This is a genomic window from Paraburkholderia sp. CNPSo 3281 (assembly GCF_024206515.1).
Classification (GTDB): Bacteria; Pseudomonadota; Gammaproteobacteria; order Burkholderiales; family Burkholderiaceae; genus Paraburkholderia; species Paraburkholderia nodosa.
The window spans coordinates 114421-226077 of the sequence record NZ_JAMBPS010000002.1 but is presented as its reverse complement, the minus strand read 5'-3'; the positions used below and the strand labels follow the sequence as shown (position 1 = coordinate 226077).

At 65.8% G+C, this 111657-nt stretch carries 102 protein-coding genes, 1 other RNA gene and 1 pseudogene (2 of these 104 cut by a window edge); 66 read left to right on the top strand and 38 right to left on the bottom strand.

Going from position 1 to position 111657, the window contains the following annotated elements:
- From M3I56_RS03050 to M3I56_RS03025, 6 genes are all read left to right on the top strand, one after another.
- Positions 1-592 carry the end of an MFS transporter gene (locus M3I56_RS03050; RefSeq protein WP_254352499.1) on the top strand. It extends 731 nt beyond the left edge of the window, so 592 of the gene's 1323 nt are visible here — the last part of the coding sequence; the start codon falls outside the window, past its left edge; the stop codon is at positions 590-592.
- A 144-nt stretch (positions 593-736) separates the two neighbouring features.
- On the top strand, positions 737-1378 hold the full coding sequence (locus tag M3I56_RS03045) for a response regulator transcription factor (protein ID WP_254352498.1): 642 nt from the start codon (positions 737-739) through the stop codon (positions 1376-1378).
- Positions 1375-2163, top strand: a complete 789-nt coding sequence (locus M3I56_RS03040; RefSeq protein WP_375541668.1) for a response regulator — start codon at positions 1375-1377, stop codon at positions 2161-2163. The genes M3I56_RS03045 and M3I56_RS03040 overlap by 4 nt, the downstream gene beginning before the upstream one ends.
- Positions 2164-2189: 26 nt before the next feature.
- On the top strand, positions 2190-2873 hold the full coding sequence (locus tag M3I56_RS03035; RefSeq protein WP_254352497.1) for a response regulator transcription factor: 684 nt from the start codon (positions 2190-2192) through the stop codon (positions 2871-2873).
- Between the two features lie 239 nt (positions 2874-3112).
- Positions 3113-3844 carry an aquaporin gene (locus M3I56_RS03030; RefSeq protein WP_254352496.1) on the top strand — a complete coding sequence of 244 codons (732 nt, stop codon included), beginning with the start codon at positions 3113-3115 and terminating at the stop codon, positions 3842-3844.
- A 21-nt stretch (positions 3845-3865) separates the two neighbouring features.
- The gene (locus M3I56_RS03025) at positions 3866-8443 is read left to right on the top strand and encodes an ATP-binding protein (RefSeq protein WP_254352495.1); all 4578 of its coding nucleotides are present in this window, start codon (positions 3866-3868) and stop codon (positions 8441-8443) included.
- Between the two features lie 171 nt (positions 8444-8614).
- Here M3I56_RS03025 and M3I56_RS03020 read toward each other — a convergent pair whose 3' ends face one another.
- Positions 8615-9559: a LysR family transcriptional regulator gene (locus tag M3I56_RS03020; protein WP_254352494.1), complete on the bottom strand. Its 945-nt coding sequence runs from the start codon at positions 9557-9559 to the stop codon at positions 8615-8617.
- 444 nt (positions 9560-10003) lie between these two features.
- Between M3I56_RS03020 and M3I56_RS03015 the strand changes: the two genes are divergently transcribed.
- The 3 genes from M3I56_RS03015 to M3I56_RS03005 all read left to right on the top strand — a co-directional run bounded on the left by M3I56_RS03015 (position 10004) and on the right by M3I56_RS03005 (position 12878).
- Positions 10004-11134, top strand: a complete 1131-nt coding sequence (locus M3I56_RS03015; protein WP_254352493.1) for a porin — start codon at positions 10004-10006, stop codon at positions 11132-11134.
- 203 nt (positions 11135-11337) lie between these two features.
- Entirely contained in the window at positions 11338-11772 is a 435-nt protein-coding gene (locus tag M3I56_RS03010) for a CHRD domain-containing protein (RefSeq protein WP_035512124.1), read from the top strand.
- A gap of 137 nt (positions 11773-11909) precedes the next feature.
- A complete protein-coding gene (locus tag M3I56_RS03005) occupies positions 11910-12878 on the top strand; it encodes an alpha/beta hydrolase (protein WP_254352492.1) in 969 nt (322 codons plus the stop codon).
- On the opposite strand, the gene M3I56_RS03000 is transcribed toward M3I56_RS03005, so the two are convergent.
- The gene (locus M3I56_RS03000; RefSeq protein ID WP_254352491.1) at positions 12848-13723 is read right to left on the bottom strand and encodes an EcsC family protein; all 876 of its coding nucleotides are present in this window, start codon (positions 13721-13723) and stop codon (positions 12848-12850) included. The two genes, M3I56_RS03005 and M3I56_RS03000, sit on opposite strands and share 31 nt — an antisense overlap.
- A gap of 122 nt (positions 13724-13845) precedes the next feature.
- Here M3I56_RS03000 and M3I56_RS02995 point away from each other — a divergent pair, with 122 nt between their 5' ends.
- Entirely contained in the window at positions 13846-15441 is a 1596-nt protein-coding gene (locus tag M3I56_RS02995) for an MDR family MFS transporter (protein WP_254352490.1), read from the top strand.
- A gap of 75 nt (positions 15442-15516) precedes the next feature.
- A complete protein-coding gene (locus tag M3I56_RS02990; protein WP_254335741.1) occupies positions 15517-15993 on the top strand; it encodes a MarR family winged helix-turn-helix transcriptional regulator in 477 nt (158 codons plus the stop codon).
- A 23-nt stretch (positions 15994-16016) separates the two neighbouring features.
- On the opposite strand, the gene M3I56_RS02985 is transcribed toward M3I56_RS02990, so the two are convergent.
- Positions 16017-17297 carry an amino acid deaminase gene (locus M3I56_RS02985; RefSeq protein ID WP_254352489.1) on the bottom strand — a complete coding sequence of 427 codons (1281 nt, stop codon included), beginning with the start codon at positions 17295-17297 and terminating at the stop codon, positions 16017-16019.
- A 127-nt stretch (positions 17298-17424) separates the two neighbouring features.
- Here M3I56_RS02985 and M3I56_RS02980 point away from each other — a divergent pair, with 127 nt between their 5' ends.
- The 14 genes from M3I56_RS02980 (at position 17425) to pyrF (ending at position 32410) form a co-directional block, all read left to right on the top strand.
- On the top strand, positions 17425-18363 hold the full coding sequence (locus M3I56_RS02980; RefSeq protein WP_254352488.1) for a MurR/RpiR family transcriptional regulator: 939 nt from the start codon (positions 17425-17427) through the stop codon (positions 18361-18363).
- Between the two features lie 22 nt (positions 18364-18385).
- A complete protein-coding gene (locus M3I56_RS02975) occupies positions 18386-19867 on the top strand; it encodes an amidohydrolase family protein (protein ID WP_254352487.1) in 1482 nt (493 codons plus the stop codon).
- An 84-nt stretch (positions 19868-19951) separates the two neighbouring features.
- The gene (locus M3I56_RS02970) at positions 19952-20341 is read left to right on the top strand and encodes a RidA family protein (protein WP_069269146.1); all 390 of its coding nucleotides are present in this window, start codon (positions 19952-19954) and stop codon (positions 20339-20341) included.
- Positions 20342-20841: 500 nt separating this feature from the next.
- Positions 20842-21789, top strand: a complete 948-nt coding sequence (locus tag M3I56_RS02965; RefSeq protein WP_254352486.1) for an IclR family transcriptional regulator — start codon at positions 20842-20844, stop codon at positions 21787-21789.
- Entirely contained in the window at positions 21786-22802 is a 1017-nt protein-coding gene (locus tag M3I56_RS02960) for a 2-dehydro-3-deoxygalactonokinase (protein ID WP_254352485.1), read from the top strand. Before M3I56_RS02965 ends, M3I56_RS02960 begins: the two co-directional genes overlap by 4 nt.
- A gap of 88 nt (positions 22803-22890) precedes the next feature.
- On the top strand, positions 22891-23568 hold the full coding sequence (locus M3I56_RS02955) for a 2-dehydro-3-deoxy-6-phosphogalactonate aldolase (RefSeq protein WP_254352484.1): 678 nt from the start codon (positions 22891-22893) through the stop codon (positions 23566-23568).
- The gene (locus M3I56_RS02950; protein ID WP_254352483.1) at positions 23565-24344 is read left to right on the top strand and encodes an SDR family oxidoreductase; all 780 of its coding nucleotides are present in this window, start codon (positions 23565-23567) and stop codon (positions 24342-24344) included. The genes M3I56_RS02955 and M3I56_RS02950 overlap by 4 nt, the downstream gene beginning before the upstream one ends.
- Before the next feature lie 152 nt (positions 24345-24496).
- Complete coding sequence (locus M3I56_RS02945; RefSeq protein ID WP_254352482.1) at positions 24497-25498, top strand: arabinose ABC transporter substrate-binding protein; 1002 nt, start codon at positions 24497-24499, stop codon at positions 25496-25498.
- Between the two features lie 114 nt (positions 25499-25612).
- Positions 25613-27124 carry an L-arabinose ABC transporter ATP-binding protein AraG gene (gene araG / locus M3I56_RS02940; RefSeq protein WP_254352481.1) on the top strand — a complete coding sequence of 504 codons (1512 nt, stop codon included), beginning with the start codon at positions 25613-25615 and terminating at the stop codon, positions 27122-27124.
- Between the two features lie 23 nt (positions 27125-27147).
- The gene (gene araH / locus M3I56_RS02935) at positions 27148-28176 is read left to right on the top strand and encodes an L-arabinose ABC transporter permease AraH (RefSeq protein WP_254352480.1); all 1029 of its coding nucleotides are present in this window, start codon (positions 27148-27150) and stop codon (positions 28174-28176) included.
- Positions 28177-28209: 33 nt separating this feature from the next.
- Complete coding sequence (locus tag M3I56_RS02930) at positions 28210-29022, top strand: SDR family NAD(P)-dependent oxidoreductase (protein ID WP_254352479.1); 813 nt, start codon at positions 28210-28212, stop codon at positions 29020-29022.
- The gene (locus M3I56_RS02925) at positions 29019-29924 is read left to right on the top strand and encodes an SMP-30/gluconolactonase/LRE family protein (RefSeq protein ID WP_254352478.1); all 906 of its coding nucleotides are present in this window, start codon (positions 29019-29021) and stop codon (positions 29922-29924) included. The genes M3I56_RS02930 and M3I56_RS02925 overlap by 4 nt, the downstream gene beginning before the upstream one ends.
- Before the next feature lie 417 nt (positions 29925-30341).
- Positions 30342-31418, top strand: a complete 1077-nt coding sequence (locus tag M3I56_RS02920; RefSeq protein ID WP_254352477.1) for an aldose 1-epimerase — start codon at positions 30342-30344, stop codon at positions 31416-31418.
- Between the two features lie 176 nt (positions 31419-31594).
- Entirely contained in the window at positions 31595-32410 is an 816-nt protein-coding gene (gene pyrF / locus M3I56_RS02915) for an orotidine-5'-phosphate decarboxylase (RefSeq protein WP_254352476.1), read from the top strand.
- A gap of 99 nt (positions 32411-32509) precedes the next feature.
- Here pyrF and M3I56_RS02910 read toward each other — a convergent pair whose 3' ends face one another.
- The 5 genes from M3I56_RS02910 to thiL are packed head-to-tail and all read right to left on the bottom strand — an operon-like array spanning position 32510 to position 38573.
- A complete protein-coding gene (locus tag M3I56_RS02910) occupies positions 32510-35830 on the bottom strand; it encodes an ATP-binding protein (RefSeq protein ID WP_254352475.1) in 3321 nt (1106 codons plus the stop codon).
- A gap of 29 nt (positions 35831-35859) precedes the next feature.
- Entirely contained in the window at positions 35860-36408 is a 549-nt protein-coding gene (locus M3I56_RS02905) for a cupin domain-containing protein (RefSeq protein WP_254352474.1), read from the bottom strand.
- A gap of 55 nt (positions 36409-36463) precedes the next feature.
- Positions 36464-36964 carry a CinA family protein gene (locus tag M3I56_RS02900; protein ID WP_110385379.1) on the bottom strand — a complete coding sequence of 167 codons (501 nt, stop codon included), beginning with the start codon at positions 36962-36964 and terminating at the stop codon, positions 36464-36466.
- Between the two features lie 45 nt (positions 36965-37009).
- Positions 37010-37594, bottom strand: a complete 585-nt coding sequence (locus M3I56_RS02895; RefSeq protein WP_254352473.1) for a phosphatidylglycerophosphatase A — start codon at positions 37592-37594, stop codon at positions 37010-37012.
- Positions 37584-38573: a thiamine-phosphate kinase gene (gene thiL, locus M3I56_RS02890; RefSeq protein WP_028201912.1), complete on the bottom strand. Its 990-nt coding sequence runs from the start codon at positions 38571-38573 to the stop codon at positions 37584-37586. The genes M3I56_RS02895 and thiL overlap by 11 nt, the downstream gene beginning before the upstream one ends.
- Before the next feature lie 187 nt (positions 38574-38760).
- On the opposite strand from thiL, the gene M3I56_RS02885 reads away from it, so the two are divergent.
- The 3 genes from M3I56_RS02885 to M3I56_RS02875 all read left to right on the top strand — a co-directional run bounded on the left by M3I56_RS02885 (position 38761) and on the right by M3I56_RS02875 (position 42318).
- Complete coding sequence (locus M3I56_RS02885; RefSeq protein ID WP_254352472.1) at positions 38761-41055, top strand: NADP-dependent malic enzyme; 2295 nt, start codon at positions 38761-38763, stop codon at positions 41053-41055.
- A 266-nt stretch (positions 41056-41321) separates the two neighbouring features.
- The gene (locus tag M3I56_RS02880; RefSeq protein ID WP_375541667.1) at positions 41322-41753 is read left to right on the top strand and encodes a ribonuclease domain-containing protein; all 432 of its coding nucleotides are present in this window, start codon (positions 41322-41324) and stop codon (positions 41751-41753) included.
- Between the two features lie 7 nt (positions 41754-41760).
- On the top strand, positions 41761-42318 hold the full coding sequence (locus tag M3I56_RS02875; protein WP_028201914.1) for a barstar family protein: 558 nt from the start codon (positions 41761-41763) through the stop codon (positions 42316-42318).
- Between the two features lie 99 nt (positions 42319-42417).
- Here the strand turns inward: M3I56_RS02875 and M3I56_RS02870 are convergent, their stop codons facing one another.
- The 3 genes from M3I56_RS02870 to speE form a co-directional block, all read right to left on the bottom strand.
- The gene (locus M3I56_RS02870) at positions 42418-43158 is read right to left on the bottom strand and encodes a 16S rRNA (uracil(1498)-N(3))-methyltransferase (RefSeq protein WP_254352471.1); all 741 of its coding nucleotides are present in this window, start codon (positions 43156-43158) and stop codon (positions 42418-42420) included.
- A 19-nt stretch (positions 43159-43177) separates the two neighbouring features.
- Entirely contained in the window at positions 43178-43591 is a 414-nt protein-coding gene (locus M3I56_RS02865; protein WP_254352470.1) for a glyoxalase/bleomycin resistance/extradiol dioxygenase family protein, read from the bottom strand.
- 103 nt (positions 43592-43694) lie between these two features.
- Complete coding sequence (gene speE / locus M3I56_RS02860; RefSeq protein ID WP_254352469.1) at positions 43695-44558, bottom strand: polyamine aminopropyltransferase; 864 nt, start codon at positions 44556-44558, stop codon at positions 43695-43697.
- A gap of 390 nt (positions 44559-44948) precedes the next feature.
- On the opposite strand from speE, the gene tkt reads away from it, so the two are divergent.
- A complete protein-coding gene (gene tkt / locus M3I56_RS02855; RefSeq protein ID WP_254352468.1) occupies positions 44949-46991 on the top strand; it encodes a transketolase in 2043 nt (680 codons plus the stop codon).
- Between the two features lie 137 nt (positions 46992-47128).
- Entirely contained in the window at positions 47129-48139 is a 1011-nt protein-coding gene (gap, locus tag M3I56_RS02850; protein WP_028201919.1) for a type I glyceraldehyde-3-phosphate dehydrogenase, read from the top strand.
- Between the two features lie 53 nt (positions 48140-48192).
- Here the strand turns inward: gap and M3I56_RS02845 are convergent, their stop codons facing one another.
- Positions 48193-48918, bottom strand: a complete 726-nt coding sequence (locus M3I56_RS02845; protein ID WP_254352467.1) for a FadR/GntR family transcriptional regulator — start codon at positions 48916-48918, stop codon at positions 48193-48195.
- 264 nt (positions 48919-49182) lie between these two features.
- Here M3I56_RS02845 and M3I56_RS02840 point away from each other — a divergent pair, with 264 nt between their 5' ends.
- From M3I56_RS02840 to M3I56_RS02830, 3 genes are all read left to right on the top strand, one after another.
- Positions 49183-50526, top strand: a complete 1344-nt coding sequence (locus M3I56_RS02840; protein WP_254352466.1) for a C4-dicarboxylate transporter DctA — start codon at positions 49183-49185, stop codon at positions 50524-50526.
- A gap of 67 nt (positions 50527-50593) precedes the next feature.
- A complete protein-coding gene (gene alc, locus M3I56_RS02835; RefSeq protein WP_254352465.1) occupies positions 50594-51613 on the top strand; it encodes an allantoicase in 1020 nt (339 codons plus the stop codon).
- Positions 51614-51626: 13 nt separating this feature from the next.
- Positions 51627-52139, top strand: a complete 513-nt coding sequence (locus M3I56_RS02830) for an ureidoglycolate lyase (RefSeq protein ID WP_254352464.1) — start codon at positions 51627-51629, stop codon at positions 52137-52139.
- Between the two features lie 101 nt (positions 52140-52240).
- Here M3I56_RS02830 and fur read toward each other — a convergent pair whose 3' ends face one another.
- Positions 52241-52669, bottom strand: a complete 429-nt coding sequence (gene fur / locus M3I56_RS02825; protein ID WP_254335675.1) for a ferric iron uptake transcriptional regulator — start codon at positions 52667-52669, stop codon at positions 52241-52243.
- A 136-nt stretch (positions 52670-52805) separates the two neighbouring features.
- On the opposite strand from fur, the gene M3I56_RS02820 reads away from it, so the two are divergent.
- The 9 genes from M3I56_RS02820 (at position 52806) to M3I56_RS02780 (ending at position 62582) form a co-directional block, all read left to right on the top strand.
- A complete protein-coding gene (locus M3I56_RS02820) occupies positions 52806-53744 on the top strand; it encodes an outer membrane protein assembly factor BamE (RefSeq protein ID WP_254352463.1) in 939 nt (312 codons plus the stop codon).
- Between the two features lie 173 nt (positions 53745-53917).
- Positions 53918-54715 (top strand): 4-hydroxy-tetrahydrodipicolinate reductase, encoded by a 798-nt coding sequence (dapB, locus tag M3I56_RS02815; protein ID WP_254352462.1) that lies wholly within the window; start codon positions 53918-53920, stop codon positions 54713-54715.
- 53 nt (positions 54716-54768) lie between these two features.
- Positions 54769-55497, top strand: a complete 729-nt coding sequence (locus M3I56_RS02810; protein ID WP_254352461.1) for a MotA/TolQ/ExbB proton channel family protein — start codon at positions 54769-54771, stop codon at positions 55495-55497.
- 12 nt (positions 55498-55509) lie between these two features.
- The gene (locus M3I56_RS02805; RefSeq protein ID WP_254352460.1) at positions 55510-55941 is read left to right on the top strand and encodes a biopolymer transporter ExbD; all 432 of its coding nucleotides are present in this window, start codon (positions 55510-55512) and stop codon (positions 55939-55941) included.
- A 154-nt stretch (positions 55942-56095) separates the two neighbouring features.
- A complete protein-coding gene (leuS, locus tag M3I56_RS02800) occupies positions 56096-58690 on the top strand; it encodes a leucine--tRNA ligase (protein ID WP_254352459.1) in 2595 nt (864 codons plus the stop codon).
- A 101-nt stretch (positions 58691-58791) separates the two neighbouring features.
- Positions 58792-59355, top strand: a complete 564-nt coding sequence (gene lptE, locus M3I56_RS02795; protein WP_254352458.1) for an LPS assembly lipoprotein LptE — start codon at positions 58792-58794, stop codon at positions 59353-59355.
- Between the two features lie 43 nt (positions 59356-59398).
- A complete protein-coding gene (holA, locus tag M3I56_RS02790) occupies positions 59399-60613 on the top strand; it encodes a DNA polymerase III subunit delta (RefSeq protein WP_254352457.1) in 1215 nt (404 codons plus the stop codon).
- 199 nt (positions 60614-60812) lie between these two features.
- Positions 60813-62084: a glutamate-5-semialdehyde dehydrogenase gene (locus M3I56_RS02785; RefSeq protein WP_254352456.1), complete on the top strand. Its 1272-nt coding sequence runs from the start codon at positions 60813-60815 to the stop codon at positions 62082-62084.
- A 75-nt stretch (positions 62085-62159) separates the two neighbouring features.
- On the top strand, positions 62160-62582 hold the full coding sequence (locus M3I56_RS02780) for a CopD family protein (RefSeq protein WP_254352455.1): 423 nt from the start codon (positions 62160-62162) through the stop codon (positions 62580-62582).
- Between the two features lie 85 nt (positions 62583-62667).
- Here the strand turns inward: M3I56_RS02780 and M3I56_RS02775 are convergent, their stop codons facing one another.
- Positions 62668-63525 carry a MurR/RpiR family transcriptional regulator gene (locus tag M3I56_RS02775; protein ID WP_254352454.1) on the bottom strand — a complete coding sequence of 286 codons (858 nt, stop codon included), beginning with the start codon at positions 63523-63525 and terminating at the stop codon, positions 62668-62670.
- Between the two features lie 289 nt (positions 63526-63814).
- On the opposite strand from M3I56_RS02775, the gene edd reads away from it, so the two are divergent.
- The 4 genes from edd (at position 63815) to M3I56_RS02755 (ending at position 68623) form a co-directional block, all read left to right on the top strand.
- Positions 63815-65731, top strand: a complete 1917-nt coding sequence (gene edd, locus M3I56_RS02770; RefSeq protein WP_254352453.1) for a phosphogluconate dehydratase — start codon at positions 63815-63817, stop codon at positions 65729-65731.
- Positions 65732-65733: 2 nt separating this feature from the next.
- Positions 65734-66375, top strand: coding sequence for a bifunctional 4-hydroxy-2-oxoglutarate aldolase/2-dehydro-3-deoxy-phosphogluconate aldolase (eda, locus tag M3I56_RS02765; protein ID WP_042262586.1), 642 nt, complete (start codon positions 65734-65736; stop codon positions 66373-66375).
- A 297-nt stretch (positions 66376-66672) separates the two neighbouring features.
- Positions 66673-68034, top strand: coding sequence for a GntP family permease (locus M3I56_RS02760; RefSeq protein ID WP_028201937.1), 1362 nt, complete (start codon positions 66673-66675; stop codon positions 68032-68034).
- A 79-nt stretch (positions 68035-68113) separates the two neighbouring features.
- Entirely contained in the window at positions 68114-68623 is a 510-nt protein-coding gene (locus M3I56_RS02755) for a gluconokinase (protein WP_254352452.1), read from the top strand.
- Between the two features lie 95 nt (positions 68624-68718).
- Here M3I56_RS02755 and purB read toward each other — a convergent pair whose 3' ends face one another.
- A complete protein-coding gene (purB, locus tag M3I56_RS02750; RefSeq protein ID WP_254352451.1) occupies positions 68719-70107 on the bottom strand; it encodes an adenylosuccinate lyase in 1389 nt (462 codons plus the stop codon).
- Positions 70108-70489: 382 nt separating this feature from the next.
- Between purB and M3I56_RS02745 the strand changes: the two genes are divergently transcribed.
- The 6 genes from M3I56_RS02745 (at position 70490) to M3I56_RS02720 (ending at position 76307) form a co-directional block, all read left to right on the top strand.
- Positions 70490-71446, top strand: coding sequence for a LysR family transcriptional regulator (locus tag M3I56_RS02745; RefSeq protein WP_254352450.1), 957 nt, complete (start codon positions 70490-70492; stop codon positions 71444-71446).
- Positions 71447-71647: 201 nt separating this feature from the next.
- Positions 71648-72934: a Glu/Leu/Phe/Val dehydrogenase gene (locus M3I56_RS02740; RefSeq protein ID WP_254352449.1), complete on the top strand. Its 1287-nt coding sequence runs from the start codon at positions 71648-71650 to the stop codon at positions 72932-72934.
- A gap of 251 nt (positions 72935-73185) precedes the next feature.
- Entirely contained in the window at positions 73186-74079 is an 894-nt protein-coding gene (locus M3I56_RS02735) for a glutamate/aspartate ABC transporter substrate-binding protein (protein ID WP_028201943.1), read from the top strand.
- Between the two features lie 88 nt (positions 74080-74167).
- Positions 74168-74908, top strand: a complete 741-nt coding sequence (locus M3I56_RS02730) for an amino acid ABC transporter permease (RefSeq protein WP_254352448.1) — start codon at positions 74168-74170, stop codon at positions 74906-74908.
- Positions 74908-75585, top strand: a complete 678-nt coding sequence (gene gltK, locus M3I56_RS02725) for a glutamate/aspartate ABC transporter permease GltK (RefSeq protein ID WP_133182383.1) — start codon at positions 74908-74910, stop codon at positions 75583-75585. The genes M3I56_RS02730 and gltK overlap by 1 nt, the downstream gene beginning before the upstream one ends.
- Complete coding sequence (locus M3I56_RS02720) at positions 75582-76307, top strand: amino acid ABC transporter ATP-binding protein (RefSeq protein ID WP_028201946.1); 726 nt, start codon at positions 75582-75584, stop codon at positions 76305-76307. Before gltK ends, M3I56_RS02720 begins: the two co-directional genes overlap by 4 nt.
- Positions 76308-76374: 67 nt before the next feature.
- On the opposite strand, the gene M3I56_RS02715 is transcribed toward M3I56_RS02720, so the two are convergent.
- On the bottom strand, positions 76375-77283 hold the full coding sequence (locus M3I56_RS02715) for a class II glutamine amidotransferase (protein WP_254352447.1): 909 nt from the start codon (positions 77281-77283) through the stop codon (positions 76375-76377).
- A gap of 366 nt (positions 77284-77649) precedes the next feature.
- On the opposite strand from M3I56_RS02715, the gene pyrC reads away from it, so the two are divergent.
- The 3 genes from pyrC (at position 77650) to rnpB (ending at position 80130) form a co-directional block, all read left to right on the top strand.
- Positions 77650-78705 (top strand): dihydroorotase, encoded by a 1056-nt coding sequence (gene pyrC, locus M3I56_RS02710; protein ID WP_254352446.1) that lies wholly within the window; start codon positions 77650-77652, stop codon positions 78703-78705.
- Complete coding sequence (locus M3I56_RS02705) at positions 78702-79649, top strand: DUF3025 domain-containing protein (protein ID WP_375541666.1); 948 nt, start codon at positions 78702-78704, stop codon at positions 79647-79649. The genes pyrC and M3I56_RS02705 overlap by 4 nt, the downstream gene beginning before the upstream one ends.
- 70 nt (positions 79650-79719) lie before the next feature.
- Positions 79720-80130, top strand: an RNA gene (rnpB, locus tag M3I56_RS02700) — RNase P RNA component class A.
- Positions 80131-80199: 69 nt separating this feature from the next.
- Here rnpB and M3I56_RS02695 read toward each other — a convergent pair.
- The gene (locus M3I56_RS02695; protein ID WP_027795839.1) at positions 80200-80622 is read right to left on the bottom strand and encodes an OsmC family protein; all 423 of its coding nucleotides are present in this window, start codon (positions 80620-80622) and stop codon (positions 80200-80202) included.
- A gap of 638 nt (positions 80623-81260) precedes the next feature.
- Here M3I56_RS02695 and rplM point away from each other — a divergent pair.
- The 3 genes from rplM to erpA all read left to right on the top strand — a co-directional run bounded on the left by rplM (position 81261) and on the right by erpA (position 82685).
- The gene (gene rplM, locus M3I56_RS02690; RefSeq protein ID WP_028201949.1) at positions 81261-81689 is read left to right on the top strand and encodes a 50S ribosomal protein L13; all 429 of its coding nucleotides are present in this window, start codon (positions 81261-81263) and stop codon (positions 81687-81689) included.
- A gap of 11 nt (positions 81690-81700) precedes the next feature.
- A complete protein-coding gene (gene rpsI / locus M3I56_RS02685; protein ID WP_028209425.1) occupies positions 81701-82093 on the top strand; it encodes a 30S ribosomal protein S9 in 393 nt (130 codons plus the stop codon).
- A 226-nt stretch (positions 82094-82319) separates the two neighbouring features.
- Positions 82320-82685 carry an iron-sulfur cluster insertion protein ErpA gene (gene erpA, locus M3I56_RS02680; RefSeq protein WP_028201951.1) on the top strand — a complete coding sequence of 122 codons (366 nt, stop codon included), beginning with the start codon at positions 82320-82322 and terminating at the stop codon, positions 82683-82685.
- Between the two features lie 59 nt (positions 82686-82744).
- Here the strand turns inward: erpA and M3I56_RS02675 are convergent, their stop codons facing one another.
- A complete protein-coding gene (locus M3I56_RS02675) occupies positions 82745-83899 on the bottom strand; it encodes an anhydro-N-acetylmuramic acid kinase (RefSeq protein WP_309249122.1) in 1155 nt (384 codons plus the stop codon).
- Between the two features lie 359 nt (positions 83900-84258).
- On the opposite strand from M3I56_RS02675, the gene tyrS reads away from it, so the two are divergent.
- The 4 genes from tyrS to M3I56_RS02655 all read left to right on the top strand — a co-directional run bounded on the left by tyrS (position 84259) and on the right by M3I56_RS02655 (position 88179).
- Positions 84259-85524 carry a tyrosine--tRNA ligase gene (gene tyrS / locus M3I56_RS02670; RefSeq protein WP_254352445.1) on the top strand — a complete coding sequence of 422 codons (1266 nt, stop codon included), beginning with the start codon at positions 84259-84261 and terminating at the stop codon, positions 85522-85524.
- Positions 85521-85991: a D-aminoacyl-tRNA deacylase gene (gene dtd / locus M3I56_RS02665; RefSeq protein ID WP_254352444.1), complete on the top strand. Its 471-nt coding sequence runs from the start codon at positions 85521-85523 to the stop codon at positions 85989-85991. The genes tyrS and dtd overlap by 4 nt, the downstream gene beginning before the upstream one ends.
- 32 nt (positions 85992-86023) lie before the next feature.
- Positions 86024-86707 (top strand): histidine phosphatase family protein, encoded by a 684-nt coding sequence (locus tag M3I56_RS02660; RefSeq protein WP_254352443.1) that lies wholly within the window; start codon positions 86024-86026, stop codon positions 86705-86707.
- Between the two features lie 320 nt (positions 86708-87027).
- Complete coding sequence (locus M3I56_RS02655) at positions 87028-88179, top strand: branched-chain amino acid ABC transporter substrate-binding protein (protein WP_254352442.1); 1152 nt, start codon at positions 87028-87030, stop codon at positions 88177-88179.
- Positions 88180-88269: 90 nt separating this feature from the next.
- Here the strand turns inward: M3I56_RS02655 and M3I56_RS02650 are convergent, their stop codons facing one another.
- From M3I56_RS02650 to M3I56_RS02600, 11 genes are all read right to left on the bottom strand, one after another.
- Complete coding sequence (locus M3I56_RS02650) at positions 88270-89136, bottom strand: oxygenase MpaB family protein (RefSeq protein WP_254352646.1); 867 nt, start codon at positions 89134-89136, stop codon at positions 88270-88272.
- 115 nt (positions 89137-89251) lie between these two features.
- A complete protein-coding gene (gene ruvB, locus M3I56_RS02645) occupies positions 89252-90328 on the bottom strand; it encodes a Holliday junction branch migration DNA helicase RuvB (protein WP_254352441.1) in 1077 nt (358 codons plus the stop codon).
- A gap of 99 nt (positions 90329-90427) precedes the next feature.
- Positions 90428-91009, bottom strand: coding sequence for a Holliday junction branch migration protein RuvA (gene ruvA / locus M3I56_RS02640; RefSeq protein ID WP_254352440.1), 582 nt, complete (start codon positions 91007-91009; stop codon positions 90428-90430).
- Between the two features lie 107 nt (positions 91010-91116).
- Positions 91117-91659, bottom strand: a complete 543-nt coding sequence (gene ruvC, locus M3I56_RS02635; RefSeq protein WP_028201962.1) for a crossover junction endodeoxyribonuclease RuvC — start codon at positions 91657-91659, stop codon at positions 91117-91119.
- 188 nt (positions 91660-91847) lie between these two features.
- On the bottom strand, positions 91848-93413 hold the full coding sequence (gene purH, locus M3I56_RS02630) for a bifunctional phosphoribosylaminoimidazolecarboxamide formyltransferase/IMP cyclohydrolase (protein WP_254352439.1): 1566 nt from the start codon (positions 93411-93413) through the stop codon (positions 91848-91850).
- Between the two features lie 70 nt (positions 93414-93483).
- Entirely contained in the window at positions 93484-93717 is a 234-nt protein-coding gene (locus tag M3I56_RS02625) for a Fis family transcriptional regulator (protein WP_028201964.1), read from the bottom strand.
- On the bottom strand, positions 93714-94781 hold the full coding sequence (gene dusB, locus M3I56_RS02620; RefSeq protein ID WP_254352438.1) for a tRNA dihydrouridine synthase DusB: 1068 nt from the start codon (positions 94779-94781) through the stop codon (positions 93714-93716). Before dusB ends, M3I56_RS02625 begins: the two co-directional genes overlap by 4 nt.
- A gap of 248 nt (positions 94782-95029) precedes the next feature.
- Complete coding sequence (locus M3I56_RS02615; protein ID WP_254352437.1) at positions 95030-95428, bottom strand: type II toxin-antitoxin system VapC family toxin; 399 nt, start codon at positions 95426-95428, stop codon at positions 95030-95032.
- On the bottom strand, positions 95425-95667 hold the full coding sequence (locus M3I56_RS02610) for an antitoxin (RefSeq protein WP_254352436.1): 243 nt from the start codon (positions 95665-95667) through the stop codon (positions 95425-95427). The genes M3I56_RS02615 and M3I56_RS02610 overlap by 4 nt, the downstream gene beginning before the upstream one ends.
- Before the next feature lie 89 nt (positions 95668-95756).
- Complete coding sequence (locus M3I56_RS02605; RefSeq protein WP_254352435.1) at positions 95757-97046, bottom strand: UbiH/UbiF/VisC/COQ6 family ubiquinone biosynthesis hydroxylase; 1290 nt, start codon at positions 97044-97046, stop codon at positions 95757-95759.
- A gap of 52 nt (positions 97047-97098) precedes the next feature.
- Complete coding sequence (locus M3I56_RS02600) at positions 97099-98505, bottom strand: aminopeptidase P N-terminal domain-containing protein (RefSeq protein ID WP_254352645.1); 1407 nt, start codon at positions 98503-98505, stop codon at positions 97099-97101.
- Between the two features lie 271 nt (positions 98506-98776).
- Here M3I56_RS02600 and M3I56_RS02595 point away from each other — a divergent pair, with 271 nt between their 5' ends.
- The gene (locus M3I56_RS02595) at positions 98777-99388 is read left to right on the top strand and encodes a glutathione S-transferase C-terminal domain-containing protein (RefSeq protein ID WP_028201968.1); all 612 of its coding nucleotides are present in this window, start codon (positions 98777-98779) and stop codon (positions 99386-99388) included.
- Between the two features lie 95 nt (positions 99389-99483).
- On the opposite strand, the gene M3I56_RS02590 is transcribed toward M3I56_RS02595, so the two are convergent.
- The 3 genes from M3I56_RS02590 to M3I56_RS02580 form a co-directional block, all read right to left on the bottom strand.
- Complete coding sequence (locus M3I56_RS02590) at positions 99484-101091, bottom strand: FMN-binding glutamate synthase family protein (protein WP_254352434.1); 1608 nt, start codon at positions 101089-101091, stop codon at positions 99484-99486.
- Positions 101092-101338: 247 nt separating this feature from the next.
- A complete protein-coding gene (gene mnmA, locus M3I56_RS02585; RefSeq protein ID WP_254352433.1) occupies positions 101339-102535 on the bottom strand; it encodes a tRNA 2-thiouridine(34) synthase MnmA in 1197 nt (398 codons plus the stop codon).
- Positions 102536-102547: 12 nt separating this feature from the next.
- Complete coding sequence (locus M3I56_RS02580; protein WP_254352432.1) at positions 102548-103066, bottom strand: NUDIX hydrolase; 519 nt, start codon at positions 103064-103066, stop codon at positions 102548-102550.
- Positions 103067-103360: 294 nt separating this feature from the next.
- Here M3I56_RS02580 and M3I56_RS02575 point away from each other — a divergent pair, with 294 nt between their 5' ends.
- From M3I56_RS02575 to M3I56_RS02565, 3 genes are read left to right on the top strand one after another with little or no spacing between them, the layout of a single operon-like run.
- Complete coding sequence (locus M3I56_RS02575) at positions 103361-104512, top strand: Re/Si-specific NAD(P)(+) transhydrogenase subunit alpha (protein ID WP_254352431.1); 1152 nt, start codon at positions 103361-103363, stop codon at positions 104510-104512.
- A 17-nt stretch (positions 104513-104529) separates the two neighbouring features.
- Complete coding sequence (locus M3I56_RS02570; protein ID WP_028201972.1) at positions 104530-104859, top strand: NAD(P) transhydrogenase subunit alpha; 330 nt, start codon at positions 104530-104532, stop codon at positions 104857-104859.
- Between the two features lie 14 nt (positions 104860-104873).
- Positions 104874-106328 carry an NAD(P)(+) transhydrogenase (Re/Si-specific) subunit beta gene (locus tag M3I56_RS02565; RefSeq protein ID WP_254352644.1) on the top strand — a complete coding sequence of 485 codons (1455 nt, stop codon included), beginning with the start codon at positions 104874-104876 and terminating at the stop codon, positions 106326-106328.
- A 75-nt stretch (positions 106329-106403) separates the two neighbouring features.
- On the opposite strand, the pseudogene M3I56_RS02560 reads toward M3I56_RS02565, so the two are convergent.
- From M3I56_RS02560 to M3I56_RS02535, 6 genes and pseudogenes are all read right to left on the bottom strand, one after another.
- Positions 106404-107135, bottom strand: a pseudogene (locus M3I56_RS02560) (helix-turn-helix transcriptional regulator); the annotation flags it as partial.
- Positions 107136-107173: 38 nt separating this feature from the next.
- Complete coding sequence (locus M3I56_RS02555; RefSeq protein WP_254335551.1) at positions 107174-107563, bottom strand: VOC family protein; 390 nt, start codon at positions 107561-107563, stop codon at positions 107174-107176.
- A gap of 186 nt (positions 107564-107749) precedes the next feature.
- Entirely contained in the window at positions 107750-109066 is a 1317-nt protein-coding gene (locus M3I56_RS02550; protein ID WP_254352430.1) for a class I SAM-dependent RNA methyltransferase, read from the bottom strand.
- Positions 109067-109301: 235 nt separating this feature from the next.
- The gene (locus tag M3I56_RS02545; RefSeq protein ID WP_254352429.1) at positions 109302-110006 is read right to left on the bottom strand and encodes a membrane integrity-associated transporter subunit PqiC; all 705 of its coding nucleotides are present in this window, start codon (positions 110004-110006) and stop codon (positions 109302-109304) included.
- Positions 110003-111616 carry an intermembrane transport protein PqiB gene (locus M3I56_RS02540; protein WP_254352428.1) on the bottom strand — a complete coding sequence of 538 codons (1614 nt, stop codon included), beginning with the start codon at positions 111614-111616 and terminating at the stop codon, positions 110003-110005. The genes M3I56_RS02545 and M3I56_RS02540 overlap by 4 nt, the downstream gene beginning before the upstream one ends.
- Positions 111609-111657, bottom strand: partial view of a paraquat-inducible protein A gene (locus tag M3I56_RS02535; RefSeq protein WP_254352427.1) — the final stretch only. Its footprint extends 614 nt past the window's final position; 49 of the gene's 663 nt are visible here — the last part of the coding sequence; its start codon lies off the right edge, out of view — the gene reads right to left on this strand; its stop codon occupies positions 111609-111611. The genes M3I56_RS02540 and M3I56_RS02535 overlap by 8 nt, the downstream gene beginning before the upstream one ends.

Genomic DNA, 111657 nt, shown 5'->3' with positions numbered 1-111657 from the left:
TCCCCAGGTGGCCGTGCTCTCGTTCGCGAGCATTTTCCTGCATGACGTCGGCCATGCGGGTACGGCGGCAGTCAGCGCGACGCTTGCTGCCGTGCAGGGCGGTGCCGCGTTCATGCGTGTGTACGGCGGGCGTTGGACAGACCGGCACGGCGACCGGCGCATCTGGTTGCGCGGCTGCGCGGCGCTCACCGTCGCGCTGTTTGTTGTGCTCGCGGCGTTGACGGCTTTTGCCTCGCCAGCGCATCGCGCAAGCGCTGCGTTCGTCACGCTACTCGCCGCAGTGATCGTGCTTGGCGGTATCGCCGCTTCCGCCTGGCACGGCGTTGCCTTCACGGAACTCGCGATGCATGCGGGCAACGGTCGGGTGGGAACTGCACTCGCCATGGGCAACACCGGCGCATTCGTTGCGTTCTTCGTCGCGCCTTCGGCGATCCCGCTGCTGTTATCGTGGTTCGGGTGGCCGGCGGTCTGGGCGGCGGCCGCGCTTTGCGCCGCGCTGGCATGGCCCGCATTCGCGGCGCCGCACGAGCGCAGCGACGCCGGGTGCACCGGCGGGAGTCGACAACGCGCTCGCGCGCGTGCCGCGGCTTGACAGGACCTTGTACGTTTCGGAAATCTCCGATTTCGACGGCGGCTTTTCAATGGTCAGATGAACGAACTTGCTGATATTTCGGGTTGCCGATGCGCGCACGCGGCGCATCGCAACCACGCAAATCCCCCTCGAAGGAGTTTCAGTGTGAAGCTAGGTGTCGTTCTCGCAGACGATCATCCATTCGTTCTGCTTGGCGTTCGCTCGGCGCTCCTCGCGGGAGACGATATCGAGGTCGTGGGGGAAGCGTGCGGCGCGCGCGAGTTGTTGCAGACGCTCGAAACTGTCCCGTGCGACGTGGTGGTCACTGACCTCAATATGCCGACTGTCTCCGGCGAAGCCGAGGACGGCCTGCGCCTCGTGCAGCGTTTGCGCCGCGACTGGCCGCATATCCCCGTGGTCGTGCTGACCAGCGTTGCGAACGCTGTCCTCCTGCGCGCGGTGGCGCACGCGGGCGTGGTCGCGATGTTGCGCAAAACCGAGCCGATGGACGATCTCCCAGCCATCGTGCGCGGCGCGGCCCAGGGTCTCGCCCATCTCAGCCCGGCCATCGAGCGCGAACTCGCGGCCGCCGCCGGGCCGTCCGACCTGTGTTTGCCGCGCTTGACGCCGCGCGAATCGGAGGTGGTCCGCAAATTCGCGAGCGGCAGTTCGATCACGGAAATTGCGCGCGCCCTCGGCCGCGACGTGCGCACGGTGAGCTGCCAGAAGCGCGACGCCATGGCGAAGCTCGGCGTGAGCAACGACGCGGGACTCTTCGCCTATGTCAGGGCGTACGGACTTCTATGAACCTGCTTCCCTCATCGCTGCCGGATCATGCCGCTGCGGCGACCGCTTCCCAGCGCGCCATGCGCGACCATGACGAACAGCGCGCCTGCCTCGCGGCGCGCAACATGACGGATACGGCCGACCTCGCGGCGCCGGTGCGCGTGATCATCGCCGACGACCACCCGCTCGTCGTGTATGCGTTGGAGAGCATGCTCGCCAACTATCCCAACGTGCAGATCGTCGCGCGTGCGCGCAGCGTGCCCGAGCTGTTCGAAGTCGCGGCGCAGAACGCGTTCGATCTCGTCTTGATGGACCTCTACATGGCGTTGCCCGGCGAGCTGGACGGGCCCGAGGCGATCCGCGCCTTTCGCGCCGGGTTCCCGCAAAAGGCCGTGGTCGTCCTCACCATGGAAAGCGAGGCCTCGGTGCTGCGCAAGACCATCGAGATGGAGGTGGATGCGCTGCTCAGCAAGCGCGACCGCATCGACCTGATCCCGGTTGCGATCATGTCGGCAATGGCGCAAGAGCAATACGTCGGGCCTGTCGTGCGCGACCTGCTCACGGAAGCGGCGCGCGCCGAGCGGCGCGAAGAGGTGCACCGCATTCTCACGCGGCGTGAGTTCGAGGTGATCAAGCACTACGCAACTGGACTCGGCGTAACGGAGATTGCAGGTCTGCTTGGGCGCAGCGTCAAGACGATCAGCGCGCAAAAGTGCGCGGCGATGAAGAAGCTCGCGCTCAGCAACGATATCGAGCTCTATCGCTTCGCGGTCGAATGCGGCGTGACGCAGGGCGAGCAAACCTGAGCGGTTCTTCGCACGCAAGATCTCCCATGCACGCTATCCGGGTCGGTCGAGAAGGCGCGCTTCGCACGGGCAAGCCGCTGCGCGTGATCGTTGCCGACGACCACGCGTGCATCCGGCTCGGCGTGGCCAGCCTGCTGCACGCAACGGATCGAGCCCTCGTCGTCGGCGAAGCCGGCAACACGCTCGAGCTTGCCATGCAGCTCGATACGACCGACTGTGACGTCGTCATTTCCGATCTCTGCATGCCGGGGCTAGACGGCGAATATGGCTCCCTCACCTTGCTGCGGCGCCTCGCGCAAACACGAGGCACGCCTGCCGTCGTCGTCCTGAGCATGGTGTCGACGCCGCCCGTTCTGACAGGCCTGTTGCATCACGGCCTGAACGTCATCGTCGACAAGCGCGACGTCGCGCACGATCTCCTGCTCGCCGTTGCGGCCGCTCGCGAGCGCACGCCGTATCTTTCGGGCCACGCACGCGCAACGCTCGCGCGCGCCGGCGCCGCGTGCGCCCCGTGCTCGGGTGTGCCGAGCGCGCGCGAATGGGAGGTCTTCCGGCTGTACGCGCAGGGTATGTCGGTGCATCAGATTGCGCAGCGGTTTCAGCGCAGCGGCAAAACGATCAGCGCCCAAAAGCGCAGCACGATGCGCAAGCTGGGGCTCGTCACAGAGCGCGATCTGAGCGACTTCGCCATGCAGGTGGGGCTGACCTGATTCATCCCCAGGTGGCGCGCGTCCCCAGGTTATTCCTGCGCCGGCCAGATTTTCCCTCGCCTTGTCTTGCGCAATGCGTCCAGCGTTTTAAGAGTTCTCCTATCTGATTGCGGGAATCGTCTCTCCATAATCCCAAGTTCGACGCATGGCTCGTCAGATATTGCCGACCCGGGAATGCGATCGAACGACGGCCAGGTCGGACCCGGGCCGGGATGTAGTCCGGATGTGGAGAGGAAAGGATGAAGTTCGGTAGGCGTTTAGCGGTCGAGGGTGCGGGTACCGCGTGGCTCGTGTTCGCGGGTTGCGCAGCCACGGCGCTCAACGCGAGCCCCCCCTCCCAGGGCTTCAACGTTTTCGAGATGGCCGCGGCATCCGGGCTCGCGCTCACGGTGGCGAACTACGCCGCCGCGCGCGCGGCGAGCGCCCACTTCAACCCCGCCGTTACGATTGGCTACGCGGTCTCCGGGCGCTTTCCGGTGCGCGATACCGGGCCCTATCTCGCGGCGCAAACCATCGGGGCCATTCTCGGCGCGGCCTTGCTCGTACGCGTGGCGAGCGGGCGCCCGGGTTTCTCCGTCGCGGTGTCCGACCTCGGCAGCAACGGCTATGACGATCATTCGCCGACCGACTACGCCCTCGCCGCCGTATTCCTCCTGGAAGTGGCGGCGACCTTCGTGTTCGTACTCTTCCATCTGCTGATGTCGAGTACGGTCGCACGCCGCAAGACGGCGGCGCTCGCCGTTGGAGCCTGCCTTGCCGCCATCTATCTGATCGCCATCCCGGTCAGCAACGGCGGCGCGAATCCGGCGCGCTCGACCGGTCCTGCGCTGTTCGTCGGCGAATGGGCGCTCGATCAGCTTTGGCTCTTCTGGGCGGCGCCGTTGCTGGGGGGAGCCGCGGCTGGCGTGGTTTACCGCCTCGTGAGCCGGCGCTCGCGCATTTGCGCCACGTCATCTCCCGACGACCTTTGAAATCCAGTCTGCCGTGCGCCGATGAAGACGATTCACCGTATCTTCCGTCTTCGCGCGCGCCCGGCTGCATCGTGGCGGGGGCGCGGACTCGCGTGCGTGATCGCCTACCTCGGCGCGCTTACCGCGGCAGGGGTGCTCGCGTTCTCCGCGGCGGCGGCGAGCGCTGCGACTTCGTGTGAGCGGATAAACGAGGGCGTCGCGTTCTCGCGGCAGGTCGCCGCGACGTTGCCGCGAGAGCTCGTCGTCGGCGTGGTGGAGGGGGGCCGGGCGCCGCTCGAAGTGCTCGACGGCGCCACGCTCACCGGCTTCAGCGCCGACTATCTGCGCCTTCTCGCCGGTGCCGGCGTCATGCTTCAGCCGCGCGTCTTTGCAGACATGCCGGCGTTGCTCGCGGCGGCCTGCGCAGGCGATATCGACATCGTGATGAGCGTCGCGCGCACGCCGTCGCGCGAGCGCTGTCTCGCTTTCACGGTGCCGTATCTGAACGGCACCACGGCATTTGTCACGCGTGCCGGGAACACCGCGCTCGCGACCCAGCCGGCGCGCCTCGCGCGTGCGACATTTGCAGTCGAGCGTGGCGACGCCCTCGAACCGGTATTGCGCGAGCGTTTCGCGCAGGCACGCCTCGAAACCTTCGCGAGCACGCAGGCGGCGCTGCGCGCCGTCGCTCAGGGTCAGGTCGACGTCTATGCAGGCTTTTCGCCCATGGCGCGCTATCAGCTCACGCTCGAAGAATTCGGCGATCTGCGCGTCGCCTTCGAGGAGCGCGAGCGCGTGCGCGAGTTGCGTTATGCCGTGCCGGTCTCCAGGTCGGACCTGCGTGATCGGCTGGACCTCCTGCTTGCTGGCGTGCGGCCTGCCGCGGCGGCGGCCGAGCGGGCACGCTGGTTCAAACGCGACGCGCCCGGAGAGGCGTTGCCGTCCGGGTTCAGCCTGAGCGCCGACGAGCGCGCGTGGCTGCGCGCCTTGTCGCCGCTGAAAGTGGGCTACGACAGCGGCTGGCTCCCGTTCAGCTTCACGGACAAGGCTGGCAAGCCGTCGGGCATGGCCGCCGACTATCTCGGCTATCTGGGGCTCACCCTCGGCGTTACCTTCGAGCGAGTGCCTATTTCTCCCTGGACGAGCGCCGGCGACGCAATGGAGCGTGGCGAGATCGCGCTCGCCGCGACCTCATTGGGCGATGGCGTGTTCGGCTCCGGCGTGGCCTACACGGAAGCGTTCGAGCACTATCCGCTCGTCATGGTGGGGCGCCGCGACGAGCCGATGGCGCGTTCGCTTGCCGACTTTGCGCGACGCCGCATCGTGCTGGCGCCGCACACGCCGGACATGCGGGAGCTGCCGGGTACGCAGGTCGTGCGTACCGCAAGCCTCGACGCGGGTCTCGCAATGGTCGGTCGCCACGAGGCCGATGTGCTGGTGGGCAACGCGGCCGCTCTCGACGAGCCGCTCAGCGGCACCTATCTCGACTCGCTGAAGGTGCTGGGAGCGGTGGGTCTCGACGATTCGACGGCATTCGCCGTGCGCTGCGACCTTGCCCCGCTCGCGCGGCTCATCAATCGCGCGCTCGACGCGATGCCACACGTCGAACAGCAGCGCATCCGCAATCGCTGGACCGCTGCCGTCTCCACCCAGGCCGGCGGCTGGACTGTAAACGCGCTGCGGCTCCTGCCGCTCCTGATCGTGTTCGGCGTGCTGCTGCTGGTCACGCTGCGCGCCTACGTGCTGCTCCAGCGAGAGATGCACCGGCGACGGCGCGCGGAGCAGGTGCTCGCGCGCCAGGTGGAACTGCAGGACACGATGATGGAGATGATCCCGTATCCGCTCGGCGCACGGGATCTCGAAAACCGCTATCTCGCGATCAATCGCGCCTACGAAGAATCGACCGGCCTCGCGCGCGCCCGGGTGCTCGGGCGCACGGGTTCGGCCGTGATGGCGTGGGGTCCCGAAAACAGCCGCCGCATGGACGATCTCTACCGGCTCACGATCGTCGAGGGGGAGTGCCAGCGCGTCGAGTTGACGTTGGAGAACGCGTCCGGGGAGGCTCGTCATGGCATTTTCTGGACGCGCCTGTGCCGCGACCCGCAGGGCGCGCCGTTCTGTGTGCTCGGCACGATGATCGATGTCACCGACATTCGCCGCGCCGAGTTGCGCGAGCGCGACTCGGAGCGGCTTCTCTCGGAGGTGACGGGTTCGCTGCCGGCGATCGTGTTCCAGCTGCGCCGCTCGCCCGACGGCCGCTACTCGTTTCCGTACATTGGCGGCGACACGCAGCGGCTCCTTGGCGACACCGTGGAGGAGCTTCGCCGCGCTCATTCGGTCGATCTCTCGCGGGTGGGTCGACATGATCGCGCGCGCCTTGCCTCGCGGCTCGAACGCTCCGCGCGCCGGTTCATACCCGTGCACGCCGAGTTCCGCTTTCAGGGCGCGGCCGGGTTCGTGTGGGTGCGCGCGGAGTTCGCGCCGCGCCGCGCCGAAGACGGCGCGATCGTCTGGAGCGGCTACGCGCTGGATGCGAGCGTCGAGCACGCGCGCGCAGACGAACTCGAGCACGCACGCGATATCGCAGAGGCGGCCTCTCGTGCGAAGGACGATTTTCTCGCCATGATGAGCCACGAGATCCGCACGCCGATGAACGGCGTGCTGGGTCTCGTCGAAGTGCTCGAGCGCACGCCGCTGAACCCGGACCAGGCGCAAATGGTCGACATGGTGCACGAATCGGCGGGGGCGCTGCTGCAGATACTCGACGATCTGCTCGACTACTCGAAGATCCAGGCGGGCCATCTCGTCATTGACTCGCAGCCGCTCGACGTGCGTGAACTCGTCGACAACGCCGTCGGGCTGCTGGCCGCGCGTGCGCACGAGAAGGGGCTGAAGGTGCGCGTGGATGTGGGGCCGGACGTCGCGGCGCAGTTGCGCGGCGACAGCGTGCGGCTGCGGCAGATCCTCTTCAATCTGCTCAGCAATGCGATCAAGTTCACGCCGGCGGGCGAGGTGAGCGTGCACGTTCGCGCACGCGATGTCGACGCCCACGGCGGCGCGCCTCTCTGCCAGCGGCTGTCGATCGCGGTGGCCGACACGGGCATCGGCATTGCGCCCGAAGCGCAGGCGCAGCTCTTCGAGCCGTTCGTGCAGGCCGAGACCTCGACCACGCGACGCTTCGGCGGCACGGGGCTCGGCCTCACAATCTGCCGCAAGCTCGCGGCACTGATGGGCGGCACGCTCGAACTGAAGAGCGAAGTGGATCGCGGCACCTGCCTGACGCTGCAAATCGAATTGCCCGTCGAGGTGCGTAGCGGCGCGGCCGCCGGGCTGCGCGGCAAGCGCGCGCTCGTGGCGTGCGAGGACGCGAGCGTGGCCGACACATTGATGCATTTCGGCTCGGCGCTCGGCATGGAAATGCGTCGCGTCGCGCCAGCGGACCTCGCCCGCGCCGCGAGCGCGGACAAGGCCGATCTGGTGTTCGTGTCGGAAGCGCTGGCCGGGCGGTTGGGCAAACTCGGTGCGCCTGTCCTTTGCCTGACGGACAACCCGAAGCCAAGCGGTTATCGCGTGGCCGAGAGCGGCGTGCGCGTGAGCGTCAACCCATTGTCCTGGCGGGGCTTGAGCGCCGTTTGCGCGCTGGCGCTGGCGGGGCTGCCGGTCAAGGCTGCCAGCCCATCGCGTCCCGCCACCGATGTCGAAACGACACTCCCGACACCCGATCGCGAGCAGGAACGCGCTGCCGGCCGCCTCATCCTCGTGGCGGAGGACCATCCCGTGAATCAGGAGCTGATCCGCCATCAACTGGCCTTGATCGGCTTCGCGTGCGACGTCGTCGACGACGGTGCGAAGGCGCTCGAAGCGCTGGCCGAATGTGAATACGCCTGCCTGATCACCGACTGTCATATGCCCAACGTATCGGGCTACGATCTCGTGCGGCGTGTACGCGAAATGGAGCAGAAGGCGCACGGCGCGCGGCGCTTGCCGATACTCGGCATCACGGCCAACACGGCGCCCGAGAACATGAGTCAGTGCAGCGAAGCGGGCATGGACGATTGCCTCGTCAAGCCCACTCGCGTGGCCACGCTTCGCGAGCATCTCGCGCGCTGGTTCGGCGCGGAGGGCACGCAGCGCACCCTGCAGGACGAAGCCACGCGCGAGGCAGGCGCGAACGGACAAGGGGCGGGGCAAACAGCGTTGGGGGCCTCGAAATCGGCTTCCCAGGGGCGCGGCGGTTGCGGCGGAAAGCTCGCGGAAAAGCCTGCAAACGCACGGACGTTCGAGCCGCTGGATCTCACGCACATGATCCAGGTTTGGGGCGGCGAGGCGACCGTGAAGACACTGCTCGGCTCGTTCGTTTCGGCGATGCGCGACGACCTGGACGCCTTGCCGCCGCTCCTCGAACAAGCCGACGTCGCGCGCCTGCGCGAATGGCATCACCGGCTTGCCGGTGCGGTGGGCGTGCTGCAATACCCTGCGCTGCTCGCCGAGCTCGAAACGTTTCGCGGTCACATGAACAGTCACACTGCCGGGCAACTGCGTGAGGAGGGTTATGCGCTCATGCGCACTTGTCAGGCGATGCTGGTTGGAATCGAGCAGCAGGCCGCGCTGCTCGCGTGAATGATCTACATCAGGAAATCGATGGGCGCAGGAGAATAGCGGGCAAAAAGCGGGCGAAAAAAAACGCGGCCGAAGCCGCGTTCAAGCTTGGAGACCCTTCGATGAAGAGTCACTTCTCGCAGTTCCTAGCTTAGTCGCCGCGCGACGAGAAATCGAGATAATTTCGATCAATTAACTATTACAGGAAGTGCAGGTAATCGCCCTTGCTGCGGCGGTGTCGTGCCGGCGAAACCATTCGACGGTGAAATCCACGAACGAGCGTGTTTTTGCCGGAACGTGGCGGCGGCCGGGGTAGACGAGCGAGAGTTCCTTGTCGGCGTCGCGGATCTCCCACCCGGCGAGCACGCGCACGAGTTGGCCGGTTGCGAGATCGGCGCCCACCTGGTTTGCTGGCAGGATCGTGATGCCCATCCCCGCGATCGCGGCCTGGCGCAGCATCACCGAATTGTTCACGGCGTATGCCGGCTCGATCAGCACGGGTTTGCGCTCGCCGCCTGGGCCTTCGAAGTGCCATTCGTTGCCGTGAATATCGGCGGAAGGCGCAAGCAGCGTGTGGCGGGCGAGATCGGTGGGGCATTGCGGCGCCGCACGGCTCGCGAGGTAGGCGGGCGAGGCGACGGCGACCGGCGCGACGCTCAAAAGCGGGCGGCGGATCAGCGTGCCGCCGCTCACCTGACGGGGCGCCACGATGCCGGCGTCGAATCCTTCCTCGATCAAGTCGACCGGACGGTGCAGCAGCGTCAGCAGGAGTCGTACTTTCGGGAACGCGTCGAGATAGCACTTGAACATCGGCGTGAGATCGTGCAGCGAAAACGATGCGTGCGCAACGACGCGTAACGTACCGGACGGCACCGACACGCCATGCGCGATATGCGTTTCGATGCGTGCCAGATCGTCGAGGACCTGCCGGCAGCATTGCGCATAGGCGGCGCCTGCTTCGGTAAGCGACGCGCTGCGCGTGTTGCGGTTGATGAGCCGCGTCTCCAGATGGGCTTCGAGCAACGCCACGTAGCGGGTGACCACCGCGTTCGACATGTTCAGACTCATCGCCGCGCGGCCGAACGAGCCGTGCTCGGCAACGCTGACGAACACGCGCATGGCCTGAAGCTGATTCATGTTTTTGGGGAGCGTGGACACGGGGGATGGGTGCTGCGATGAAAACTTTGAAGTTGGAAGAGACGGACTGGTGTTTGCCGGGACGGATATTACCGATGCACGTCGGGCGAGCGGAATGGGACTCGTCCGAATGATGCTTTATCCCGAATTGGGGGTGTTGCCAGACTGCAACGCTTTATCGGGATACCGAATCGGGAAAGAGAAAAACAAGATAAGTCGGGAGCTTTGAGTCGCAAGGGTTTGAGGGTTTTGTCGCCAGCGAATTCGATTAATTCGAAAAGGCTTTTGTCGAGGTGGCGGGTGCTTCGCCAATAGTGGCGCCCATAAACTTCGCTATGCAAATCAATGCGGCGCTTCATTCACCGCGCTGCGGATTCGCCATGCCGGCGTGAGGCCGGCAACGGCATTCAGGTTCGCCGAAAGGCCTTGCATCGAAGGAAGCATATGAAAAAGAAACTGGCTATCGCGGCGGCAGTCGCTGCGACTTTTGCATCGGCGTCGTACGCGCAAAGCAGCGTCACGCTCTACGGTATTGTTGATGCGGGTCTTACCTACACGACCAACATCAACGGCAACCGCAATTTCGCGATGACGAGCGGCAACGTTCAGGCGAGCCGTTGGGGCCTGCGTGGCGTCGAGGATCTCGGCGGCGGCCTGAAGACGATCTTCACCGTCGAAAGCGGCTTTGACGTCGCGAACGGCCGACTGAACGGCGGCCTGTTCAATCGTCAGGCGTACGTCGGTCTGACGCACGACCAGTACGGCACGCTCACCTTCGGTCGCCAGTTCGACTCGATGATCGACTACGTCGGTCCGCTCACCGCGGTGGGCACGTGGGGCGGCACCTACACGGCGCACCTGCTCGACAACGATGACCTGAACGGCACGTTCTCGCTCAACAACTCGGTCAAGTACACAAGCCCGAACCTCTCGGGCTTCCAGTTCGGCGGCCTCTACGCGTTCTCGAACCAGGCTGGCGGCTTCGCGGTCAACCGCGCGTATAGCGCCGGCATGAGCTACGCATACCAGGGCCTGCGTCTTGGCGCGGCCTACACGCAGATCAACGGCGTGAATGCCAACGGCGGCGGCGCCGTCCAGGGTTCGCCGATTGCGAACACGCTCGGCGTGCTCAGCGCGCTCGGTGGGAATGAGCGCCAGCGCAACTGGGGGGCGGGGGCAAGCTACACCTATGGTCCGATGATCGGCGGCGTCGTGTTCACGCAGTCGCGCGTCAATGACCCGCTCGGCAATTCGCTGCGCTTCAACAACATCGAAGGCAATCTCCGCTACAACCTGACGCCGGCTCTTGGCATCGGCGCGATGTACACCTACACGAACGCGAACGGCTCGGTGCTCGACGCGAACGGCAGCAACTCGGCGCACTGGCACCAGTTCGCGCTGCAAGCCGACTACGCGCTGTCGAAGCGCACCGACGTGTACCTCGAAGGTGTCGGCATGTGGGGTGCAGGCGCGAACGCCGTGGGCCTGACGCAAGTCGGCTACACGTCGGACGGCGGCGTCTCGTCGAGCAAGAACCAGGGGATCATCACGACGGGTCTTCGTCACCGCTTCTAGGAATTCGGTGGCGTTGTACACCGGACGGCAGGAAGGTAGTACTTGGGTTGAAGGGCGCTGCTTGCAGCGTTTTTTTTTATTGCAGGCAGCTTACGTTGGGCCGACATCGGCGCAGCGGACGCGCCCAGCGGATTTGCTCTAGCATGTGAGAGCGCGGTTTTGCGCCTTCTGGTGCAGCGCGCCACAAAAACAGGAGAAATTCCATGAATTTGCTTCGTCCGCTGCAGCTCGCTCTCGCTCTGTGTGTCCTCGCCTCCAGCGCCGCGTATGCCGACACGGTCGCGCTCAAGGCCGATCTCGAACCGTCCAGCGAAGTCCCGCCGCGCGTGAGCCAGGGCCACGGCATGCTCAACGCCACGTTCGACACGTCCACGAAAACGCTGAACTGGACGATTACCTATGAAGGCCTCTCCGGCCCGGCGGCGGCCGCGCACTTCCACGGCCCGGCGCCGGTCGGACAGAACGCTGGCGTGCAGGTACCGATTCCGAAGGGCGAACTGGCGAGTCCGATCAAGGGTTCCGCCACGCTCAACGAGCAGCAGGTCACCCAGCTGATGGGCGGTCAGTGGTATTTCAACATTCATACGGCGCAGAACCCGTCAGGCGAGATTCGCGGCCAGGTGCTGCCCGCCAATTGACCGGCGTTCGATCGTTCGCCTCACTCGCCGTCCTGTGCGCGCCGCGCGTTGCCGCGATCGACGTGTGATTGCAGGACGCTATCGAGCGACCGCCGCGCTGGTTGAGGCCGGGTTGAGTGCTGCGGAGGGCTGAGCCGATGAGCTGGCAAAGCAGGCTGATCTGCAGGTTCTTGCGCCGCACTTTTCTGCCGCAAACGCGCAAGTCGATCAACGTCGCACGCGTGCGCATGCTGACGGCGAGACGCATCTGGACGCCGGGCGTGCCGAACGGCTGGCGCTTGCGCGAACAGTACGACGCCGCCGATATCCCGATGCGCGGCGAGTGGCTCATCCGCGAGCGCTCGCCCGCGCAGCGCACGCTCCTTTATCTGCACGGCGGCGGGTATTACTTCTGTTCGCCGCGCTCGCAGCGCGCGATTTCGTTTGGTCTAGGCAAGCGCGCTGGCGCCGATATCTTCTCGCTCGACTATCGCCTCGCGCCCGAGCATCCGTTTCCCGCCGCGCTCGACGACGCACTGGCCGCGTATCGCCAATTGCTGGCAAAAGGAACGCAGCCCGGCTCGCTCGTGATTGGCGGCGACTCGGCGGGCGGCGGCCTTGCACTTGCGACGCTCGTCGCCTTGCGCGACGCAGGCGACGCGCTCCCCGCCGGCGCCGTGCTCTTTTCACCCTGGACCGATCTTGCGGCGACAGGCGCTTCGATACGCGAGAACGACGGGCGCGATCCCATGTTCAGCGGCGAGGTATTCGCGCGCATCGCGCCGTTTTACCTCGGCGCGGCCAGTGCGACCGATCCCTACGTGTCGCCACTCTATGCCGACTTTCGCGGCTTGCCGCCGCTCAGCCTTTTCGTGGGCAGCTCCGAAACGCTGCTCGACGACACGCGCCGCGTCGCCGAGCGCGCGCGCGCCGCCGGCGTGGCGGTGGAGTGTGAGATCGCCAGCGGCATGCCGCACATCTGGCCGATCTATGCGCCGTTCATGCCCGAAGCGCGCCGCACGCTCGACGTCGCCGCGAGCTTCGTGCGCCGCGTGACCTCTGTGCCGGCGCGCGGCGACGAGAAACCGCAGCCGCCTCAATCGAGCGAGACGTCGATCGCGTCATAGGCCGCGTGCACGGTGGCTTCGCCGTAGCGGCGCTCGAGCCGGCGCACGGTGAAGTGCCCATGCGCCACTTGCTGGAAATGGTCGATGAACACGGTGTTGACCATGGCGCCGAGCACCGCGCCGATGGCCGGTATCGATTTCGCCGCGACCTGCTCGCTCACCTGCACGGAGAAGCGCGCGGCCACGGTCTGCATGAGCTTGAGGAGCGCCGTTGAGCCGTGGGCGGCGAAGCCCTTCGTCGCCATTTCCGACGACGCCGTCGATACCGCCTTCGCGAGCGCGCCGCGCACGATGAAATAGCCGAAGTCGGCTTCGTCGTCGGCGGCCGAGCGGCCGCCCATGCCGAACACGGTCAGACATTGCAGCTGCGTGTCGGTGCTGGCCAGATTCTCACCTTCGCTGCGCGCGATGTCACAAATCGAGCGAAACATCAGTGTGGTCGTGACGGGCAACTCGACCGGCAGCGCGAACAGGCCGAACGCGCCGCCCGCCGCGCCCGTGGTCGCCACCGCGAACTTGTGCAGCAGGTTGCTCGGCTTTGTGCTCGTGCGCGGTTCGGCCGTGGAGAGGGCGCCTTGCTTGCCGAGCGTCTTCAGTGCGAGCTGCAGACACTTGCGCAGCGCGGTTTGCGTCGCGTCGGTCACGTTGTCGTTCGCGACGCCGGGTAGCCGCGCGATCAACTTTTCCACCGGCGCCCCCACGATCGCCGCGAGCTTCATGCCGAGCGGCGGCGTTTCGAGCTGATGTTTGGCGCGCCGCAGCGCTTCGAGATCGGTCTCGGTGAAGGCCGCGGCGGCGACCGCGCGGGCCGGATCTGCGGCTGTGGGTTCGGTTGTGGGTTCCATTGCGCTCCCGGATTTTCAGCAACGACGGCGGGGCATCGCCGCCGTTCGACGCCCCAGTGTAGTGGATCGCGCCGTGCTATGATGATCAATCCTTGACGCGTCAATCGTTGCTGGATCAAAAAATGGCCGTTCATACCGCTGCCCAACATTCGAGCGGGCAGGTTCTGCCGTTCCGGGAGTCGCTGCTCGCGATGCTCGGCGTCTCGTTCGTGACGATGCTCGTCGCGCTCGACCAGACCGTCGTCGGCACCGCGCTGCCGACCATCGTCTCCGAACTGCGCGGCTTCGAGCTTTACGCGTGGGTCGCCACGTCCTATCTGCTCACTTCGGTCATCACCGTCCCCATTTTCGGGCGGCTCGGCGACTATTACGGGCGCAAGCCGTTCGTGATCGCGTCGATCGTCGTTTTCACCGCCGCTTCCGTGCTGTGCGGTGCGGCCAACAGCATGCTGTTCCTCGTGATCGCGCGCGGGCTGCAAGGCATCGGCGGCGGCATGCTGGTCGGCACGGCGTTCGCCTGCATTCCCGATCTCTTCCCCGATTCCGTCGTGCGCCTGCGCTGGCAGGTGCTCATGAGTTCCGCATTCGGTATCGCCAACGCGATCGGGCCGTCGCTCGGCGGCTTTCTCACGCAGTACTACGGCTGGCGTTCCGTGTTTTACGTGAATCTGCCAGTTGGCCTGCTTTCGCTGTTTTTCGTCTGGAAGTATCTGCCCCATCTGCGCCACGTCGCGCACGAGGCGCGCATGCGGCTCGACTGGCCAGGTGCGCTCCTCATCGCAGTCGCGCTCGGCAGCCTGCAGCTGTTCGTGGAGCGCCTGCCGGGGCACGGTCTCAGCGCTTCCGCCATCGGCCTGCTCGCCCTCGCGCTGGCGGCCGGCTGGGCGCTCTGGCAATGGGAGCGGCGCTGCCCGCAGGCCATCCTGCCCGTCGACATGTTCCGCAACGCGAGTCTAAATGCACTCTTCACGCTCGCCGTGCTGGGCGGCTTCACGATGTTTTCGCTGCTGTTTTACGCGCCGCTCCTGTTCCAGGGCGGCTTCGGCATGACGCCGAAGGAAGCGGGCGTCGTCATCACCCCACTCGTGGTGTTCATCACGATCGGCAGTATCGCGAACGGGCGCATCGTCTCGCGCATCCGCAATCCGAACCTGATGCTCTATATCGGCTTCGCAATGCTCGCGGTGGCCTGCTTCGCCGTGGCGCTCGCCACGCGCAGCACGCCGCGCGGCCTGCTCATGGCGTTCATGATCGTGGCCGGCATCGGCCTTGGCTTCGTCATGCCGAACCTCACCGTGTTCGCGCAGCAGACCGCGGGGCGCGAGCATCTGGGCATCGCCACAGCGCTGTTGCAGTCGCTGCGGATGATCGGCGGCATGATCGGCACGGCGCTCACCGGCACGATGGTCACGCAGCTTTATTCGAGCGGCGTGCAACGCGCACTGGACGCCGATCACGCCACGCACTGGCTGCCGCAACTCGCCGACCCGCAGATCCTCATCAACCGGGACGCGCAGGCTTCGCTGATCGCCGATCTGGCACACGCCGGGCATAATGGCGCGCCGCTGCTCGAAGCCGCGCGCGAGGCGCTGGTGGGCGCGATTCACCTGGGCATTGCCGTGGCGGCGGCGATCGCGGTGGTGTCGATCTGGCAAACCCGGCGTGTGCCGCCGGTCAAGCTGCAGCGCAAGGTGGAGCCCGTGATTCACGCGGATTGAGACGTTCCGCCCCTGGCGGGTACCGGCACGGACACCGGCAAACGCGCGGCAATCAAGCCGGCAGGAAAACAAAGCATGGAAATTCAGGATCGCATCGCCATCGTGCAGCAGTTTGGAAGGACCTACCGGGCATTCATGTCGGCGTTCGAGGCGCAGGTCGGGCATCCGCTGCCGCGCTGGCGCATTCTGCTCGCGCTGTACGAGCAGGACGGCGAGTCGTCGCAAAAGCGGCTCGTCGAGCGGCTGCGTGTGGACCCGGGCGCGCTCACTCGGCAATTGAAGGCGCTGGAGGCGCTCGGCTGGATCGCGCGCCGTGCCGACGAGCGCGACAACCGCATCACTAACGTGACGCTTTCCGACACCGGCCGCGCCGTGATCGAAGAGGGCCTGCCGCGCCGCAACGCGTTCCTGAACGTGACGATGTCGCTGCCCGACGACGCGCTCGCGGCGCTATCGGGCGCGTTGGGGATGATGGAGGCGCGCATCGGCGAGGCGGCCACGGCGGCAGCTGCGCTCGCTCGGGCTAAGGTGGCCGAGCCCGAAGCGGGCTAAGCCCGCGCCGATGTACGCCGCGCTCAGAAGAACGTCTCGATCACTTCCGTCACGCGATATTTCGCATCGACCATCAGCACCTGGCGCCACTTGTCGAACGTGAGGCAGGGGTGCGAGATGTCGAACGCGATCATGTCGCCGACCTTGAGGTCCGCGCCCGCCGGAATCTTCAGGTAGGCGTGCTGATCCATCATCTGGAACACTTCCCAGCCTTCGCTTGCCGCCACTTCGCGCGGCACGCCGCCATTCGCGGGGCGATAGTGGCGCGACGGCTCCGGAAAGCCCGCGTCGAATGCGGCGTCGCGCTTGCCGAAGCCGATGATGGCGCGGCCAGGCTCCGGAATCGACTGCACGTAGGCCCAAAGCTGCAGCGCGGGCAGGAGCGCCACGCCCATCTCGCGCGCCACGGGGTTGCGCGTGAGGATCTGCGACTGAGCCTGCTTGTAGACGCCCACGTCGTGCGTCACGTAGCAGCCGGGGCGCAGCACCACGTCGATCGTGCCTGCCTGCGTGGCCGGCGCGAACTCTTCCGCGACGATGTCGTACCAGGCCGAGCCCGCGCCCGAAAGCAGCGCGGGCGTGCGCGCGAAGCGACCGGCGGCGGCCAGTTCCTGGGTGACGTTCAGCGCGTCGCGCAGGAAAGTGCGTACTTCGCTTTCTTCCTTGAGGATGCCCTCGTAGATTTCCACGCCCGCCAGCTTGAGCGAGTCGGGATAGCGCGCGATCGCCGCGAGCACGGCGTTGCGCGTGTCGGCGTCGCGCACGCCCGTGCGGCCGCGCGGCACGCCCAGTTCGAGCAGCACCTGCAGCGTGCGGCCCGACGCGCGGAAGAACTCGCCCAGGTGCTCCACGCCTTCCACCGAATCGACGAGGCAGAAAAACTCGAAGCTCGCGTCGCTGAGCAGCTCGGCGATGATCGCCATGTTGCGGCGGCCTACGAGCTGGTTCGCCATCAGTACGCGCGAGATGCCGCCGCGGTAGGCGGCGCGCGTCTGGTGCGCCGTGGCGAGCGTGATGCCCCACGCGCCTGTTTCGATCTGGCGGCGAAAGAGCTGCGGCGCCATCGTCGTCTTGCCGTGCGGGGCGAGCTTCACGCCATAGCGCGTGACGAAGTCCTGCATCCACTTGAGGTTGTGCTCGACGCGGTCGGCGTAAAGCACCGCAGCGGGCAGGCTCACGTCTTCTTCGAGTAAATTCCATTCGAGGCGCCCTGCGTCCCCGAGCGGCACGCTCGCGCCCGGTACGTTGCCGAGGCCCTTGCTGTTCGGGTCGATCGTTGCGCTCTGATAGTTTGTAACTTTCATTTCCCTTCGCTCCATATGCTTCATGCGTCCCAGCTGCGCCGGAGTCTTACGAACCAGCGTTGACTCGGAGATAGTACACAAAGTAACATCGCTTCGTGAATTGTTATTTATTAACAGACCCCCTGCAATGAACACCGCCGCCGATCCGGCCCGCTTCGACATCGTCGCGCGTATTGCGCAAAGCGTGCCCGAATTGCGTCCGGCCGAGCGCGACGTGGCCGCGCTGATTCTCGACGATCTTGCCCGCGCCGCGCGCGCGAGCATCGGCGAGCTGGCGCAGCGCGCGGGCGTGAGCGTTGCCTCCGTTACGCGCTTTGCGAAGGCGGTGGGCTGCCACGACGTGCGCGAACTCAAGCTGCGGCTCGCCCAGGCGGCCGCCGTGGGCGATCGCTTCCTGCGCGGCGGCCCCGCCGGCGCCTCCGAAGGCGAGGGCAAGCCGCGCGCCGCCAATGCTAATGCCAATGGCGAAGCCGAACCGCTCGCCACGCGCGTCTACGACGAAATTCACACGGCGCTCGCGCGCAACCACGAGCTGCTTTGCCAGGCGCCGTTAGCGCAGGTCGCCGCGACGCTGGCGCAGGCCCGCATGATCTACGTGTTCGGCATGGGCGGCGGCTCGAGCGCGCTCGCCGACGAAATGCGCTTTCGCCTGGTGCGCCTTGGCCGTCCGGTGGCTTCGTACCAGGACAGCTTGCTGCAGCGCATGGTGGCGAGCACGCTCTCGCCCGAAGACGTGGTCGTCGCGCTTTCCGTAACAGGGCGCGTGCCCGAACTCGTCGACGCGTGTCGCATCGCGCGCGACTACGGCGCGAAGCTCGTCGCGCTCACCGCGCCGGCCTCGCCGCTCGCCGCGCTCGCCGACTGGCTCGTGCCGATCGTCGCGAGCGAGACCGATTTCATCTACAAGCCGTCGTCGTCACGTTACGCGATGATGATGGCACTCGACGTGCTCGTGACCGAGCTGGCGCTCGCGCAACCCGAAGAAAGCCGCGAGTTGCTGCGCCGCATGAAGCACACGCTGGACGCGCATCGCGGCGGCGGCGAACGCCAGCCGCTCGGTGACTAAGAGCCATCCTGAGGAGACGCGTATGCATTCGCACCCCGAAGCCGCCGACACGCTGATCGTCGGCGCCATGCTTTACGACGGTACCGGCGCGCCGCCCGTCGAGCGCGACGTGGCGCTGCGCGACGGACGCATCGTCGCAATCGGCAACCTGTCGAACTGGCTCGCGGAAGAGGTGATCGAGGCCAACGGGCGCGCGCTCGCGCCGGGTTTCATCGACGTCCATACGCACGACGATACGCACGTGATCCGCGCGCCGCAAATGCTGCCCAAGATCAGCCAGGGTGTGACGACGGTGGTGGTCGGCAACTGCGGGATCAGCGCGTCGCCGGTGACGCTCAAGGGCGATCCGCCAGACCCGATGAACCTGCTCGGCGAGCGCGACGCGTTCAGCTACCCGACTTTCACCGCGTACGTCGACGCGGTCAACGCAGCGCGGCCTGCCGTGAACGTGGGCGCGCTGATCGGCCATACGGCCCTGCGCAACAACCACATGAACGACCTGAAGCGCGCCGCCACCGGCGACGAGATCGCGGCCATGCGCGCGCAACTCGAAGACGCGCTCGCGCACGGCGCGCTCGGCCTTTCCACGGGCCTCGCGTACGGTTCGGCGTTCGAGGCATCGACCGAAGAGGTCGCCTCGCTTGCCCAGCCGCTTGCCGCCGCCGGCGCGCTCTACACGACGCACATGCGCACGGAGTTCGACGCGATTCTCGAAGCGATGAACGAGGCGTACCACATCGGCCAGCATGCGCGCGTGCCGGTGGTGATCTCGCATCTGAAATGCGCGGGCCCTTCCAACTGGGGGCGCAGCACGGAGGTGCTCGCGTCGCTCGAAAGCGCGCGCAAGTATCAGCCGGTCGGTTGCGACTGCTATCCGTATAGCCGCAGCTCTTCGACGCTGGATCTCAAGCAGGTGACGGGCGACATCGACATCACGATCACGTGGTCCACGCCGCACCCGGAGCAGGCGGGCAAGCTCATCAAGGACATCGCGGCCGAGTGGGGCGTGTCGCAGCAGGAAGCAGGCAAGCGTCTGCAGCCGGCGGGCGCCGTGTACCACAACATGTCCGAAGACGACGTGCGCCGCATTCTTTCGCATCCGGCCACCATGGTCGGCTCGGATGGACTGCCCAACGATCCGCTGCCGCATCCGCGCCTGTGGGGCGCGTTTCCGCGCGTGCTCGGGCACTACGCGCGCGACGCGGCCTTGCTGCCGCTCGAAGAAGCGGTGCGCAAGATGACAGGCCTTTCGGCGCGGCGCTTCGGTCTTTCGCAGCGCGGCGAGGTGCATGTGGGCTGGCACGCCGACCTCGTGCTGTTCGACCCCGCCCGCGTGCGCGACGCGGCGACCTTCGAGAAGCCGCAGCAGGTGGCAGAGGGCATCGACGCAGTGTGGGTGAATGGCGTGCTTTCGTACCGCGACGGGCAGCCCACGGGCGAGCGCGCGGGCCATTTCGTCGCGCGCGGCAAACGCGAGGCGCAGGCCGAGGCGACTGCCTTTTAAACAGGCTTTATCTATCGAATTTCGACACCCGGCGCACGTGGCCCAAAAAGCTGCGCGCGCCGCACGATCTCAAAGGAGCAAACGATGAAACGAATTGGAGCGGAAGGCGGCAAGGGCCAGGGCGGACAACATCTGCCGTTCGCGCGTGCCGTGGAAGCCGATGGCTGGCTGTACGTCTCTGGCCAAACGCCGATGGAAGGCGGCGAGGTGATCAGCGGCGGTATCGTCGAGCAGTCGCACAAGGCCATCCAGAATCTTTTCGCGATCCTGAAGGAAGCGGGCTATGGCGCGGAGCACGTGGTGCGCTGCGGCGTGTGGCTCGACGACGCGCGTGACTTCACCTCGTTCAACAAGGTGTTCCGCGAGTACTTCGGCGAGCATCCGCCGGCGCGCGCTTGCGTGCAGTCGAGCATGGTGGTGGACTGCAAGGTCGAAGTCGACTGCGTGGCTTACAAGGCGCCGGCCGGGAAGTAAGGGCGCAGCGCGGTTGCTCGTTGCGTGACAGGAAGCGGCTGCCGGAGTTATCCGGCAGCCGTTTTTTCTTGCGTGCCGCCGTCGCGAGGGGCGGCGGCGATGCGCAGTTCGACGAGAACAGCTTCCGTCCCTCATTAAGCCGATCAGCCGATACGGGATGGTTGGTCAAATTTCCCAATATATGAGCGACCCAATCACATATTGGAGAACTCGAAAAAACCTGCCTACAATCCAGTCCATCCGATAAGCCGCGACTGCACCGCGCGGCAAACATCGTCGGCAGACCCAGATAAATCCGGCGCACGCGCAAGACGCGGAGCGAACCGGACCGCAAAGGAGACGTTCGCCATGCTTCAGCCAGCGCTTTGCGCGGCCACGCGCCGCCCGCCGCTACCTGTCCGAGTACCGGCCGCCCACGCGCCGGGCCGTCTCCCGAAGCACGGTTCGCGCGCCGCCTGACGGCACGCGCCTTTCGATCGTCTCCTTTCATCGCCCTCGCCATGAACAAAGCGATGTCTTCCACACTCGCCGCGAATCTCCCCGACGAGGCCGCGCCCGTGCAAAACGCCGCGGCAACCTCCGCGCAAGCGCAGCCCAAAGCCCGCCCCGCCACCGATGAAATCGGCGTCGCGAGCACGTTGCTCGACGGCTCGATGCAGCAGGCCGGCACCCAGACGCTCCTGCGCGGCCTCGCGATCCTCGAAGCGGCCGCCGCCGGCGTGCGCGACCTGCGCTCGTTCGGCGCGGTGCTCGGCACGACGCGCAGCACCACGCACCGTCTCGTTTCGAGCCTCGTGCAGGCGCGCTACCTGCGCCAGGTGCAGGGCGGCTACCTGCTCGGGCCGAAGCTCATCGAACTCGGCACCATCGCGCTCGAGCAGATGCCGCTCACGGCCGTTGCGCGGCCGCATCTGCAGGCGCTCGCCGACGAAACGCTCGATACGATCCACCTCGGCGTGCGCGACGGCGACGACGTGCTGTACATCGACAAGATTCCCGGCCAGCGGGGCCTCGAAATGCGCTCGCGCGTGGGGCACCGCATGCCGCTCGCGTCCACGGGCATCGGCAAGGCAATGATGCTCGACCTCGCCCCGCAATCGTGGCGCGACCTGTTCGACGCGTCGCGCCGCACGCTCGCGGGCGTGAGCTTCCGTCCCGATCACAGTCTCGAACCCGATACCTTCCTCAAGCGCATGGCGACTTACTCGGCGGGCGGGTACACGTTCGATCTGGAGGAGAACGAAATTTCGATCCGCTGCGTGGCGGCGCCGGTGCGCGACGCTTCCGGCGCGATCGTGGCGGCGCTTTCGGTGGCGAGCACGATTCCCTACATGCCGCTCGAGCGCATGGACGAACTGATTCCAGTCGTGCAGCGCGAGGCGCGCGCGATTTCGCAGGAACTGGGCTGGCGTGCGCCGCAGCCCACCACGCGCAGGATTCGTCGATGAAAGCACGCGAGAAGCCTGTAAGCGGCGCGGCCAGCGACGCTGCGACCGCTCGCGAAGCCGCGCTCATCGCGCTCGACTGGGGCACGACCTCGCTGCGCGCGTATCTGTTCGATGCGGCGGGCAAGGTGATCGCCACGCGCGTTTCGACGGCGGGGATCATGAACCTGCCCGTGCCCGCCGAAGAAGGCGGGTTCGACGCCGCCTTCGACGAAGCGTGCGGCGTGTGGCTCGCGCAAACGCCCTCGCTACCGGTGCTGGCCGCGGGGATGGTCGGCAGCGCCCAGGGCTGGGTGCAGGCGCCTTACGTCGAAACGCCCGCGAGCGCCCAGGCGCTGGTGGCCGGCATCGTGCGCGTGAGCGCCGCGTGCGGCGCCGAAGTCGCCGTGGTGCCGGGCGTGCTGGAGCCGGGTGCGCTGCCCAACGTGATGCGCGGCGAGGAAACGCAAATTTTTGGCGCGCTTGGGGCAACGGGCGACGAGTCTGAGCCGCAAACGGCGCTCGTCGGACTGCCCGGCACCCACGCGAAATGGGTAGTGGTGGAGGGCGAGCGCATCGCGCGCTTCTATACCTTCATGACGGGCGAGGTCTACGCGGCGCTGTGCGCGCATACGATCCTCGGCCGCACGATGAAGCATCCCGTCGAGCCCGACACCGCAGCGTTCCTGCGCGGCGTGGGCGTGGCGCGCGAGCAGGGCTGCGTCGGACTGCTGGCCACGGCGTTCAGCACGCGCACGCTCGGCCTCACGGCCCAGCTCGCCGCCGACGAGCAGCCCGACTATCTCTCGGGCCTCGTGATCGGGCACGAGCTGGCGGGCCTCGAAGCGGCGCTGGCGCGGCGCGACGTGGCGCTCGCCGGCTGCGCGCCGCAGCTGATCGGCGCCGAGGCGTTATGCGAGCGTTACCGCATGGCGCTTGCCGCATTCGGATGCAGCGGCGCGCATCTCGTGCGTCAGGCGACCGAACACGGACTTTGGCGCATCGCCGTGCAGGCCGGGCTCGTCGCGCCGCGCTAAACGCGTGCCGATCAACCGAACCCGCTGCGAACCCGCTGCAAACCCGCTGAACCGAACCAGACACGAAGCCAAGCAACAGGAAGCCGACATGGAACCCGAACTGAACCTGCCCGCCCCGTACACGCCACACGCCGGCTTCGTCGCCGCGTTCGGCGCGTGCGGCATGGTCGCGATCGTGCGCGGCATCAAGCCCGCCGAGGCCGCCGAGCATGGCCGCGCGCTCTACGACGCGGGCTTCCGGATGATCGAAGTGCCGCTCAATTCGCCGCAGCCGTTCGACAGCATCGCGGCATTGCGCCAGGCGCTGCCCGACGACGCGCTGATCGGCGCGGGCACCGTACTCACCACTGAGCGCGTGCGCGACGTGCGCGAAGCGGGTGGCGAACTGATCGTGATGCCGCACGCCGACACCGACGTGATCCTCGCCGCCAAGCTCCAGGGCCTCGCTTGCGTACCCGGCGTCGCCACGCCGACCGAAGCCTTCGCGGCGCTCAAGCACGGCGCCGACGCGCTCAAGATGTTCCCCGCCGAGCAGCTCGGGCCGGCCGTCACGAAGGCATGGCGCGCCGTGATTCCGCCGATCGTGCCCCTGCTGCCCGTGGGCGGCGTGAAGCCGGACAACATGGGCCCGCAGCTGGCCGCGGGCGCGAGCGGCTTCGGCCTCGGCTCCGCGCTCTACAAGCCGGGTCAGGACGCGGCGGCCACGCGCGCGAACGCGCTGGCCTTCATCGAAGGCTGGAAAGCTGTGCAAGGAGCGCAGAAGTGAATCGCCTCGCGGGCAAGGTCGCGCTCGTAACCGGCGCCGGACGCGGCATCGGCGCGGCGATCGCGCGCGCGTTCGCGGCCGAGGGCGCCGCCGTCGTGCTCGCGGAACTGGACGGCGCGACGGCCGTTGCGACGGCGCGCGAGATTGCGAACGCATGCGAAGGCGCGCGAACGCTCGCCGTCCAAACCGACGTGACGCAGCCCGCCTCGCTGCGCGCCGCCGTGGAAGAAGCGCAACGCGCCTTCGGCCCGGTCGACGTGCTCGTGAACAATGCCGGCATCAACGTGTTCGCCGACCCGCTGACGATGACCGACGACGACTGGCGCCGCTGCTTCGCCGTCGATCTGGACGGCGTGTGGAACGGCTGCCGCGCGGTGCTGCCGGGCATGGTGGAGCGCCGCGCGGGCAGCATCATCAACATCGCTTCGACGCACGCATTCCAGATCATTCCGGGCTGCTTCCCGTACCCGGTGGCGAAGCACGGCGTAATCGGGCTCACGCGTGCGCTCGGCATCGAGTACGCGCCGAAGAACGTGCGCGTGAACGCCATCGCGCCGGGTTACATCGAAACGCAGCTCACGCACGACTGGTGGAACGCGCAGCCCGATCCGGAAGCGGCGCGCAAGGCCACGCTCGACTTGCCGCCGATGAAACGCATCGGCCGCCCGGAGGAAGTCGCGATGACTGCGGTATTCCTCGCCTCGGACGAAGCGCCGTTCATCAACGCGAGCTGTATCACGATAGATGGCGGCCGCACGGCGCTCCATCACGAATGAGGGCATTGAAAAAGTAATTCGCAGCACGAAGGAACGCGAGGTTAGAACGAATACGCAGGAATCCGCCGGAGCGCTGGCCGCGCGCATCGGCGGGTAAAAGAAGAGGCGGCCGATACCCTTCCCGTGACTGAAGAAGACAGGAGACTAGCAACATGCAACGACGCATCTTTCTGACGCTGGTGGCTGCAGCCGCCACTGCCATGTTCGCGCAAGCGCCCGTCGCGCAGGCCGCCGACCAGGTGAAGATCGGCTTCCTCGTGAAGCAGCCCGAAGAGCCGTGGTTCCAGGACGAATGGAAGTTCGCGGAAACGGCCGCGAAGGAAAAGGGCTTCACGCTGGTAAAGATCGGCGCGCCCTCGGGTGAGAAGGTCATGAGCGCGATCGACAACCTGGCCGCACAAAAGGCACAGGGCTTCATCATCTGCACGCCTGACGTGAAGCTCGGACCGGGCATCGTTGCCAAGGCCAAGGCCGACAACCTCAAGATGATGACGGTGGACGACCGCCTCGTGGATGGCGCGGGCAAGCCGATCGAGTCGGTGCCGCACATGGGCATCTCGGCGTACAACATCGGCAAGCAGGTCGGTGACGGCATCGCCGCCGAAATCAAGAAGCGCGGCTGGGACATGAAGGACGTCGGCGCCATCGACGTGACCTACGAGCAGTTGCCGACGGCGCATGACCGTACGAGCGGCGCGACCGACGCGCTCGTGGCCGCGGGCTTCCCGAAGGCGAACATCATTGCCGCGCCGCAGGCCAAGACGGACACGGAAAACGCCTTCAACGCCGCCAACATCGCGCTCACGAAGAACCCGCAGTACAAGCACTGGGTGGCCTACGGCCTGAACGACGAAGCCGTGCTCGGCACGGTGCGCGCGGCGGAAGGCCGTGGCTTCAAGGCCGACAACATGATCGGCATCGGCATCGGCGGCTCGGACTCGGCGCTCAACGAGTTCAAGAAGCCGCAGCCGACTGGCTTCTACGGCACCGTCATCATCAGCCCGAAGCGCCACGGCGAGGAAACCTCGGACCTGATGTACACGTGGATCACGCAAGGCAAGGAACCGCCGCTGCTCACGCTGACGACCGGCATGCTGGCCACGCGCGACAACGTGGAGAGCGTGCGTCAGCAGATGGGTCTCGCTTCGAAGTAAGCGCTGGATAGAAGTGGTTTAGGGTGTTTCCCGCTGCGGGGCGGCCGGCAAGGCCGACGGGTATGAAGGGCGTGAAGGCCGCGCCCGCAGCGTATCGAATGAGAGGAAACCGAAGTGTCAGCGACACTGCGTTTTGACAATATCGGCAAGGTGTTCCCAGGCGTGCGTGCGCTCGACGGCGTGTCGTTCGAGGTGAACGCAGGCGAAGTGCATGGCCTCATGGGCGAGAACGGGGCGGGCAAGTCCACGCTCCTCAAGATTCTCGGCGGCGAGTATCAGCCCGATTCCGGCCGCATCCTGATGGACGGCAACGACGTGCACTTCTCCGATGCGGCGGCCTCGATTGGCGCGGGCATCGCGGTGATTCACCAGGAACTGCAGTACGTGCCTGACCTGACCGTCGCGGAAAACTTGCTGCTCGGCGCGTTGCCCAATGCGCTCGGCTGGGTGAAGCGCGGCGAGGCGCGCAAGTTCGTGCGCGAACGTCTTGCTGCGATGGGCGTGGATCTCGATCCGGCCGCGAAACTGCGCAAGCTCTCCATCGCGCAGCGCCAGATGGTGGAAATCTGCAAGGCGCTGCTGCGCAACGCGCGCGTGATCGCGCTCGACGAGCCGACCAGCTCGCTCTCGCACCGCGAGACCGAGGTGCTGTTCAAGCTCGTGCGCGAGCTGCGCGCCGACAATCGCGCGCTCATCTACATCTCGCACCGCATGGACGAGATCTACGAGCTGTGCAATGCCTGCACGATCTTCCGCGACGGCCGCAAGGTCGCCTCGCACGAGAAGCTCGAAGAGGTGAAGCGCGAAACGCTCGTGGCCGAAATGGTGGGCCGCGAAATCAGCGACATCTACAACTATTCGCCGCGCGAGCACGGCGGCGTGCGCTTCGCCGTGCGCGGCGTGGAAGGGCATCCGCTCAACGAGGCGGCGAGCTTCGAGGTGAAGGCAGGCGAGATCGTCGGTTTCTTCGGGCTCGTGGGCGCGGGGCGCAGCGAGCTGATGCAGCTCATCTACGGTACGCACAAGCGGCGCGCGGGCGAGATCGAGCTGGACGGCAAGACCATTCGCGTAAAGAGCGCAAGCGACGCGATTCGCCACGGCATCGTGCTGTGCCCGGAAGACCGCAAGGAGCAGGGCATCGTTGCGATGGCGACGGTTTCGGAGAACATCAACATCAGTTGCCGTCGGCACTTTCTGCGTGCGGGCATGTTCCTCGACCGCAAGAAAGAGGCGGAAACGGCGGACCGCTTCATCAAGCTGCTGAAGATCAAGACGCCGAGCCGCCGCCAGAAAATCCGCTTTCTCTCGGGTGGCAACCAGCAGAAAGCGATTCTTTCGCGCTGGCTCGCCGAGCCCGACCTGAAGGTCGTGATTCTCGACGAACCGACGCGCGGCATCGACGTCGGCGCGAAGCATGAAATCTACAACGTGATCTATCAGCTCGCCGCGCGCGGCTGCGCGATCGTGATGGTGTCGTCGGAGTTGCCGGAAGTGCTCGGCGTGTCGGATCGCATCGTGGTGATGCGCGAAGGCCGTATATCGGGCGAGTTGCCGCGCAGCGCGGCGAGCGAACACGCGGTGCTTGACCTCGCGCTGCCCAAGCGCACGCAGGCCAGGGCCGCATGAGTGGACGGGGAGGAGTGACTGAAATGCAAGCAAGAGAAAACCTGGCGGCGGAGTCTGCCAACAGCGCCGCCAAGAGCGTCGCCGACGCACTGATTCCGAGTCCCACCGACAAGCAGAAGTGGTGGCAGCAGATCACCGAGTACAGCCTGATCGTGATCTTCGCGATCATGTTCATCGTGATGTCGCTGACCGTCGATCACTTCTTCTCGATCGAGAACATGCTCGGCCTCGCACTGTCGGTCTCGCAGATCGGCATGGTGGCCTGCACGATGATGTTCTGTCTCGCCTCGCGCGACTTCGACCTTTCCGTGGGCTCGATCGTCGCATTCGCGGGCGTGCTCTGTGCGATGGTGCTCAACGCGACGAACAACACGTTCCTCGCTATCGTCGCGGCCGTTGCGGCGGGTGCCACGATCGGCTTCGTGAACGGCGCGGTGATCGCGTATCTGCGCATCAACGCGCTGATCACCACGCTCGCCACGATGGAAATCGTGCGCGGCCTCGGCTTCATCGTCTCGCACGGCCAGGCCGTGGGTGTGTCGTCGGACACGTTCATCGCCATGGGCACGGCCTCGCTTTTTGGCGTGCAACTGCCGATCTGGGTCACGCTCATCTGCTTCATCGTGTTCGGCGTGATGCTCAATCAGACGGTGTACGGGCGCAATACGCTCGCCATCGGCGGCAATCCGGAAGCGTCGCGTCTCGCCGGTATCAAGGTCGAGCGCACGCGTGTGTGGATCTTCCTGATCCAGGGCGCGGTCACGGCGCTCGCGGGCGTGATTCTCGCCTCGCGTATCACGTCGGGTCAGCCGAATGCGGCCGAAGGCTTCGAGCTGAACGTGATCTCAGCGTGCGTGCTGGGCGGCGTCTCGCTGCTGGGCGGCCGCGCGACGATCTCGGGTGTGGTGATCGGCGTGCTGATCATGGGCACGGTCGAGAACGTCATGAACCTGCTCAACATCGACGCGTTCTACCAGTACCTCGTGCGCGGCGCGATCCTGCTCGCGGCGGTGCTGCTCGACCAGCTCAAGAACCGCGGCGCACGCGATTGAGTTTGCTGACAGTTTCATAAGGAAACCAAAACGATGTCGCTCAACGCAAATTCGCCCGCTAACGCGCTCACGCGCCACGCGCACGAAAACTACGCGCGCTATCCGAGCCTGACCGACCGGGTGGTGCTAATCACGGGGGGCGCGACCGGCATCGGCGCGTCGTTCGTCGAGCACTTCGCCGCGCAGGGCGCGCGCGTGGCGTTCTTCGACATCGACGCGAGCGCGGGCCAGGCGCTCGCCGACGAACTCGGCGATTCGCGCCACAAGCCGCTCTTCGCCAATGCCGATCTCACCGATATCTCGGCGCTGCGCGCCGCCATCGCCGATGTGAAGGCGGCGCTCGGCCTAATCGAAGTGCTCGTGAACAACGCGGCCAACGACAAACGCCATACGCTGGCCGAAGTCACGCCCGAGTCGTTCGACGCTGGCGTGGCCGTGAACCTGCGGCATCAGCTGTTCGCCGCGCAGGCCGTGGCGGAGGACATGAAGGCCGCACGCGCGGGCTCGATCATCAATCTGGGCTCGATCAGCTGGATGCTCAAGCAGTCGGAAATGCCGGTCTACACGATGAGCAAGTCGGCGGTGCAGGGTCTCACGCGCGGTCTCGCGAGAGACCTCGGCCCGTACGGCATCCGCGTGAATTCGCTCGTGCCGGGCTGGGTGATGACTGAGAAGCAGCGCCGCCTGTGGCTCACCGACGAAGGCCGCGAGTCCATCAAGCGCGGCCAGTGCATCGACGCGGAGCTGCTGCCCGCAGACCTCGCGCGCATGGCGCTCTTCCTCGCCGCAGACGACAGCCGCATGATCACATCGCAGGACATCGTCGTTGACGGAGGCTGGGCATGAGCGCGGACGACGTGGTGGCGGAACTGCTCGTCCACGCGAAATGCGAGCTGGGCGAAGGCGCGACGTGGTGCGCGCGCAGCGGCCGGCTCTATTGGGTCGATATTTCGGGCAAACGCCTGCAATGCTACGACGCCAATGCGTCCGGCGCCAAACACGTCACGTGGGAGATGCCCGAGCGCCTCGCATGCTTCGCGCTGTGCGAAGACGAGCGCACGCTGCTCCTCGGCCTCGCCTCGCAACTGGCGTTCTTCGACCTGGAGACGGGCGCGATCGAAACCATCGTCGAAGTCGAACCCGGCGTGCCGACGCGCCTGAACGACGGACGCTGCGACCGCCAGGGCCGCTTCGTGTTCGGCACGAAGTATGAGGGAACGCCGAGGCAAGCCATCGGCGGTTTCTATCGTCTGAACCACGATCTCACGCTCGAACGTCTACCGCTGCCCGCGCCCGCGATCTCGAACAGCATCGCGTTCAGCCCGGACGGATCGACGATGTACTACACCGATACGCTCACGCGCGAGATTCGCGCCTGCGACTACGGCGCCGACGGAATGATTGCAAACGAGCGTACCTTCGTCACGCTCACCGACGACACCGGCGTGCCGGACGGCTCGACCGTCGACGCGGAAGGCGGCCTCTGGAACGCGCAGTGGGGCGGCGAGCGCGTGGTGCGTTATGGCGCCGACGGCGTCGAAACCGAGCGCGTAAAGATTCCCACAGCGCAGCCAAGCTGCGTTACGCTCGGCGGTGCGCTTCTGGACACGCTTTATGTCACGAGCGCGCGCGAGGAAATGGAGGAGGAGGCCCTCGCGCGCGAGCCGCATGCAGGCGGCGTGTTTTCGGTTCGAATTGGCCGCCAGGGCCTTGAAGAACCGCGGTTTCAGGGGCGCAGGCGCGCTTGAGTCCGGTGTATCAGGCGCTTGCACAAGGGCGCGCGTGGATGTTCATCAGACGATATGCGCGCGCGAACCGTGCAAGTTGCCGCTGGCGGCAGGCGGCATGAAGAGACGGACAGTCGTTGCAGTTCGGCAACAGATGCAGTCGATCGATAGTGTGCAGTTGGCTTTGCCAGTACCACTAGAAGGGCGAACACAAGAAGCGGCCACAGGCCCGTGCGCAAGCGCGGTGTCGACAGGCCTCCGGTGAGCCGCCTTTTGCGGCGGCAATCAAACATGCCTCTCGAGGAGCATCTTATGAGCGTCGCGAATTCCGCTGTGCGTCGACCTACCCGTTCCACCGTTTCTGCAGGCGCCGCTGCTGCAAGCGTGCCGCCCACCGCTGCATCCGCTCCGTCTGTCTCACCGGTTGTGTCACCGGTTGTGTCACCAGCTGCCGCCGCACGCCGCGCGCGGCTCGAAGCTGCCACGCATCCGGTATTGCCGGGGCCGAGCACTTCGGCGGTTGCGATCGGCGCGGCGGGTTCGAGCGATGTGGCATGCGTGACGCTCGCGAACGCGTATCTGAGGCTCGACGTCGCGCCCCAACTGGGCGGCGGGATCACGCGTTTCGACTGGCGCAGCGAAGGCGCGTTCGAGCCCGTGTTTCGCCGTTGCGAGCGCGTGAGCGCGCGCATGGACCCGAACGAACTTGCGTGCTACCCGCTGCTGCCGTACTCGAACCGCATCGGCGCAGGGCGTTTTCACTTTGGCGGCCGCGATATCGAAGTGCCGCGCAATCGCGCAAGCGAACCGCTGCCGATTCACGGCGACGGCTGGCTCGCGCCCTGGAGCATCGAAAGCGCCGATCGCGAGAACGTGCGCCTCGTGCTCGATCGCAGCGACGGTGAACCGTATTCGTACCGCGCAGCGCTCACCTATGCGCTCGACGGCGCGACGCTCGCGATGACGCTGGAAGTGGAGAATACGGGCCGCGAGGCGCTGCCGTTCGGCCTTGGCGTGCATCCGTTTCTTGCGCGCGACACGAGCACCGAGCTTTCGGCGCCCGCGAGCGGCCTGTGGCTCTCGGGCCAGGACTGGCTGCCGGTGCGCCACGTGCCCGCGCCGCCCGCCTGGCAGTTCGGCGTGGCCTATCCGCTGCCTGCGCAACTCGTCAATCACGCGTTCAGCGGCTGGAGCGGGCGCGCGGCAGTGGTGTGGGAGCGTCGCAGGCTCTCGCTTTCGATTTGCGCGAACACCGACTACTACGTGCTCTACACGCCTCCCGGCGCAGACTTCTTCTGCTTCGAACCCGTCGATCATCCGATCAACGCGGTGAACCTGCGCGGCGGCGGCGATGCGAACGGCATGACCGTGCTCGCGCATGGCGAGCGGCTCGTGCGGCGCTTTTCGTTCACCGTGGAGCGCATGGACATGCGCGCGTCAGCGAGCCCGCACCGCGCCGGCGCGCGCGGCCGCACGGGCGCGAGAGGCGGCAAGGGCGCGCGCGCACGGACGTAAGGCGGTCGTGAGCTGGGCGTAGCGCGCGTCGGCCACGCGCGCCCAGTTCTTCCGGCGATTCATCTCGCGGGAGCGCCGGGCGCCAGGCCGATTCGGGAGCCGCGACGCGGCCTCATCTTCCGGGGCGGGTAAAATACGCGCCGTTTTCCCTTATTGGCTCGCCGCGAGCAACCACCATGACTTCCTTCATCCAGACCCTCGGCGCCGCCTGGCAGCGCACCGGCTCGCTGTTGTGCGTGGGCCTCGACCCTGAGCCCACGAAGTTTCCCGCCGCGCTGGCCGGCCGCAGCGACGCGATCTTCGAGTTTTGCCGCGAGATCGTCGACGCCACCGCGGCGTACGCGTGCTCGTTCAAGCCGCAGATCGCCTACTTCGCCGCGCACCGCGCCGAAGACCAGCTTGAAGCGCTGATCGCGCACATCCACGAGAAGCACCCGGGCCTGCCCGTGATTCTCGACGCCAAGCGCGGCGACATCGGCAGCACCGCCGAGCAGTACGCGCGCGAAGCGTTCGAGCGCTTCAAGGCCGACGCCGTCACGGTCAATCCGTATATGGGCTTCGATTCGATCGAGCCGTGGCTCGCGCATAAGGGCAAGGGTGTGATCGTGCTGTGCCGCACGTCGAACCCCGGCGGCTCGGACCTGCAGTTCCTCGAAACCGGCGGCAAGCCGCTATATCAGGTGGTGGCGGACCTTGCTGCGAACCAATGGAACGCAAGCGGCGAACTCGGCCTCGTGGTGGGCGCGACGTTCCCGAAGGAAATCGAAACCGTGCGCGGCATCGTGGGCGACATGCCGCTGCTGATTCCCGGCATCGGCGCGCAGGGCGGCGACGTCGAGGCCACCGTGAAGGCGGGCCGCACGGCGAACGGCGCGGGCATGCTCATCAACTCGTCGCGCGCGATCATCTACGCGAGCAAGGGCGAGGATTACGCGCAGGCGGCTGCAACGGCCGCGAGAGAAACGCGCGACCGGATCAACGCGTATCGTTGAGATGGGTTTGCTCCATGGCAGGTAGACGTTCCTGAACGGGTTTCGCCCTTACCGTCACTGCCTTTTCCCGCGGGCGTCACGTTGACGACGCCCGCGCGGCTACCCCGAATGCGAGCGCAGTGCTTCGAGTTCCGCCGCCACGGCGGCCGCCAGCTCGCCGACATCGCCAGTCCACTGGCCCGCTTCGCGCATCGTCGCGCGCAACTCGAGGCAGGCTTCATTGATCATCGAAGGACCCAGCACCGCCAGTCCGCCGGACACGCGGTGCGCCCACTCGCTCATCCGCGCGTAGTCGCGCTGCGAGGCGATCTGCGCGTAATCGGCGATATCGTGTTCCACCTGTGCGATGACAATATCGGCGAGCGCGGGCGGCAGCGGCGGGAAGCGGGGCAGCCCGGGTTGTGGATCTGCTGCGAAGTCGTCTGTGAGTGTCACGTTTGACGCGGTTGCGCGTTCGCTTGGCGCAGCACTGATCTGCGCCGACACCGCGGCCAGCACGCGGGCGAGTTCCGCGAGCGGGACCGGTTTGGTGAGGTAGTCGGTAAAGCCCAACGCGCGCCCTTGTGCGATCTGCTCCGGCAGCGCGTCCGAACTTACCGCGTAAATCGGCAGATGAGGGCACTTGGCGCGCGCGGCGTCCAGCAGCGCGTAGCCGTTCATGGCCGGCATGTTCAGATCCGTGAGAACGAGGTCCATTGGCCGCTCGTCGAGTCGCGCCAGCGCCTCCTCGCCGTCCTTCGCCTCGATGACGGTGGCGCCGAGTATGCGCAACTGGTCGCGCAGCAGGGCGCGATTGAGCCGGTTGTCCTCGGCGATCAGCACAGTTAGCGATGCGAAACTCTCATCAGTCGCGCTCTGGTCCGCCGCGGGTTGCTGTGCATTGACGGCCGGCCCACGGCTGCGAACCCGCTTCTGCGTCGCGGCGCGTATGCCCGCGAGACTGTACAGGCTCACCACGACTGCGCCGCTGTCGAGTTCGAGCGGGACGAGCGGTCCGTCCTGGCGCAGCCATACGATTTTTGCGTTGTCGGGCCAGAGCGAAGCGATGTCGTCGCCGGCGAACTCGTCGGTCACGAGCAGGTAGTCGAACGTGCCGTCATGCAGCGGCGCGTCGAGGCTCAGGAAGGTCGGCGGGCTGCTGCGGCTGTCGAACAGGTTGGCCAGCCACTCGCGGTTCTCCGGCGCGCGGCACAGGATGGCGGGATGCGCATCGGGCAGCGTCCATTCATTGCCAGCCGTGGCGTCGCCCTCGGGGCGCAGCGGCAGCGTGACGGCCACGCGTGTCCCCACGCCGAGCGTGCTGTCGAGTTCGACGCGGCCGTGCATCAACTGGGCGAGCCGGGCGCAGATCGAAAGCCCGAGGCCGGTGCCGCGCGCTTGCGTGAACCGATGGGCGTCGCCTTGCGTGAAGGGCTGGAACAGGTGTGGCTTGAGGTCTTCGGCAATGCCGTCGCCGGAGTCGCTCACGCTGATCTCCAGCGCACCTTCGCCCCAGCGCGCGCGCAGGACGATCTTCCCGGAGCGGGTGAACTTGAAGGCATTGCTGAGCAGGTTGTTGGCGATCTGCGCGACGCGCACGGCGTCGAAGCGAACCTGCGCCGGAATGGCCCGATCCATCACGAGATAGAACGGCAGGTGCTGACGCACGGCGAGCGGCGCATGGGCGAGCGCGATGCGGACAAGGAGTGCCGCAATCGAGCCAGGTTCTTCGACCAGTTTCATCTGACCCACGTCGATTTTCGAAAAATCGAGTACGTCGCTCACGATCTGCAGCAGTTCGGCCGAGGAGTTTTGCATGGCCTGCACGCGCGCGCCCTGTTCCGGCGCGAGCGGCCCGCGCGCGACGAGTTCGATATTGCCGACGAGCGAAGCGAGCGGCGTGCGGATCTCGTGGCTCATCGCCGCGAAGAAGCTCACCTTGGCGCGTGCGGCTTCGTCGCTCATGCGCTTGGCTTCACGCAGCAGGCGCTCCGCTTCGTAACGCTCCGACATGTCGGCGATCGCGCAGAACAGGACGGCTTCGTGGTTCATCGTGGCCGGCGCATAGGTGATGGCGAGATGGAGCGCTTCCTTGCCGGGCCGCTCCAGCGAGTACGGCAACTCATACACCGTGGTCTCGTCCTCGTGTTTCGCTGGGGCAGGCCACGGCCCGTGCTTCTCGAACTCGACGCACAACGCGCCCGGTAAATGCGTGGCGTGCTCGTCGATGCCGAGAACATTGCGCACGATCTGGTTCGCCACGACGATCTCGAAGTTGCTGCGCCTGACGATGCACAGGCCTACCGGCGTGGCGTGCACGAGCAGATGATTGAGCAACTCCCCTTCGAGCGCGCGAGTGGCTTCGTCGTAGATACGCGTCAGCATCCGGCGATTCCAGTAGCGCGACAGCACGGTGAGCATGGCAATGAGGGCGGCCGTCAGGATCAGGACGATGATGACGGGTGTGCGCGTGATCGCGAAGAGCTCGCCCCACGACAGCGCCACCATGAAGTGCCCAAAGCCATGCACGAGCGGCGCTTCGCGCAGCGCGACGCCGAAGCGGGGCAGTACGTGGAAGTTGCCGGGGGCAAGGTTCGCAAGGAGTCGGTCGAGATACTGCGCGCCAGCGGGGGGCAGCGGGCCGGCAAGCATGATGCCGTCAGCGCCGAACAGCGTGGGGGGGATCGACGGGACGCTGGTGCTGGGGGCGAGGAGGAGCGAGTCGAGATTGACGCTGGTGATCGTGAACGCGTAGAGCGTGCCGTTCCTGAGCACCGGCAACGCACCGAGCACGAGATCGGGCGGGAATCCCAGCGCTTCGGGTGGGCGGAACCAGGCGACCTTGATACCTCTGGCTGCCGCGACCGGATCCAGGCCGTGCGTCGTGATCTGCAGGAGCGCGGCATCGGCCAGCGTGCGCGCGGCTTCGGCCTGCCGCAATTGCGACCCCTTGGGCGCGACACCACGGCTATAGGCCGCGCTGCCGTCGGCGCGTAGCAACATGATGGGAACATCGGACGAGACGATGTCGAGCACCCCCGCCATGTGCTCGCACACCGCCCTCAGATCTGGCGACCCGTCCATGCCTTCGAAGGTCGTCGCGCAGCGTGAGGTTGGCTCGGCGGTCAACTGTGCCGTCGATGTCGAGGCGGTCTCGAGCACGAGGACGACGCCCGCACTGCCGAGCAGCGTGTACAGCCGGTCGAGCCGCGCGTTGGCCTTCGCACTGAGCGTGTTCGCCTCCAGCGCCTGCGCGCGCAGCGCGCTGAACCCGATGCCGCCGAGCGCGGCAGCGGCCATGCACAGCGCCGCAAAGATCAGCAGGCCGGTCAGCAGTGCGAAGACGCGCCGTTCACGCCTGAGGTTGCGCTGGAGCGCTTCGAGCGCTGCGAACGGCGAAGTGGGAGGGGCGCCATTGCGGCGGCCGAAGCTGGGCATCATGCGAATCCGCGCTCCTCGACGCCGCGCCCCTAATCTTTCTTCGCGGCAGCAGCCGCAACGGACGCCGGTTTGCCGAACAATTCGATGATCGATCGATGCAGCGGGTATTTTTCGGCGAGCGCGTTCGCATCGGCGATCTCGAACTCGCTGAACTCGAACCCAGGCGCCACCGTGCAGCCCACGAGCGCGTAGGTCGAAGGATCGCAGCAGCGCGCCGCGAACCAGTGTCCGGCCGGCACGACCGCCTGGAACACGGTGCCGGGATGGTCGAGCGCGTGGCCCAGCTTGCGCGTCGAGAGCACGCCACGTTCGTCGATCGAATGAATCTCGAGGGGCGAGCCCGCGTAGAAGTGCCAGAGCTCGTCGGAGCGGATGCGGTGCCATGCCGAATAGGCGCCTTCCGCCAGCAGGAAGTAGATGGCCGTCGAGGCTGCGCGCGTGCCCTCTGCGACGGCTGCGCCGTCGCGCCGCACAAGCTTGTCGGCTCGATAGGTTTCGCTGTAGTAGCCGCCTTCGGGGTGCGGTTCGAGCCCGAAACGGCGGATCAATTCTTCGACTGCGGTATTCGCGGCTGCCATGGCGTGCGCCTCCTTGGTGAGCCCGGCCGGCGCGCCAGCGAGGCGCGGGCCGGTTTTAGCGTTCCTGTTCGTCGATGAAGGCGAGCAGCCCGCGCAACGCGTGCGCGGCGGCCTGCACGCGGATCTGTTCGCGGTCGCCCTTGAAGACCAGCGTCTCGACGCTCGTATGCAGCCGGTTGCTCCAGCCGAACGACACCATGCCAACCGGCTTTTCCGGCGTGCCGCCGCCCGGTCCAGCGACGCCGGTGATGGCGAGCGAAACTTGTGCCCGGCTGTTGCTGAGCGCGCCTTCGGCCATCGCGCGCGCGACCGGCTCGCTCACGGCGCCGTGCTTTTCGATGAGCTCGGGCGGCACGCCGATCATCTCGGTCTTCGCCTGGTTCGAGTAGGTGACGAAACCGCGTTCGAACCAGACGCTGCTGCCGGAAATGTCGGTGATGGCGGTGGCGACCATGCCGCCCGTGCAGGACTCGGCGGTCGCGAGCATGAGCCGCCCGTCGCGCAGCTTGTTGCCGACGCGGATGGCGAGTTGGTGAACGACGGAATCGGTAGACATTGCAGCAATCCGTTGGGTTGGCGGCGGCGTGGCGGCGAGGTGGGGTTACACCGACATGCGCCAGAGCGCGATGACGAGCAGCGTGAAGAAAGCGGCGACGATGTCGTCGAGCATGATGCCGAGGCCGCCCTTGAAGCGCCGGTCGAAATAGCGGATGGGCGACGGCTTCACCATGTCGAAAAACCGGAAGACGACGAAGGCCCACAGCCGACCCTCGAAACCGACAGGCGTGATCATGAGCAGCACGAGCCAGAACGCGACGATCTCGTCCCAGACGATGGCCGAGGGATCCTCCGTGCGCAGCTTCTTCGCCGTGAACCCCGTGATCCAGATGCCCGCAAAGAAGCCAAAGAAGATCAGCAGTCCCCACTCGGTCACCGTGAGGTAGCGGTTGAGCACCTCGAAGGCCGCCCAGGCGAACAGCGTGCCGGCCGTACCGGGTGCGAGGCGCGAGAGCCCCGAGCCGAAGCCGAGCGAAACGATGTGCAGCGGATGGGTGAGCATGAACGGCGCGTCGGCGCGGCGCGGGCCGGCGGGCTGACCGCCCGTGCCGGGTGTGGCGGCGTTGCGTGCCGGGCCTGCCGGAGGAGCCGGCTGACCGGCGGGCGAGGGCGTGGGGTCAGTCTGCATGGAAGTGATCGAAACCTTGCAACGTCAGATTGAGCGGCGTGCCACCCGCGTCGCGCCAGGCGATCTCGGGGGCGGCTTGCGGCGAAGTGCGGGAAGTCATTGTACCGATGCGCGTGACGCGCACACCCGCCTGTTGCGCCGCCGCCTCGACCGCGTCGCGTTGCGCGGGCGCCGCCGAGAAACACAGTTCGTAATCGTCGCCTCCCGCAAGCGCGCATTGCAACTGCACATCGCGCGGCAGGCGCGCAAGCGCCGGCGAGAGCGGCAGGGCGTCGACGTCGATCGTCGCGGCGAGGCTCGAGCGTTCCAGAATGTGGCGCAGGTCGCCGGCCAGGCCGTCCGATACGTCGAGCGCCGCGCGCGCCACGCCGCGCAGCGCGAGGCCCAGCGCCACGCGCGGTTCAGGGTATTCGAGCGCCCGGCGCAAGTGCGCGGCGTCGGGCTCGCTCACCTGCCATTCGCCGCGCATCATGCCGAGGCCCGCGCGCGCGTCGCCGGGCGTGCCGGAGACCCAGATGTCGTCGCCCGCCTGGGCCGCATCGCGCCGAAGTGCGGCATCCTGACGCACTGAGCCGAACACCGTCAGGCACAGGTTCAGCGGCCCTGCCGTGGTATCGCCGCCGATCAGTTCGCAGTCGAAGCGGTCGGCCAGCTCGAAGAGTCCCGCACTGAACGCAGCTAGCCAGTCCTCGTCCGCCCTGGGGAGCGCGAACGCAAGCGTGAAGCCGAGCGGCTGCGCACCCATCGCGGCGAGGTCGGACAGATTCACGGCGAGCGCCTTGTGGCCGAGCGCGTGCGGAGCAATGTCGGGGAAAAAGTGGCGGCCTTCCACCAGCATGTCGGTCGAGATGGCCAGCATTTCGCCCGCGGCGGGCGCGATGAGCGCGCAGTCGTCGCCAATGCCCAGCGTGGCGCGTTGCGTATTCGTGCGCGCTCGCCGCGCAAAATATCGGTCGATCAGGGAGAACTCGGAAAGCATGACGAAAGGGTTATGACAGTTGGGGTATGGCCGTCGCCGCATAGGGCGCCCTGGCATGGCTTTTCCCCCCATCGCGGTCGCGGCACTTGCGCCCGAACTGAAAGGAATGCTGTCAAGGATTGGCGCTACAATCGGTCAACTTAGCGTTCGAGTTGTCATTCTAATCCGCACTAACGTCCTGCCTCCCATGTCGAATCCCGCTACGAACAAGCTTCGCGAAGCCGCCCTCGATTATCACGAGTTCCCCACCCCCGGGAAAATCGCGATCGCGCCGACCAAGCAGATGATCAATCAGCGTGATCTGTCGCTCGCGTACTCGCCGGGCGTCGCGTTCGCGTGCGAGGCAATTGTCGAGAATCCGCTCAACGCCGCGCGCTTCACGGCGCGCAGCAACCTCGTGGGCGTTGTGTCGAACGGCACGGCCGTGCTCGGCCTCGGCAACATCGGGCCGCTCGCCTCGAAGCCGGTCATGGAAGGCAAGGCGGTGCTCTTCAAGAAGTTTGCGGGCATCGACGTGTTCGACATCGAACTCAACGAGACGGACCCGCACAAGCTCGTCGACGTGATCGCCGCGCTCGAACCCACGTTCGGCGGCATCAACCTCGAAGACATCAAGGCGCCCGAGTGCTTCATCGTCGAACGCGAAGCGCGCAAGCGCATGAAGATTCCGGTCTTCCACGACGACCAGCACGGCACGGCCATCGTGGTGGCGGCCGCCTTCACGAACGGCCTGAAGGTCGTGGGCAAGGACATCAAGGACGTGAAGCTGGTTGCCTCGGGCGCCGGCGCGGCCGCGCTGGCGTGTCTGGACCTGCTCGTCGACCTGGGCCTGCCGCTCGAAAACATCGTCGTCACCGACCTGGCGGGCGTGGTTTACAAGGGCCGCACCGAGCTGATGGACCCGGACAAGGAGCGATTCGCGCGCGAAACCCACGCGCGCACGCTTGCCGAAGTGATCGAAGGCGCCGACATTTTCCTCGGCCTCTCCGCGGGCGGCGTGCTCAAGCAGGACATGGTCAAGCAGATGGCGGCCAAGCCGCTCATTCTCGCGCTCGCCAACCCGACGCCCGAAATCCTGCCGGAGCTCGCGCTCGAAGTGCGTCCGGACGCCGTGCTCGCGACGGGCCGCACGGATTACCCGAACCAGGTGAACAACGTCCTGTGCTTCCCGTTCATCTTCCGCGGCGCGCTCGACGCGGGCGCGACCACGATCACGCGCGAAATGGAAATCGCCGCGGTGAACGCGATTGCGGAACTGGCGCGCCAGGAGCAAAGCGATGTCGTGGCCACGGCTTACGGCATCCAGGATCTGCAGTTCGGGCCTGAGTATCTGATTCCGAAGCCCTTCGACCCGCGCCTGATCGTCAAGATCGCGCCGGCTGTGGCCAAGGCGGCAATGGACTCGGGCGTCGCGACCCGTCCGATCGAGGACATGGACGCCTACGAGCAGCACCTCCAGCAGTTCGTCTACCACAGCGGCACGACCATGAAGCCGATCTTCCAGCTCGCGCGCGCCGTGGAGCCGGAGAAGAAGCGCATCGTGTTCGCCGAGGGCGAAGAGGAGCGCATCCTGCGCGCGGTGCAGATCGTGGTCGACGAAAAGCTCGCGAAGCCCATCCTGATTGGCCGCCCTTCGGTGATCGAGCAGCGCATCGCGCGCTACGGCCTGCGTCTGCACGCCGGCCAGGACTACACGGTCGTCAACACCGACCACGACGAGCGCTACCGCGAGTTCTGGCAGAGCTACGCGAAGCTCATGGCGCGCAAGGGCATCACGCAGCAAATGGCGAAGCTCGAAATGCGCCGCCGCACCACGCTGATCGGCTCGATGCTCGTGGAAAAGGGCGAAGCCGACGGCATGATCTGCGGCACGGTCAGCACGACGCACCGCCACCTGCACTTCATCGATCAGGTGATCGGCAAGAAGGCGGGCTGCAACGTCTACGCAGCGATGAACGCGCTCGTGCTGCCGAACCGGCAGATTTTCATCGTCGACACGCACGTCAACGTCGACCCGACGCCGGAGCAGCTCGCGGAAATCACCATCATGGCGGCCGAGGAAGTGCGCCGCTTCGGCATCGAGCCGAAGATCGCGCTGTGCTCGCACTCGAACTTCGGTTCGAGCAACGCGCCTAGCGCGCAGAAGATGCGGGACCTGCTCGAAATCCTCCAGGAGCGCGCGCCGGACCTGCACGTGGACGGCGAAATGCACGGCGACGTGGCGATCGACGCGAACCTGCGCAAGGAGATCCTGCCCGAGTCGACGCTCGAAGGCGAAGCGAATCTGCTCGTCATGCCGAATATCGACGCGGCGAACATTTCCTACAACCTGCTCAAGACGGCGGCCGGCAACAACATCGCCATCGGGCCGATCCTGCTGGGCGCGGCCAAGCCCGTGCACGTGCTGACGGCTTCCGCCACGGTGCGCCGCATCGTCAATATGACAGCGCTGCTCGTCGCAGACGTGAACGCGGCACGTTAAGCTCGCTCGCGCAGGTTGCCGGCGGCGCCGGCGTGGTTCCATAAATCGGCGTGCTCTGCGAGCGCGCCGATTTTTTGTTCGCGTGACCCGGCTCGATCGAGCAAAATCGCGCAAAATGAGATTGTAAAATTTACCAGTCTGGCCCTTGTGCGGAGTCAAGCGGTGGTCGTCCTCGCCTGACTAACGTTGCTTCCAGGCATCATTAGCGATACCCTTACACCTTTCATGGTCGTCGAACGCGTAACCAGGGAAGCGGGAACCAGGGGATGGCGCCTCGTCTAACTCATTGTTTCGGCGGCAGTTTGTCTGGCTTGCGGCGCGCCGCGGCGGTGGCGCTGGTCGCAACCGTAGCGCTCGCGGCAGGTGGCGCTCAGGCGCGCACGAGTCAGCCGGAAGATACGGGTAATTCGCCCAGCAGCATTTCGGTCAACGAACTTCCGCGTGAGGCGGTGGGCACGTTGAGCCTGATTGCGGCAGGCGGCCCGTTCCCTTACGAGAAGGACGGCGTCGTATTCGGGAATTTTGAGCGGATATTGCCACCGCAGCGGCGGGGCTACTATCACGAGTACACGGTCCCGACGCCGGGCGCGCACAACCGCGGTGCCAAGCGCATCGTTTGCGGCGGCCCACGCAAGCGGACCGACAACTGTTACTACTCCGACGACCACTACGCCAGTTTCAGGCGAATTGTTGATTGACACCGGGATGAGCGGCATGAGCGATAACGTTTACGCGCACGACCCCCGGGTCGCGAGCGATCTGTTCGCGTCCGGGGAAGGCAACCTGTTCCAGCGCGTCATGCAGTTGAAGCAAGACAGCGAGGCGCGCCAGGATGAGGCGGGGCTTTCATCGAACGAGGGGGCCATGAGCCTGTTTTCGACCGTGCAGCCGAATATTGTCCAGTCGATCCGGGCGTTTCGCATTCAGGATCTCTCGGACGAAGCCCAGCGGCTGCAGGAGCATTTCCTCTATGCGTTCTGTGCGAATGCGCAAACCAAGCAGGAAGTGCTCGAGACCATTGCCACGTCGTTTCTGTTTCCGAAGCATTTCGGCAAGAACTACGATGGCTTGTACGACTGCCTGACCGATCTGGTGCAGAAGGCCGGCGAGCAGCCGGGTTTCGTGATCGTGCTGGAAGGACTGCCGATCGCCCAGAAGTTCGACAAGGACGGGCGAGAGACGCTGCTCGACGTTTTTCGCGAGGCTTCGGAATACTGGGCCGAGCGCAAGGTGCCGTTCCGCGTTTTTTATTCGTTCGCCTGACCTTCGGCTCACGTTTCGTCGCGCGCATGCGACAGAAAATGACAAAGCCCGCCGAAAGGCGGGCTTTGTCATTTTTACCCGCCGCTCGATCCGCTCCTCTTACCAGCCGCCCCAGCGCGCGGCGAGCGCAGCGAGCACGGCGATGCCCGCCGTTTCGGTGCGCAGCACGCGCGGCCCGAGCCCCACGGCGATGAAGCCGTGGCCGAGCGCCGCCTCCTCTTCCTGCTCCGAGAATCCCCCCTCAGGCCCAATCAGCACCGTCACTTCGCCCGAAGGCGGCTCGACCGGCAAGGTCGAGAACGCGACGTCGGCGCGCGGCGAGAGCAGCAGGCGCAGTTCGCCGTCGCCGGGGTGCTCGGGCAGGGAGCCGAGCCACGCGGCGATGTCACGCGTGGGCGCGACGTCGGGCAGGCGGTTGCGGCCGCATTGTTCGCACGAGGCCTGCACGATGCGCTGCCAGTGCGCCTGGCGGCGCACGGCGCGCTCGCCTGAAAGGCGCACGACGCTGCGCGAGGCGGTGAGCGGCACGAAGTTCGTCGCTCCCAGTTCGACGGCCTTTTCGATCAGCCAGTCCATCTTGTCGTTGCTGGCAACGCCCTGCGCGAGCGTGACACGATAAGGCGGCTCGGCTTCGAAATCGCGGTAAGGGCCAATGCGCACCTGCGTGTCGCGGCGCTCCATGCCGAGAATCTCGGCGCTGTACTCGCCGCCAACACCGTTGAACAGCACGATGGTGTCGCCGGGTCGCAGGCGCAGCACCTGGACATGGCGCGTGACTTCGTCGGGAAGGGTGACAACCTCGTCGGATTGCAGGGCGCTGCCGACGAAAAAGCGGGGCATAGAACTATTTCTCATTGAATCAGGACAAGTGCCGAGCAAGCGCCCACCGGTAACCGTCGAGGTCTTCGACCTGCGCGAAACGGTCCCCCCAGAACTGGTCCTGTGGCTCGCTCAGCGATTTCGCGCCGGCTTCGAGCGCCCGCGCATAAACCGCGTCGACATCGTCGACATACAGATAAAAAGATTGCGGTGCGACATTCTGTGCGCTTTTGGGGGTGCGCGCCGTCGAACCGAATGCGCCCTCCGGCGCAAACATGACAATCAGCTGATCGTGGTACGTCATTTCCACGTGCATGATCGCGCCGTCGTCCTCCACGCTGTCGCGTACCGCAAAACCGAGCGCTGCCCGATAGAAGTCCATCGACGCGCGTGCGTCGCGCACCGTCAGATACGGGGTCAGCCACGGCACGCCGGCGGGGCGGGGTGCGGTCATCGAGTCTCTCCAGATTCGCGGTTCGAATGAGGCGCCGTGCCGCTCCGGGCGAAGGCGCGCATGAAAAAGCGCTTGGGACTGGCCGTTTTCCACGGGCAGGACCCTAAAGCTGCAGGACTTCGCCTAGTTTATCGCGGGCTGTGCACGAACTTTTTAAGAGCGCCGCGTGCAGTCGCGGGTCGTAGTAGCGCAGGCCCTCGAGCTGCCGCCCGGCTGCGCGCGCCTGCAACGTGCTCTCGTCGATGCCGGCGGGGTCGAGCGCGTCGCTCGCGATCGCCATGAGCCAGAGTGAGCCGTAGAGCGGCACGTAGGCGGCAAGCGGTCGCACGACGGCGAAGGCCGCGCGCAGTCCGCCAAGCAGTGCGCCCACGCGCTGCGCATGATGGAACGGCGAGCCCAGATGGAGCGAGACGAGTGCTTCGGCGCTCATCACGCGCTTGAGCACGGCATAGAACGCCGGCGTGTAGAGCCCGGCAGCCGGTGAATCCGGCGGTGTCAGATCAAATACGACAAGGTCGAAACGTTCCTGCGCCGAGGCGACAAACGCGGCCGCGTCGCCGATCACGAGTTCCACGCGCGGATCTTCGAAGGCGTTGCCGCGGACTTGGGGCAGATAGTCGCCCGTCAGGCGCACCACGTCCGGGTCCAGTTCGGCCACGACGATGCGCTCGATGTCCCGGTGGCGCAACAACTGGCGCGCCGCGCCGCCGTCGCCGCCGCCCAGCACGAGCGCCGCGCGCGGCGCGGGATGCGTGAGCGCGGCCGGGTGCGTCATGCACTCGTGATAGATGAACTCGTCGCCGGCGGAGGTCATCGGGCGGCCGTCCAGCGTGAACAGGCAACCCAGTTGCGGCGTGTCCCAGACCTCGATGCGCTGCCACGGCGTATCGGCCGCGGCGAGGCGGCGCGCGCCAGGAAAGCCGTAGAGCGCGTCTGCCGCAGGATGGAAAAGGAGGGAGTCGGTCACGGAGGTCGAGAGGCGCTGCCGGTGCGCCGGAGCGCGCGAAAATCGCCCAGAAATAGGGTCAACAGAGACATTATAGGGGGTGTCAACCGCACCTCGAACGCGGCAAAGGCCAACGAGAGGACAACGGCGGGGTGACGGCGCGCACGGCGCATACCCCTCGCCCTATGGCCAGGGATAATCCCCACGATCTGCTAGAATATTCCGCTTTGCAGCCCTCTCCGTTTGCTCCGGCCGTTTCGCGTCTCCTGGCGCCGCATGTGCGCCTGAGCGGGCGATTTGCCGAGCTTCCGGACTCCCGCGCTGCTGTGTGCGCCGCAGTTTGCCCTCGCAATTTGCGCTGTTCGCGACCTGCGCCGCCCACGCCGCTTTTTGCACACTTCCGGACTCGACATGACGACCTCGTCCTCCGCCTCCCCCGCTACCACCCAATTGATGGCCAACGCTATTCGTGCGCTGTCCATGGACGCCGTTCAGCAAGCGAACTCCGGTCACCCCGGCATGCCCATGGGCATGGCCGAGATCGCCGTTGCGCTGTGGTCGCGCCATCTGCGCCATAACCCGACGAACCCGCTCTGGAGCGACCGCGATCGCTTCGTGCTGTCGAACGGCCACGGCTCGATGCTGCTGTACTCGCTGCTGCACCTCACGGGCTACGACCTGCCGATGGCGGAACTGAAGAACTTCCGTCAACTGCACTCGAAGACGCCGGGTCACCCCGAGTTCGGCATCACGCCGGGTGTCGAGACGACCACGGGCCCGCTCGGCCAGGGTCTGGCGAACTCGGTCGGCATGGCGCTGGCCGAAGCGCTGCTCGCAGCGGAGTTCAACAAGGCCGACGCGAAGATCGTCGATCACCACACGTATGTGTTCCTCGGCGACGGCTGCCTGATGGAAGGCATCTCGCACGAAGCCTGCTCGCTCGCCGGCACGCTCAAGCTGAATAAGCTGATCGCGCTCTACGACGACAACGGCATCTCGATCGACGGCGACGTGGTCAACTGGTTCCACGACAACACGCCGGAGCGCTTCGAAGCCTATGGCTGGAACGTGATCCCGCACGTGGACGGCCATGACGTGGACGCGGTCGACGCGGCCATCCAGAAGGCCAAGGCCTCGGACAAGCCCACGCTGATCTGCTGCAAGACCATCATCGGCAAGGGCGCGCCCACCAAGCAGGGCGGCCACGACGTGCACGGCGCGGCGCTCGGCGCCGAAGAAATTGCCAAGTGGCGCGAAGCCGCGGGGTGGAAGTGGGAACCGTTCACGCTGCCGCAAGAAGTCTACGCAGACTGGGACGCGAAGGACGCCGGTGCGAAGTTCGAAGCCGCATGGAACGAGCAGTTCGCCGCATACAAGTCGAAGTACCCGAGCGAAGCCGCCGAGTTCGAGCGCCGCATGGCCCACAAGCTGCCCGCCGACTGGGCGCAGAAGGCCGCCGCGATCGTCGCCGGCGCGGATTCGCGCAAGGAAACGGTCGCCACGCGCAAGGCTTCGCAGCAGGCCATCGAAGGTCTCGCCGCGGCACTGCCCGAACTGCTCGGCGGCTCGGCCGACCTGACCGGCTCGAACCTCACCAACTGGAAGGCCTCGAAGCCCGTGCGCGCCGCCAAGGCCGGCGAGACCGGCATTCAGTGGGGCAACCACATCAACTACGGCGTGCGCGAGTTCGGCATGAGCGCGGCGCTCAACGGCCTGAACCTGCACGGCGGCTACAAGGCGTTCGGCGGCACGTTCCTCACGTTCTCGGACTACAGCCGCAACGCGCTGCGCGTGGCCGCGCTGATGAAGTGCCCGTCGATCTTCGTGTTCACGCACGACTCGATCGGCCTCGGCGAAGACGGCCCGACGCACCAGTCGATCGAACAGGTCGCAAGCCTGCGCCTGATCCCGAACATGACGCTCTGGCGTCCGGCCGACACCGTGGAAACCGCGGTGGCCTGGACCGAGTCGATTTCGCATCACGGTCCGTCGAGCCTCATTTTCAGCCGCCAGAACCTGCAGTTCAACGAGCGCACGGATGCCCAGATCGCGAACATCGCCAAGGGCGGTTACGTCCTCAAGGACTGGAACGACGACATCCCGAGCCGCAAGATCATCCTGATCGCCACGGGCTCTGAAGTCGAACTGGCGATGAAGGCCGTCGAAGCGCTGCAGCGCGAAGGCATCGGCGCCCGCGTGGTGTCCATGCCGTCGACCAACGTGTTCGACAGGCAGGACGCTGAATACCGAGAGCGCGTGCTGCCCAAGGGCGTGCGCCGCGTCGCGATCGAAGCCGGTGTGACCGACTTCTGGCGCAAGTACGTGGGCCTCGAAGGCGCCGTGGTCGGCATCGACACGTTCGGCGAATCGGCCCCGGCTGGCGTGCTGTTCAAGCACTTCGGCTTCACGGTCGATCATGTCGTCGCGACGGCCAAGGCCGCGCTCGACAACTAAGCATGCGTAACGGGCCCGCCTGATCGGCAAGATCTGGCGGGCCCGCTGCCTTGAGCGCCCCGCCAGGCCGCCCCAGCCAGGCGTCGACGCCAGCGCAGCACTGGTTTCAGAATTTTTCAGCCCTTAGGAGATAAACCATGACGATTCGCGTCGCTATCAATGGCTATGGCCGCATCGGCCGTAACACGCTTCGCGCCTTCTACGAGAACGGCAAGAAGCACGACATCCAGATCGTTGCGATCAACGACCTGGGTGACGCGAAGACCAACGCGCATCTGACGCAATACGACACGGCACACGGCAAGTTCCCCGGTGAAGTGACGGTGGACGGCGACTACCTCGTCGTGAACGGCGACAAGATCCGCGTGCTGGCCAACCGCAACCCGGCCGAACTGCCGTGGGGCGAGCTGGGCGTCGACGTCGTGATGGAGTGCACGGGCTTCTTCACGACCAAGGAAAAGGCGAGCGCGCACCTGAAGGGCGGCGCAAAGAAGGTCATCATCTCGGCGCCGGGCGGTAAGGACGTCGACGCGACCATCGTCTACGGCGTGAACCACAACGTGCTGAAGGCCGAACACACGGTCATCTCGAACGCATCGTGCACGACCAACTGCCTGGCACCGCTCGTCAAGCCGCTGAACGACAAGATCGGCCTCGAAACCGGCCTGATGACGACGATCCACGCGTACACGAACGACCAGGTTCTGACCGACGTGTACCACGAAGACCTGCGCCGCGCTCGCTCGGCCACGCACAGCCAGATCCCGACGAAGACGGGCGCGGCTTCGGCTGTCGGCCTCGTGCTGCCGGAACTGAACGGCAAGCTGGACGGCTACGCGATCCGCGTCCCGACCATCAACGTGTCGATCGTCGACCTGTCGTTCATCGCCAAGCGCGACACGACGGTCGAAGAAGTCAACGCCATCATGAAGGAAGCTTCGGAAGGCGCGCTCAAGGGCATCCTGGGCTACAACGACGCACCGCTGGTGTCGATCGACTTCAACCACAACCCGGCATCGTCGACCTTCGACGCCACGCTCACGAAGGTCTCGGGCCGTCTCGTGAAGGTGTCGAGCTGGTACGACAACGAGTGGGGCTTCTCGAACCGCATGCTGGACACGGCTGTGGCTTTCGCGAACGCGAAGTAAGCACGCTCTACGCTGCTTGAAAAAACCGCCCATCGGGCGGTTTTTTTTCGTCCTTATTTTTCGATGGCGCTTGGGGAGGCGGCGGCGAACGCGGGCGGCGTAGGGAAGTATACGCCCGCGCGCTGTGCCGCATTGGCGATGTGCGCCTCGATCGCCTCGCCGGCCGCCGCCGAGTCGCGCGCCTTCAGCGCCACCACGATCAGGCCGTGCTCGCGATGCGTGGAGAGCACGCGCTCGCGCCGGTAGAACGGCATGCGCTGGCTCTCTTTCATGATGTCGGCGCTGCTGCGCAGGATCGATTCGATCGCCGCATTGCCCGCGAGATTCACGATACGCATGTGGAACTCGAAGTCGAGCTGCGCGGCTTCGTCGAGTTCTTCGCAGGCGAGGGCCTCGTGCAGCGCCTCGGTATTCGCTTCGAGCCACGTCACATCGGCGTCGCCAATGGCGAGCGCCGCCATGCGCGCGGCGAAGCCTTCGAGCGCGTAGCGCATCTGGTAGGTGTCGGGCAGCGACGACTGATCGGCGAAACGCCACGGGTGAGCGGTCGTGGCCTGCGCGCTCGTCACGTACACACCCTTGCCCGCGCGGATCGACAGCATGCCGAGTGCTTCGAGCGTCGAGAGCGCTTCGCGCAGCGACGCGCGGCTGATCGCCAGTTCCTCGGAAAGCTGCCGCTGCGCGGGCAGCAGGCTGCCGACCGGATACAGGCCGCCCTCGATCCGTTCGCGGATCGTGGCGATGGCAGCGTCGGTGACGGTGTGCGGAACGTTCTTCATCGGATGGCGCGGGCAGCATTCGCGTGGTCTGACCGGTATTGTAGTCCCGTCCGGCGCACACCCATGGTGCATCGCGTCAACGCCCGTGCGCCGCGGGATAAGGCTTCGCGCTCCGGCCCGCAAACTGGTCAGACCGCGCAAGGGTAAACACCGCGCTTCCCAACCTTGACTCCGGTATATCGGCTTCCTACTATCCGCCATAACGGTGCTGGTCAGACCAGTCAGAACAGTTGGTTGCTCCCCCCTGCTCAGTAGGAGACAGTCGTGACGAAGTTCTTCAATTCGCTGTTTGGCCGCGTAGTGATCGCCCTCGTACTGGGCATCGTGGTAGGCGCGGTGTTTCCCCATTTCGCCCAGTCGCTGCGCCCGCTCGGCGACGGCTTTCTCAAGCTCATCAAGATGGTGATCGGGCCTATCGTGTTCTGCGTGGTCGTGAGCGGCATGGCGCACGCGGGCGACCTGAAGAAGGTGGGCCGCGTGGGCCTCAAGTCGGTGGTGTACTTCGAGGCGATGACGACCGTCGCGCTCGTGATCGGCGCCGTGCTCGCGTACGTCACGCGTCCGGGCGCCGGCATGAACGTCGATCTGCACTCGCTCGACGCCGCCTCGCTCGCGACCTACACCGAGCACGCCAAGAGCCTGAAGGACACTGCGGGCTTCCTGCTGAAGATCATTCCCGACACCGCCTTCGACGCCTTCGCGAAGGGCGACATCCTGCAGATCCTCGTGTTCTCGGTGTTGTTCGGCAGCGCGCTCTCGCTGCTCGGCCCGAAGGCGCAGCGCGTGAACAGCCTGATCGACGAACTCGCGCAGGTCTTCTTCCGGGTGATGGGCTTCATCATCAAGCTCGCACCGCTCGGCGTGCTCGGCGCAATCGCGTTCACGACCGGTACGTACGGCGTCGCTTCGCTCAAGCAGCTCGGGCTGCTCGTGATCGTGTTCTACGCCAGTTGCATCGTGTTCGTCGCGGTGGTGCTCGGCATCGTCATGCGGCTGGCGGGCTTCAACGTGTTCAAGCTGATCCGCTACCTGCGCGAAGAACTCTCGATCGTGCTCGGCACCGCTTCGTCCGACGCCGTGCTCCCGCAGATCATGCGCAAGCTCGAATGGATGGGCGTGAAGGATTCCACGGTGGGTCTTGTGATCCCGACGGGCTACTCATTCAATCTCGACGGCTTTTCGATCTACCTCACGCTCGCGGTGATCTTCATCGCGCAGGCGACCAACACGCCGCTGTCGATGCACGATCTCATCGTGGTCGTGCTGGTGTCGCTCATCACCTCGAAGGGCGCGCACGGCATTCCCGGTTCAGCGATCGTAATTCTCGCCGCCACGCTTTCCGCCATTCCCGCGATTCCCGTGCTCGGCCTCGTGCTGATCCTGCCGGTGGACTGGTTCGTCGGCATCGCCCGCGCGCTCACCAACCTGATCGGCAACTGCGTCGCGACGGTCGTGGTCGCAGTGTGGGAGCACGACATCGACAAGGCGCGCGCCAGGCGCGTGCTGAACCTCGACGAAGGCTTTCTCTACGTGCCGGCAGGCGACACCAATGCAGACACGGCGCATGGCGAAGACGGTGCGCTCGGCGGCAAGCACGCGCACGCCTGAACTTCCACACCGCATCTGCTGACATTTTCCTTCGATCAACTGAGCAACCCCAGCGAACGACACCATCATGGCCATTCCGACTCTCGACCCCAACGCCCCCGCCTTCACGCGCCGCTACATGAACCTCGCCGATCCGCGTCTGGGTGCTCGCGCGCTCCACGCGAGCGACGAGTTCTTCGCGCCGAAGGAGCGCATGCTCGAACCGCAGCCCGCGGTCTTTATCCCCGGCAAGTACGACGACCACGGCAAGTGGATGGACGGCTGGGAAACGCGCCGCAAGCGCACGACGGGCCACGACTTCTGCATCGTGCGCCTCGCGCGCCCGGGCGTGATTTACGGCCTGGACCTCGACACGAGCCATTTCACGGGCAACTTCCCGCCGGCGGCTTCGATCGAGGCGTGCTACGCGCAGTTGGGCGACGACGCGACGCCCGGTGACAACGCCGACTGGCAGACCATCGTACCGGCGACGACCTTGCAGGGCAACCAGCACCACTACGTCGAAGTCAGCGATACGCGCGCGTTCACGCATTTGCGCGTGAATCTCTATCCCGACGGGGGCCTCGCGCGTCTGCGCGTGTACGGTCAGCCCCGGCGCGACTGGAGCACGGTGGAGCGCGGCAGCCTCGTCGATCTCGCGGCGATCGAAAACGGCGCGTATCTTGTCGCGGCCAACAACCAGCACTTCGGACTCGCTTCGACCATCCTCATGCCGGGCCGCGGCGTGAACATGGGCGACGGCTGGGAAACGCGCCGCCGCCGCGAACCTGGCAACGACTGGGCGATCGTGGCGCTCGCGCGGCCCGGCATCATCCACAAGATCGAAGTCGACACGGCGCACTTCAAGGGCAACTACCCGGACCGCTGCTCGCTGCAGGCGGCGAGCGTGACGGGCGGCACCGACGATTCGCTCGTCACCCAGGCGATGTTCTGGCCGGAACTGCTCGGCGAGCAGAAGCTCGAAATGGACAGGCAGCACGTGTTCGAGAGCGGGATCACCGCGCTCGGCCCGGTCACGCACGTGCGTTTCAACATCTTCCCGGACGGCGGCGTCTCGCGCCTGCGCCTGTGGGGCGAACCGGTCTGAGCGAGGAGCCGCGATGCAGATCCTGCACATGGAACCCTTGACGCGCGAGGCGTTTGCGCCGTTTGGCGACGTCATCGAACTCGAAGGCGCGCGCCATTTTCCGATCAACGGCGGCACGACCGAGCGCTTTCACGATCTCGCCGCCATCGACGTGAACGAGGCGGGCGGGCGGCCCATCGTCAGCGTGTTTCGTGCCCAGCCGCGTGCGTGGCCCGTCGAGATCGCGATGATGGAGCGGCATCCGCTAGGCAGCCAGGCGTTCGTGCCGCTCGGCGACGCGGGCTACGCGGTGGTGGTCGCGCCAGCGGGCGAGTTCGATCCGGCCGGGCTGCGGGCGTTCTGGGCCGGGCGCGGGCAGGGCGTCAACTACGCCAAAGGCGTCTGGCATCACCCGTTGCTCGCGTTCGGGCGCGTGAGCGACTTCGTGGTGATCGACCGCGGCGGCACCCAGCCGAACTGCGACGAGATCGCGCTCGCGCGGCCCTGGCGGCTTGCACAAGCTGATACGTCGCTCGTGCCCGCCTGAAATCCGGACGATTTTCCCCGAACACTGGCTCATCCAAGCGAAAACGCCACGGCAGATCTGCCGTGGCGTTTCCTTTTCTGCAGCCTGCAAGCCGCAAGCGGTCAGTGCTTGCGGTGCGGGCAGTTTTCCTTCGTACAGGCGCCGTACAGGGCGAGGGCGTGCTCCTGGAGCTTGAAGCCGCGCTCCGTGGCGATCATCTGCTGGCGCTTTTCGATTTCGGGGTCAAAGAATTCTTCAACGATGCCGCAGTCGAGACACACGAGGTGGTCGTGGTGGCTACCCTCGTTCAGCTCGAATACCGCCTTGCCCGATTCGAAGTTGCTGCGCGTGAGCAACCCGGCCTGCTCGAACTGCGTGAGGACCCGGTAGACCGTGGCGAGGCCGATGTCGAGCTCCTCGTTCAGCAGGTTGCGGTAGACGTCTTCGGCGGTCAGGTGGCGCACCGCGCTATGCTGAAAAATCTCCAGGATCTTGAGGCGAGGCAGCGTCGCCTTGAGGCCGATGTTCTTGAGATCGGTTGGATTGGTCATGACGATAAGTCCCTGGAGTACAATGCTAGGTTGTTATGTTAATGCGTTTTTGCCGTTCCGGGCATTTTCGCCAGAACTTCGAACGATCTTCTACAGAATACGCGCGGCTTCGCGAAAAGCCCGCACGGTGAGGGAAATGATTCCAGAATTCACAACGATCGGCCGGCGCATGCACGGCGGCCGCCTGGCGTGCACCCTGCTGGCTGCGGCCGCGTTCGCCGCGCTCGCCGGCTGTAAAACGTACGACAGCGTGACGCAGCGCGTCGCCCAGAGCATTACGCCTTACCGCATTACCATCGTGCAAGGCAACTTCGTCTCGGCGGAAGCCGCGGCGCAGATGAAGGTGGGCATGTCGCGCGCCGAGGTCAAGCAGCTGCTCGGCACGCCGCTCCTCACGGACATGTTCCACGCGAACCGCTGGGACTATATCTTCTACTTCAAGCGCGGCTCGACCTCCGTGGTCCAGCAGCGTGACTTTGTCGTGCTGTTCGAAGGCGACCGCGTAGCGAGCTGGTCGGGCGGTGAAGACCTGCCGTCGAACCTCGAACTGCTCGCCGAAATCGACGGCGACCGCTCCGGCAAGAAGAGGGCCGTCGCGGCTGCGCCCGCGTCGGGCGCTTCGGCGCCGGTGGCGGCTGCAGCAGGCGCGCCTGCGCAGGCTTCGAGCGCGACCGGCCCGACGGTTGGCGACACGGCGCGCTCGCCGTCATCCGAACTCGGCACCGCGACCAATGCGCTGCCGCAGGACGCCAACGCGCAGGCGGCCGCTGCCGCGAACCGCGCCACGGAAGCCGTGCAGACGCCAAACGGCCTCACGCCGTCGGTGCGCGCGGGCAATCCGCAGTCGTCGGCGCTGCCGCAGAACGTCGGCACGATGCCCTCGCAGGTTCAACTGCATCGTCAGCCGCAGCCGCAAATCCAGGGCGTGCCGCCGAGCAACCCGGTTGGCCCGACCGCTGGCGCGCAAGGCACCGGCGACTCCAATGCGGCGCCGTCCGGCCCCGCACGGGATTCGTCGCTCGCCGCGCCGCCCACGGTGCCGGCCTCGGGAGCTGCTGCGGCTCCGAGCAACTGATCCGGCTGACCCAGCCGGTAACACAAGCAGGGCGTGGCGCGCGAGGCGCGCCACGCTTCGATCCGGCGGCCGGGGTGTCACTACCACCGGCCGCCGCGTTTTTTGGCGGCGGCGCTGCATGGCGCCTGGTGACATCCGGCGCCGCGGCCAGCGACACATTGGCAGGAAGACTCATGAAAATCGCAATCGCCGGGGCATCGGGCCGCATGGGCCGCATGCTCATCGAAACTGTCCTGAATTCGCCCGACGTCACGCTCTCGGGCGCGCTCGTGCGCAAGGGGTCGGCTGCCATCGGCCAGGACGCTGGCGCGTTCCTCGGCAAGGACACCGGCGTGCGCATCACCGATGACATCGAGCAGGTCTTCGCGCAAAGCGACTGCCTGATCGACTTCACGCGCCCCGAAGGCACGCTCGTGCACCTCGAGGCGGCGCAGCGCCACGGCGTGAAAATGGTCATCGGCACGACCGGCTTCGACGCCCAGCAAAAAGCGCAGCTCGGCGCGGGGGCGCAGAAGGTCGGCGTCGTGTTTGCGGCCAACATGAGCGTGGGCGTGAACGTCACGCTCAAGCTGCTCGAATACGCGGCGCGCTTTTTCGAGACCGGCTACGACATCGAGATCATCGAGGCGCACCATCGCCACAAGGTCGATGCGCCCTCGGGCACCGCGCTTGCGATGGGCGAGGCCGTGGCGCACGCGCTCGGCCGCAATCTCGACGAATGCGCCGTGTATGGCCGCGAAGGCGTGACGGGCGAGCGCGACCCCTCGACGATCGGGTTTTCGGCGATTCGCGGCGGCGATATCGTCGGCGATCATACGGTGCTGTTCGCGGGCATTGGCGAGCGCATCGAGATCACGCACAAGTCCTCGAGCCGCCTTTCCTATGCGCAGGGCAGCGTGCGCGCCGCGCGCTTTCTGCAGGACAAGGCCCATGGCCTGTACGATATGCAGGACGTGCTCGGCCTGCGCTGAGCGTTTCCCCTACGGTCCGGCGCCTGCGCCGGACCGACAGTGAGCGAGGTCCGATGGCAGCGAGTTCCGGAGTCATTCACTATCTGCAGACGGGCGACGCGGTGACCCACGCGGTTGCGTGGGTATTGCTCGCCATGTCGGTCGCGAGCTGGTGTTTCCTCATCATCAAGAGCTGGATCCTCCTGCGCGCGAAGCGCCAGGGGCCGCGCGCCATTGCGCGCTTCTGGCAGGCGCGCACGCTCGCAGACGGCGTTGCCGCCATGCGTCCGGTCGACCGCGAGCGCGTATTCCTGCCGCTGGCGCAGGCGGCGCTCGCCGCCGAGGAAGCCGACGCGCCCGGCATGATGCTCGCGCGCGTGGATCGCGGCGAGCGCGTGCTGCGGGCGCTGCGCGGCGCGCTTCAGGCGTCGCAGCGGCGCCTCGAGTTCGGGCAGGTCCTGCTCGCCTCGGTGGGCAGCACCGCGCCGTTCGTCGGTCTGCTCGGCACCGTCTGGGGCATCTACCACGCGCTCGGCAGCATCGCCGCGAGCGGCCAGGCGATGATCGAGAACGTGGCCGGCCCGGTGGGCGAGGCGCTCATCATGACGGCCTTCGGTCTCGTCGTCGCGATTCCGGCGGTGCTCGCCTACAACGTGCTGGGCCGCCTCGTGCGCCAGCTCTGCGACGATCTCGACGGCTTCGCCCACGACCTGCACGCCTATGCCTGCGCGCCCGAAGGCGCGCCGCTGCGCCGCGAAGGTGCGCAGGGCGCGATGCGCGAAGGCGCGCGCGCCGAGTCGTAGGAGGCAACGCCAATGGCATTCGGCGGACTCGAAAAGAAGCGCGATGCGGCACCGATGTCGGAGATCAACATGACGCCGCTCATCGACGTCATGCTCGTGCTGCTCGTCATCTTCATCATTACCGCGCCGCTCTTCACGCACGCGATCCGGCTCGATTTGCCGAAGGTCGCCGCCGAGCCCGCGCAGCAAACGGCGCAGACCGTCACGCTCTCCATCGACGCCGCCGGCAAGCTCTACTGGAACGCCCAGCCCATCACGCTGGACGAACTGCGCGCGCGCTTTGGGGCAGCGGGCAAACAGCCCGAGTCGCAGCAGCCCGAGCTGCAGCTGCGCGCCGCGCGCGAGACGCGCTACGACGTGATCGCCCAGGTCATGGGCGCCGCGCAGCAGGCCGGTCTCACGCGCCTCGGCTTCGTGACCGAGCCGCCCGCCGGCGCTCATTGAGCACGCCACTGAGCGCGCGCCAGTCAACGGTATAATCAACGTTTCCTTTAAAAACGGGCCCAGCGAAACCGCCGCAATCTGCCGGTATCGTGAACGGCCGGCCCGGTGCATCCGGCACCGAAACCGCCCGTTTCCAGCGTTCACCACCCACACCATGCTCGAAAAATACGTTCCCTCCGACGTCGAATCCGCCGCGCAAGGCGAATGGCGCGCCACCGACGCTTACCGGACGGCCGAGAAGGCCGACAAGCCCAAGTTCTACTGCGTCTCGATGCTGCCGTATCCGTCGGGCAAGCTGCACATGGGCCACGTGCGGAACTACACGATCAACGACGTGATGTACCGTTACCTGCGCATGAACGGCTACAACACGTTGATGCCGATGGGCTGGGACGCGTTCGGCATGCCCGCCGAAAACGCCGCGATGGCCAATAACGTGCCGCCGGCCAAGTGGACGTACGACAACATCGAGTACATGAAGGGCCAGATGCAGTCGATGGGTCTTGCCATCGACTGGTCGCGCGAAATCGCCACCTGCAAGCCCGACTACTACAAGTGGAACCAGTGGTTCTTCCTGAAGATGCTCGAGAAGGGCATCGCCTACAAGAAGACCGGCACGGTGAACTGGGACCCGGTCGATCAGACCGTGCTTGCCAACGAGCAGGTGATCGACGGGCGCGGCTGGCGCTCGGGCGCGCTCGTGGAAAAGCGCGAAATCCCGATGTACTACCTGCGCATCACGCAGTACGCCGACGAACTGCTGAACGACCTCGAAGGCCTTGGCTGGCCCGAGCGCGTGAAGATCATGCAGCAGAACTGGATCGGCAAGAGCTTCGGCGTGAACTTCGGCTTCCCGTACGAGCTCGATGGCGAGAAGAAGCTGCTGCGCGTGTTCACCACGCGCGCCGACACGATCATGGGCGTGACCTTTGCGGCGATCGCGGCCGAGCATCCGCTCGCCACGCGTCTCGCTCTGGCTAAGCCGGAGCTGCAGGCGTTCATCGACGAATGCAAGCGCGGCGGCGTGGCGGAAGCCGACATGGCGACGATGGAAAAGAAGGGCATGCCTACGGGCTTCTTCGTCACGCATCCGCTGACGCAAGAAAAGGTCGAGGTGTGGATCGGCAACTACGTGCTGATGAGCTATGGCGAAGGCGCCGTGATGGGCGTGCCGGGCCACGACGAGCGCGATTTCGCGTTCGCGCAGAAGTACAGCCTGCCGATCAAGCAGGTCATCGCCGCAGAAGGCGAGACGTACTCGCTCGACGGCTGGCAGGAATGGTACGGCGACAAGGAACGCGCCGTGTGCGTGAACAGCGGCAAGTACGACGGCCTTGCCTACACGGCAGCCGTGGATGCCGTCGCGGCCGACCTCAAGGCCCTCGACCTCGGCGACAAGCAGGTCACGTGGCGCCTGCGCGACTGGGGCATTTCGCGCCAGCGCTACTGGGGCACGCCGATCCCGATCATCCACTGCCCGAGTTGCGGCGACGTGCCGGTGCCCGAGAAGGATCTGCCGGTCGTGCTGCCCGAAGACCTCGTGCCGGACGGCACGGGCAACCCGCTCGCGAAGTCGGAAGCCTTCCTGAATTGCAAGTGCCCGACGTGCGGCGCGGACGCGAAGCGCGAAACCGACACGATGGACACCTTCGTCGACTCGTCGTGGTACTTCTACCGTTACGCCGCGCCGGATGCTGTGAACATGGTCGACGAGCGCACCGACTACTGGATGCCGATGGACCAGTACATCGGCGGTATCGAGCACGCCATTCTTCACCTCTTGTACTCGCGCTTCTGGGCGAAGGTCTCGCGCGACCTCGGTCTCGTGAAGTTCGGCGAGCCGGCGAAGAACCTGCTCACGCAGGGCATGGTGCTCAACGAAACGTTCTACCGCGAAGGCGCGGCGGGCAAGAAGACCTGGTACAACCCGGCCGACGTGACCGTCACGCACGACGACAAGGGCCGCCCGATTGGCGCGACGCTCAACAGCGACGGCCAGAGCGTGGTGCTGGGCGGCGTGGAGAAGATGTCGAAGTCGAAGAACAACGGCGTCGACCCGCAGGTGCTGATCGACCAGTACGGCGCAGACACGGCGCGACTCTTCACGATGTTCGCGGCGCCTCCCGAGCAGCAGCTCGAATGGTCGGGCGCTGGTGTGGAAGGCGCGAGCCGCTTCCTGCGCCGCGTGTGGGCCTTCGGCCACGCGAACGCCGAAGCGATCCAGTCGCGCGCCTCGTTCGACGCGGCGGCGCTCACGGACGTCGAAAAGGCGCTGCGCCGCGAAGTCTACAGCGTGCTCAAGCAGGCCGACTTCGACTATCAGCGCCTGCAGTACAACACCGTCGTTTCGGCGGCGATGAAGATGCTCAACGCCATCGACGGCGCCAAGGGTGCCGGTGCTGGCGTGCAGCGCGAAACGTTCGGCGTGCTGCTGCGCGTGCTGTACCCGGTCGTGCCGCACATCGCGTTCGAACTCTGGAAGGCGCTCGGCTACGGCGACGAATACGGCACGCTGCTCGACGCACCGTGGCCGAAGGTCGACGAAAAGGCGCTCGAGCAGGCCGAGATCGAACTCGTGCTGCAGGTGAACGGCAAGGTGCGCGGCGCCGTGACGGTGGCGAAGGACGCGCCGAAGGACGCGATCGAAGCGGCCGCACTCGCGCACGAGATGTTCGTCAAGTTCGCGGAAGGCCGTGCACCGAAGAAGATCATCGTTGTGCCGGGCCGCCTCGTGAACGTCGTGGTGTAACGAGGCAAACCAAGGCCATGTCGAGCGGCGTAGTGCGCGAAGCACCGCGCGGCGCCGCTCAGCCGACACCGGCGACTCTGTCGCGAACCCAGGGAGTCCATGTGATTCGCAGATCGTTTCTCAGGTTGTTCCCGCTCGTGGCGGGCAGCGCGCTGGCCCTCTCGGCGTGCGGCTTCCAGCTGCGCGGCGAGGAGAACTTCGCCTTCAAGCGCCTCGCCGTCGTCGGCGCGCCGCCGCCGCTCGTCGGGCGCCTCTCGCGTATGGTCGAAGGCGGCAGCGATTCGGTGGTGGTCGACTCGGTGGCCAATGCCGACGCCGTGCTGCGCGTTTCCGAGGGGCGTGGCTTCAGCACGCTCACGCTCAATTCGCTCGGCGCAGTGGTGGAATATCAGGTCAACTACTCGCTGAACTATGTGCTAATGAAACCGGACGGCACCGTGCTGATCCAGCCGAGCGTGATTTCGCTGAACCGCGCGATGACCTACAGCGATCAGTTCGCGACCGCCAAGACGCAGGAAGCCGATCTGCTATTCACCGACATGCAGAACGACGCTGTCGACCAGCTCATGCGGCGCCTTGCCGTGCTCAAAACGATCAGCCCGACGCCCGATCAGGTCGTGCCGGGTGTCGCGCCGCGCGCTCCGCTGCCGCCGCCGCCGCTGTGATGCGCGCCGTTTCCCTCTACTGAGCGATCTTCGACCGAGCGCCATGCAACTGCGACCCGACGCACTCGAACCGCACCTCGCGAAAGGGCCGGCCGGCCTGTACGTCGTCTACGGCGACGAACACCTGCTCGCCCAGGAGGCGTGCGACCGCATCCGCGCGGCTGCGCGCGCGGCGGGCTTTACCGACCGCTCGGTGTTTACCGTCGAGCGCGGCTTCGACTGGAGCTCGCTGCTCGGCGCGAGCCAGTCGATGTCGCTGTTCGGCGATCGCCAGCTGGTGGAATTGCGCATTCCGTCGGGCAAGCCCGGCAAGGAAGGCGCGGACGCGCTCAAGACGCTCGCCGCCGCCTCGAATCCCGATGTGCTGATGCTCGTCACGCTGCCGCGCCTCGACGCCGCCACGCAGAAGTCAGCGTGGTTCACGGCGCTGGCTGAGAGCGGCGTCGCGCTGAAGATCGACCCCGTCGAACGTGCGGCGCTGCCGAACTGGATCGGCCAGCGTCTGGCGCTGCAAGGCCAGCGCGTGGCGCCCGGCGAGGACGGCCGGCGCGCGCTGCAATTCGTGTCGGAGCGTGTGGAAGGCAACCTGCTGGCGGCGCACCAGGAAATTCAGAAGCTCGGGCTGCTGTATCCGCAAGGCGTGCTGAGCTTCGAGCAGATTCACGACGCCGTGCTGAACGTGGCGCGCTACGACGTATTCAAGCTCAACGAAGCGATGCTCACAGGCGACGTTGGCCGCCTTGCGCGCATGCTCGACGGGCTGCAGGGCGAAGGCGAGGCTTCAGTGCTGGTGCTGTGGGCCGTGGTCGAGGAAATCCGCACGCTGCTGCGCATCAAGCGCGGCGTGGCGGCGGGCAAGCCGCTCGCGATGCTGCTGCGCGAGAACCGCGTGTGGGGGCCGCGTGAGCGGCTCATCGGGCCGGCGCTGTCGCGCCTGAGCGAAGCGACGCTTGAGCGCGGTCTCGCGCTCGCGGCGCGCCTCGACCGCCAGGTCAAGGGGCTTTCGGGTCAATCGCGCGCCGACTGGCGCAATGCGCTACCGCCCGATGCCTGGGATGGCCTGTTCGAACTCGCCATGACCGTGGCCTCGCCGCGCGACGGTGCACCGCAGGCGCGCGCCGCCGCCGGCGCGCGTGGCGCTGCGGCGCCAGGGCGCGCGCAGCCGGGTGCTCAGCCAACTGGCCCAGCCGCGGCGGCAGCCGCCGCAGCGGCCGCGGCCCGACCGCGCACCGCAGGGCCGTCGCGCCGGCAAGGCTAAAGCGTGCCGCGCTTGCCTGAACCGGCACTTCGGCGCCAGCTTTACGCCCGCCGCGCGGCCGGTGCACATGCCACGCCGCTCGGCCACGTCCAGCAAACCTTGGCGGCTGGCCTTAAAATCGGGCTGAACCGCTTTGAATCAAACCGCGCTTGGGCAGCTCATCCGACTGCACCTCACGCGCCGCATGACGAAAGACACCATGGATATCGACCAGTACATGACCGACCTCGGCCGCCGCGCCCGCAACGCTTCGCGCGCGATGGCACGGGCGTCGACGGCCGCGAAGAACGCGGCGCTCGAAGCGGTGGCGCAAGCCATCGAGCGCGACGCGCAGCAATTGAAGGATGCGAACGCGCGCGACCTCGCGCGCGCGCAGGAAAAGGGCCACGACGCGGCGTTCATCGACCGCCTGACACTTTCGGACAAGGCGCTCAAGACGATGGTCGAGGGGCTGCGCCAGGTCGCGGCGCTGGCGGACCCCATCGGCGAGATCAGCAACCTCAAGTTCCGCCCGAGCGGCATTCAGGTGGGGCAGATGCGTGTGCCCCTGGGCGTGATCGGCATCATCTACGAATCGCGGCCGAACGTGACGATCGACGCGGCCGCGTTGTGCCTGAAGTCGGGCAACGCCACGATTCTGCGCGGCGGCTCCGAGGCGCTCGAATGCAATACGGCGCTCGCGAAGCTGATTGGCGAAGGGCTCGTGGCGGCCGGCCTGCCGCAGGACGCGGTGCAGGTGGTCGCGACTGCCGACCGCGCGGCCGTGGGCAAGCTCATCACGATGACGGAATGCGTGGACGTGATCGTGCCGCGCGGCGGCAAGAGCCTGATCGAGCGCCTGATGGCAGAGGCGCGCGTGCCGATGATCAAGCACCTGGACGGCATCTGCCATGTGTACGTGGACGACCGCGCCGATCTCGCCAAAGCCCTGACCGTGTGCGACAACGCCAAGACGCACCGCTACGGCACCTGCAACACGATGGAGACGCTGCTCGTGGCGCGCGGCATTGCGCACGACGTGCTGCCGCCGCTTGGGCGCCTGTATCGAGAGAAGGAAGTGGAGCTGCGCGTGGATGCTGCGGCCCGCTCGATTCTCGCCGACGCGGGCGTAGGTCCGCTGGTGGATGCGACCGAGGAGGATTGGCGTACCGAGTACCTCGCGCCCGTGCTGGCGGTGAAGGTGGTGGATACGCTCGACGACGCGATCGAGCACATCAACGCCTACGGCTCGCACCACACGGATGCAATCGTCACCGAAGATCACGACCGCGCCATGCGCTTCCTGCGCGAAGTCGACTCGGCGAGCGTGATGGTGAACGCCTCGACGCGCTTTGCCGACGGTTTCGAGTTCGGCCTCGGTGCGGAGATCGGCATTTCGAACGACAAGCTGCATGCGCGCGGCCCGGTCGGCCTCGAAGGGCTGACCTCGTTGAAGTACGTGGTGCTCGGCCACGGCGAAGGCCGTCAATAATCGCGCATCGCACGAGGCGTAGCGCGGCGTAGCGCGCCGCCTCGTTGGACAATCGCTCACGAAAAAGAAAAAATAATGTCGATGCTCTGGGTCAAGACGTTTCACATCGTACTGATCGCCTCGTGGTTCGCGGGCCTGTTCTACCTGCCGCGCATCTTCGTGAATCTCGCGATGGAAACCGAGCCTGCGGCCGTCAAGCGTCTGCTCATCATGGCGCGCAAACTCTACCGCTTCATGACGATGATCGCCGTGCCCGCGCTGCTGTGCGGGCTGTGGCTGTGGCTCGTGGTGGGGATCGGGCGCGGTCAAGGGTGGATCCACGCGAAAGTGGGCGTGGTGATGCTGCTCATCGTCTATCACGCGTACTGCGGACGTTTGCTCAAGACCTTCGAGCGCGGCGAAAACCGCCGCTCCGACAAGTGGTATCGGATGTTCAACGAGCTTCCCGTGCTTGGCATGCTGGCTGCGGTGGCACTCGCCGTCATCAAGCCTTTCTGACGCTCGATATCCTTCGTCCTCTCCCATTCCTTTCCTGACGGGCGGCATTGGTGCCGCCCGACTTTACGCCTCGGGTGTCTGAGGCTCAACCGTTCTCGTCCAGTCTTCTTCGCGCGATGATCTCCTTCGCATCGGCGAGTTTCTCCGCAAGCTCTGGACCGCGCTGCAGCGCCACACCTACCGCGAGTATGTCGCCGATCGCGAGATGCGAAGTCCGCGAAGTCATCGGCGAGAAGACGTCGGTGTCCTCGTCGACATTCGCGTGCAGGCCGACGCTCGCCAGGCGCGCGAGCGGCGAAGTGCCATGCGTGATCGCGATCACCTTCGCGCCACGATCGAGCGCCGTGCGCGCGGCGTCCACGATGTCGCGCGTGCGCCCCGTGTTCGAGATCGCCACCACGACATCGCCGGGGCCTAGCAGCGCCGCCGACATCAGAAACGTATGGGGATCCGAATACGCGACGCTCGGCATGCCGAGCCGAAAGAACTTGTGCTGCATATCCTGCGCAGCGATGCCCGAGCCACCCGCACCATAGAACTCGATACGCGCCGCATGCGCGAGCAGGCCGATCGCCGCGGCGAGCGAATCGGTGGAGAGGTTGTTGCGCACCTGCACGAGCGCGCCGATGGTGCGCTCGAGCACCTTGGCCGCGACGCCCGGCACGGGCTCGTCCGGTCTCACGTCGCGGTAGACGGCCGGGTGCTCGCTCGGCAGATCGGCGGCAACGGCCTGCGCGAGGCGAATCTTGAACTCGCGGAATCCCGAGAACCCCAACGCATGGCAAAACCGCGCGATGGTCGGCTGGCTCACGCCCGCACGCTCGGCGACCTCGGTCATCGACAGATCGAGCACCTCGCGCGGCGCCTGAATCACGTAATCGGCGAGCTTGCGCTCCGAAGGGCGCAATTGCTCGCGCATGGATTTCACCTGGGACAGCAGCATCAGGAAACTCGCACTATGCTGAAAGATCCGTGGACTATAACGGATCGGACGTTATGTACAAAAACTACAGGATCGCCGGTTGCTTCTTTTCAGTCCAGACGCGAATCAACGCGAAAGGCCTATAAATAATGAGACTAGGCGTTCGTTTAAGGTCGCGCTCCCAGGGTCTTACCGGGATTGTCGTCTTGTAGTTTTTCTACTAACATCGCGCCATCGCTGTCTGGTGCGCTCCAAGCGCCCCTGATCTGGCCCCGAGCGTCCCCGCCGTGACAAGAAGGAAGGAGATTCGATGGTTTCCCCGCATTCTCAGTTGATGAAGGTCACGCAGCGCGTGATTGAGCGCAGCAAGCCCACGCGCGAGGCCTATCTGGCGCGTATTGCGGCGGCTCAGGACCGGTTCCCGGCACGCGGCGCGCTCTCCTGCGCGAATCTTGCCCACGGCTTCGCCGGCCTCGAGGGCCGCGACAAGATCTCGATCAAGTCGATTCGCGAGCCGAATATCGGCATCGTCTCGGCGTACAACGAGATGCTCTCGGCGCACGCGCCCTACAAGGATTTCCCCGACATCATCAAGAAGGCGGCCCGCGAAGGCGGCGGCGTCGCGCAGTTCGCGGGCGGCGTGCCGGCGATGTGCGATGGCGTGACGCAAGGCAACGCCGGCATGGAGCTGTCGCTCTTTTCGCGTGAAGTGATCGCGATGAGCACGGCCGTCGCGCTCACGCACAACATGTTCGATGCGGCGCTCTGCCTCGGCGTGTGCGACAAGATCGTGCCGGGCCTCCTGATCGGCGCGCTGCAATTCGGCCACCTGCCGACCATTTTCGTGCCCGCCGGCCCGATGACGAGCGGCATCACGAATGACGACAAGGCCAAGGTGCGCCAGCAGTTCGCCACGGGCCAGTGCGATCGCGCGGCGCTGCTCGAATCGGAGGCCGCTGCGTATCACGGCCACGGCACCTGCACGTTCTACGGCACGGCCAACAGCAACCAGATGCTCATGGAGATCATGGGCCTGCATCTGCCAGGTTCAGCCTTCATCCATCCGCATACGCCGTTGCGCGACGAACTCACCGCCGCTGCGGCGCGCCGCGTGCTCGAGCTTACCGTCGAGCGCGGCAACTACACGCCGATCGGCCATGTGGTCGACGAGAAGGCCGTGATCAACGGCATCGTCGCGCTGATGGCGACGGGCGGCTCGACCAACCACACGCTGCACCTCGTGGCGATGGCGCGGGCGGCGGGCATCATCATCGACTGGAACGACTTCGACGTGCTGTCGGACACCGTGCCACTGCTCGCGCGCGTCTATCCGAACGGCAAGGCCGACGTGAATCACTTCCACGCGGCGGGCGGCATCGCCTTCCTCGTGCGCGAGCTGCTCGACGGCGGCCTGCTGCACGAAGACGTGAATACCGTTGCCGGCCGTGGCCTGCGTCATTACACCGAGGAGCCGAAGCTCATCGACGGCAAGCTCACCTGGGTGCCGGCGGTCGAGAAGAGCGCCGACGAAACCGTCCTGCGTCCGCTGCCGACACCGTTCCAGCCGGACGGCGGCCTGCGCCTGATGCAGGGCCGTCTGGGCCGCGGCGTCATCAAGGTTTCCGCGGTCGCGCCGGAGCGCCGCAAGGTGCGTGCGCCCGCCATCGTGTTCGATTCGCAGGAAGCCGTGCAGGAAGCGTTCGACCGCGGCGAACTCGAGCGCGATTTCGTGGCCGTCGTGCGCTTCCAGGGCGCCCGCGCGAATGGCATGCCGGAGCTGCACCGCCTCACGCCGTTGCTCGGCGTGCTGCAGGACAAGGGCTTTCACGTGGCGCTCGTGACCGACGGGCGCATGTCGGGCGCGTCGGGCAAGGTGCCCGCGGTCATCCACGTTTCGCCGGAAACGCTGCTGCACGGCCCGATCGGCAAGGTGCGCGACGGCGATACGATCGTGATCGACGCGGTGGAAGGTGTGCTCGACGTCGAAGTGGATGCTGCCGAGTGGGACGCACGCCCGGTCGCGCAGCCTGCGCATCAGGAACTCAATGAAGTGGGCTTTGGCCGCGAGCTGTTCGGCGTGTTCCGCGCCAACGCCGCGCCGGCGGAGCTGGGCGCCACGGTGTTCGGTCCGCTCGTGGGCGAGCAGGCCGCGCCCGCACCGGCCGCTGCGGCCGCCGCCCACGCGCCGGCCCACGCCGCGAACTCAATTCATCATCAAGGAGCCTGAACATGGCAAATAGCACAGTCGCCGACATCGTTCGCCTCGGTCCCGTCATCCCGGTGCTCGCCTTCGACACGCCGGAGCAGGGCGAGCACGTTTCCCGCGCACTCCACGCGGGCGGCGTGAAGGTGCTCGAAATCACGCTGCGCACGAAGGCTGGCCTCGAAGCGATCGAGCGCGCCGCGAAGATCGCGCCGGACATCGTCGTGGGCGTGGGCACGATCACGAAGCCCGAGCACTGCGCGCTCGCGAAGCAGGCCGGCGCACAGTTCGGCGTTTCGCCGGGCCTCACGCGCGAAATTCATCAGGCTTCGCTCGACGCGGGCCTGCCGCTGCTACCGGGTGTGATGACGCCGACCGACATCATCGTCGCGATGGAACTGGGCTACGAGATCGTCAAGTTCTTCCCGGCGGTTCCGGCCGGTGGCCTGAACATGCTGCAGGCCTTCCACGGCCCGTTCCCGACGCTCAAGTTCTGCCCGACGGGCGGTATCAGCGCCGAATCCGCGCCGACCTTCCTCGCGCTGCCCAACGTGGTGTGCGTGGGCGGCTCGTGGCTCACGCCGAAGGCGGCCATCGCCGCACAGAACTGGGACGAAGTCACGCGTCTTGCACACGCCGCGAGCGAGCTGTCGCGCCCGGTGCGCTAATGGAGCGCGTCTGCTTGTTGCTCTGACGCACGCGCCCCATGTTGCGGCGCAACGAAGACCGGAATGCCGCGCCCCGCATGTACGGAGGGCGTGCAGCGAGCCGCGCAAACGGCGCCCTTCGGGCGCGCGCTTGCGCGGCTCGCGCGTCTTTTAAGTACGCTGCACCAAAAGTCGTTATAAGCTCTACAATCCCCGGCCCGGCGACGGCCGGCTTTTGTCCCGCGTGGGCCGCCGCTGCGCCCATCCGTCGCCGCACAGGGCAAAAGGACTTCGAACAACTACCTGGAGAGGAGCCTCATGGGAGTGGCCCACGGCAGCATGCTGCTGATTTACGCGCTCGTCGCGATCGCCGCGCTAATCCTGCTGATCACGCGCTTCAAGGTTTATCCATTTCTCGTCCTGATCATCGTTTCGCTGCTGCTCGGCCTCGCCGTCGGCATGCCGATGGATCAGATCGTCAAGTCGTTCGAGACCGGCAACGGCAACACGCTCGGCCACATCGCCATCGTGGTGGGCCTCGGCACGATGCTCGGCAAGATGATGGCGGAGTCGGGCGGCGCCGAGCGCGTTGCCACGACGCTCATTCGCTGGTTCGGCGAGAAGAACATTCACTGGGCCATGATGGTCGTCGCGATCATCGTCGGCTTGCCGGTGTTCTTCGAAGTCGGCTTCGTGCTGCTCATCCCGATCGCGTTCAACGTCGCGAAGCGCACCGGCAAGTCGCTGCTGCTGATCGGCCTGCCGATGGTGGCGGGCCTTTCGGTCGTGCACGGGCTGATTCCGCCGCACCCGGCCGCGCTTCTCGCCGTGCAGGCGTATCACGCCGACATCGGCAAGACCATCGCTTACGGCCTGATCGTGGGCGTGCCCACGGCGATCATCGCCGGGCCGCTTTTCGCGCTCTTCATTCACCGCTACATCAAGCTGCCGGAGAGCAATCCGCTTGCCGACCAGTTCGTGAGCAAGGCCGATCCCAAGCCCGATAGCGAACTGCCGAGCTTCGGCGTCACGCTCTTCACGATCCTGCTGCCCGTGATCCTCATGCTGATCGGTAGCTGGGCCGATCTCGTGTTCGCGCCCAAGACGCTGCCGAACAATCTGTTGCACTTTATCGGCACCTCGGACGTCGCGCTGCTGATCGCCGTGCTGGTAAGCTTCTGGACCTTCGGCGCGCAACGCGGCTTCACGCGCGAGCAGATCCAGAAGTTCTGCGGCGACTGTCTCGCGCCGATCGCGGGCATCACGCTGATCGTGGGCGCGGGCGGCGGCTTTGGCCGCGTGCTGATGGACAGCGGCGTGTCGAAGCAGATCGTCGAGCTGGCGCAGAACGAGCATCTGTCGCCGCTCTTGCTCGGCTGGCTCGTCGCCGCGCTGATCCGTCTCGCAACGGGCTCGGCCACGGTCGCCATGACCACGGCCTGCGGCATCGTCGCGCCGATCGCATCGGCCAGCGCCATGACCGTGAAGCCGGAGCTGCTCGTGCTCGCCACGGGCTCGGGCTCGCTGATCTTCTCGCACGTCAACGACGGCGGTTTCTGGCTGATCAAGGAGTATTTCGGCATGAGCGTCGTGCAGACGTTCAAGACATGGTCATTGCTGGAGACCATTATTTCGCTGCTGGGCCTCGGGCTTACCTTCGCCCTTGCAGCGGTGGTGTAACGCGCAACGATGTTGCAGTCATGTTGCATGGGACCGGAGTCAGCGCTAAAGCGCTAACTCCGTTCGACAGGAGCAGTCAATGATTTTGATAGCGATGGGCGTGTCGGGCGCAGGCAAGACACGCATCGGCGAATTGCTCGCCGAGCGCCTCAAGTGCACCTTCACCGACGGCGATGCCTTCCACAGCGAAGCCAACAAAAAGAAGATGCACGACGGCATTCCCCTCACCGACGATGACCGCTGGCCGTGGCTGCGCACGATTCGCGCGGCGATCGAGGAGAAGCAGCGCGCCCACGAAACGGCCGTGTTCACCTGCTCGTCGCTCAAGCGCTCGTATCGCGACATCCTGCGCGGCAACGATCGCGACGTGTGCTTCGTCTACCTGAAGGGCTCGTTCGAGGTGCTGCACGAGCGCCTCGCATCGCGCACCGGCCACTTCTTCGACCCGTCGCTGCTGCAAAGCCAGCTGGACACGCTCGAAGCGCCGGGCGCGGACGAGGCGATCGAGGTGAGCATCGAGCTTACGCCCGAGCAGATCGTCGACGAGGTGATGAAGCAGATGGAAACGCGCCGCAATCCGGCCTCCTGATCTCGCGGCCACGCACGATCACGCGATCGTGCGACGGTAAACGAAAAAGCGCTCGATTCAATCGAGCGCTTTTTTTATGCCTTGTGGTATCGCGATTACGAAATCCGCTTCGCCAGCTCGACCGCGAGGCCGACGTACGACGCAGGCGTCATCTCCAGCAGACGCTTCTTCGCGTCTTCAGGAATCGCCAGGCCGCTCACGAACGTCTGCAGCGCTTCGCGCGTAATGCCCTTGCCGCGCGTGAGTTCCTTCAGCTGCTCGTACGGGTTCTCGATGCCGTAGCGGCGCATGACCGTCTGCACCGGCTCGGCCAGCACTTCCCACGTGGCGTCCAGGTCGTCGTTCAGGCGCTGCGGGTTCACTTCGAGCTTGTCCAGACCGCGGATCAGCGCGTCGTACGCGAGCAGCGAGTAGCCGAGCGCGACGCCGATGTTGCGCAGCACCGTCGAGTCGGTGAGGTCGCGCTGCCAGCGCGAAACGGGCAGCTTGTCGGCGAGGTGGCGCAGCGTGGCGTTCGCGAGGCCCAGGTTGCCTTCCGAGTTTTCGAAGTCGATCGGGTTGACCTTGTGCGGCATGGTCGACGAGCCGATTTCGCCGGCCTTCGTCTTCTGCTTGAAGTAGCCGAGCGAGATATAGCCCCAGACGTCGCGGTCGAGGTCGAGCAGGATGGTGTTCGCGCGCGCGACGGCGTCGAACAGTTCCGCCATGTAGTCGTGCGGCTCGATCTGGATCGTGTACGGGTTGAACGTGAGCTTCAGACGCTGCTCGACGACTTCCTTCGAGAAGGCTTCCCAGTCGAATTCCGGATACGCCGAGAGATGCGCGTTGAAGTTGCCGACTGCGCCATTCATCTTGCCGAGCAGTTCGACCTTCTCGATGCGCTGGATCGCACGCGCGAGACGCGCCGCGACGTTGGCGATTTCCTTGCCGAGCGTCGTGGGGCTGGCCGGCTGGCCGTGCGTGCGCGAGAGCATCGGCTGCTCGGCGTGCGTGTGCGCGAGCGCGACGAGACGTTGATGCACCGAGCGCAGCGCCGGCAGGATCACGTGCTCGCGTGCGCCCGCGAGCATCAGGCCGTGCGACGTGTTGTTGATGTCTTCCGAGGTGCAGGCGAAGTGGATGAACTCGCTTGCGCGCTCCAGTTCCGGCTGACCCTTCACCGACTCCTTGAGCCAGTACTCCACGGCCTTCACGTCGTGGTTCGTCACGCGCTCGATGTCCTTGATGCGCGCGGCGTCGTGCGCCGTGAAGTTCTCGGCGAGCTTGAGCAGAAATTGCTCCGAGGCTGCCGAGAAGCGCGGCACTTCAGCGAAACCGGCCTGCGAGAGCGCGATCAGCCAGTGGATTTCCACGGTCACGCGGTTGCGCATGAACGCGGCTTCCGAGAGCCAGTCGCGCAGCGCTTCGGTTTTCGAGGCGTAGCGGCCGTCGAGCGGGGAGAGCGCGTTGAGCGCGAAGAGGGTATCGGGACGAGTGTCGGACATGATGGGGACGTAACGTGGCGCGTTACGCTCAGTTGGCAGTCGGTTGCAGTCAGATTCGAGACGGCGGGAACCCGAGATTTTATCACCTCGCCGACAGGGGCCGAGGCCGGCGCTTTCAGCACGCTGAGCGTGCGGTCCGACACTTGCCCTCAGCGATTTCGTCGCGCCAGCCTCACCTCGCCGGCGCTCTCGGCAAACCGGTATGGGTGGTGCTCGCCGCGCAGCGCCGACTGGCGCGGCGTGGTCGCCGAACTGGAAGCCGCGCTTTCCGGGGGGCCCTCAGGCATGCGGCCGGCGCGCCGCGCAATATTCGCCGCACCAGCGCCCAGGTGCGCGCCCGCGGGCCTAGAATGCGGACTTCTCATCCGCTCGCTGGCCCCGCATGGAACTCAAATGGCTCGAAGACTTCGTCTCGCTTGCAGAGACGCATAGTTTCAGTCGCTCGGCTGAGCTGCGTCACGTGACGCAGCCGGCTTTCTCGCGTCGCATCCAGGCGCTCGAAGCGTGGCTCGGCACCGAACTGATCGATCGTTCGGTTTATCCGACGCGCCTCACGGCGGCGGGCCAGGTCTTCTACGAGCAGGCGCTCGCGATGCTTTCTCAGTTTCACGAGGCCCGCACCCTGTTGCGCGGCCACACGGCCACGCCCGCCGCGACGATCGAGTTCGCGGTGCCGCACACCCTTTCGCTCACGTACTTTCCGCGCTGGCTGCAGCGCATCGAGGCGAAGCTCGGCCGCATCCACACGCGGCTGCGCGCGCTGAACGTGCACGACGCCGTGCTCTCGCTGGTGGAGGGCGGCTGCGACCTCGTGATGGGCTATCACCACCCGAGCCACCCCGTGACGCTCGACCCCGCGCGTTACGACACGTTGACGCTCGGCATCGAGTCGATCAGCCCGTATTCGGCGCCGCAGCGCGCGGGTCGTGCGCGTTACACGCTGCCCGGCACGCCCGATGCGCCCGCACCCTATCTCTCCTATACACCGAACGCGTATCTCGGCCGCATGACCGAAGTGATCGTTGCCAACGCACCGGCGCGGCTCTATCTGGACCGCGTGTACGAAACGGACATGGCAGAAGGCCTCAAGGCGATGACGCTGGCCGGTCACGGCATCGCCTTTTTGCCGCACAGCGCGGTGGAAGACGCCGTGGCCCAGGGCGAGCTGATCCGCCTCGACCGCGGCACGCGCGGCGTGCCGGAGGGCCAGTTCACGCTCGACATGGAGATTCGCCTCTATCGCGACAAGCTCGCGACCCAGGGCGACGACGCGCGCCAGGCGCTCGTGCGCGAGCTGTGGGAAGCGGTCAGCGAGGAACTTGCGCAGGGCAACCGCTGACGAAGCGGCAAGCTGTACTCACAACAGCCGCGCAAACAGTCAGGCTATTTCAGTCTGTAAGGCCTGGAGCACGGAGCCCGCGACACGTTTTTTCGACTTCGTGGACGTTATGCACGAAAAGCATAACGGGATGATCAAACGGCATTGGATTTCAGATGGGCGTTTTCTGACAATGGCACCACTTGTTCGATCGGAGCGTTCATGTCATCCCAACTGCAGTCGGTTCCTTCCTATCTCCACGCCGATGATCTCGGCCCCTGGGGCAACTATCTTCGTCAGGTCGACCGCGTGGCGCCGTATCTCGGCTCGCTTTCGCGCTGGCTCGAAACGCTCAAGCGTCCGAAGCGTATCCTGATCGTGGACTGCCCCATCGAACTCGATAACGGCACCGTTGCGCACTTCGAAGGCTATCGTGTCCAGCACAACGTGTCGCGTGGTCCCGGCAAGGGCGGCGTGCGTTATCACCAGGACGTTACGCTCTCCGAAGTAATGGCGCTGTCCGCGTGGATGTCGGTGAAGAACGCTGCAGTGAACGTGCCGTACGGCGGCGCGAAGGGCGGTATCCGCGTCGATCCGCGCACGCTGTCGCGTGGTGAGCTCGAGCGCGTGACGCGTCGCTACACGAGCGAAATCGGCATCATCATCGGACCGAACACGGACATTCCTGCGCCGGACGTGAACACGAACGAGCAGATCATGGCGTGGATGATGGACACCTACTCGATGAACCAGGGCCAGACGGCCACGGGCGTCGTGACGGGCAAGCCCATCTCGCTCGGCGGCTCGCTCGGCCGCCGCGAAGCCACGGGCCGCGGCGTGTTCGTGGTCGGCTGCGAGGCCGCGCGCCGCACGGGTCTTTCGATCGACGGCGCACGCGTTGCGGTGCAGGGCTTCGGCAACGTGGGCGGCATTGCTGCGCGCCTGTTCCAGGAAGCCGGCTCGAAGATCGTCGCCGTGCAAGACCATACCGGCTCGCTCTACAACTCGAGCGGCATGAGCGCGGAAGCGCTGCTCGAGCACGTGGCGAAGACGGGCGGCGTGGCGGGCTTTGCGGGCGCGGAAGTCATGGCGAACGACGAATTCTGGAGCGTCGAAACCGACATCCTCATTCCGGCCGCGCTCGAAAACCAGATCACCGAGAAGAACGCGGGCAAGATCCGCACGAAGATCATCGTGGAAGGCGCCAACGGCCCGACCACGACGGCAGCCGACGACATCCTGCACGACAAGGGCGTGCTCGTGATCCCCGACGTGGTGGCGAACGCGGGCGGCGTAACCGTTTCGTACTTCGAGTGGGTGCAGGACTTCTCGAGCTTCTTCTGGACCGAGCACGAAATTAACGAACGCCTCGAACGCGTGATGCGCGAAGCCTTTACGGCGGTGTGGCAAGTGTCGAGCGAGCAGAAGGTCTCGATGCGTACCGCAGCGTTTATCGTGGCATGTAAGCGCATCCTGATGGCGCGCGAAATGCGCGGTCTGTATCCCTGATTGCGCCCGGTTGGCAGGCGTGACGACGTTGCACGCCATGCCACGCCAGGCAAGGCGCGCCGCGAAGTGACGAAACAATGACTGCGCGGTGACAGGTTTTTGCGCTGCACATCAAGGCGCATAGAAAGCGGACGTCCTCCACAAGGGGGCGTCCGCTTTCGCACATTCAGGCGTTGTGCCAGGGTCACTCTTAATGCTTTCAGAATAATTACTTTGATAAACTGGCGGCGGTTCTTGTACCGGAGAAAACAATGCAAATCAAAAAGACCGCCGCACTGCTCGCACTCCTTGGTTTCGTCGCCACCAGCGCTTTCGCGCAGGACGCGGGCACCCTCAAGAAGATCAAGGACACGGGCGTCATCTCGCTGGGGCACCGCGAGTCGTCCATTCCTTTTTCGTATTACGACGACAAGCAGAATGTGATCGGCTACTCGCAGGACTACGCGATGAAAATCGTCGAGGCGGTCAAGCAGAAGCTGAACATGCCTAACCTGAAGGTCAAGATGGTGCCCATCACGTCGCAGAACCGCATTCCGCTCGTGCAGAACGGCACGGTGGACATCGAATGCGGCTCGACCACGAACAATGCCGAACGTCAGCAGCAGGCCGCCTTCACGAACACGATCTTCGTGATCGGCACGCGCCTCATGACGAAGAAGGATTCGGGCGTCAAGGACTTCGCCGACCTCAAGGGCAAGACCGTCGTGACGACGGCGGGCACGACGTCCGAGCGCCTGCTGCGCAAGATGAACCAGGACAAGAGCATGGGCATGAACATCATCAGCGCGAAGGATCACGGCGAGTCGTTCATGACGCTCTCCACGGGCCGCGCAGTGGCGTTCATGATGGACGATGCGCTGCTCGCGGGCGAGCGTGCCAAGTCGAACAATCCGGGCGACTTCGTGATCGTCGGCCAGCCGCAGTCGCGTGAGGCGTACGGCTGCATGATGCGCAAGAACGACCCCGAGTTCAAGAAGGTCGCCGACGACGCCATCGCCAAGGTCCAGACCTCGGGCGAAGGCGAAACGATCTACAAGAAGTGGTTCGAGTCGCCGATTCCGCCGAAGGGTCTCAACCTGAACTTCCCGATGAGCGAAGACATGAAAGCGCTGTTCAAGAATCCGAACGACAAGGCGATCGATTAATACGGCCCCGGCCGGTCGGCCCGCATTTAGCGTTTAGCACGGAACGGAAGAAGCGCCGCTTCTTCCGTTCTTTTTCTTGGAGTCTCTGATGTCCTATCACTGGAACTGGGGCATTCTGCTCAGCCCGGTATCGACGGGCGAACCCACCACGTATCTCGGCTGGATCCTCTCCGGCCTCTGGGTGACGGTCTCGGTGTCGCTGTGCGCGTGGGTGATCGCGCTCATCGTCGGGTCGTTCTTTGGTGTGCTGCGCACGGTGCCAAACAGGTTTCTCGCGGGCGTCGGCACAGTTTATGTGGCGATCTTCCGCAATATTCCGCTTATCGCGCAGTTCTTCATCTGGTATTTCGTGCTGCCGGAAATCCTGCCGCAAGCGCTCGGCAATGCGTTCAAGCAGTCGCCGCCGGGCCTGCAGTTCTTCACGGCGTCGGTCGTGTGTCTCGGGCTCTTTACCGCGGCGCGCGTGTGCGAGCAGGTGCGCTCGGGCATCAACGCGCTGCCGCGCGGCCAGCGCGCAGCCGGCCTCGCCATGGGCTTCACGCAGTGGCAGACGTACCGCTATGTGCTGCTGCCGGTGGCGTATCGCATCATCGTGCCGCCGCTCACCTCCGAGTTCCTCAACATCTTCAAGAACTCGGCGGTCGCCTCGACGATCGGCCTGCTCGATTTGTCGGCCCAGGCGCGTCAGCTCGTCGACTACACGGCGCAGACCTACGAGTCGTTCATCGCCGTCACGCTCGCTTACGTGCTCATCAACCTCGTCGTCATGACGCTCATGCGCTGGGTCGAGGCGAAGTCGCGTCTGCCCGGCTACATCGGAGGCAAGTAATGCATCACTTCGACTGGAGCGGCATTCCGGGCGCGCTGCCCACGCTGTGGACGGGCGCGATCATCACGTTCAAGATCACGTTGTGCGCGATCGTGGTCGGCATTCTCTGGGGCACGCTGCTCGCGCTCATGCGGCTTTCCAGCGTGAAGCCGCTCGAATGGTTCGCCAAGGGCTACGTCACGATCTTCCGTTCGATCCCGCTCGTGATGGTCCTGCTGTGGTTCTTCCTGATCGTGCCGCAGGTGCTGCAAAACGTGCTGGGTCTCTCTCCCGACATCGACATTCGCCTCGCTTCCGCGATGATCGCGTTCTCGCTATTCGAGGCCGCGTATTATTCGGAGATCATTCGTGCGGGCATTCAGGCGGTGCCGCGCGGGCAGGTGAACGCTGCGTTCGCGCTCGGCATGCGCTACGGCCAGGCCATGCAATACGTGGTGCTGCCGCAGGCGTTCCGCGCGATGGTGCCGCTGTTGCTCACGCAGGCCATCGTGCTGTTTCAGGACACCTCGCTCGTGTACGTGATCAGCCTCGCCGACTTCTTCCGCACGTCCACCAATATCGGCGACCGTGACGGGACGATGGTCGAAATGGTACTGTTCGCGGGCGCGTGTTATTTCGTGATTTGTGTGATCGCGTCGAGCCTTGTGAAAGGTCTTCAGAAAAAGGTCGCAAGATGATTTCAATTAAGAACGTTTCGAAGTGGTACGGTCAGTTCCAGGTGCTGTCCGACTGCACGACGGAAGTGAAGAAGGGTGAGGTGGTGGTGGTGTGCGGGCCTTCGGGCTCGGGCAAGTCCACGCTCATCAAGACCGTCAACGGGCTCGAGCCGTTCCAGCAGGGCGAGATTCTCGTGAACGGCGAGTCGGTGGGCGACAAGCGCACCAATCTCTCGAAGCTGCGCTCGAAGGTGGGCATGGTGTTTCAGCACTTCGAGCTGTTCCCGCATCTGTCGATTACCGAGAATCTCACGCTCGCGCAGATCAAGGTGCTCGGCCGCAGCAAGGACGAGGCCACGCAAAAGGGCCTGAAACTGCTCGACCGCGTGGGCCTGCGTGCGCATGCCGACAAGTTCCCGGGGCAGCTCTCGGGCGGCCAGCAGCAGCGCGTGGCGATTGCACGCGCGCTGTCGATGGACCCCATCGCCATGCTGTTCGACGAGCCGACCTCGGCGCTCGACCCGGAGATGATCAACGAGGTGCTCGACGTGATGGTGGAGCTTGCCCAGGAAGGCATGACCATGATGTGCGTGACGCACGAAATGGGCTTTGCGAAGAAGGTCGCGCACCGCGTGATCTTCATGGACAAGGGCGCCATTGTGGAAGACGACCAGAAGGAAGCCTTCTTTGCGAGCCCGAAGTCGGATCGCGCGAAGGACTTTCTGGCGAAGATCCTGCACTGAGGCTTCGCACGCTTCGAAAAGAAGCCGCGCTCGATGCGCGGCTTTTTCGTTTTGGGCGTCGCCCGGCTTACTCGCCCCAGGTTTGCAGGGCGGCCACGGCTTCCGGGTCGATCTCGCCCGGCTGGCCGGCGCACGGTGAGCTGGCCGAAGCGTCGAGCGAGGGGTTGGCGAGCTTGTCGAGCACCTTCTGCGGCACGGGCACGCTCGCCTGGGCGATCACGTCGCCGTGCTGGAACATCAGCAGGTCGCCGGGGGCGAAGCGCGTCCAGACCTCGTTGTCGGTGAGCGGTGCGGTGGCAATCACGGCCACGCGGTCCTCGGGCGTCGTGTACTTGGCGAAGTCGATGGAGACATCGGCGTCGACGAGATGGGCCGTCGAAAACGGCCAGCGTCGCACGAGATAGTAGAGGTGCGTCGAGCAATGCGCGAACAGCGCCTGGCCGTTCGACATCAGGAAGTTGAAGACGCCGAACTGCGTGACTTCGCGCGTGAGCGATTCCAGCGCGGCGAACAGCTCGGCGAGCGGCGGCTGCGCACCGGGGAACGCCTTGCGCAAGCCTTGTAGCAGCTGGCAGAACGCGCGCTCGCTATCGGTCGTGCCAACCGGCTGGTAGACGCCCGACATCACCGGATTGAAGTCCTGAAGGTCGCCGTTGTGCGCGAAGATCCAGTGCCGGCCCCACAGCTCGCGCTGGAACGGATGACTGTTCTCGAGCGCGCAGTTGCCTTGCGTGGCCTTGCGGATGTGGGCGATGGTGTTGCGCGACTTGATGGGGTAGTGCTTGACCATCTCGGCGATCGGCGAACGCGCCGAGGCCTCGTTGTCGATGAAGAGGCGACAGGCCTTGTCCTCGAAGAACGCGATACCCCAGCCGTCGGCGTGGTGATCGGTGGCGCCGCCGCGCGCCGCGAATCCTGTGAAGGAGAACGTGACGTCCGTCGGCGCGGCGCAATTCATTCCGAGAAGTTGGCACATGGTGCTGATGGTGCGTAATGCGACTGGGACAGCGGCTGCAGTGGTAGGCGGGACCCGCCGTCGACCCGTTACAATAATGATTTTCCAAGCATATCACCGGCCTGCGGGTCGCCAATACGAAATTTGTCGGATGCATTGCAGGCTTGCGTAGAAGGGCGCGTGCCGGGGGCGATGCAGCGCGGATTGTCGTGTGCACGCGACGGTGCGGGCAATGCGTGCGCGTGGGCTAGCATCGACCAGCATCGATCGGCGCCGCGCTTTTTCCCGTGATATGCCCGGAATTTCCGGCAGCCTGAGCGCGTTTCTGCGAACTTGCCGCCGTTCATTCATACCGCTGTTGGTTCACTACCGCGCCTGACTCTTGCCATGAACGCCTCTTCCCCCAAGACTCTCACGCTCGCCCGCCCCGACGACTGGCACCTGCACGTGCGCGACGGCGCGATGCTCGCGGCCGTGCTGCCGCATACGGCGCGCCAGTTCGGCCGCGCGATCATCATGCCGAACCTCAAGCCGCCGGTCACGACGACAGAGCAGGCCGCTGCCTACCGCGAGCGCATTCTCGCGGCGCTGCCGGCAGGCTCGACGTTCGAGCCGCTGATGACGCTCTATCTCACCGACAACACGCCACCCGAGGAAATCCGCCGCGCGAAGGCGAGCGGCTTCGTGCATGGCGTGAAGCTGTACCCGGCGGGCGCGACGACGAATTCGGACGCCGGCGTGACCGACATCCGCAAGTGTGCGAAGACGCTCGAGGCCATGCAGGAAGTGGGGATGCCGTTGCTCGTGCACGGTGAAGTGACGAGCGCCGACATCGACCTGTTCGACCGCGAGAAGGTCTTCATCGACCGCGTGATGATTCCGACGCGCCGCGATTTTCCGGGTCTCAAGGTGGTGTTCGAGCACATCACGACGAAGGACGCCGTCGACTACATCCGCGCCGATCACGCCGCGCCCGGCCTGCTCGGCTCGACGATCACCGCGCATCATCTGCTCTACAACCGCAACGCGATCTTCCAGGGCGGCATTCGTCCGCACTACTACTGCCTGCCCGTGCTCAAGCGCGAGACGCATCGCGTGGCGCTCGTGGAGGCGGCGACCTCGGGCGATCATCGCTTCTTCCTCGGCACCGACAGCGCGCCGCACCCGAAGGGCCTGAAGGAGCACGCGTGCGGCTGCGCGGGCTGCTACACGGCGCTGCACGCGCTCGAGCTCTACGCCGAAGCGTTCGACAACGCGGGCGCGCTCGACAAACTCGAGGGCTTCGCGAGCTTTTACGGCGCGGACTTCTACGGCCTGCCGCGTGCGACCGAAACGGTCACGCTGCGTCGCGAGAGCTGGACGCTGCCCGCCGAAGTCGAGGCCGGCGATACGCCCGTCGTGCCGCTGCGCGGCGGCGAGACGATCGGCTGGAAACTCGCTTGAACGAGGCGGGGCCAGGTGTGGCTGCGGGCGCAACGGTCGGCCCCGCCGGCGCAGTCGATGCGCCCGCACCGATGCCGGCGCGCGCCCCGCGCCGGACCATGCCGCTGGGCAATTTCACCGACATCGACTGGGCCCGCCCGTGGTTCGCGCAACACGAAACGCGCGGCCGGCGCTGGCAGCGGGCCGCGCTGGCGGGATACGCGGCGTATCTGGATGAACTGAACGCCGATGCGCTGGCTGCCGCCCGAAGCACGGGCCGCGGCCAGCCGCTGCGCTTCATCGCCCAGGACGACCTGCCTGAGGGCTCGGCCTACGAGGCGCATATCGCGGCGACGGGCTGCGTGCCGACGCGCCACAACCTCCACGACTTCTTCAACGCGCTCGCCTGGTTCGCGTTCCCGCGCATCAAGGCGACGCTGAACGCGCGCCAGGCCGTGGCGATCGACGTGCTGGGCGTGGGCCCCACGCGCGGTGGCGTGCGCGACGCGCTCACGCTGTTCGACGAGAACGCGGTGCTCTTTGCCTCATCGGACGCAACGCTGGTAGCGGCGTTGCGCGGCTTCGACTGGCGCACGCTGTTCGTGGCGCAGCGCGCGGGCTGGGAAGCGGCTGTCGGGGAGACGATCGGCGAGGCGCGCTGCGAAGTCCGCGTATTCGGCCATGCGCTGCTCGAAAAGATGATCTCGCCTTATGCGGCGTGCACGGCGCACGCCTGGGTGGTCGAGGTGCCGCACGCATATTTCACGTGGCCGCGCGCGCAACGCGACGTGCATCTGGACGACGCAGTGAGCGTCACGCTAGCCGACGCCACGCCTGATGCGCTCAACGGGCGCAGCTTCGCGCCGCTGCCGGTGCTCGGCATTCCGGGCTGGTGGGCGCAAAACGAGGACCCGACGTTCTACGACGACGCCACAGTCTTTCGCACGGGCCGTCGAGTGCGCTGAAAGCCAGGCGGGCGGCAATCGATCCGGCCCCCGGCGCGGTGCGCCCGCACGTGCTAAGATCGCGCCTCGCAAAGCAGGCCAGGCAGTCGCGGCTCCGAGGTTTCGGCCAAAGAGGCGAGGAAAGTCCGGACTCCACAGGGCAGGGTGATGGCTAACGGCCATCCGTGGCGACACGCGGAACAGGGCAACAGAGAACAGACCGCCGATGGCCCGATTTCGGTCGGGATCAGGTAAGGGTGAAACGGTGCGGTAAGAGCGCACCGCGTCTGCGGTGACGTAGACGGCACGGTAACCTCCACCCGGAGCAATTCCAAGTAGGCAGGCGCGCATCTTCGGGATGCAGGATGGGGCCCCCATTCCGTCTGCGGGTAGGAAGCTTGAGCGCGTCAGCAATGGCGCGCCTAGAGGAATGGCTGCCACGCGCGGCGCGTCTTCGGACGCGGCGCGTGCACAGAATCCGGCTTATCGGCCTGCTTTGCAGCCTCATTCATGCAAAAAGCCGGCGCGTTTCTTCGCAGAAACGCGCCGGCTTTTTCTTTTGCCGCGGGCCTTAAGCGGCGACGATCTCGAACGTATGCGTGATCTCGGCAGTCTTGCCGATCATGATCGATGCCGAGCAGTACTTGTCGTGCGAGAGGTTGATCGCGCGCTCCACGGTGGCCGGGTTCAGGTTCTTGCCGGTCACGGTGAAGTGGAAGTGGATCTTCGTGAAGACCTTGGGGTCTTCGCTCGCGCGCTCGGCCTTGAGCGTCACGCTGCAGCCGCTCACTTCCTGACGGCTCTTCTTGAGGATCAGCACCACGTCGTAGGCCGTGCAGCCGCCCGTGCCGAGCAGCACCATTTCCATCGGCCGCGGTGCGAGGTTGTGGCCGCCGCCTTCCGGTGCGCCGTCCATGTTGACGAGATGGCCGCTGCCCGTTTCGGCCGCGAACGCCATGCCGTCCTGACCCATCCAGCTAACTTTGCATTCCATATGCGTATGCCCCTGCGCGGTTTCTTGATTCAGACGGCATTGTAGCCCGCGCCTTACTGGTATGTCCGGGGGGACACGGCGGCGCGCGCCTTATGCCACGTGCTTGAATGTTGCGTCGCGACATCCTGTGAACAAGACGGATTTCCCTGGTGCAATTAGGGGTTTCGCTCTAATTGTCCTGCACGCTCTTCGCGTATCGGATTTCCAATGCGCTGATTTTTAAGAAATTTTCTACCGATGCGCTGATTTCATTGAATTTCACATTATGGTGTTGGATTTCGCAATGCAAATCCCCTTGCGCCGCACAAGGCCCATCCGTATAATCGGTCTCATTGGTGGTCGTGCTTTACGACACCTCAGCATGTCTCCTCCACCCTCCTCCAAAGAGTGGATTAAGCCCGAACAAACGCGTTCGGGCTTTTTTTTCGTCTGCCGGCCGCGTTTTGCCCCGCCTCTGCCCTCGCCGCAAGCAAGTTTTTGACTCACGGTCAAATTTCCCTTTATAATCGTAGGTTCTCCGCATCCATGCCTGCGCGGAGTCGGGGAAACTCGAACCAGGGAGAGCCTGCGCCGACGTCAACGAGCGTCACCATACAAGCAGGACCAAAACAGGGCACAGCATTTTTTTTGGATCGATCATGAAGACTTTTTCCGCCAAGGCACATGAAGTGCAGCGCGAATGGTACGTGATTGACGCGACGGATAAGGTTCTCGGCCGTGTCGCCAGCGAAGTGGCACGCCGTCTTCGCGGCAAGCACAAGCCTGAGTTCACCCCGCACGTCGACACTGGTGATTTCATCATCATCATCAACGCCGGCAAGCTGAAGGTCACGGGCAACAAGACCACCGACAAGAAGTACTACCGTCACTCGGGTTACCCGGGCGGTATCTACGAAACGACGTTCGGCAAGATGCAGGAACGCTTCCCGGGCCGCGCGCTCGAGAAGGCCGTGAAGGGCATGCTGCCGAAGGGCCCGCTCGGTTACGCGATGATCAAGAAGCTGAAGGTCTACGCAGAAGCAACGCACCCGCACTCGGCGCAACAGCCGAAGGCGCTCGAGATCTAAGGGGAGCCCATATGATCGGTAACTGGAATTACGGTACGGGCCGCCGCAAGAGCGCCGTCGCTCGTGTCTTCATCAAGTCGGGCAAGGGCGAGATCGTCGTCAACGGCAAGCCCATCGCCGACTACTTCTCGCGCGAAACGTCGCTCATGATCGTGCGTCAGCCGCTGGAACTCACGAACCACGGCACGACGTTCGACATCAAGGTGAACGTGACGGGCGGCGGCGAAACCGGCCAGGCCGGCGCAGTTCGCCACGGCATCACGCGCGCGCTGATGGACTACGACGCAACGCTCAAGCCGGCACTGTCGCAAGCTGGCTTCGTCACCCGTGACGCACGTGAAGTGGAACGTAAGAAGGTCGGTTTCCACAAGGCACGTCGCCGCAAGCAGTTCTCGAAGCGTTAATTTCACATTGGCGCTTTGCGCCTGCGCCCCTCGCGGGGCGCAGGCGCTGCTGCAAAAGCCGTCCGCGCTTCGTGCGCCGGGCGGCTTTTTTCGTTTTTTGTCGGCGTGTCGCACATGTGGCGCGCAAGCAGCGACAATCTGGAGAAACCCCTTGATTTCGCGGGCTTAAGCACGATATCGGGAAGAGCCCTACAATAGCGGCTAGAAGCTTTTTTGGAGAGTTCGAATGAGCGCTGTCACCGAAACTACCGCGACCGAAATGCCCGGTCCCTTCGTTTTCACCGAAGCAGCGGCTGACAAGGTCAAGCAACTGATCGACGAGGAAGGCAACCCGGAGCTGAAGCTGCGCGTATTCGTGCAGGGCGGCGGCTGCTCGGGCTTCCAGTACGGATTCACGTTTGACGAAACGGTCAACGAAGACGACACCGTGATGAACCGCAACGGCGTCCAGCTTCTGATCGACTCGATGAGCTATCAGTACCTCGTCGGCGCCGAGATCGACTACAAGGACGATCTGAACGGTGCGCAATTCGTCATCAAGAACCCGAACGCGAGCACTACGTGCGGTTGCGGCTCGTCGTTCTCGGTTTGATCGATTTGCTGCAATAAAAAACGGGGCTTCGGCCCCGTTTTTTATTGGTGCGCGCTCGCTCAGCGCGGATAAATCGCGCCCAGCACGCGCTCGCCGGCAGCCCCGGTTACGGCCGCGAGATTGCCTGGCTCGCGTGCCACGCAGCGCATGGCGAGCCACGCGAAGGCAAGCGGCTCCACTTGATGGGGCGGAACGCCGAGCGCTTCGGTGGTCATGACCGGTACGCCCGCCACACCGCCCGTTTCGAGCGCCTTGTGCAGCGCCGCCATCAATGCCGGATTGCGCGCGCCGCCGCCGCAGACATACACGGCGCGGCAATCGCTCGCGTGACGCTCGATCTCGCGCGCCACGCTCACGGCGGTTAGCGCGACTAGCGTGGCCTGCACGTCGGCGGGCGTGAGCGACTCGAAGCCCTTGAGCTTGTCGTCGAGCCACCCGGCGTTGAAAAGATCGCGGCCTGTGCTCTTGGGCGGCTGCTGCTCGAAGAACGGTTCGTCCATCAGGCCATTCAGTAGCGGCTGATGCAGATTGCCGCTCGCGGCGAACTTGCCGTTCTCGTCGTAGGGCTTGCCAAGGTGCCGTTCGGCCCATAGGTCGAGCAGGGCGTTGGCCGGGCCGCAGTCGAAGCCACGCACGGCGCCCGTCGACGAGAGCACCGTGATGTTGCTGATGCCGCCAAGGTTGCAGACCACGCGCGTTTCTTCCTGCGAGCCGAACAGCGTCGCGTGGAACGCGGGCACGAGCGGCGCACCCTGGCCGCCCGAGGCGACGTCGCGGCTGCGAAAGTCGGCGATCACGTCGATATGCGTGAGTTCCGCAAGCAGCGCCGCGTTCTGGATCTGCACGGTGTAGCCCTTCTCCGGTCGATGCCGCACGGTTTGGCCGTGCGCGCCGATTGCGCGCACCTCGGCGGGGGGCACTTTGCTCCCGCGCAGCAACTCGTGGCAGCACACCGCATAGCGGGCAGCCAGCGCGTTGCCGGCGAGCGCTTCGCGCTCGATCTCGTTCTCGCCTGGCTGCTGCAACGAAAAGAGCGCTTCGCGCAGCCCCTGCGCGAAGCCGACGAACGCCTCGGCCAGCACCACTGGCCGCTGGCCCGCCTCGAAGCGCACGGCAATGCCGTCCACGCCATCCATGCTCGTGCCCGACATCAGGCCGAAATACACGCCGTCGGCGGCGTGTGCGCTCTCGTTTCGTGCGTCGCGTGGCGCCACGTTGTGCTCCTTGATCAATGCAATTCAGTGCCCTGCGAAGGAATTATCGGCGCAATGCCGTTCGAGCGTAAGCCGAAGGGCTGACTGTTGCGCATCGGCGCAACGTGGGTGATTCTGGCACCTGATTCCGGTTCAGGGTCGGCGCGCGTCAACTTTAAACCGTATAGGCTCAATGCGGACGGCGCGTCGCTGCGTCGACGGGCTTACCGTGACCGAGGCCGCTGCGCAGCCTGACTTCACGAGCAACGCGAACAAACGCCGCGCGCGCGACCCGTAACAGCTCCAAATCTCGGCCTGGCGAGTCGAATCACGTAAAATTGCGGCCTAGACCCAGACTTAATGACAGAACCGATCGAAGCATGAGCAACGAGTCCACCTCCAGCAACGGCGCCAGCACCGGCGCAAAAGACGCCTTTCCGGTCACCGACGAAGTCCGTCACGCGCTCGCCGTCACAAAGCGCGGCGTGGACGAACTGCTGATCGAAGAAGAATTCGAGCAGAAGCTCGCCCGCAGCGCGGCCACCGGCAAACCGCTGCGCATCAAGCTCGGCCTCGACCCGACCGCGCCCGACATCCACATCGGCCATACGGTCGTGCTCAACAAGATGCGCCAACTGCAGGATCTCGGCCACAACGTGATCTTCCTGATCGGCGACTTCACTTCGCTCATCGGCGACCCGTCTGGCCGCAACGCCACGCGCCCGCCGCTTACGCGCGAGCAGATCGAATCGAACGCGAAAACGTACTTCGATCAGGCCGCGCTCGTGCTCGACCGCGAAAAGACCGAAATCCGCTACAACAGCGAATGGTCGATGCCGCTCGGCGCCGACGGCATGATCAAGCTCGCGTCGCGCTACACGGTTGCGCGTATTCTGGAGCGCGAGGACTTCACCAAGCGCTTCCAGAGCGGCGTGCCCATTTCGATCCACGAATTCCTGTATCCGCTCATGCAGGGCTACGATTCGGTCGCGCTCAATGCGGACCTCGAGCTCGGCGGCACGGACCAGAAGTTCAACCTGCTCGTTGGCCGCGAACTGCAAAAGCAGTACGGCCAGGAGCAGCAGTGCATTCTCACGATGCCGCTGCTCGAAGGCCTCGACGGCGTCGAGAAGATGTCGAAGTCGAAGAACAACTACATTGGCATCAGCGAGAAGCCGAACGACATGTTCGGCAAGCTCATGAGCATTTCCGACGTGCTGATGTGGCGTTACTTCACGCTGCTCTCGTTCCGGCCGATGGACGAAATCGAAGGATTCAAGCGCGAAATCGAAGCGGGCCGCAACCCGCGCGACTTCAAGGTGCTGCTCGCGCAGGAAATCGTCGCGCGCTTTCACTCGCAGGCCGACGCCGAACGCGCGCTCGAAGACTTCAACCATCGCGCCAAGGGCGGCGTGCCGGACGACATTGCGTCGATCACGCTCGCGGGCGCGCCCCTCGCCATCGGCCAGTTGCTCAAGCAGGCGGGGCTCGTGCCGTCCACGAGCGAAGCGCTACGCAACATCGAGCAGGGCGGCGTGAAGATCGACGGCGCCACCGTTTCCGACAAGGGCCTCAAGGTCGAAGCGGGCGAGTTCGTCGTGCAGGTGGGCAAGCGCCGCTTCGCGCGCGTGACGCTTACCGCATGATTGCGCTGATCCAGCGCGTGCGCCGCGCCGAGGTGCGCGTGGCGCACGGCGACAGTGAGCGCGTGACCGGCGCGATAGGCCAGGGGCTGCTCGCGCTGGTTTGCGCGGAGCGCGGCGACACCGAGGCTAACGCCGACAAGCTGCTCGCGAAATTGCTCGGCTATCGCGTGTTCAGCGACGCGGCGGGCAAGATGAACCTGAGCGTGCAGAACATCGACGGCAACGGCGCCCCCGGCGGCCTGCTGCTCGTCTCGCAGTTCACGCTGGCGGCCGACACGAACAGCGGTCTGCGCCCGAGCTTCACGCCGGCCGCGCCGCCCGAAGAGGGGCGGCGTCTGTTCGATTATTTCGTCGCCGCCGCGCGCGAGAAGCACGCGACCGTCGAGACCGGCGAGTTCGGCGCCGACATGCAGGTGTCGCTCGTCAACGACGGCCCCGTCACGTTCTGGTTGCAAGTGCGCAACTGAACCATGCGCTTTTGACTTATGCGCTTCTGACCATGAACACGCAGATTCTCTTTATCCGCCACGGCGAAACGGACTGGAACCGCATCAAGCGCATCCAGGGACATATCGACATTCCGCTCGCAGAAAGCGGCGTGGCGCAGGCGCAGCAACTCGGCGCGCGGCTCTCGAAGGAAGCGCAATCGGGCGCACGGCTCGATGCAATCTGGTCGAGCGATTTGTTGCGTGCGCAACAAACGGCGCAGCCCATCGCCGAAGCCCTGGGTCTGCCGGTGCAGCTCACCGAAGGCCTGCGCGAGCGCAACTATGGCGCGTTTCAGGGCCACGACAGTGACGAAATCGCCGATCGTTTTCCGGATGAGTACGCGCACTGGCAAACGCGCGATCCTGGCTTCGCTCCGCCCGAAGGCGAGTCGCAGCGCGAGTTCTACCACCGTGTGCTGCACGCGCTCGAGCCGATCCTGGCCATGCATCCGGGCGGCCGTATCGCGTGTGTCGCACACGGCGGGGTGCTCGACTGCGTGTACCGTTTTGCGAACGGCCTCGCGCTCGACGCGCCGCGTGCGTGGCCGCTCCTCAACACGAGCGTAAACGTCGTCGATTTCGAACGCGGCGACTACGTGACGCAGGCGCGCGTCGTCGCATGGGGCGACGTGACGCACTTGGGCGGCGTCAGCGCCGACGACGGTTTCAAGCGCACGCCCGAGGCGGGGCGCTAACCTGTCTTTTCAGGCAGCGCGGTGCCTGGCCGCGCTGTCCCGTTCTTCCTGCCTTTCCCCTGTCTGCGCCGCTCCCGTGCCTCGCCAACGTTGCGGCCCCATCGATTTCCTTTCCGCTTGCTTGCGGGTTCTTTCCAAAGCCCAACCACAAAGTTAAGCGTCCTGCTAACATTTGTCCGACCTTTGGGCGCTCTGGCCACCGGGCTCCACGCCCGGCCCTGCGTTGAAGAGGGACGCGCGCGCATGACAAGCGCGAGGCCGCGTGCCCAAGGGTGCGGTACGAACGGGTATTCCCAGAAAAACACGCAGGAGAAAGTTCAATGACGTTCAAGCTTCACAAGCTGCTGCCGGCAAGCGCAGCGGTCATGGCGCTCGCAGCGCTGTCGGCTAGCAATACGGCGGCGGCCGATCAGGTCGTCAAGATCGGCCACGTCGGGCCGCTCACGGGCGGTTCGGCCCATCTCGGCAAGGACAACGAGAACGGCGCGCGCCTCGCCATCGAGGAAATCAACGCCAAGGGCCTGACGATCGACGGCCAGAAGATCACGCTCGCGCTCGACGCCCAGGACGACGCCGCGGACCCGCGCCAGGCCACCCAGGTCGCGCAGAAGCTGGTAGACGACAAGGTCGTGGCCGTGATCGGCCATCTGAACTCGGGCGCGTCGATTCCGGCATCGAAGATCTACAGCGACGCCGGGATCGTGCAGATCTCGCCGTCGTCGACCAATCCTTCGTACACGCAGCAGGGCTTCAAGACCACCTACCGCGTGGTCGCGACCGACGCCCAGCAAGGCCCCGCGCTCGCCGATTATGCGGCGAAGAGCCTGAACGTGAAGACCGTGGCCGTGGTCGACGACTCGACCGCCTATGGCCAGGGCCTCGCGAACGAGTTCGAGAAGACGGCGAAGTCGCTTGGCATGAAGGTGCTCTCGCACGACGCGACCAACGACAAGGCCGTCGATTTCCGCGCGATCCTCACGAAGATCAAGGGCGAGAACCCCGACGCCATCATGTACGGCGGCATGGACGCCACGGGCGGCCCGTTCGCGAAGCAGGCAAGGCAGCTCGGTCTGCGCGCGAAGGTGCTATCGGGCGACGGCGTTTGCACGGAAAGCCTCGCGGAACTCGCGGGCGCGGCGACGGACAATATCGTCTGCTCGCAGGCCGGCATGGCGGTTGAGCGTATGAACGGCGGCGCGGCGTTCGCGGCGAAGTACCAAAAGCGCTTCGGTCACCCGATCGAATTCGATGCGCCGTTCACGTACGACGCGGTGTACATCGTCGTCGACGCGATGAAGCGCGCGAACTCCACCGACCACGCGAAGGTCCTCGCGCAGATCCCGATCACGGACTACAAGGGCGTGATCGGCGAGACGACCTTCGATTCGAAAGGCGACCTCAAGCACGGCGTGATCTCGCTCTACAACTACAAGGCGGGCAAGAAGACGCTGCTCGACGTGGTGAAGATGTAAGCACGCGGGCGCGCGCAGTCGCATCGGCGCGTCGCACACGAAACGGCCAACCTGGCGCGAGCGGGTTGGCCGTTTTTTATTCCGCAGCGCTTACTTCGCGGGTCTTGCCGCAGCCCGCCGCCGCGCGCGTTTCGATACGCCATTGACGAGCGCCCAGCGCAATACCGGCGCGACGGCAAGCATGCCGGGCCGCACCATGGCGCGGCGCGCGAAGGCGAATGTGTCGAAGCCGAGCATCTGCTGCGCGAAGGGCGGCAACAGGTCGATGCCCGCGTTCCTGATCAGCGCGCCGGCGGGGCGCATCCCCGGGCGCGGGGCCGGCGCTTCCATGAGCACGCGCACCACTTCGAATGTGCGGTCGCTCGCGACGAGTTCGGGCTGCATCGACTGCAGATATGCAGCGATTTCGGCGCGCGAGCGCGGCACACCCGTCGCGCCCAGCAGTTCGGCAACGCGCGCGACTTCGGCGTAGTACTGATCCTGCGCCTCACCGGGCAGCGCCGGATTCACGAAGCGCAAATAGGCGCCGAGAAAGCTCGAAACTTCGGCCACGTGCACCCAGGTCAGCAACGCAGGATCGCTCGCATGATAGGGGCGGCCATCGGGCGCAGTGCCCGTCACGGCGAGGTGGATCCGCCTGACGCGCTCAATCAGCGCCAGCGCGTCGGCGCGGCTGCCGTAAGTCGTGCCGGCGATGAACGTCGCCGTGCGTCGCAGCCGCCCGAGTATGTCGATGCGAAACGTCGAATGGTCCCACACACCGGCGAGCGCAAGCGGATGCAACGCCTGCAGCAGCAGCGCGCTGACGCCGCCCGCCATCATCGCGGCGAAATCGGCATGGACCTTCCAGCAAACGGCGTCGGGGCCGAAGAGCCCTGGGTCGCCCGGCGGATTCGAGTAATCGAGTCGCGGGCCGCTGCCTGTAGTGAGATGCGTGATGTTTTCGGCGAGCGTCATGCGCAGGCGGCGCGCGAGCTGACCGGCGAGGCCGGTCGGTTCAGGAGCGTTGGGAGGCAGGCCGGCGTGATCGGACATCGTGCTCTCGCTCGCGCTGCGTTGAGGCTCGCGCGCCTTACGACGCGTCGGGTTCCCAGTCGCCGCCCGTCGATGCGTCGTCCGGCACGGTGAGGCCGAAGTGGCGGTAGCTCAGTTGCGTGGCCACGCGGCCGCGCGGCGTGCGCTGCAGATAGCCCTGCTGGATCAGATACGGTTCGAGCACGTCCTCGATTGTGTCGCGTTCCTCGCCGATCGCGGCGGCAAGGTTGTCCACGCCCACCGGACCGCCGTCGAACTTGTGCAGGATGGCTTCGAGCAGCTTGCGGTCCATCAGGTCGAAGCCCACGGGGTCGACGTCGAGCATGCGCAGCGCGGCGTCGGCGACCTTCGCGGTGATCGCGCCGTCCGCCTTCACCTCCGCATAGTCGCGCACGCGGCGCAGCAGGCGGTTCGCGATACGCGGGGTGCCGCGCGAGCGGCGTGCGATTTCGACCGCGCCGTCAGGGTGGATCTGCGCGCCGAGCAGCGAAGCCGAGCGCTGCACGATGCGCGAGAGTTCGCCTGCGTTGTAGAACTCGAGGCGCGAGACGATGCCGAAGCGGTCGCGCAGCGGGTTCGTGAGCATGCCCGCGCGCGTGGTCGCGCCCACGAGTGTGAACGGCTGGAGGTCGAGCTTCACGCTGCGCGCGGCCGGCCCTTCGCCGATCATGATGTCGATCTGGTAGTCCTCGAGCGCCGGATACAGGATTTCCTCGACGACCGGCGAGAGCCGGTGAATTTCGTCGATGAAGAGCACGTCGTTGGCTTCGAGATTGGTGAGCAGCGCCGCGAGATCGCCCGCGCGCTCCAGCACGGGGCCCGACGTCTGCCGCAGATTGACCCCCATTTCGCGCGCGATGATGTGCGCGAGCGTGGTCTTGCCGAGGCCCGGCGGTCCGAACAACAGCACGTGGTCGAGCGGTTCGGAACGGCGCTTCGCAGCCTCGATGAAGATCTCGAGCTGGCCGCGTACCTTTTCCTGGCCGACATATTCGTCGAGCTGACGCGGGCGCAACGCGCGTTCGTACGCTTCCTCATGAGTCGAGGCGGGCGTGGCGGCGATCACGCGGTCGGCGCCGGCCTGGTTGGCGGCGAGTTTGTCGGTTTCGATCATCCAGCGATTGTACCGCGCAGACTATGCGACGTCGGGGCACTCACGAGCACCACGATGGCACCGCAACTAACAGCCCGCCTCCAACGTGCGCGAAGGCGATCAGGCCTTCGAAAGCGCCTTGAGCGAGAGTTTGATGCCTTCGGAGATTCCTGTCCCGGCGGGCACGTTCTTGATCGCCGCGAGCGCTTCCTTCTCCGAATAGCCGAGCGCGAGCAGCGCGTTGAGGATGTCGTTCGCGTGGTCGGAGGGCGAAGCGGCGGCGGCCATCGCGCCGAGGTCCGCGCCGAGCTTGCCCTTGAGTTCGAGCAGAAGGCGCTCGGCCGTTTTCTTGCCGATGCCGGGCACGCGCGTGAGGCGCGCCGCATCCTGCTGCGTGACCGCTTGCGAGAGATCGTGCACGCTCATGCCCGAGAGCACGGCGAGCGCCATGCGCGCGCCGATGCCGCTGATCTTGAGCAACTCGCGAAACGTCGAGCGTTCCTCCTGCGTGCCGAAGCCGAAGAGCAAATGCGCGTCTTCGCGCACGATCATCTGCGTGAGCAACACGATTTTTTCGCCGGTGCCGGGCAGGTTGTAGAACGTGCTCATCGGCACGTCGACTTCGTAGCCGACGCCGTTGCAGTCGATGAGCAGGTGCGGCGGGTTCTTTTCCAGCAATACGCCGGCAATGCGACCGATCATGGCGGGTTCTGTGATGAGGGAAAGCTCAAGAGTGTAGCGGAGGGCAGGGCAGTCCGGAGCGTGCGTCCGGAACGTTGGCCACTCCGCCAGGCGCGTCGGCCACGCATTCAGCCTATCAACCGTCCGCGGCGTACCCGCATGCCCTTCTTCGCGAGCGCAGGCGCGAGCCCGCCCAGCGTGGCAAGCGCGTCGCCGCCGTGGGCGTGGCAGATCGCCATGCCGAGCGCGTCGGCGGCGTCGGTGCCGGGTGTGCCGGTGAGGGCGAGCAGGCGCACGACCATCTGTTGCATCTGTTCCTTGGTCGCGCGTCCGTAGCCCACTACGGCTTGCTTGAGCTGCAGCGCGGTGTACTCGGCCACCGGCACGCCGCCCGAAACCAGCCCGCAGATGGCCGCGCCGCGCGCCTGGCCGAGCAGGAGGGTCGACTGCGGATTGACGTTGACGAAGACCTTTTCGATGGCGGCCTGGTCGGGCGCGTGCTGGCGGATCAGCGTGGAAACGCCCTCGAAGATGGTGCCGAGGCGCGTGGGCAGATCGGCATCGGCGGTGCGGATGACGCCGCTCGCGACGTACGTGAGCTGATGGCCGTGACGCTCGATCACGCCGAAGCCGGTGACGCGCAAGCCGGGGTCGATGCCGAGAATTCTCATGAAATGCGGGAAAGACGGATGTGCCTGCGATGGTACAACGAACGGCACAGATGCCGCGAGCCTTGAAGGCGCGAGCGAACAAGGCGCGCCGCGCAAAGAAAAAGCCCGCGAGACACAAGTCCGGCGGGCTTTGCACAAGCGGCGCTCACGTGCAGTTGAAGCGCCGCACGCAACCAGGGCGGCGACGTTCAGTGACGGAAGTGGCGGATGCCCGTCATCACCATCGCGATGTTGTGCTCGTCGGCGGCGGCGATCACTTCGTCGTCGCGCATCGAGCCGCCCGGCTGGATCACGCAGGTCGCGCCCGCGTTCACCACCACGTCGAGGCCGTCGCGGAACGGGAAGAACGCGTCCGACGCGACTGCCGTGCCCGCGAGCTTGAGGCCCGCGTTTTCAGCCTTGATGCTGGCGATACGCGCCGAGTCCACGCGGCTCATCTGGCCCGCGCCCACGCCCATCGTCATGCCGTTCGCGCAGAACACGATGGCGTTCGACTTCACGAACTTCGCGACGCGCCAGGCGAACAGCAGGTCGTCCATTTCCTTCGGCGTGGGGTGGCGCTTTGTTACCACGCGCAGTTCGTGCGGCTGCACGTTCTTCGCGTCGAGTGATTGCACGAGCAGGCCGCCGCCCACGCGCTTCAGATCGAATGCGTTATGGCCATCGCCAGGTGCGATTTCGAGCAGACGCACGTTCTGCTTGGCCGCGAACACGGCCTTCGCCGCTTCCGAGAACGACGGCGCGATCAGCACTTCGACGAACTGCTTCGCCACGGCCTGAGCCGCGGCTTCGTCTACTTCGCGATTGAACGCGATAATGCCGCCGAACGCCGAGGTCGGGTCGGTCTGGAACGCCTTCGAGTAGGCTTCGAGCGCGTTCGCGCCGATCGCCACGCCGCACGGATTCGCGTGCTTGATGATCACGCAGGCCGGGGCGTCGAACGTCTTCACGCATTCCCATGCCGCGTCCGAGTCGGCGATGTTGTTGTACGAGAGCTCCTTGCCCTGCAGTTGCGTGTAGTTCGCGAGCGCGCCGGCGGGCGTCGTGAGGTCGCGGTAGAACGCGGCGCTCTGGTGCGGGTTTTCGCCGTAGCGCAGGTCCTGGACCTTGTCGAACGCGAGGTTCAGCACGGACGGGTAGGTGTTGCGCGACTTGTGCTCGAGCGCTTCGGTGAGGCTCGTGAGGTAGTTCGTGATCGCGCCGTCGTACTGCGCCGTGTGCGAGAACACCTTGGTCGCGAGGCGGAAGTTCGTGGCGTAGCTCACGGTGTTGCCGTTCGCGCGCATCTCTTCCAGCACCTTCGCGTAGTCGGCCGGGTCGACGACCACGGTCACGTCGCGATGGTTCTTCGCCGCCGAGCGCAGCATGGTCGGGCCGCCGATATCGATGTTCTCGATCGCGTCTTCGAGCGTGCACTCTTCCTTCGACACCGTCTGGACGAACGGGTAGAGATTCACGACCAGCAGGTCGATCGTCGGGATGTCGTGCTTTTCGAGCGCGGCCATGTGCTCGGGAAGGTCGCGGCGCGCGAGGATGCCGCCGTGCACCTTCGGGTGCAGCGTTTTCACGCGCCCATCGAGCATTTCCGGAAAGCCCGTGTAGTCGGCCACTTCGGTGACGGAAAGGCCCGCGTCCGCGAGCAGTTTCGCGGTGCCGCCGGTCGAGAGGATCTTGACGCCGAGGTCCGACAGCGACTTCGCGAAGTCGACGATGCCGGCCTTATCGGAAACGGAGATGAGCGCTTGCCTGATCATGATGGATAACGAGGTAGATTGCCGAGAGATCGAGGGGTCCGCGCCGAAAGTCCAGAAAAACGCAGCGGCGTTACAGCAGGCCGTGCTGCTGGAGCTTCTTGCGCAGCGTGTTGCGGTTGATGCCGAGAAACTCGGCGGCGAGCGACTGATTGCCGCCTGCCTGCTCGAGCACCACCTCGAGCATCGGTTTTTCGACGCACGCTATCACCATTTCGTAGACGTCGTGCGGATTGCTGCCGTCGAGGTCCTGGAAATAGATGCCAAGGCTCTCGCGGACGGATTGTTCGATGTTGTGCTTGCTCATGCTGCCAGTCGATCGGTTGATTCGTCGCTGCCGTCGCTGTCGTTGTTCTCGTCGTCGACGTAGACGAGGCGCTCGGAGCGCGCCTTCTGTTCGTCGAAGAACTGGTTGACGGCGACGAGCTGCTCGCGCGTGGTGTCCAGCGTATTCATGCGATGCCGGAACGTATTGGCGCCGCAAAGGCCGCGAGTGTACCAGCCGATATGCTTGCGCGCAGTACGCACGCCGGTAAATTCCCCATAAAACGCGTAGTGGTCCTCCAGATGCTCGTTCATGATCGACTGGATTTCGTCCACGCGCGGCGGCGGCAGCAGCTCGCCGGTCGCCAGGAAATGCTCGATTTCGCGGAACAGCCACGGGCGCCCCTGCGCCGCGCGGCCGATCATGATGGCGTCGGCGCCCGTGAGCGCGAGGACCTCGCGCGCCTTTTGCGGCGACGCAATGTCGCCGTTCGCGACCACCGGAATGCGCGCGGCAGCTTGAACCGCGGCAATCGTTTCGTACTCCGCTTCACCGTGATAGAGATCGGCGCGCGTGCGGCCGTGCACGGTGAGCATGGCAATGCCGCTTTCCTCGGCAATGCGCGCAATGGTGAGCGCGTTGCGGTTGTCGCGGTCCCAGCCCGTGCGGATCTTGAGCGTGACGGGTACGGCGTCGGGGCCCACGCCCACGGCGTCGACCACGGCCTTGACGATGCGCGCGACGAGCGGTTCGTTCTGCAGGAGCGCCGAGCCGGCCGCGACGTTGCAGACCTTCTTGGCCGGGCAGCCCATGTTGATGTCGATGATCTGCGCGCCGTTCGCGACGTTATAGCGCGCGGCTTCGGCCATCATTTCCGGATCGGCCCCGGCGATCTGCACGGAGATGGGTTCCACTTCGCCGGCGTGATTGGCGCGGCGCATGGTCTTTTCGCTCTTCCACAGCTGCGCGTTGGACGCGACCATTTCGGAGACCGCATAGCCCGCGCCGAGGCGCTTGCACAGCTGGCGGAACGGCCTGTCCGTGACGCCCGCCATGGGGGCGACGAACAGGTTATTACGCAAGGTGTGACGGCCGATAGTGAACATGACGCGCGGGCAACCGGTGCCGCGACCCGGATGGCATTCCGGCTGGCGCGGTGAACGGCGTGAATATGAAAAAGGGGAAACGCGTATTTTAGCGTAAGCGGGATGCGAGGTCGCGCAGCGCGGACCCTGGTCTTGTCTTGGACAGTATGTCAGGCAGGCGGCGGCGCCGTTGCAGCGAGATATGATTCGACCCCCGGCATGGCGAATCGTGGGTTGCCCCTGCCGCTGAGATGACTCAGGTACCAACTTCAGGCATCAGCCTGCCAGTCTTCGACTTGCAACTGATCCACGCGTGCAAATTCGCGCACATTGTGTGTGACGAGCACCAAGCCACGAGCGCGCGCCTGTCCAGCGATCAGCGCGTCATACGGACCAATTGGCGTACCGGCGGCCGCAAGTTGTGCACGGAGTTCGCCGGCGTGCTGCGCGTCTTCCGCGTCGAATGGTACGACTTCGAATTGCAGCGCTTCGACGCGAGCGAGATTATCCGCCGCTCGCTGGCTTTTATAGGCGCCGTAATAGAGTTCGTGCACGACGATCGAAGGGAGTCCGAAATCGCTCGGCAGGTATGCACGCAAGCGCCCCGTCACAGCCGGATCACCCTTGAGGATTGCGATGACGGCATTCGTGTCCAGCAGGTATTTCATTCGAACACGTCCAGGTCAGGCCGCGCTTGGTCTGCCGGTTGTGTGGTGGCGGCTGTCTCGAAGTCGGCATCGATCGGGCCGATCAGCGGAGTGAGCCAGGCCCAGTCCTGCGGTACCGGTTCGAGTATGACCGCCGCGCCGTGACGGCGTATGCGCACTTCCGCCGTCTCGAAGCGGAAGTCCTTGGGGAGCCTGACCGCCTGCGACCCGCCGTGCTTGAAAATCTTCGCGAGGTCCATTTGCGCCTCCGTTTGTATCTACAATTTGTATCTATTGTAGCGCGAATGGCAAAGGCGAATGGCCGAATCGAATTCGCTCGTCGACCGCCTCAACTCCGCTGCCCGAACATCATCTGCCGCGCGAGCGCCGTCTTCACGGGCGGCGCGAATTCGAGCGCCGTGAGCGCGAGCCCGCGCAGCGTGGCGAGCGGGCCGAAATCCACGGTGAACAGGCGTGCGAGTGTATCCGTCGCGCCAATCGTCATGCGTCGGTCGAACGCGCGGCGGCCCGCGAACTCGGCGAGCGCGCGCGGCGTGGCGCCGTGCTGCGCGAGCGAATCGGCGAGGGCGTGGGCGTCGCGCAGGCCGAGATTGAGGCCCTGGCCCGCCACCGGATGCAGTGTTTGGGCCGCATTGCCGACTGCCGCGATGCGGCCGTGGCCGGAAACAAGGGCGTCGAGCGCGTTCAGGCCGAGCGGAAAGGCCGCGCGGCCGTGAACGTGCGTGAAGCGGCCCATGCGCGCGCCGAACGTCATGCCGAGTTCGGCGAGGAAATCGGCGTCTGAAAGCTGCGCACGGCGCTCGGCCTGGGCAGGGGAGCAGCACCACACCAGCGCGTAATCGGCGCCGCGCACGCCGCCCATCGGCAGGAGCGCGATCGGGCCTTCGTTCGTGAAGCGCTCCCACGCGACGTGCGGCTGCGGGGCGGCAAGTGTCACCACGCCGACCAGCGCCGTTTGCCCGTAGTCGCGCGTGCGTTTGGTTTCAGCAGCCGGCGGTGCGGGCTTCGCGTCGTGCTGATCGGCCTCGTCGCTATCGGCTTGCGCCTCGCGTGGCGGCGGCGTGCGATACAGCCCGCCTTCGGCGTTCACGAGGATGCGCGTGCGCAGATGCCGCTCGACGCCCGCGCTCACGACCGGCAGCGTCACGCCGTCGTTCTCCACGACGGGATCGTGCGCCTGCGTGTGATGCAGCCAGTGCACCTGCATGCCGCGCACGGCCTGCGCGAGCGCCTGAACGATCGCGCCGTAGCGCGCCACGTAGCCGAGCGCGGGCAAGTCGTAGTCGTGGCGGTCGATCAGCGTGCGCCCGAAATGGCCGCGCTGCGAAACATGGATGCGCTCGATGGGCGTGGCGTCGTGCGGCCACGCGAGCGCTTCGAGCAGCGTGCGGCTGCCCTGCGAAACGGCGATGGCGCGAGGGTCGCCGGCGCTGTCCTCGGGTTCGCGCGCGTCGATCAGCCCAATCGAGAGCTCTTGCGTGGCACTGCGCCGCGCGAGCCAACCCGCGAGCGCGAGTCCCACCGGCCCCGCGCCGACGATTGTTACGTCGTGGTCGAAATGGGTATGCGCGTTCGCGCCGATGGGAGTGTCGTTCGCGCTGCCGGAAACTGCGTTCATGTCGTTTGCTTCGCTTCGTGTTGAAACTTCGCCTCTGCGTTTGCCGTCTGCATCACGCGCCGCGTTGCGCGTCCTGCATGAGCGCTTCGATTTCATCGGCGGCAACGGGCACGCCGCGCGTGATCAACTCGCAGCCCGTTTCGGTGACGATGGCGTCGTCCTCGATGCGGATGCCGATGTCCCAGTAGCGCTCAGGCACGTCCTCGGCCGCGCGGATGTAGAGGCCAGGCTCGATCGTGAGCGTCATGCCGGCGCGCAGCGTGCGCCACGGCGGCGGGGCGTCGGGCTTTTCGACGCTCGCCGCAACGCCGCGTTCACCGCGTTCACGATAATCGCCCGCGTCGTGCACATCCATGCCGAGCCAGTGCCCGGTGCGATGCATATAGAAGCGCGCGTAAGCGCGCTCGGCGATCACGTCGTCGACGCTCGCAAAGCGCTGCCGGTCGATGATGCCGGTATCGAGCAGCCCCTGCGCGAGCACGCGCACCGCGGCGTCGTGCGGCGCCTCGAAATTCACGCCGGCGCGCGTGGCGTCGATAGCGGCCTGCTGCGCGGCGAGCACGATGTCGTAAAGCTCGCGTTGCGCGCTCGTGAAGCGGCCGCTCGCGGGGATCGTGCGGGTGATGTCCGAGGCATAGCCGTTCAACTCGCACGCCGCGTCGATCAGTACGAGGTCACCCTCGCGCGCCACCGCGTTACCCGCGGGGTAGTGCAGCACGCAGGCGTTCGCGCCTGCCGCGACGATCGAGCCGTAGGCGGGCGCCTGCGCGCCGTGCTTGCGGAACGTGTAGAGCAATTCCGCCTCGATCTCGTATTCGCGCATGCCGGGCCGGCACGTCTGCATCGCGCGAACGTGCGCGAGCGCCGAGATCTTCGCGGCGCGGCGCATCGTGTCGAGTTCGTGCGCGTCCTTGAACACGCGCATGTCGTCGAGCAGCGGCAGCAGGTCGTGCGCGGCCGCCGGCGCCGTGACGCCGCTGCGCCCCTGAGCGCGCACCGCGTCGATCCAGCGCTTTACCTGCGCGTCGAAGCGATCGGAGGTCGCGAGCGCGTAGTGCAGCGCCGGACGGTTGGCGATGAGCTGCGGGATGCGCGCATCGAGTTCGTCGGCAGGAAACGCGGCGTCGAAGCCGAACGCTTCGCGCGCGGCGTCCGGGCCGAAGCGAAAGCCTTCCCACGTTTCGCGCTCGACGTTCTTCGCGCGGCAGAACAGGATGGCGGCGGGCTGATTCTCGCCCGCGTTCGCGTCGAGCACGAGCAGCGCCTCGGGCTCCGTGAAGCCGGTGAGGTAGTAGAAGTAGCTGTCGTGCCGATAGGGATAGTCCGCGTCGCGATTGCGCAGCGCTTCGGGCGCGGTTGGCACGAGCGCGACACCGCCGCCTTGCGCACGCAGCGCCGCAAGCACACGTTCGCGGCGCGCGCGATAGAGCGCCGCGCCGCCGTCGGGGCCGCGCTGCATGTCGGCTGCGTCGGCCACGCTGGCCGCAGGTTGGGCTTCGCTCGAGGCGGCCGGGGCGCTTTGCTTGAGGGTCGAGTCCATCGTGAGATTGTAGCGCTGGCTACAAACGGACGCGCTGGCTCGCGGCGCTCCGACCCGTGTGCCGCTGTTGCCAGGTGTTGTCTCTCGCTGACATCATTTGTAGGAAAAATCCTGCACTGCAACAAGCGGCGCGTCAGAAAAACGCGAATCCAACGTATACTTCGGCCGGATTCCAGAAAAGGCAGGTGGTATGAAACTCATCGGTTCGCTCGGCAGCCCGTATGTCCGCAAGGCGCGGATCACGCTCGCCGAAAAGAAAATCGACTACAAGCTGGTGCTCGAAAACGTGTGGGGCGAGGAAACGGCGATTCACGATTTCAACCCGCTCGGCAAGGTTCCGTGTCTCGTGATGGACGACGGCGAGGCCGTGTTCGACTCGCGCGTGATCTGCGAGTACGTCGACATGCTCTCCCCCGTGGCCAAGCTGATTCCGCCCGCAGGACGTGAGCGTATCGAAGTGCGTTGCTGGGAGGCGCTCGCCGACGGCATGCTCGACGCCACTGTGTTGATCCGCCTCGAAGGCACGCAGCGCACGCCGGAGCAGCGCAACGAGGCGTGGGTGAAGCGCCAGGAGCGCAAGATCCACGAAAGTCTCACGGCGATGGCCAAGGGGCTCGACGGCAGCCCGTGGTGCGCGGGCAACCGCTACTCGATCGCGGATATCGCCGTAGGCTGCGCGCTCGGCTATCTCGACTTCCGCATGCCGGAGCTGAACTGGCGCGAGGCGCATCCGAATCTCGCGCGCCACTTCGAGAAGCTCTCGCAGCGTCAGTCGTTCGTCGACACGGTGCCGCAAGGCTGACGTCCAGTCGATCTGCAGCTCACGTGGCTTAAACAAAACGCCCGATGGCATCGCGTGCCGTCGGGCGTTTTCGTTCAAGTCGCGGATCGCCTACCTCAGACGATCTTTTCCTCAGCCGGCGCGAACGAATCGCTGCGCGCAACCGGCCACCACTTCTCGTACAGCTGATAGCGATAGCGGCCTTCGAGCAGATCGCCGGGCTTCAGGTACTTGAGCAGTTCGGACATCAGCTTCACTTCATACGACGACACGCGCCGCACGATGTGATGCGCACGCAGATCCGAAGGGCTCGCGAGACCGGCGGCCTGAATCAGCTCCTGCAGCGCGTGCAGCGTGTTGTGATGGAAGTTGAAGACGCGCTCGCCCTTGTCCGGCACGTTCAGCGCGCGCTGGCGCACGGGGTCTTGCGTGGCGACGCCGGTGGGGCAGCGGTCCGAGTGGCACTTCTGCGCCTGGATGCAGCCCACGGCGAACATGAAGCCGCGCGCCGAATTCACCCAGTCTGCGCCGATTGCGAGCGTGCGCGCGATATCGAACGCGGTGATGATCTTGCCGCTCGCGCCGATCCTGATCTTGTCGCGCAGGCCGATGCCCACGAGCGTGTTGTGCACGAGAAGCAGCCCTTCCTGCAGCGGCGTGCCGATGTGATCGGTGAATTCGAGCGGCGCGGCTCCCGTGCCGCCTTCCGCGCCGTCCACGACGATGAAGTCGGGCAGGATGCCGGTTTCCAGCATCGCCTTGGCGATGCCGAAAAACTCCCACGGATGACCGATGCACAGCTTGAAGCCCGTGGGCTTGCCGCCCGAGAGCTTGCGCAGGCGCTCGACGAATTCGAGCAGGCCGCGCGGCGTGGAGAATTCTGAGTGGCGCGCCGGCGAGACGCAATCCTGGCCGACGGGAATGCCCCGCGTTTCGGCGATCTCGGGCGTGACCTTCGCCGCGAGCAGCATGCCGCCGTGGCCGGGCTTCGCGCCTTGCGAGAGCTTCACCTCGATCATCTTCACCTGCGGCTCGTTCGCGAGGCGCTGGAATTTCTCGGCGCTGAAGGTGCCGTCGTCGTTGCGGCAGCCGAAGTAGCCCGAGGCGATCTCCCAGATGATGTCGCCGCCATTCTCGCGGTGATACTTCGACATCGAGCCTTCGCCGGTGTCGTGCGCGAAACCGCCTTTCTTCGCGCCCATGTTGAGCGCGCGGATGGCGTTCGCGGAGAGCGCGCCGAAGCTCATCGCCGAGATGTTGAAGATCGACATCGAGTACGGTTGCGCGCGGTTGGCGCCCACGAGCACGCGGAAGTCGCTGCCTGCGAGCTTGGTGGGCGCGAGCGAATGGCTGATCCACTCGTGGCCCACGGCCTTCACGTCGAGTTCGGTGCCATACGGACGGCTGTCCACCGCGTTCTTCGCGCGCTGGTAGACGAGGCTGCGCTGGGCGAGCGAGAACGGCTTTTCGTCGGTGTCGTCCTCGACGAAGTACTGGCGGATTTCGGGCCGCACGAACTCGAACAGAAAGCGCAGATGACCCCAGATCGGGTAGTTGCGCAGGATCGCGTGGCGTTCCTGGAACATGTCGTAGAGGCCGAGCGCGACGAGCAGCGCGGGCACGATCACGCAGTACCACGACAGGTGATGGAGCGCGGCCGCGGCGACACAGGCTGCAAGCAGCAGCACCGCGCCCCACATGGCGAGATAACGTCGGGAAAACATTGGGGGAACTCCTCGAACTTGATGTAATGCGCGCGCCTGCTCTCCTCTCGTAAAGGGGGCGGTGCGCGTCAGCCGCGCGGTTGCTGGGCGCGGCTTGCGGGAATGATGCCGCAAGTTCGTGAATCCGGCCGGGAAGCGGGCAAAGCCGGTTGAGCGGCGTTAGGCAGGCGTCGAAAGGCTGATAAAAAAACGCGGCGCCCTGGGCGCCGAGCGGTGTTTGCTTACGTTTTGCCTGACGCTGCTTGCGTCACGCGGTCGTCGCCGCAGCCGGCTTCTTGCGCGGTACGCGCTTCTTTTTCTTCGGCGCTTCGGGCGGCAGCACGGCGGGCACGTGTGGCGCGAGCGTCGTTACCGCCTCGATGATGCCGCCACCCAGGCACACGTCGCCGTCATAGAGTACCGCCGACTGGCCCGGCGTCACGGCCCATTGCGCGTCGGGAAAACGCAGCGTGAACTGGCCCGCGCCGAATTCGTCTGCGGTATGGAACGAGCAGGGCGCATCGGCCTGGCGATAGCGCGTTTTCGCGCCGCATGCGTGGTCTTGCGCCGGCGGCTCGCCCGCCACCCAGCTCACATTGCCTGCGCGTAGCTCGTGCGCGAGCAGCCACGGATGATCGTGGCCCTGCACGACGTAGAGCGTGTTCGAGGCCATGTCCTTGCCCGCCACGAACCACGGATCGCCGCTGCCGTCCTTGCTGCCGCCAAGGCCAATGCCCTTGCGCTGCCCGAACGTATAGAACGCGAGGCCGATATGCTCGCCCACGACCTTGCCATCGGGCGTCATCATCGGGCCGGATTGGGTCGGCAGATAGCGGTTGAGGAAGTCGCGGAACGGCCGCTCGCCAATGAAGCAGATTCCTGTGGAATCCTTCTTTTTTGCGTTCGGCAGGCCGATCTTCTCGGCGATCTCGCGCACCTTCGTCTTGGGGATCTCGCCGAGCGGGAACATCGTCTTCGACAGCTGCGCCTGGTTCAGGCGGTGCAGGAAGTACGACTGATCTTTCGTGTGGTCGAACGCCTTCAGCAGTTCGAAACGTCCGTGGCTCTCGTTCTGGCGCACGCGCGCATAGTGGCCCGTGGCGATCGTCTGCGCGCCGAGCGACATGGCGTGGTCGAGAAAGGCCTTGAACTTGATCTCGGCGTTGCAGAGCACGTCCGGGTTCGGCGTGCGTCCCGCGGAGTACTCGCGCAGGAACTCCGCGAACACGCGGTCCTTGTATTCGGCGGCGAAGTTCACGGCCTCGACGTCGATGCCGATCAGGTCCGCGACCGACACCACGTCGATCCAGTCCTGGCGCGTCGAGCAGTACTCGCCGTCGTCATCGTCTTCCCAGTTCTTCATGAAGAGACCGACGACGTCGAATCCCTGCTCCTTGAGCAGCCATGCGGTAACCGACGAATCGACGCCGCCCGACATGCCTACCACGACCTTACGTTTGCTCATTTCGTTGCTGCCTTAGTTCATCCTGGGTGCTGCCTTGGGCGCCGCGCTTTGTTCAACCTTCGGTGCCGTCGCGTGCGTCTGGATGAAATCCAGCGGCACGCGCTTGCCAGCGAGGTAATCGTCGACACAGCGCATCACGAGCGGCGTGCGATGGCGCTCGCTCGCCGCGCGCAGCTCGTCCACGCTCATCCACACCGTGCGGACGATATCCGGATCGAGCGCGCGGTTTTCCGCCTCGGCTGTGACACTGCCGCAGTACGTGAAGCGCACGTACGTCGCACCGCTCTCGTCTGGCTTGCCGAAGTGCGTCATATACACGCCGACCAGCGCTTCCGGCGTGAACGCATGCGCGGTTTCCTCGAGCGTTTCGCGCACCACGGCCTCGTGCAGCGTCTCGCCCGCTTCCAGATGGCCGGCGGGCTGGTTCAGACGCAGTCCGGCGCTCGTGTGCTCCTCGACGAGCAGAAAACGCCCGTCGCGCTCGACGATCGCGGCCACGGTGACGTGGGGTGCCCAGGTTTCCTCATTCATGGGCCGGTATTTTACCGGGACGGCGCGAACGCTGCCCGGGGCCGGATCGGACTCCCCAGGGGTGCAGCCCGGCTCGCCTGGCTCTGCCGACCGTCCGGTCGGACGGCAGAGCGTGTTGTGTGCATCGCACAAAAACGGGCAATTCCCGCTACAAAGCCGCCGCTGCTTTCGGTTAAAGTGGTGCCGTCGTTTGCCGTTGCAATGGATGCCGGCGCTTGAACGCCGTTTGTCGGCCTCCCTTCGCTCGATTCGAGCCAGAACAGCTAGAACAAGAAGGTCGAGGAGGAAACAACGATGCATATCGGAGTGCCTGCAGAGACGCGGGCGAACGAAACCCGCGTGGCCGCGACGCCGGAGACAGTCAAGAAGTACGTCGCCCAGGGCCACACGGTCACGATCCAGGCGGGCGCCGGCGTCGGCGCGAGCTATCCCGACGAGGCCTACACGGCCGTGGGTGCGCAGGTCGCGGATGCGGCCACGGCCTTCGGCGCGGACCTCGTGCTCAAGGTCCAGTCGCCCACCGTCAGCGAATTGCCGTTCATGAAGCGCGGCGCGGTGCTGGTCGGCATGCTCGATCCCTTTAATGCGGAGAATGCGGCAAAGCTGGCCGAAGCGGGCGTGACCGCCTTCTCGCTCGAAGCCGCGCCGCGCACCACGCGCGCGCAGAGCCTCGACGTGCTTTCGTCGCAGGCCAACATCGCCGGGTACAAGGCGGTGCTCGTGGCCTCGAACCTCTATCCACGCTTCATGCCGATGCTCATGACCGCCGCCGGCACGGTAAAGGCCGCGCGCGTGCTGATTCTCGGCGCGGGTGTGGCGGGCCTGCAGGCCATCGCCACGGCGCGGCGACTGGGCGCGGTGATCGAAGCTTCGGATGTACGCCCCGCCGTGAAGGAGCAGATCGAGTCGCTCGGCGGCAAATTCCTCGATGTGCCCTACGAAACCGATGAGGAACGCGAAGCGGCCGTCGGCGTGGGCGGCTATGCCCGGCCCATGCCGCCATCGTGGCTAGCGCGCCAGTCGGCGCTGGTGCACGAGCGCGCGAAGCAGGCGGACATCGTCATCTCGACCGCGCTGATTCCCGGCCGCGACGCGCCGACGCTGCTGCCATCGGAAACCGTGCAGGCGATGAAGCCGGGCTCGGTGGTCATCGACCTCGCGGCAGGACGCGGTCCTGTCGCGGACGAGGCAAGCGGGCGACGCGGCGGCAACTGCCCGCTCACCGAGGCCGACAAGGTGGTGATGCACCACGGCGTGCAGATCTGCGGCTACACGAACCTCGCCTCGATGGTCGCCGCCGACGCCTCCGCGCTCTACGCGCGTAACCTGCTCGACTTCCTGAAGCTCATTGTCACGAAGGAAGGCGCGCTCAACATCGATCTCGCGGACGACATCGTCGCGGCCACGCTCATCGCACGTGACGGCCAGGTCACGCGCAAGGCATGACGAGGAGGAGACCAACAATGGAAGTCATCAACCATACCGTCATCAACCTGATCATCTTCGTGCTGGCCGTGTACGTCGGCTATCACGTGGTCTGGAACGTCACGCCTGCGCTGCATACGCCGCTCATGGCCGTGACCAATGCGATCTCGGCGATCGTGATCGTCGGCGCGATGCTCGCCACGGGCCTGACCGTGGGCGGACCGGGCAAATTCTTCGGCACGTTCGCCGTGCTGCTCGCAGCCGTGAACGTGTTCGGCGGGTTCCTCGTCACGCGGCGAATGCTGGAAATGTTCCGCAAGAAGGAGCCGAAAAAGCTCTCCGCCCCTGGCAGCAAGGAGGGCGCATGATGGGGCTGAACTTCGTGAGTATGGACGTCGTTACGCTGCTTTATCTGGTGGCGTCGGTCTGCTTCATCCAGGCGCTCAAGGGGCTGTCGAATCCGAAGAGCGCGCGCGCCGGCAACGTGTTCGGCATGGTCGGTATGGCCATCGCCATTCTCACGACCCTTGCCCTGATCGTGAAGGAGTCCGCACAGTTCGGCTCGAATCTCGGGCTTGGGCTTGCGCTGCTGTTCGCGGCGCTCGTGGTGGGCGGCGGCCTTGGGGCCTATGTCGCCGCGCGCGTCGAGATGACGAAGATGCCCGAACTCGTCGCGGCCATGCACTCGCTGATCGGTCTTGCGGCGGTGTGCATTGCGTATGCGGTCGTCTCCGAACCGGCAGCGTTCGGGCTGGTTGCAGAGGACGCGCCGTATCCGGGCTTCCTGCCGTATGGCAACCGCATCGAGCTGTTCATCGGCACGTTCGTGGGCGCGATCACGTTCTCGGGTTCCGTGATCGCCTTCGGCAAGCTCTCCGGGAAGTACAAGTTCAGGCTCTTTCAGGGCGCGCCGGTGGTCTATCCGGGCCAGCATCTGATCAACCTGTTCCTCGCGCTCGGCATGATCGGCTTCGGCATCCTGTTCTTCCTCACGCAGTCGTGGCTGCCGTTCATCATCATGACGCTGATCGCGTTCGCGCTGGGCGTGCTCATCATCATCCCGATCGGCGGCGCGGACATGCCGGTGGTCGTCTCGATGCTGAACTCGTACTCGGGCTGGGCGGCAGCGGGCATCGGCTTCTCGCTGAACAACGCCATGCTGATCATCGCGGGGTCGCTGGTGGGCTCCTCGGGCGCGATTCTGTCGTACATCATGTGCCACGCGATGAACCGCTCGTTCTTCAACGTGCTGCTGGGCGGCTTCGGCGGCGAAGCGGGCGCGGCGGCGGCGGGTGGGGCGCAGGAGCAGCGTCCGGTGAAGTCGGGTTCGGCTGACGACGCCGCGTTCATGCTTGGCAATGCGGAAAGCGTCGTGATCGTGCCGGGCTACGGCCTCGCGGTGGCGCGCGCGCAGCATGCGCTCAAGGAACTCACTGACAAGCTCGTGGAAAAAGGCGTGGACGTGCGCTACGCGATTCACCCGGTGGCGGGCCGCATGCCGGGACACATGAACGTGCTGCTCGCGGAAGCCGAGGTGCCCTACGACATGGTGTTCGAGATGGAGGACATCAACAACGAGTTCGGTCAGACCGATGTCGTGCTGGTGCTCGGCGCGAACGACGTGGTGAATCCGGCGGCGAAGAACGACCCGAAGTCGCCGATCGCGGGCATGCCGATCATCGAGGCGTACAAGGCGCGCACGATCATCGTGAACAAGCGCTCGATGGCGGCGGGCTACGCGGGCCTCGACAACGATCTCTTCTACATGGATAAAACCATGATGGTGTTCGGCGACGCGAAGAAGGTGATCGAGGAGATGGTGAAGGCGGTGGAGTAAGCGCTGCTCGCATCGAACCCACGCGAAAGGCGCGCAGCGATGCGCGCCTTTTTCAATTGCGGCCGTGTTGACCGCTCACAACGAAGGCGCATTCACGCGGCGCAGATAGTCGGCCAGGCGCCGCCCGCTCACATCGGGAAACTGCTCGAGCACTTCCACGTTCTCCATGCGCGCGATGTTGAAGTTGCGGAAGTCCTCGCGCATTTCGCACCAGGCGCCCACGGTCCATTGCGCGCCCCAGTACACGAGCCCAAGCGGCCAGATGCGCCGCTGCGTATGCGCGCCGATGCGGTCGCAGTACGCGAAGCGCACGACGAGCCGCGTGTCGACGGCGCGATGCAGCGCGTCGAGCTTGTCCGAGAACGCGTGATCCATGTGATACGCCGGTGCGAACACGGCAAGCCGTTCCAGCACGGCACGCTTTTCCGCCGGCATCGCGGCGGCGATTTTCGCGAGCGCACCGCGTGCGCCGCTTGCGAGCGCCGCGCCGCCCCACGATTCGGCCATGCGGGCACCCACGGCGAGCGCGGTGAGTTCGTCGGCGCTGAAGGTGAGCGGCGGCAGACTCGCCGTGCGCGCGAGCCGGTAGCCAATGCCCGCCTCGCCTTCGATCGGCACACCCGAGAGCTGCAGGTCGCGCACGTCGCGATAGACCGTGCGCGGCGAGACTTCGAGCCAGCCGGCCAGTTGCTGGGCGGTGGTGAGACGCCGGCCGCGCAGCAGTTCGGCGATGCGAAAAAGGCGGTCGGCGCGGCGGGTCATGGCAGGGCGGTCGCGTAGGCGGGCGCGGTGACTGGGATAAGCACCGATGATAGCGCCGGGCGCGCGCGGCGCCCGGCTGAGGCTTAACCGAGCTTCGGCGCGTGCAGACCGACGCGGTTGCCTTCGGTATCGATGAAGAAGCCGATATAGCCGTAGTTGTTCGGCAACTCCACGGCGGGCCCTTGCTGCTTGCCGCCGGCTTTTTGCACCCGGTCGAGCACGGCCGTGACCGATGGCTGCGCGTTCAGATAGACGAGCACGCCCTTCGGGTCGGGCTTGGCGTCGTGCGGATTGAACACGATGCAGCCGCCGGTTTCAGTTTCGGTGTGAGCGAACAGCGCCATCGGCACGCCGCCGACTACTTCGCGCTGCAGCGCGGTGTCGAAGGCGGTTTCGTAAAAGCGAGCGGCACGCTCCAGGTCGTGCGCGGGAATTTCGAACCACGAGATCACACGGGACAGATCGGTAGACACGGTGCAGCTCCTCGAAGACAACGGCGGACGGTAATGGCGGCAGCCGGGCGGCGGCAGCCTCGCCGGATGGCGTAGAAGCAGTGTGCCAGGGGGCTGCTGACAGCGTGTTGTCAGTAGGTTTGACGCGTCGTGCCGCGCACTCAGGCGGCGGGTGGGAGCGTCACCCGCCGTGCGCGTTTGCCAATGTCAGCTGGCGTCGTCGTTGCCGGCGGCCGGATTCGCGCCGCCGCTGGCCGGACGCTGGCGCACGCTGCCCGCGATCAGGTCGAAGCGGAACAGGCGGCATTCGAGCGCGCCGTTGTAGAGCGGCGTCTTGGCGGCTTCGCGCAGGCGCAGCTGGCCCGGCAGCTTGCGGTCCGAGGTGAGGACGAATGCTCGCCAGCCCGTGAAGCGCTGCTTGAGCGCGTCGCCGAGCGCCTGGAAGAACTCGGCGTCGGGCGCCTCGTCCTTGGCGCGGCGAAAGCCTTCGTCATCGTCGCCGCGCAGCTCGCGCGCGGTCGGGCGCGCCTCGCCGCGCGCATTGCGGCCGCGCACCTCGATACGCTCGCCGTACGGCGGATTCGCCACGAGAATGCCGGGCGCAGCCGAGGGCGGCGTCATGTTGCGCGCGTCGAGCTGCTTGAGCGTCACGCTGCCGAAGCCCGCGCGCTTGAAGTTCGCGCGCGCCTTTTCCAGCATGACGTCGGAGATGTCACTGCCGTAAATCAGCAGGTCGCCGGTCTTGCTTTGCGCGAGATTGCGCGCCGTGTTCGCCTCGCTCTTGAGGTGCCGCCACGCGGCCATGTCGGCCTGCTTGAGCGACTCGAAGCCGAAGCGGCGATCGAGCCCCGGCGCGATGTCGAGCGCGACTTGCGCGGCTTCCGCGAGGAAGGTGCCGCTGCCGCACATCGGGTCATAGAGCGGCGTGCCGGGCGTCCAGCCCGTGAGGCGCAGGATGCCTGCGGCGAGGTTCTCGCGCAGCGGGGCGGCGCCCTTGTCCAGACGCCAGCCGCGCTTGAAGAGCGGCTCGCCCGAGGTGTCGAGATAGAGCGTGCATTCGTTCGCCGTGAGGAAGGCGAAGACGCGCACGTCGGGATAGGCGGTATCGACGCTCGGACGCGCACCGGCCTTGTCGCGCATGCGGTCACAGATCGCGTCCTTCACGCGCAGCGTGGCGAACTCGAGGCTGCGCAGCGGCGACTTGATCGCGGTGATGTCGATGCGGATCGTCTCGTTCGCCGAGAACCACTTCTCCCACTGCTGCTCGCGCGCGAGCGCATAGATGTCCTGTTCGCTGCGATACGGGCGCAGGGCGATTTTCAGGAGCACGCGGCTCGCGATGCGCGAATGCAGGTTGGCGGCGATGCCGCCGGCCCAGTTGCCGCGGAAATGCACGCCGCCGGGCACCTCGGCGCCGACCTGGAGTGCGCCAGGCGGCAGGCGCCGTTGCGCGGTTTCGGCCAGTTCGGCGGCGAGCGCGGCTTCGAGGCCGCGCGGGCAGGGGGCAAAGAAATCGAAAGACATGAAGGAGGATGGGACGCTGCGGGGAAGGCGCTATTGTACGCGGGTTGCGGGAGCGGTCAGACGTGCATGCCGCCGGCTCCCCTGGAGTGCGCTCGATGCCCGCATTGGGCCGCCATTTACCTCGTCCCTGGCGCCTCCTCCGAAAGCGCCGCTGGCGGGCGTTATTGGCTCCGGATCGCCCTCGGGCGTGGAAATCAGGTACGCCCCAGGACCGCGCCAGCAGAAATGCGCCGCCTCAGCCGCCAGCGGCCGCCATCTGCGGACAGGCGAGGCCCGGCGCCGGCTTCGCGCGCGCGCCGGCCTTCGCGCCGTTCGCCGCCACGCTTACGCGCGGCGCGGCCGCGAGCGCGCGCACGCCGCTCGCGATCGACTGCGAGAGCGCCTCGACCGCCTGCCGGTGGCCGATGACGAGCGCGTCGTAGCCGTCGCCCACCTTCTCGTTGAGCACGCTGCGGCAGGTCAGGACCGTTTGCGTGTCGAGCGCGCGCACGCTCCACACGGCGTCGATGAGCGCATGCGAGCCCGGCCACGATTCGAAGCGCTGCACGTTCACGCTCACGCGATACACGGGCACGCCCTCGGGATGCGGCGAGCCGTATACGTCGATAGTGCCGAGCTGCTGCGTGAGGTCGCCTGAGAGCGCCCGGCGGATCTCGTCGCCGGGCATGGAGGACCAGCGCTCCTGCTCGAGTACGCGCACCTGGTTCGCGTCGGTTTGCACGACGAACTGTGCCTTCGCCACCTGCGGCGGCACATCGACCGGCGCCAGCTCGATCAGCCACTGGGCGTTGCCCGCGCTCGGCGCGGCGGCCGTGCGAGCCGGGTCGTCGCTCGGGCTGAGCGTGTAGAACCGGCTGGCGGGCGAACTGCAGCCCGCCAGCGCGGCTGCAATGACCAGCGCGCCGAGCGTGGCAAGGGCGGGGACGCGTCGGAACGTCATGGCTTGTCTCCAGATTTGCCGCGCAGCAGCGATTCGGGATGGCGCTCCAGATAATCGGAGAGCGCGTTGAGCGATTGCAGCGTACGCGTGAGTTCCTGCATCGCCTGGTGCACGTCGGACTGCAGCGGCGAATCCTGCTGCAGGGTGGACTGTGCGGCGCTGAAGGTCTTCTGCGCTTGGTCGAGCGTGCCTTGCAGCTGCGGCAGGATCTGGTCGTTCACCTTGCCGAACAGCTGGTTCGCGTTCTTGAGCGACTCGTTCAGGTTGTTGCCGATCTTGTCGAACGGAATCTGATCGAGCTTCTTCGCAATGTCCGCGACCTGCAGCTGCAGTTCTTCGAGCGAGTTCGGCACCGTGGGCAGCTCGAGCGGGTCGTGGTTGAAATCGACCGCCGCGGGGCCTGCCTTCGGGAAGATGTCGAGCGCGACATAAAGCTGCCCGGTGATCAGGTTGCCGGTGCGTAACTGACCACGCAGCCCGCGTGCGACGAGCCGCTTGATCAGCTCCTGGCTTTGCGGCGTATGCGGCGCGGGCGCTTCGCCGCGGATGCGGCGCGACAGGCGCAGCGGGTAGAGGTCGATCGTCACGGGCATCGTGAAGTTGTGCTGTTTCGGGTCGTACTCGATGCCGATGTCGGTCACCTGGCCGAGCACGATGCCGCGGAAGTCGACCGGCGCGCCGACCGAAAGGCCGCGCAACGACTGGTTGAAGTACATGACCACGCGTTGCGGCGCGCCGTCCGGCTCGCGCATCGCTTCGCTCTCGTCGGAGGCGAGCGCGAACGTGGCGGTGTCGGGCGCTTGCGGGCCCATGGACTGCCCGGCCGGGGCCTGGAACGCGAGGCCGCCCACGACGATCGTGGCGAGAGACTGTGTGTTGACCTTGATGCCGTTCGAATCGAGCTGCACATTCACGCCGCTCGCGTGCCACCAGCGCGTATTGGTGCCCACGTACTGGTCGAAGGGTGCGCTCACGAATACCTGGACCGTCACGCCGGTGCCGTCCTTGTCGAGCGAATAGCCCGTCACCTGGCCTACCTGGATGCGTCGATAGAAGATCGGCGTGCCGATGTCGAGCGAGCCGAGCGTCGCGCTATGCAGTGTGTAGCGATGGCCCTTCTCGTCGATGGTCACGGCAGGCGGCGCTTCCAGCCCGACGAAGTCGCTTTGCGATTCCTGCGAGCGGCCGGCGTCCGCGCCGATATACGAGCCCGAGAGCAGCGTGGTGAGGCCCGAGACGCCGCTTGCGCCCACGCGCGGGCGCACGACCCAGAAGCGGCTGTCCTTCACGGCGAAGCGTTCGGCGTCCTTGGTGAGCTCGACCGTGACGATCACATGCGAAAGGTTGGGCGAGAGCTTGATCGCGCGCACCGAGCCGATGTCCACGTCCTTGTATTTGACCTTGGTCTTGCCGGGCTCGAGCCCTTCGGCGCTCACGAAGCTGATCGTGATGGTCGGGCCGCGCGTGGCGACCGACTTCACGACGAGCGCCACGCCGATCAGCGCCGCGACGATCGGCACGATCCAGACGAGCGAGGGCAGCCAGCGCCGCGGCTTGACGATCTCCGGCTCCGGCAGATTGGGCGGGGTCGGTCCTTTCGGACTATTCATGGGGTTGATCCTGAGAGTGTTGCGCAGGTTTGTGTTTGTCT

What these genes read in the sequence shown, in the direction of transcription:
- M3I56_RS03040 (WP_375541668.1), top strand. Translation starts at nt 1,375, where the DNA reads ATGAACCTGCTTCCCTCATCGCTGCCGGATCATGCCGCTGCGGCGACC.
- M3I56_RS03035 (WP_254352497.1), top strand. Translation starts at nt 2,190, where the DNA reads ATGCACGCTATCCGGGTCGGTCGAGAAGGCGCGCTTCGCACGGGCAAG.
- M3I56_RS03030 (WP_254352496.1), top strand. Translation starts at nt 3,113, where the DNA reads ATGAAGTTCGGTAGGCGTTTAGCGGTCGAGGGTGCGGGTACCGCGTGG.
- M3I56_RS03025 (WP_254352495.1), top strand. Translation starts at nt 3,866, where the DNA reads ATGAAGACGATTCACCGTATCTTCCGTCTTCGCGCGCGCCCGGCTGCA.
- M3I56_RS03020 (WP_254352494.1), bottom strand. Translation starts at nt 9,559, where the DNA reads ATGAATCAGCTTCAGGCCATGCGCGTGTTCGTCAGCGTTGCCGAGCAC.
- M3I56_RS03015 (WP_254352493.1), top strand. Translation starts at nt 10,004, where the DNA reads ATGAAAAAGAAACTGGCTATCGCGGCGGCAGTCGCTGCGACTTTTGCA.
- M3I56_RS03010 (WP_035512124.1), top strand. Translation starts at nt 11,338, where the DNA reads ATGAATTTGCTTCGTCCGCTGCAGCTCGCTCTCGCTCTGTGTGTCCTC.
- M3I56_RS03005 (WP_254352492.1), top strand. Translation starts at nt 11,910, where the DNA reads ATGAGCTGGCAAAGCAGGCTGATCTGCAGGTTCTTGCGCCGCACTTTT.
- M3I56_RS03000 (WP_254352491.1), bottom strand. Translation starts at nt 13,723, where the DNA reads ATGGAACCCACAACCGAACCCACAGCCGCAGATCCGGCCCGCGCGGTC.
- M3I56_RS02995 (WP_254352490.1), top strand. Translation starts at nt 13,846, where the DNA reads ATGGCCGTTCATACCGCTGCCCAACATTCGAGCGGGCAGGTTCTGCCG.
- M3I56_RS02990 (WP_254335741.1), top strand. Translation starts at nt 15,517, where the DNA reads ATGGAAATTCAGGATCGCATCGCCATCGTGCAGCAGTTTGGAAGGACC.
- M3I56_RS02985 (WP_254352489.1), bottom strand. Translation starts at nt 17,297, where the DNA reads ATGAAAGTTACAAACTATCAGAGCGCAACGATCGACCCGAACAGCAAG.
- M3I56_RS02980 (WP_254352488.1), top strand. Translation starts at nt 17,425, where the DNA reads ATGAACACCGCCGCCGATCCGGCCCGCTTCGACATCGTCGCGCGTATT.
- M3I56_RS02975 (WP_254352487.1), top strand. Translation starts at nt 18,386, where the DNA reads ATGCATTCGCACCCCGAAGCCGCCGACACGCTGATCGTCGGCGCCATG.
- M3I56_RS02970 (WP_069269146.1), top strand. Translation starts at nt 19,952, where the DNA reads ATGAAACGAATTGGAGCGGAAGGCGGCAAGGGCCAGGGCGGACAACAT.
- M3I56_RS02965 (WP_254352486.1), top strand. Translation starts at nt 20,842, where the DNA reads ATGAACAAAGCGATGTCTTCCACACTCGCCGCGAATCTCCCCGACGAG.
- M3I56_RS02960 (WP_254352485.1), top strand. Translation starts at nt 21,786, where the DNA reads ATGAAAGCACGCGAGAAGCCTGTAAGCGGCGCGGCCAGCGACGCTGCG.
- M3I56_RS02955 (WP_254352484.1), top strand. Translation starts at nt 22,891, where the DNA reads ATGGAACCCGAACTGAACCTGCCCGCCCCGTACACGCCACACGCCGGC.
- M3I56_RS02945 (WP_254352482.1), top strand. Translation starts at nt 24,497, where the DNA reads ATGCAACGACGCATCTTTCTGACGCTGGTGGCTGCAGCCGCCACTGCC.
- araH (WP_254352480.1), top strand. Translation starts at nt 27,148, where the DNA reads ATGCAAGCAAGAGAAAACCTGGCGGCGGAGTCTGCCAACAGCGCCGCC.
- M3I56_RS02930 (WP_254352479.1), top strand. Translation starts at nt 28,210, where the DNA reads ATGTCGCTCAACGCAAATTCGCCCGCTAACGCGCTCACGCGCCACGCG.
- M3I56_RS02925 (WP_254352478.1), top strand. Translation starts at nt 29,019, where the DNA reads ATGAGCGCGGACGACGTGGTGGCGGAACTGCTCGTCCACGCGAAATGC.
- pyrF (WP_254352476.1), top strand. Translation starts at nt 31,595, where the DNA reads ATGACTTCCTTCATCCAGACCCTCGGCGCCGCCTGGCAGCGCACCGGC.
- M3I56_RS02910 (WP_254352475.1), bottom strand. Translation starts at nt 35,830, where the DNA reads ATGATGCCCAGCTTCGGCCGCCGCAATGGCGCCCCTCCCACTTCGCCG.
- M3I56_RS02905 (WP_254352474.1), bottom strand. Translation starts at nt 36,408, where the DNA reads ATGGCAGCCGCGAATACCGCAGTCGAAGAATTGATCCGCCGTTTCGGG.
- M3I56_RS02900 (WP_110385379.1), bottom strand. Translation starts at nt 36,964, where the DNA reads ATGTCTACCGATTCCGTCGTTCACCAACTCGCCATCCGCGTCGGCAAC.
- M3I56_RS02895 (WP_254352473.1), bottom strand. Translation starts at nt 37,594, where the DNA reads ATGCAGACTGACCCCACGCCCTCGCCCGCCGGTCAGCCGGCTCCTCCG.
- thiL (WP_028201912.1), bottom strand. Translation starts at nt 38,573, where the DNA reads ATGCTTTCCGAGTTCTCCCTGATCGACCGATATTTTGCGCGGCGAGCG.
- M3I56_RS02885 (WP_254352472.1), top strand. Translation starts at nt 38,761, where the DNA reads ATGTCGAATCCCGCTACGAACAAGCTTCGCGAAGCCGCCCTCGATTAT.
- M3I56_RS02880 (WP_375541667.1), top strand. Translation starts at nt 41,322, where the DNA reads ATGGCGCCTCGTCTAACTCATTGTTTCGGCGGCAGTTTGTCTGGCTTG.
- M3I56_RS02875 (WP_028201914.1), top strand. Translation starts at nt 41,761, where the DNA reads ATGAGCGGCATGAGCGATAACGTTTACGCGCACGACCCCCGGGTCGCG.
- M3I56_RS02870 (WP_254352471.1), bottom strand. Translation starts at nt 43,158, where the DNA reads ATGCCCCGCTTTTTCGTCGGCAGCGCCCTGCAATCCGACGAGGTTGTC.
- M3I56_RS02865 (WP_254352470.1), bottom strand. Translation starts at nt 43,591, where the DNA reads ATGACCGCACCCCGCCCCGCCGGCGTGCCGTGGCTGACCCCGTATCTG.
- tkt (WP_254352468.1), top strand. Translation starts at nt 44,949, where the DNA reads ATGACGACCTCGTCCTCCGCCTCCCCCGCTACCACCCAATTGATGGCC.
- gap (WP_028201919.1), top strand. Translation starts at nt 47,129, where the DNA reads ATGACGATTCGCGTCGCTATCAATGGCTATGGCCGCATCGGCCGTAAC.
- M3I56_RS02845 (WP_254352467.1), bottom strand. Translation starts at nt 48,918, where the DNA reads ATGAAGAACGTTCCGCACACCGTCACCGACGCTGCCATCGCCACGATC.
- alc (WP_254352465.1), top strand. Translation starts at nt 50,594, where the DNA reads ATGGCCATTCCGACTCTCGACCCCAACGCCCCCGCCTTCACGCGCCGC.
- M3I56_RS02830 (WP_254352464.1), top strand. Translation starts at nt 51,627, where the DNA reads ATGCAGATCCTGCACATGGAACCCTTGACGCGCGAGGCGTTTGCGCCG.
- fur (WP_254335675.1), bottom strand. Translation starts at nt 52,669, where the DNA reads ATGACCAATCCAACCGATCTCAAGAACATCGGCCTCAAGGCGACGCTG.
- M3I56_RS02820 (WP_254352463.1), top strand. Translation starts at nt 52,806, where the DNA reads ATGATTCCAGAATTCACAACGATCGGCCGGCGCATGCACGGCGGCCGC.
- dapB (WP_254352462.1), top strand. Translation starts at nt 53,918, where the DNA reads ATGAAAATCGCAATCGCCGGGGCATCGGGCCGCATGGGCCGCATGCTC.
- M3I56_RS02810 (WP_254352461.1), top strand. Translation starts at nt 54,769, where the DNA reads ATGGCAGCGAGTTCCGGAGTCATTCACTATCTGCAGACGGGCGACGCG.
- M3I56_RS02805 (WP_254352460.1), top strand. Translation starts at nt 55,510, where the DNA reads ATGGCATTCGGCGGACTCGAAAAGAAGCGCGATGCGGCACCGATGTCG.
- leuS (WP_254352459.1), top strand. Translation starts at nt 56,096, where the DNA reads ATGCTCGAAAAATACGTTCCCTCCGACGTCGAATCCGCCGCGCAAGGC.
- holA (WP_254352457.1), top strand. Translation starts at nt 59,399, where the DNA reads ATGCAACTGCGACCCGACGCACTCGAACCGCACCTCGCGAAAGGGCCG.
- M3I56_RS02785 (WP_254352456.1), top strand. Translation starts at nt 60,813, where the DNA reads ATGGATATCGACCAGTACATGACCGACCTCGGCCGCCGCGCCCGCAAC.
- M3I56_RS02780 (WP_254352455.1), top strand. Translation starts at nt 62,160, where the DNA reads ATGTCGATGCTCTGGGTCAAGACGTTTCACATCGTACTGATCGCCTCG.
- M3I56_RS02775 (WP_254352454.1), bottom strand. Translation starts at nt 63,525, where the DNA reads ATGCTGCTGTCCCAGGTGAAATCCATGCGCGAGCAATTGCGCCCTTCG.
- edd (WP_254352453.1), top strand. Translation starts at nt 63,815, where the DNA reads ATGGTTTCCCCGCATTCTCAGTTGATGAAGGTCACGCAGCGCGTGATT.
- eda (WP_042262586.1), top strand. Translation starts at nt 65,734, where the DNA reads ATGGCAAATAGCACAGTCGCCGACATCGTTCGCCTCGGTCCCGTCATC.
- M3I56_RS02760 (WP_028201937.1), top strand. Translation starts at nt 66,673, where the DNA reads ATGGGAGTGGCCCACGGCAGCATGCTGCTGATTTACGCGCTCGTCGCG.
- M3I56_RS02755 (WP_254352452.1), top strand. Translation starts at nt 68,114, where the DNA reads ATGATTTTGATAGCGATGGGCGTGTCGGGCGCAGGCAAGACACGCATC.
- purB (WP_254352451.1), bottom strand. Translation starts at nt 70,107, where the DNA reads ATGTCCGACACTCGTCCCGATACCCTCTTCGCGCTCAACGCGCTCTCC.
- M3I56_RS02745 (WP_254352450.1), top strand. Translation starts at nt 70,490, where the DNA reads ATGGAACTCAAATGGCTCGAAGACTTCGTCTCGCTTGCAGAGACGCAT.
- M3I56_RS02740 (WP_254352449.1), top strand. Translation starts at nt 71,648, where the DNA reads ATGTCATCCCAACTGCAGTCGGTTCCTTCCTATCTCCACGCCGATGAT.
- M3I56_RS02735 (WP_028201943.1), top strand. Translation starts at nt 73,186, where the DNA reads ATGCAAATCAAAAAGACCGCCGCACTGCTCGCACTCCTTGGTTTCGTC.
- M3I56_RS02730 (WP_254352448.1), top strand. Translation starts at nt 74,168, where the DNA reads ATGTCCTATCACTGGAACTGGGGCATTCTGCTCAGCCCGGTATCGACG.
- gltK (WP_133182383.1), top strand. Translation starts at nt 74,908, where the DNA reads ATGCATCACTTCGACTGGAGCGGCATTCCGGGCGCGCTGCCCACGCTG.
- M3I56_RS02720 (WP_028201946.1), top strand. Translation starts at nt 75,582, where the DNA reads ATGATTTCAATTAAGAACGTTTCGAAGTGGTACGGTCAGTTCCAGGTG.
- M3I56_RS02715 (WP_254352447.1), bottom strand. Translation starts at nt 77,283, where the DNA reads ATGTGCCAACTTCTCGGAATGAATTGCGCCGCGCCGACGGACGTCACG.
- pyrC (WP_254352446.1), top strand. Translation starts at nt 77,650, where the DNA reads ATGAACGCCTCTTCCCCCAAGACTCTCACGCTCGCCCGCCCCGACGAC.
- M3I56_RS02695 (WP_027795839.1), bottom strand. Translation starts at nt 80,622, where the DNA reads ATGGAATGCAAAGTTAGCTGGATGGGTCAGGACGGCATGGCGTTCGCG.
- rplM (WP_028201949.1), top strand. Translation starts at nt 81,261, where the DNA reads ATGAAGACTTTTTCCGCCAAGGCACATGAAGTGCAGCGCGAATGGTAC.
- rpsI (WP_028209425.1), top strand. Translation starts at nt 81,701, where the DNA reads ATGATCGGTAACTGGAATTACGGTACGGGCCGCCGCAAGAGCGCCGTC.
- erpA (WP_028201951.1), top strand. Translation starts at nt 82,320, where the DNA reads ATGAGCGCTGTCACCGAAACTACCGCGACCGAAATGCCCGGTCCCTTC.
- tyrS (WP_254352445.1), top strand. Translation starts at nt 84,259, where the DNA reads ATGAGCAACGAGTCCACCTCCAGCAACGGCGCCAGCACCGGCGCAAAA.
- dtd (WP_254352444.1), top strand. Translation starts at nt 85,521, where the DNA reads ATGATTGCGCTGATCCAGCGCGTGCGCCGCGCCGAGGTGCGCGTGGCG.
- M3I56_RS02660 (WP_254352443.1), top strand. Translation starts at nt 86,024, where the DNA reads ATGAACACGCAGATTCTCTTTATCCGCCACGGCGAAACGGACTGGAAC.
- M3I56_RS02655 (WP_254352442.1), top strand. Translation starts at nt 87,028, where the DNA reads ATGACGTTCAAGCTTCACAAGCTGCTGCCGGCAAGCGCAGCGGTCATG.
- M3I56_RS02650 (WP_254352646.1), bottom strand. Translation starts at nt 89,136, where the DNA reads ATGACGCTCGCCGAAAACATCACGCATCTCACTACAGGCAGCGGCCCG.
- ruvB (WP_254352441.1), bottom strand. Translation starts at nt 90,328, where the DNA reads ATGATCGAAACCGACAAACTCGCCGCCAACCAGGCCGGCGCCGACCGC.
- ruvA (WP_254352440.1), bottom strand. Translation starts at nt 91,009, where the DNA reads ATGATCGGTCGCATTGCCGGCGTATTGCTGGAAAAGAACCCGCCGCAC.
- ruvC (WP_028201962.1), bottom strand. Translation starts at nt 91,659, where the DNA reads ATGAGAATTCTCGGCATCGACCCCGGCTTGCGCGTCACCGGCTTCGGC.
- purH (WP_254352439.1), bottom strand. Translation starts at nt 93,413, where the DNA reads ATGATCAGGCAAGCGCTCATCTCCGTTTCCGATAAGGCCGGCATCGTC.
- M3I56_RS02625 (WP_028201964.1), bottom strand. Translation starts at nt 93,717, where the DNA reads ATGAGCAAGCACAACATCGAACAATCCGTCCGCGAGAGCCTTGGCATC.
- dusB (WP_254352438.1), bottom strand. Translation starts at nt 94,781, where the DNA reads ATGTTCACTATCGGCCGTCACACCTTGCGTAATAACCTGTTCGTCGCC.
- M3I56_RS02615 (WP_254352437.1), bottom strand. Translation starts at nt 95,428, where the DNA reads ATGAAATACCTGCTGGACACGAATGCCGTCATCGCAATCCTCAAGGGT.
- M3I56_RS02610 (WP_254352436.1), bottom strand. Translation starts at nt 95,667, where the DNA reads ATGGACCTCGCGAAGATTTTCAAGCACGGCGGGTCGCAGGCGGTCAGG.
- M3I56_RS02605 (WP_254352435.1), bottom strand. Translation starts at nt 97,046, where the DNA reads ATGAACGCAGTTTCCGGCAGCGCGAACGACACTCCCATCGGCGCGAAC.
- M3I56_RS02600 (WP_254352645.1), bottom strand. Translation starts at nt 98,505, where the DNA reads ATGCAGCGCGGCCCCGACGGCGGCGCGGCGCTCTATCGCGCGCGCCGC.
- M3I56_RS02595 (WP_028201968.1), top strand. Translation starts at nt 98,777, where the DNA reads ATGAAACTCATCGGTTCGCTCGGCAGCCCGTATGTCCGCAAGGCGCGG.
- M3I56_RS02590 (WP_254352434.1), bottom strand. Translation starts at nt 101,091, where the DNA reads ATGTTTTCCCGACGTTATCTCGCCATGTGGGGCGCGGTGCTGCTGCTT.
- mnmA (WP_254352433.1), bottom strand. Translation starts at nt 102,535, where the DNA reads ATGAGCAAACGTAAGGTCGTGGTAGGCATGTCGGGCGGCGTCGATTCG.
- M3I56_RS02580 (WP_254352432.1), bottom strand. Translation starts at nt 103,066, where the DNA reads ATGAATGAGGAAACCTGGGCACCCCACGTCACCGTGGCCGCGATCGTC.
- M3I56_RS02575 (WP_254352431.1), top strand. Translation starts at nt 103,361, where the DNA reads ATGCATATCGGAGTGCCTGCAGAGACGCGGGCGAACGAAACCCGCGTG.
- M3I56_RS02570 (WP_028201972.1), top strand. Translation starts at nt 104,530, where the DNA reads ATGGAAGTCATCAACCATACCGTCATCAACCTGATCATCTTCGTGCTG.
- M3I56_RS02550 (WP_254352430.1), bottom strand. Translation starts at nt 109,066, where the DNA reads ATGTCTTTCGATTTCTTTGCCCCCTGCCCGCGCGGCCTCGAAGCCGCG.
- M3I56_RS02545 (WP_254352429.1), bottom strand. Translation starts at nt 110,006, where the DNA reads ATGACGTTCCGACGCGTCCCCGCCCTTGCCACGCTCGGCGCGCTGGTC.
- M3I56_RS02540 (WP_254352428.1), bottom strand. Translation starts at nt 111,616, where the DNA reads ATGAATAGTCCGAAAGGACCGACCCCGCCCAATCTGCCGGAGCCGGAG.